The 108,223-nt window shown below is 60.0% G+C and carries 68 protein-coding genes and 3 pseudogenes (1 of these 71 running past the window's edge); 25 read left to right on the forward strand and 46 right to left on the reverse strand.

Going from position 1 to position 108,223, the window contains the following annotated elements; genetic code table 11:
* Window positions 1-353 carry the 3' end of an SDR family NAD(P)-dependent oxidoreductase gene (locus tag HX783_RS24610; protein WP_177018575.1) on the forward strand. The gene continues 358 nt to the left of window position 1, outside the view, so the window shows 353 of its 711 coding nt (coding positions 359-711); the start codon falls outside the window, past its left edge; its stop codon occupies window positions 351-353.
* A gap of 187 nt (window positions 354-540) precedes the next feature.
* Window positions 541-978 (forward strand): PAS domain-containing protein, encoded by a 438-nt coding sequence (locus HX783_RS24615; protein WP_177018576.1) that lies wholly within the window; start codon window positions 541-543, stop codon window positions 976-978.
* A gap of 74 nt (window positions 979-1,052) precedes the next feature.
* Here HX783_RS24615 and HX783_RS24620 read toward each other — a convergent pair whose 3' ends face one another.
* The 4 genes from HX783_RS24620 to HX783_RS24635 form a co-directional block, all read right to left on the reverse strand.
* Entirely contained in the window at window positions 1,053-1,616 is a 564-nt protein-coding gene (locus HX783_RS24620; protein ID WP_177018577.1) for a carboxymuconolactone decarboxylase family protein, read from the reverse strand.
* A gap of 286 nt (window positions 1,617-1,902) precedes the next feature.
* The gene (locus tag HX783_RS24625; RefSeq protein ID WP_159956545.1) at window positions 1,903-2,151 is read right to left on the reverse strand and encodes a CsbD family protein; all 249 of its coding nucleotides are present in this window, start codon (window positions 2,149-2,151) and stop codon (window positions 1,903-1,905) included.
* 269 nt (window positions 2,152-2,420) lie between these two features.
* Complete coding sequence (locus HX783_RS24630; protein ID WP_177018578.1) at window positions 2,421-2,879, reverse strand: Hsp20 family protein; 459 nt, start codon at window positions 2,877-2,879, stop codon at window positions 2,421-2,423.
* A gap of 241 nt (window positions 2,880-3,120) precedes the next feature.
* Window positions 3,121-3,531, reverse strand: coding sequence for a phosphate-starvation-inducible PsiE family protein (locus HX783_RS24635; protein ID WP_177018653.1), 411 nt, complete (start codon window positions 3,529-3,531; stop codon window positions 3,121-3,123).
* 170 nt (window positions 3,532-3,701) lie between these two features.
* On the opposite strand from HX783_RS24635, the gene HX783_RS24640 reads away from it, so the two are divergent.
* On the forward strand, window positions 3,702-3,842 hold the full coding sequence (locus tag HX783_RS24640) for a DUF2256 domain-containing protein (RefSeq protein ID WP_177018579.1): 141 nt from the start codon (window positions 3,702-3,704) through the stop codon (window positions 3,840-3,842).
* Window positions 3,843-3,988: 146 nt separating this feature from the next.
* Window positions 3,989-4,315, forward strand: coding sequence for a hypothetical protein (locus tag HX783_RS24645; RefSeq protein WP_177018580.1), 327 nt, complete (start codon window positions 3,989-3,991; stop codon window positions 4,313-4,315).
* 65 nt (window positions 4,316-4,380) lie between these two features.
* On the opposite strand, the gene HX783_RS24650 is transcribed toward HX783_RS24645, so the two are convergent.
* The 3 genes from HX783_RS24650 to HX783_RS24660 form a co-directional block, all read right to left on the reverse strand.
* A complete protein-coding gene (locus HX783_RS24650) occupies window positions 4,381-5,163 on the reverse strand; it encodes a DUF4253 domain-containing protein (protein ID WP_256347284.1) in 783 nt (260 codons plus the stop codon).
* Between the two features lie 88 nt (window positions 5,164-5,251).
* Window positions 5,252-5,551, reverse strand: coding sequence for a hypothetical protein (locus tag HX783_RS24655; protein ID WP_177018581.1), 300 nt, complete (start codon window positions 5,549-5,551; stop codon window positions 5,252-5,254).
* Between the two features lie 132 nt (window positions 5,552-5,683).
* Window positions 5,684-7,414 carry an SMEK domain-containing protein gene (locus HX783_RS24660; protein WP_177018582.1) on the reverse strand — a complete coding sequence of 577 codons (1,731 nt, stop codon included), beginning with the start codon at window positions 7,412-7,414 and terminating at the stop codon, window positions 5,684-5,686.
* Between the two features lie 312 nt (window positions 7,415-7,726).
* Here HX783_RS24660 and HX783_RS30045 point away from each other — a divergent pair, with 312 nt between their 5' ends.
* The gene (locus HX783_RS30045; RefSeq protein WP_177018540.1) at window positions 7,727-11,578 is read left to right on the forward strand and encodes a hypothetical protein; all 3,852 of its coding nucleotides are present in this window, start codon (window positions 7,727-7,729) and stop codon (window positions 11,576-11,578) included.
* Between the two features lie 17 nt (window positions 11,579-11,595).
* Here the strand turns inward: HX783_RS30045 and HX783_RS24670 are convergent, their stop codons facing one another.
* The 12 genes and pseudogenes from HX783_RS24670 to HX783_RS24720 form a co-directional block, all read right to left on the reverse strand.
* Complete coding sequence (locus HX783_RS24670) at window positions 11,596-12,549, reverse strand: hypothetical protein (RefSeq protein ID WP_177018583.1); 954 nt, start codon at window positions 12,547-12,549, stop codon at window positions 11,596-11,598.
* Window positions 12,546-19,409 (reverse strand): YadA-like family protein, encoded by a 6,864-nt coding sequence (locus tag HX783_RS30145; RefSeq protein WP_305729341.1) that lies wholly within the window; start codon window positions 19,407-19,409, stop codon window positions 12,546-12,548. The genes HX783_RS24670 and HX783_RS30145 overlap by 4 nt, the downstream gene beginning before the upstream one ends.
* Before the next feature lie 222 nt (window positions 19,410-19,631).
* Window positions 19,632-19,982: pseudogene (locus HX783_RS30370) on the reverse strand (ESPR-type extended signal peptide-containing protein); the annotation flags it as partial.
* A 363-nt stretch (window positions 19,983-20,345) separates the two neighbouring features.
* Window positions 20,346-21,542, reverse strand: coding sequence for an EAL domain-containing protein (locus HX783_RS24680; RefSeq protein ID WP_256347285.1), 1,197 nt, complete (start codon window positions 21,540-21,542; stop codon window positions 20,346-20,348).
* Window positions 21,543-21,657: 115 nt separating this feature from the next.
* Window positions 21,658-25,332, reverse strand: a complete 3,675-nt coding sequence (locus HX783_RS24685; RefSeq protein WP_177018586.1) for a transporter substrate-binding domain-containing protein — start codon at window positions 25,330-25,332, stop codon at window positions 21,658-21,660.
* Window positions 25,333-25,959, reverse strand: coding sequence for a response regulator transcription factor (locus HX783_RS24690; protein ID WP_123531890.1), 627 nt, complete (start codon window positions 25,957-25,959; stop codon window positions 25,333-25,335).
* Between the two features lie 153 nt (window positions 25,960-26,112).
* Window positions 26,113-27,252, reverse strand: coding sequence for an EAL domain-containing protein (locus tag HX783_RS24695; RefSeq protein ID WP_256347286.1), 1,140 nt, complete (start codon window positions 27,250-27,252; stop codon window positions 26,113-26,115).
* 270 nt (window positions 27,253-27,522) lie between these two features.
* A complete protein-coding gene (locus HX783_RS24700; protein WP_177018588.1) occupies window positions 27,523-28,755 on the reverse strand; it encodes a phosphopentomutase in 1,233 nt (410 codons plus the stop codon).
* On the reverse strand, window positions 28,752-30,059 hold the full coding sequence (gene deoA, locus HX783_RS24705) for a thymidine phosphorylase (RefSeq protein WP_177018589.1): 1,308 nt from the start codon (window positions 30,057-30,059) through the stop codon (window positions 28,752-28,754). The genes HX783_RS24700 and deoA overlap by 4 nt, the downstream gene beginning before the upstream one ends.
* A gap of 10 nt (window positions 30,060-30,069) precedes the next feature.
* Complete coding sequence (locus HX783_RS24710) at window positions 30,070-31,335, reverse strand: NupC/NupG family nucleoside CNT transporter (protein WP_159956535.1); 1,266 nt, start codon at window positions 31,333-31,335, stop codon at window positions 30,070-30,072.
* Between the two features lie 54 nt (window positions 31,336-31,389).
* Window positions 31,390-31,788 carry a cytidine deaminase gene (locus tag HX783_RS24715; RefSeq protein WP_159956534.1) on the reverse strand — a complete coding sequence of 133 codons (399 nt, stop codon included), beginning with the start codon at window positions 31,786-31,788 and terminating at the stop codon, window positions 31,390-31,392.
* A 223-nt stretch (window positions 31,789-32,011) separates the two neighbouring features.
* Window positions 32,012-32,620, reverse strand: a complete 609-nt coding sequence (locus HX783_RS24720; RefSeq protein WP_159956532.1) for a dTMP kinase — start codon at window positions 32,618-32,620, stop codon at window positions 32,012-32,014.
* A gap of 241 nt (window positions 32,621-32,861) precedes the next feature.
* On the opposite strand from HX783_RS24720, the gene HX783_RS24725 reads away from it, so the two are divergent.
* Entirely contained in the window at window positions 32,862-34,064 is a 1,203-nt protein-coding gene (locus HX783_RS24725; protein ID WP_177018590.1) for a M48 family metalloprotease, read from the forward strand.
* Complete coding sequence (locus HX783_RS24730) at window positions 34,052-39,499, forward strand: WGR domain-containing protein (protein ID WP_177018591.1); 5,448 nt, start codon at window positions 34,052-34,054, stop codon at window positions 39,497-39,499. The genes HX783_RS24725 and HX783_RS24730 overlap by 13 nt, the downstream gene beginning before the upstream one ends.
* A gap of 134 nt (window positions 39,500-39,633) precedes the next feature.
* Here HX783_RS24730 and HX783_RS24735 read toward each other — a convergent pair whose 3' ends face one another.
* Window positions 39,634-40,959, reverse strand: a complete 1,326-nt coding sequence (locus HX783_RS24735; RefSeq protein WP_177018592.1) for an LLM class flavin-dependent oxidoreductase — start codon at window positions 40,957-40,959, stop codon at window positions 39,634-39,636.
* 23 nt (window positions 40,960-40,982) lie between these two features.
* Window positions 40,983-41,939: an ABC transporter substrate-binding protein gene (locus HX783_RS24740; protein WP_177018593.1), complete on the reverse strand. Its 957-nt coding sequence runs from the start codon at window positions 41,937-41,939 to the stop codon at window positions 40,983-40,985.
* A 317-nt stretch (window positions 41,940-42,256) separates the two neighbouring features.
* On the opposite strand from HX783_RS24740, the gene HX783_RS24745 reads away from it, so the two are divergent.
* From HX783_RS24745 to HX783_RS24760, 4 genes are read left to right on the forward strand one after another with little or no spacing between them, the layout of a single operon-like run.
* Window positions 42,257-43,864 carry an efflux transporter outer membrane subunit gene (locus HX783_RS24745; RefSeq protein WP_256347287.1) on the forward strand — a complete coding sequence of 536 codons (1,608 nt, stop codon included), beginning with the start codon at window positions 42,257-42,259 and terminating at the stop codon, window positions 43,862-43,864.
* A gap of 16 nt (window positions 43,865-43,880) precedes the next feature.
* The gene (locus HX783_RS24750; protein ID WP_256347288.1) at window positions 43,881-45,068 is read left to right on the forward strand and encodes an efflux RND transporter periplasmic adaptor subunit; all 1,188 of its coding nucleotides are present in this window, start codon (window positions 43,881-43,883) and stop codon (window positions 45,066-45,068) included.
* A gap of 9 nt (window positions 45,069-45,077) precedes the next feature.
* On the forward strand, window positions 45,078-48,143 hold the full coding sequence (locus HX783_RS24755) for an efflux RND transporter permease subunit (RefSeq protein WP_177018594.1): 3,066 nt from the start codon (window positions 45,078-45,080) through the stop codon (window positions 48,141-48,143).
* A gap of 25 nt (window positions 48,144-48,168) precedes the next feature.
* Window positions 48,169-49,077: a LysR family transcriptional regulator gene (locus HX783_RS24760; RefSeq protein ID WP_177018595.1), complete on the forward strand. Its 909-nt coding sequence runs from the start codon at window positions 48,169-48,171 to the stop codon at window positions 49,075-49,077.
* A 9-nt stretch (window positions 49,078-49,086) separates the two neighbouring features.
* Here HX783_RS24760 and HX783_RS24765 read toward each other — a convergent pair whose 3' ends face one another.
* The 6 genes from HX783_RS24765 to HX783_RS24790 all read right to left on the reverse strand — a co-directional run bounded on the left by HX783_RS24765 (window position 49,087) and on the right by HX783_RS24790 (window position 67,848).
* Complete coding sequence (locus HX783_RS24765) at window positions 49,087-50,028, reverse strand: cupin (RefSeq protein WP_177018596.1); 942 nt, start codon at window positions 50,026-50,028, stop codon at window positions 49,087-49,089.
* Window positions 50,029-51,013: 985 nt separating this feature from the next.
* The gene (locus HX783_RS24770) at window positions 51,014-51,244 is read right to left on the reverse strand and encodes a hypothetical protein (protein ID WP_177018597.1); all 231 of its coding nucleotides are present in this window, start codon (window positions 51,242-51,244) and stop codon (window positions 51,014-51,016) included.
* A 408-nt stretch (window positions 51,245-51,652) separates the two neighbouring features.
* On the reverse strand, window positions 51,653-52,366 hold the full coding sequence (locus HX783_RS24775; protein WP_177018598.1) for a hypothetical protein: 714 nt from the start codon (window positions 52,364-52,366) through the stop codon (window positions 51,653-51,655).
* 822 nt (window positions 52,367-53,188) lie between these two features.
* Window positions 53,189-53,728, reverse strand: coding sequence for a hypothetical protein (locus tag HX783_RS24780; protein ID WP_177018599.1), 540 nt, complete (start codon window positions 53,726-53,728; stop codon window positions 53,189-53,191).
* A 5-nt stretch (window positions 53,729-53,733) separates the two neighbouring features.
* On the reverse strand, window positions 53,734-66,108 hold the full coding sequence (locus HX783_RS24785) for a filamentous hemagglutinin N-terminal domain-containing protein (protein ID WP_177018600.1): 12,375 nt from the start codon (window positions 66,106-66,108) through the stop codon (window positions 53,734-53,736).
* 30 nt (window positions 66,109-66,138) lie between these two features.
* On the reverse strand, window positions 66,139-67,848 hold the full coding sequence (locus HX783_RS24790; protein ID WP_177018601.1) for a ShlB/FhaC/HecB family hemolysin secretion/activation protein: 1,710 nt from the start codon (window positions 67,846-67,848) through the stop codon (window positions 66,139-66,141).
* A 320-nt stretch (window positions 67,849-68,168) separates the two neighbouring features.
* Here HX783_RS24790 and HX783_RS24795 point away from each other — a divergent pair, with 320 nt between their 5' ends.
* Entirely contained in the window at window positions 68,169-69,038 is an 870-nt protein-coding gene (locus tag HX783_RS24795; protein WP_177018602.1) for an oxaloacetate decarboxylase, read from the forward strand.
* Window positions 69,039-69,083: 45 nt separating this feature from the next.
* On the opposite strand, the gene HX783_RS24800 is transcribed toward HX783_RS24795, so the two are convergent.
* Window positions 69,084-71,693, reverse strand: coding sequence for a hypothetical protein (locus HX783_RS24800; protein ID WP_177018603.1), 2,610 nt, complete (start codon window positions 71,691-71,693; stop codon window positions 69,084-69,086).
* A 461-nt stretch (window positions 71,694-72,154) separates the two neighbouring features.
* On the opposite strand from HX783_RS24800, the gene HX783_RS24805 reads away from it, so the two are divergent.
* Complete coding sequence (locus HX783_RS24805) at window positions 72,155-73,477, forward strand: OprD family porin (protein ID WP_177018604.1); 1,323 nt, start codon at window positions 72,155-72,157, stop codon at window positions 73,475-73,477.
* On the opposite strand, the gene HX783_RS24810 is transcribed toward HX783_RS24805, so the two are convergent.
* Window positions 73,478-73,954 (reverse strand): helix-turn-helix domain-containing protein, encoded by a 477-nt coding sequence (locus HX783_RS24810; RefSeq protein WP_159956490.1) that lies wholly within the window; start codon window positions 73,952-73,954, stop codon window positions 73,478-73,480.
* A 106-nt stretch (window positions 73,955-74,060) separates the two neighbouring features.
* Here HX783_RS24810 and fabF point away from each other — a divergent pair, with 106 nt between their 5' ends.
* The 3 genes from fabF (at window position 74,061) to HX783_RS24825 (ending at window position 77,990) form a co-directional block, all read left to right on the forward strand.
* Window positions 74,061-75,329, forward strand: a complete 1,269-nt coding sequence (fabF, locus tag HX783_RS24815; protein ID WP_177018605.1) for a beta-ketoacyl-ACP synthase II — start codon at window positions 74,061-74,063, stop codon at window positions 75,327-75,329.
* A gap of 71 nt (window positions 75,330-75,400) precedes the next feature.
* Complete coding sequence (locus HX783_RS24820) at window positions 75,401-75,781, forward strand: RidA family protein (RefSeq protein WP_071484081.1); 381 nt, start codon at window positions 75,401-75,403, stop codon at window positions 75,779-75,781.
* A gap of 229 nt (window positions 75,782-76,010) precedes the next feature.
* Window positions 76,011-77,990, forward strand: a complete 1,980-nt coding sequence (locus tag HX783_RS24825; protein WP_177018606.1) for a U32 family peptidase — start codon at window positions 76,011-76,013, stop codon at window positions 77,988-77,990.
* Here the strand turns inward: HX783_RS24825 and HX783_RS24830 are convergent.
* The gene (locus HX783_RS24830; RefSeq protein WP_177018607.1) at window positions 77,968-78,873 is read right to left on the reverse strand and encodes a DMT family transporter; all 906 of its coding nucleotides are present in this window, start codon (window positions 78,871-78,873) and stop codon (window positions 77,968-77,970) included. The two genes, HX783_RS24825 and HX783_RS24830, sit on opposite strands and share 23 nt — an antisense overlap.
* 109 nt (window positions 78,874-78,982) lie before the next feature.
* Here HX783_RS24830 and HX783_RS24835 point away from each other — a divergent pair, with 109 nt between their 5' ends.
* Together HX783_RS24835 and HX783_RS24840 are read left to right on the forward strand one after the other, a co-directional pair.
* Window positions 78,983-79,426 (forward strand): Lrp/AsnC family transcriptional regulator, encoded by a 444-nt coding sequence (locus HX783_RS24835; protein WP_159956482.1) that lies wholly within the window; start codon window positions 78,983-78,985, stop codon window positions 79,424-79,426.
* Between the two features lie 98 nt (window positions 79,427-79,524).
* Entirely contained in the window at window positions 79,525-80,373 is an 849-nt protein-coding gene (locus HX783_RS24840; protein WP_177018608.1) for an NmrA family NAD(P)-binding protein, read from the forward strand.
* A 187-nt stretch (window positions 80,374-80,560) separates the two neighbouring features.
* Here the strand turns inward: HX783_RS24840 and xylB are convergent, their stop codons facing one another.
* Genes xylB through HX783_RS24865 form a run of 5 tightly spaced genes read right to left on the reverse strand, consistent with a single transcriptional unit; the run spans window position 80,561 to window position 86,545 of the window.
* Window positions 80,561-82,030, reverse strand: coding sequence for a xylulokinase (gene xylB / locus HX783_RS24845; RefSeq protein WP_177018609.1), 1,470 nt, complete (start codon window positions 82,028-82,030; stop codon window positions 80,561-80,563).
* Between the two features lie 16 nt (window positions 82,031-82,046).
* Complete coding sequence (locus tag HX783_RS24850) at window positions 82,047-83,039, reverse strand: LacI family DNA-binding transcriptional regulator (protein ID WP_177018610.1); 993 nt, start codon at window positions 83,037-83,039, stop codon at window positions 82,047-82,049.
* 21 nt (window positions 83,040-83,060) lie between these two features.
* The gene (locus HX783_RS24855; RefSeq protein WP_159956472.1) at window positions 83,061-83,993 is read right to left on the reverse strand and encodes an ABC transporter substrate-binding protein; all 933 of its coding nucleotides are present in this window, start codon (window positions 83,991-83,993) and stop codon (window positions 83,061-83,063) included.
* Between the two features lie 34 nt (window positions 83,994-84,027).
* Window positions 84,028-85,020: a ribose ABC transporter permease gene (locus HX783_RS24860; protein ID WP_177018611.1), complete on the reverse strand. Its 993-nt coding sequence runs from the start codon at window positions 85,018-85,020 to the stop codon at window positions 84,028-84,030.
* A complete protein-coding gene (locus tag HX783_RS24865; RefSeq protein WP_177018612.1) occupies window positions 85,013-86,545 on the reverse strand; it encodes a sugar ABC transporter ATP-binding protein in 1,533 nt (510 codons plus the stop codon). Before HX783_RS24865 ends, HX783_RS24860 begins: the two co-directional genes overlap by 8 nt.
* Before the next feature lie 409 nt (window positions 86,546-86,954).
* Between HX783_RS24865 and HX783_RS24870 the strand changes: the two genes are divergently transcribed.
* Genes HX783_RS24870 through HX783_RS24880 form a run of 3 tightly spaced genes read left to right on the forward strand, consistent with a single transcriptional unit; the run spans window position 86,955 to window position 89,935 of the window.
* Window positions 86,955-88,304, forward strand: coding sequence for a HAMP domain-containing sensor histidine kinase (locus HX783_RS24870; protein ID WP_177018613.1), 1,350 nt, complete (start codon window positions 86,955-86,957; stop codon window positions 88,302-88,304).
* Window positions 88,289-88,672, forward strand: a complete 384-nt coding sequence (locus tag HX783_RS24875; protein WP_159956456.1) for a response regulator — start codon at window positions 88,289-88,291, stop codon at window positions 88,670-88,672. Before HX783_RS24870 ends, HX783_RS24875 begins: the two co-directional genes overlap by 16 nt.
* Before the next feature lie 9 nt (window positions 88,673-88,681).
* A complete protein-coding gene (locus HX783_RS24880; RefSeq protein WP_177018614.1) occupies window positions 88,682-89,935 on the forward strand; it encodes an EAL domain-containing response regulator in 1,254 nt (417 codons plus the stop codon).
* Between the two features lie 664 nt (window positions 89,936-90,599).
* On the opposite strand, the gene HX783_RS24885 is transcribed toward HX783_RS24880, so the two are convergent.
* Window positions 90,600-91,598, reverse strand: a complete 999-nt coding sequence (locus HX783_RS24885; RefSeq protein ID WP_177018615.1) for a succinylglutamate desuccinylase/aspartoacylase family protein — start codon at window positions 91,596-91,598, stop codon at window positions 90,600-90,602.
* Window positions 91,599-91,688: 90 nt separating this feature from the next.
* Here HX783_RS24885 and HX783_RS24890 point away from each other — a divergent pair.
* Window positions 91,689-92,228, forward strand: a pseudogene (locus HX783_RS24890) (TetR/AcrR family transcriptional regulator); the annotation flags it as partial.
* Here the strand turns inward: HX783_RS24890 and HX783_RS30055 are convergent.
* From HX783_RS30055 to HX783_RS24920, 7 genes and pseudogenes are all read right to left on the reverse strand, one after another.
* Complete coding sequence (locus HX783_RS30055; RefSeq protein ID WP_256347289.1) at window positions 92,184-93,182, reverse strand: DMT family transporter; 999 nt, start codon at window positions 93,180-93,182, stop codon at window positions 92,184-92,186. The pseudogene HX783_RS24890 and the gene HX783_RS30055 sit on opposite strands and share 45 nt — an antisense overlap.
* Window positions 93,179-93,877 carry an ABC transporter permease gene (locus HX783_RS24895; RefSeq protein ID WP_159956445.1) on the reverse strand — a complete coding sequence of 233 codons (699 nt, stop codon included), beginning with the start codon at window positions 93,875-93,877 and terminating at the stop codon, window positions 93,179-93,181. The genes HX783_RS30055 and HX783_RS24895 overlap by 4 nt, the downstream gene beginning before the upstream one ends.
* Window positions 93,878-93,883: 6 nt before the next feature.
* Complete coding sequence (locus HX783_RS24900; RefSeq protein WP_159956443.1) at window positions 93,884-94,588, reverse strand: ABC transporter permease; 705 nt, start codon at window positions 94,586-94,588, stop codon at window positions 93,884-93,886.
* Between the two features lies 1 nt (window position 94,589).
* Entirely contained in the window at window positions 94,590-95,444 is an 855-nt protein-coding gene (locus HX783_RS24905; RefSeq protein WP_177018617.1) for a transporter substrate-binding domain-containing protein, read from the reverse strand.
* Between the two features lie 24 nt (window positions 95,445-95,468).
* Complete coding sequence (locus HX783_RS30150) at window positions 95,469-97,463, reverse strand: aminotransferase class I/II-fold pyridoxal phosphate-dependent enzyme (RefSeq protein WP_177018618.1); 1,995 nt, start codon at window positions 97,461-97,463, stop codon at window positions 95,469-95,471.
* A 243-nt stretch (window positions 97,464-97,706) separates the two neighbouring features.
* Window positions 97,707-98,459 (reverse strand): annotated as a pseudogene (locus HX783_RS24915) (CDP-diacylglycerol diphosphatase).
* A gap of 61 nt (window positions 98,460-98,520) precedes the next feature.
* Window positions 98,521-99,504, reverse strand: coding sequence for an aldo/keto reductase (locus HX783_RS24920; RefSeq protein WP_177018619.1), 984 nt, complete (start codon window positions 99,502-99,504; stop codon window positions 98,521-98,523).
* 113 nt (window positions 99,505-99,617) lie between these two features.
* Here HX783_RS24920 and HX783_RS24925 point away from each other — a divergent pair, with 113 nt between their 5' ends.
* The 3 genes from HX783_RS24925 (at window position 99,618) to HX783_RS24935 (ending at window position 107,123) form a co-directional block, all read left to right on the forward strand.
* Window positions 99,618-100,544, forward strand: coding sequence for a LysR family transcriptional regulator (locus HX783_RS24925; protein WP_177018620.1), 927 nt, complete (start codon window positions 99,618-99,620; stop codon window positions 100,542-100,544).
* A gap of 157 nt (window positions 100,545-100,701) precedes the next feature.
* A complete protein-coding gene (locus tag HX783_RS24930) occupies window positions 100,702-105,699 on the forward strand; it encodes a hypothetical protein (protein ID WP_256347290.1) in 4,998 nt (1,665 codons plus the stop codon).
* Between the two features lie 71 nt (window positions 105,700-105,770).
* Complete coding sequence (locus tag HX783_RS24935) at window positions 105,771-107,123, forward strand: sodium:proton antiporter (protein WP_177018621.1); 1,353 nt, start codon at window positions 105,771-105,773, stop codon at window positions 107,121-107,123.
* Here the strand turns inward: HX783_RS24935 and HX783_RS30070 are convergent.
* The 3 genes from HX783_RS30070 to HX783_RS24945 all read right to left on the reverse strand — a co-directional run bounded on the left by HX783_RS30070 (window position 107,114) and on the right by HX783_RS24945 (window position 108,098).
* Window positions 107,114-107,248 carry a hypothetical protein gene (locus tag HX783_RS30070; protein WP_256347291.1) on the reverse strand — a complete coding sequence of 45 codons (135 nt, stop codon included), beginning with the start codon at window positions 107,246-107,248 and terminating at the stop codon, window positions 107,114-107,116. The two genes, HX783_RS24935 and HX783_RS30070, sit on opposite strands and share 10 nt — an antisense overlap.
* An 11-nt stretch (window positions 107,249-107,259) precedes the next feature.
* Window positions 107,260-107,472 (reverse strand): hypothetical protein, encoded by a 213-nt coding sequence (locus HX783_RS24940; protein WP_159956433.1) that lies wholly within the window; start codon window positions 107,470-107,472, stop codon window positions 107,260-107,262.
* Between the two features lie 80 nt (window positions 107,473-107,552).
* Window positions 107,553-108,098, reverse strand: coding sequence for a hypothetical protein (locus HX783_RS24945; protein ID WP_159956432.1), 546 nt, complete (start codon window positions 108,096-108,098; stop codon window positions 107,553-107,555).
* Between the last annotated feature and the right edge of the window lie 125 nt (window positions 108,099-108,223).

The following is a 108,223-nucleotide window of genomic DNA, read 5'->3' on the forward strand; positions in this document are numbered from 1 at the left end:
ACTTTCTGCCCTTGCTTGACCCTCGCGGCGCGATGGCGATGCTCTCTGCCAAGGTGGGGAGCATCGGCGATAACCGCTTGGGCGGCTGGTACGCCTATCGTGCCTCCAAGGCAGCACTGAACATGTTGATCAAAACGGCGGCCATCGAACTGGCAAGAACCCGACCTCAGAGCCGACTGCTGAGCCTTCACCCGGGTACAGTTGTATCAGCACTGTCGCAACCCTTTCGGGGTGCCTCCGCCGCCGGGCCGGCAAACGTGGCCGCCTGTGAATTACTATCGCTGATCGACCGAATAGAGCCTGCCGACAGTGGCAATTTCTTCGCTTATAACGGAGAACGCCTGCCCTGGTAGGTAGGGAGTGAAGATTGAAACCGTTTCCCTGCGCTCTTGTACAGCAGAGCCTTCATGATGAGCTTTGTGTCTCACGTGAAGGGCACATCGAGTCGCTGGCAATCTAGAGATACTTTCCAATGATCTCGAAAACGCTCATAACCCCCAAGTTGTCCTAGACTGATGTGAAATTCACCGGACTCTGAAAATGATCGACGCAGAATTGCTGAAATTGATGGTTGAAACCTCGAATGATGGCATTGTAATTGCCGAGCAGGAAGGCGATGAGAACATCCTGATCTACGCTAACCCCGCCTTCCAGCGCCTGACGGGATACAGCGTTGACGAAACGCTGTATCAGGACTGCCGCTTCCTTCAGGGTGATGACCGAGACCAAGCGGGCCTGGCTGTTATCCGAGAGGCGATAAAGTTGCATCAGCCCTGCCGGCAAATCATTCGCAACTATCGTAAGGACGGTAGTGCCTTCTGGAATGAGCTGTCGATTACTCCGGTTTTTAACGAGGCTGATAAGCTCACCTATTACATCGGCATCCAGAAGGACGTCAGCGTCGAATTCGAGGCCCAAGAACGCGTGCGTGAACTTGAAGCGGAAGTCGCCAGCTTGAAAGCTCAACTGGCTCGATAGCCATATCAATCGCGCGATCGCTGATAACGCCTTAATGGCGGCCTGAATAAATACTTGATTCACCTCAGCAGCTCCTAGGGCTCAGGGAATGGCAGTGGTGCATCTCCATCGCGTCGCACAGCAAAAACATTGAGTGTCATCGCCACAAACGCGTAGTAGCCATAGACACCTATCAGCTCAACCACAGCAGGCTCGCCAAGCGTACTGACGGCGTCGGCATACAGAGCATCGTCAACGCGACGATACTCATAAAGTGCCCTCCCAAGACGATAAACAATACGTTCGTCATCACGCTGGAACTCGGGCAAAACCTGCTGCTTGAGAGACTCGATGACACTGTCTGACAGACCCGTGCTGCGGGCAATGGGCTCGTGAATTTGCCACTCAGCCTGGGACTGCCACCAGGAAGCAGTGACGAGAATAGCCAGCTCGGTCAATCGAAGCTCCAAGCGCGTACCGTATCTGCAAAACGCACCAAGCTTTTGGGCATGGCTGGCAAGCTCGGGACTTTGAATCCACGCTAAAAACGGGCCGTCAAGGTTGCCTCGTGGGCCACTGAGAATGTCTCTAAGGACGGCTCTCTGTGATTCATTCATCTGCTCTTCAGACAGTGGGCTGAGGCGCGATTGGATGGCCATATCTAATACTCCTTAGGGCAGTTAATCGCCCCAGACTCTCATTGCCCTGTAAGCGTCCGGGGAAGTCAGAGGTATCTCGAATAGGCGTAGATCAGGGCGTCCCATGCACAACCTACCAAGACACTCGCGATCCAGACCGTATGCACGCCGAAGAACTACGACATGGGAAGATATTTATGCGGGCCATTTAGTGGACCGCCCTCGCCCACTGATCTGCAGGTCCAGACGCGCGGGGCGATAAATGCAAAAAGGGAACGCCCCTGGCGGAGCGTTCTACCTTTGTGGCTCAGCGGCGAAAGAGACGATCTAGAACGAGCAGAGCAACTGCACCGATCGCGATTGCAGCAACTGGTTTTTCTTTAACAAATGTAGATACGCTATCCAGTGCATCGCCATACGTTTGGGTCAACTGACCAGCAACTTGGCGGCCATTCCCTTCAGCCTCGAGCTTCGAATCACCAAACAATTTACCGACTGCGCTCTGCGCTTTGCCAGCAACCTTGTCTACAACCCCTTCTACCTGTTCGCTCTTCATGATTCACCAAATGTCGTGTGTGAGTGAGTACCCCAGAAAAAACCTGGGCTTGATGCAATCTGCACAGCGTTAGGGGGACGAGCGTATTGATTAGTTCAGATTGGTTGCGAACTGAGTTTCATGCCCGTCGGCATCTCGCGACAATGGGGAGGCCTTGATACCGGCACAATCACTCCGGGTTAGGCATTGCTTACCCTCAGCATTTGCACACTGCTGAGGTTGATTAAAGCAGAAGAAAAAAGGCGCTCCGGAGAGCGCCTTGGACAAAATTATTGCAGGCTTACTTGACGCTGGTCTGGCTTGCCAGCAGTACCGATCTGGATGCGTTTTGGCTTGGCTTCTTCGGGAATAACTCGAAGCAACTCGATTGCCAACAGGCCATGGGTGAGTGATGCACCGTGCACCTCGATGTGGTCAGCCAGCCGGAAAGACAAGCGGAAGGCCCGCTGAGCGATGCCTTGGTGAAGGTAAGTCACCTTCTCATCGTTTTCACGTTTTCCACCAGAAACGTTCAGTACGCCATTCTCTACCTGAATGTCTATGTCCTCCTCTGTGAGACCCGCCACTGCAATCACGATGCGGTATTGATCATCACCATGTTTCTCGACGTTATGGGGTGGGTAGGTATTACCAGCCTCACTACGAAGCGCCGATTCAAACAAGTCGTTGAAGCGATCAAAACCCACGGACTGACGAAACAGAGGGGCCAAAGAAAGAGTAGTAGCCATAGCAAAATCTCCTGAGTTTTCTCCAAGTGATTTAAGACGCGACCCGTTTTCGGCATCGCGTAAACCCGAAAATAGGTACTCCCAAAACATTTTCAAGGGCACCTCGAAAAAATTTTCCAACCCGATTTCTCGGCTTAAACCATGGGCACACCGTGCCGCACAGGCGCAGGTCTGAACCGATTCTCTCTAGCCAGAACGCGCCTGCAGCGAGCGAATTCGTCAGTTGCTGGAGCGCAGCTTGCTACTCAGACAGGTCGCGGTGCCGCAAAAGCCAGCAAAGCAGGCCGAGTACCAACGTCGCGAAACCTAGCGCCGCGATGGTCGAAGCCGGAGTGACGGCCGAATCCAGGATGACAAATTTTCGGCTCAGGGCCAGCAATGCAATCATCAGTACGGTTCTTACCTGCACGACGCTGTTGCGCCTGAGGGCGGGTCGCACTATCGAATGCTTGAATTCCAAGGCAATCAATACCGTGAAAATGGAGCCAAATAGCGCTTGGAATGCATTGTGATCCAGCGGATCAATGGCTCCGCCTATCAGAAGGGGCACTACATTCCTGCAGAGTTGCATCACGGCGATAACGATCACCAGCGCTATGATCAGGCTCAGCGTCAGTACCACCAGTTGCTCGAAGCGCTCATAGGCGCTCATCAAAGCCCATTGGATTTTAAAATTTTTAAATGTCGAGTTACTCTCACGATTTTCTGGATGAAGCTTAGACACGACCTCTCTCCTCTTAACTTGGAGGACTCATTTAAGATGCGCCCCGTTTCGCGGTTTGACCAAGTATGGGCATACGAACTTGATATCAAGGACGTCTATTGAAAAAGTCAGAGCTTCCAGTCAAATCCTGTGCAACCTGTGGGCTTCCTTTCACATGGCGAAAGAAATGGGCCCGTTGCTGGGACGAAGTACGCTATTGCTCGGAGCGCTGCAGACGCAGCAAGTCACTCAAAACCTGAATAAAAAAGCGCTGTTTAAGCCCGTTTGTGTTCAGGCGAAGATTACTTCGTCAGCCAGGATTCAACCGTGATTGAATTCCACACCGAGGGGCATGGTCATCTATAAGGAAAATAGAAGACGACAACGAGCCCTTGGGAGCCCCTAGATGTATCCGACAACACCCGATGGCCGTTATTTTTTAGTTAACGGCAAACTCTGGCGCTGCAGCAATCCGTCGCTGCCCGCAGACGCACGCCAGAAGTGGGTTAACTCACTTATGGAAGCGCGTCGTGAAGTAAAGAGCGCTAAAGCGTCAGGTGATGAGGCGCAACTGAAAGGCGCGAGGGCGAGGGTTCAGAAGGCCAAGGTCGAGCTGGGTGAGCGCGGGCCGGTATGGTGGGATGATGGTTCCCCCGACTTTAATCAGTGCCAGGTCAAAAACACGCCCTATTTGCAGTGGCATAAATCTCTCGGCGCTACACAAGCGAGATAAAGCTCGCAGTTAAAGCCAGTTCGCAAGACACGTTTCGCTGCGTCAGCGGCAGCTTCGTCACAAGCTCATTCCACGTAACGCAGCCAAAGATGCGTCCGACCGGAGATTGCCTGTGCGACTTCAGAAATGCGTACTTGCAGGTCTTCATCGCCGGTGTTGTAGAGCGCACAGAAATCTCGGGCTACTGCGTTAGCGAGGCATCTATCAGACGGCTCTGCACGAATGAAGCCGATGTAAGAGGCGCCTACGCCCATCAACTCATAGCCATATGCTTCTGAAAAGTGACGCGCAACTGCAAAGTTTTTCGCAGGATCCAGGTCGGAACTGAAATAGCCATTCGGAAAAGCCGCGAGTGCCTGGCAAGAATGCTGAACGGGCACCAGGAGGGCTGAAAGGGGCTGATCCAGAAGAGAGACAGGGTTGTTCTGATAACCGATCCACTCCTGCATGGCCCGCTCATCCAGCGTCAAACCATGCGCGCAAGCATCTTCGAAAGACGTGGCTGCAACCAGGTTCATGAAGTTGCGAAGACAGATTGCAAACTCCGATTTCGTAGTCGGATAGCCTATGTACTCACCATTTTCGAAGCACTCTGGAGGCAAACTCGCTATGTCCTGCTCCGATGCATCGTCCATCCCTGAATTATTGCGCGCATGCCCCGAGGTGTAGCGAGCTTGGTGCAGATCGTCGAGCGAGAACAAAGGTTTAAAACCTGGGTGCGACTCAGCAATCTTGCGACGGGCTTCGGTCAGATCGTCAAAGCGGGTAATCCCGCTCACGCCGTACTCATCGCATGTACCTATAGAAGGGTTGTCACGCATGCCATTGCCGCGAAATGCGATATCCATAAACCGTGGCCTGCTCCATGTTGCTACTGAATTGAGTGAGTAATCCTAAGCGTTCCAGGATCATCAACGAAGGTCTGCCGCCGAGCGGCTATCGATGAGTGTCCGCCTCCTCAGCCGGATAAAACTCGCCCTCCTTCCCCATCTTTTCCAACCGTTCGCGCACCATCAACTCAACGTTGGCCACTGCAGCCTGATCGTCAGGGTTGACCACTTGCACGCAAAGACGTCGGACATTCTGATCGTGGGTGCCCTCGCTCATCATTTCGTGCGTGAAGACGTGTTCGCCACGCCATAGGCATAGCTGGTTATGCGTCCCGCCCAACCATATCTCATTGATTGATCCAAGGTCGGTGGTAGCCAGTTGATCGACGGTGATTGTCTTATCCATTGCGCTGTACCTTACCGATGTGTAGATACAGGTAGACTTTCAGGTATAGCGAGTCGTTCCAAGCGTCGGCAGTTCAATCGCGCAGAGTGCCAATCCTGCAAGGTCGCGCCCAGACGCCATTGAATCGGCCTTTCAATTTTGATGAAGATCTGCCGGCTCTGCGTTTGCGGGCTCAAAAAGAATCTCATTCAATTCATCCACCAGACTTCTCAAACGATCTGGTAGCTCAAGATCCTGATAGATTCCGGCTGCCAGGTCGAAATTCTCCTTCGACAGCAAAAGATGACCTTGGGCTTTATAAAGCATGGCGAAATAACCAAATACCTCCGCTCTTAATTTAGGATACCTGTTACCTTCTTTTACCAGCGCCTCATCCAAGTATTTTTCCGCTTTCCCCAGCTCAGACGTCTTAATCATCAGATGCCCAAGGTTTACAAGGTTCGTCAACTCCCCTAAATGGTCGTCGTTACCGATCGCAGCGTTATAGGACCTGGTCAAATATTTCTCGGCAAGATCATACTTTCCCATGTCCTTATACACATTTGACAAATTTCCATAGTGACGGGTCAGCTCGGTCTTTTCTTGACTCATTTCAGCGATGGATATGGCATCAAAAAGAAGTGATTTAGCCTCATCCAATAGCTTCGGCTCACGACGCTTCACTGCCAAATATCGCAACTGGATAGCTGTATTTGTCAGCAAATTACTTTTCTTAACCATCAAGCGTTTCCGCTCATCAAGATCATCCTCAAACTCGATCGCCTTATCAATGAACGCGCGAGCAACTTTTAAGCACCTCCCTGCGCGACCGTATTTTTCGAGATGATTGTAGCAACTGCCTAGATTGTTATAGTGGTTCGCGAAGCCTTCTGTGTCTGATTCGCCTGTCAACTTCAGGGCTGTTCTAAAATACTCAACAGCTTCGGGATAACGCGATCTTTTCTTAGCAAGAATGCCGAGATTACCGTTTAAATGCTCACGCTGGACTTGCGTCAGACCAGGAGAATCCAAGCATAATTTAAACGTCCTTTCGGCCTCGTCCAACTGACCCAGCTTCATCAGGTTTAGACCGTGAAGGTTGGCTGACGCCACACCTTCAGGCTGCAAAACGGCGGCTTTTTGATAAAATAATTCAGCCTTCAGTGGGTCGACGAGCGTGTAAAGGTTCGCCAAGCTATAGAGCTTACCACCTGCCTCTTTAAGTACAAACTGCGCACACTCATCCAATTTCTTCTTGGCGAGATCTGTTTTTTTATCCCTCACTAATTGAATGACTTCCTGTCGAAGAGGACTTGCACCCTCACCCTCCTCACCAAACGTTACATAGCCATTCAAAATCTCCGCATCCAAGGCACTACTGAAAGCGTCAGTCAAAAAAGGCATGCTTCTTTTGATTTTCGAATGCAGATCAGATAATACCTCGAAAGAAGCGTGCTTCGCTTCAATTACAATTCTACAAAAATCAATCACATCATTTTTATGATTGAAATCCAGTGCGCTGGGCTTTATGGCGTAACTTTTCTGCCTGGGGGATAGAGTGAAAACTATCAGTCGCGTTAAATTCAAATCATGGCAGGTGATGCAGGCAAGCGTTTCGTTTATTTTTGCCGCACCTTTCTTTGAGGTAACCTGAACTCCAACCCCACTGTCAGGATCAAACAAATCTATGCACTCATGATTCGGTTTGATTTTATTGGCATTCACCAAGCTCCAGCCAAAAATCGCATTCAGCATATCAGCCACTAAGTCTTCAGCAGCAATATTGGTATCTGAGAAATTAAGCTTTGTGTAGGTCGCTATAAAACTCTGCAGGGTGGAAAGCCCAAAATTTATATCATCAAGCATTTTTTTGGCTTTCAGCATCTGCAAGTCCTTATGAGAAGATTTCGTTAGCGAGAGGTTGTGCGTAAACAGTATTTATAACAATAACATGACGATATCAAAAAGCCATCCTAGCGCTAGCAAATCTCGCGCCAAACATACCGTTGAAGCCTGACAGACTCAATCGCAGTACGAGCAAAACGGCTTCTTCCGGGAAGCCTATCCTGCATCACTTGCTCTGAATTCCCAATCCTGGCTTGCGCAGGTTCTGGCAGGATCATTCAGGGTCGGCTACTTTGAAGACGCGGCATATGGAGTCCGTCCGCGAACATCGCTCTCTTGTGGAGAATTCGGATGGAACCGGTCGATACCCCTGATACTTCAAAAGAAGTCCCTTCGCTCGAAGCCCTGATTCGAGAACGCCGAGATCATATACAGCAATCGTCCGGCGCTAAGTGCCAGCCAGAGCGTTGGGGGCTTGCGCTCTCAGGGGGCGGAATTCGTAGTGCTACGTTCTGCTATGGCCTGATCTCCGCCCTGGCCAAGGCGAAGGTCTTCTGGCGCTTCGACCTGATGTCTACGGTCTCGGGTGGCGGTTACATTGGCTCCATGGTCGGCCGAATGGCACAGACGACGGCATCCGCGGAGCAATTGCAGAATCAACTCGGCGAGGAAGACAGCGCTTCCCACCACCGCAAGTGGTTACGTGCCAACAGCCGTTACCTTACTCCTCGCGGTAGCCGCGATTTGTTGTTCGTTATCGTTACCTTTCTTCGAAACCTGGCGGGCGTTCACCTTGAACTGGGGTGTCTAGGGTTGCTGCTGGGCTGTGCCCTGGCGGGTGTCGACCTGCTGGCCTGGTGGTTGCTGGACCTCTACATCAGTCACTCTCTGGCCTTCCCTACCGATACCAGTCCACTCCAAGTGTGGAACGCTGTCTCACCCTGGCCGACGCTTTGGCTGGCCCTGCCGATCCCGGTGCTGTGGGCTGCTGGAGCGGCGACCTGGTACTGGTACCTGCCTGCTGCAAACCGTACAACTGCGCAAACGGATTCTGCTTGGCACAGGGTGACGGATCAGTTGGCCATTGCTCTGTGGATTGGGGCGGCCATCGTGCTGCTCGGTGCAATCGACTGGATCGCCTGGCACATAGCCAAGAAGCCCTATCAACTTTTCTGGCTGGCGGGTGGACTGACTGCCATCCTGGCCGCGTTGCGTACCCTGCTCCCGCTGGTTCAACAAGGTGGGCGCTCGGTGAGTGAGCTCATCCGCCAGCGCCTTCCTATGCTATTGGATCTGGCGGGCAAGTTCGGGCTTTTGGTCATGGCGACCTTCTGGACCAGCGTCGTTCATGCACTAACGACCCACCGTGTTTGGGATGCCAACATGGAACAGGTTGACTTCGTCGGCGCAGCTTATGCTGTCGGGATTCTTGCCAGCATTTCGCTCGCGTGGATTTTGATCTCGGGGCGCAATCTCGACTTTCTGAATCGCTCATCGCTGCATAACTTCTATCGTGCCAGGCTCACCCGCGCCTACCTGGGAGCCGCGAACCCGAAACGAGAACATGACTCCAAGGTTACCCAGGTACATGCTGCGGACGACGTGCAGCTGAACCAGTACACGCCGCACGCCACGGGAGGCCCCGTTCACATTATCAATGTGTGCATCAACCAGACCTACCAGCGTCATGGGCTGCACAATCTCGACAGGCAAGGCGAGTTGATGTCACTTGTCGGCCCTGGACTTTACCAGGTCTCGGGCAAGGCCTGGCATGCGCTGAAAGCCGATGCGCGCGCGACGCTGGGTGCCTGGATGGCCATCTCGGGGGCTGCGGCGGCGCCTGGGCTCGGGTCGGCCACCCGCCCAGGTCTGGCTACCCTGTTGACGACACTGGGAGTACGCCTGGGCTACTGGTGGAACACCGCCGATAAAGAGCAATCGCAGCCTTGGTATAGCCGTTGGTTGCCCAAATACACTTACCTGTTGTCAGAGCTTTTGGCCCGGTTCTCAGGAAGTGACAGCCGCATCCAGTATCTCAGCGACGGGGGGCATTCCGAGAACACGGCAGCCTTCCCGCTGCTGGCGGCGCGCTGCAAGTTGATCATGCTGGCGGACTGCGGATCGGACCCTGACTATCAATTCCAGGATCTGGAAAACCTCATTCGGCGTGCTCGCATCGACCTCAACGTCGAAATCCGTTTCGTCAAACCAGCCCATCAACCTGTCGAACTTTTCGGCTCCCTCGATGACCTGGCGTCCCCGACTCACCCGGCTTGCCTGGCGCTTGCTCGAGTGGATTATCCCGGCGACGACGTCCCCGGCGTGCTGGTACTGGTCAAGCCAAACCTGACGACTGGCCTGTCGGAAGACATCTACAACTACAGTCGCGACTACCCCGCCTTTCCCCAGGAAACCACTGCCGATCAATTCTTTGACGAAGCACAGTGGGAGAGCTACTTCTCCCTTGGATGTCACCTTGGCAAGGAATTGAACGAGAAAACGTTGCTGTCGCTGACGGAAATGATCCAGAGCGGATGCGGGGCAGTAACGCCCTCGGCACCGAACGATGAGACAGCAACATCGCCACAGGACGATGAGACACCACCCAGTGCGCAACGCAGGCCGGGTCGCATCGGCGTGAAATCAGCTGCTGCTGCCGGCCTGGGTATAAGTGCTATTGCCTCGGCGGCTTCCGCGTTCTGGCTTGCTCTGCAGAATGTCAGTGCCGACAGCGGCACAGCCTCCAGGATCGATGTCCAGTCATTACGACCGCTGTATGACACTTACGCCATGTTGTCGCTCGATCCGAACAGCAAAACTGCTGACGAATATGTGGGGCGCATGGCCGCTCAGTTGATGACCACATGGAGAACCGTACGCGCCAATAAGCAGGAAACCCTGGTCCTGGACAACAACGAAACCCTCGACATGCTGCGTACGACCTACAGCCTCTGCCAACCATTGAGTCACAAACTGGCAGTATGCAAGACGCTCCTGGATACATTCGAGTGCCCTAAAAAGCCAGCGCCCACGTCCGCGGTCAGCCAGAATTTTGGCTACTGGGCTCGACACGATCCCACCGGCTCACCGCGTCTAGCTGCGCGGGCCAATAGCAGCTATTGCCAATCAACCGACAGTGTTGTCTCTAGCCAGCAACTGGCGGTGGCGACCGTAGCACCCCAATCTAAACGGCAGGAACAACAGCGAGCGGCATTAGCCGTTGCCGCCGCCTCCAGATCCAAGGCAGCCGCACTGGCAAAGCCAGAATCACCAAAGCCCGCGGCAGAGACAGTCACGCAAACCAAAGCGGTGGAATCAGTACCAACGGCAGTGGCGATGCCCCAGCCTGAAGTAGCAGCAGTGCCAGAGAGCGAAGTACCAGCTTCAGCCGCAACTGCAGAGCCAGAACCAACGGCGCTGGCAGCGCCTGAGGCCGAACCGGCAGAAGTACCGCCTCCAGAATCAGACACGTCAACGTCAGTGCCCTCGGTTGCAGCGGCGCCTGCCCCTCAACCCGAGTCAGTTCCAGCGGACGAAATAGAGTTATCGGCCTCCGAGGCCCCTATTCCCGAGAAACCTGCGGACCCCGTCTGCAAGGGAATCACCCTCTACACACAGATCTATGGCCCTGCAGGACGCGACAATGTGCGCACCTTGCGCTCGCTTTGGCGAACCGTCGGTGCCTCGGTCCCCCCCATCGAGGACGTGCTGGATAGCGCTCGCCGTCAGGGGCGCAGCGGCCCTGCGCCTTATAGCAAGCCAACGGTTATTTACCATCTTGAAGATGCCAGGGCCTGTGCCGAATCACTTGCAACAGTGGCCTTTCAGCCAGCCGGAAGCTGGGATGTCATGCCTCTGAACAAGCGTCTGTCCCGCTTACCCCGCAGCGTCGAAGTCTGGCTGCCATCTGTTGCTGTAGCCGCCGGATTCGACGAGTGGGCCAACAACTATGGTTTCTGCTATCAGCAGCACGCCCCTAACGGCCAGGATGCGCCGTCTTACAGCGTTCACTGCTACCCGAGCCAGGCTGCCTGTGTAGAAGCGCAGGACTCCAACCCAGGCAAACGCCAATCGGCCTGCGTGGGCACTGAATTGACGAGTAATGAAAACAACACGCTGCTGCCTTTCAGCGGCTGGGCTGGCTCCCGGTACAACCTAGATAGCGCCGAATTCAAAGAACCCTTCCCTCCCCTGTCGCAATAGTGCGTGTCATCACGCATTCACGGTATCAGGGTGGTCAGTGGCGACACCGCGGACGCCAACAATGGTTTGACCGCCGCGGGAAAGTATTCCACTTGCAGCGGGTACTCCTGTCCCATCAACCGCCCTTTGCCGTACCACAGGATACCGCCCTGACGGAGCACCAGACCATTGCGACCGAACTCGAAAACGCTGCCGACAGAACTCCTGAACAGGAAGCGGCTGTCATCCATTTGCAGCAGCGTGTACTGCGTGTTCGCAGGCGGCAGTTGCTCCTTGATGCGCTGCAGATAAGTCGGGGCCAGGCGGGCAAACAACTGCCCTGCCTCTTCACGATATTGCGTGAGCGTCAGCCCCGGCTTGTGCTGCAGCTCAACGGCGATCAGCGCGAAGACATCGGCGTTGGCCCTTGCCAAGGCCAACTTGATCGACAGCGCCGACGTCAGCAGCGCGTTATCAATCTGCAACGACGATTTCTCTGGCTGACCGTTGGCAGCCGGTGCAACGACGGGGCGCATGAATTCGGCCACGTCGACTGCCGACAGCACGCTCGTCGCCAGGTAGGCGGCACAGGCGGTGGCCTGACCCGGCTGGTCACCATTGACCAGCAACGAAAATGGGCTGCCTTGTCGAGGCACAGTCTGCGCGTCAATCCCCTGCTGTTTGAGAAAGGCGTTGACCTGTTCCGGTTTCACTTCGCCGCGTGCCAATGCACAGAGCTGCTCCATCATCGGGGCTTTGCTCGCCTCGTTGAACCTGGGCGACATTTGCACAATCGCGTCCTGGATTACAGGTAATGCAGGGATACGCAGCCACTTACGCGGGGTCTGCGCAGGCTGGTCTGTCAGGAATTTTTCGTAACCGGCCCAGGCCGCCAACAGGATCAGGATGGCGACGGAAATGGATTTTATATTCATATTTTTTTGCCTGAAAAAGGTTGATAAAGGGCTGCGCAAGACTTGCCAACGGGTCACCACTGATAACCGACGCCCACCGCCAACCCGACATTGCGCTGGCTGTCGGTACTGCCCTGTAACTTGGTCACCCAACGGCCGTTGGCTGACATGTGCGACACACCGACGGCCAACGACGATTGGCCGCGATAGATGGCCGTTGCGGCCGTCGTCATGCTGCCCCCCGGCACGTACGACTGCGGCAGACTGGACATAGCCATCGCGCCGGCGATCCCCGCACTGAGCGTTTCGTCCTGGTCCTTGAGGTCTTTTTTCAACTCCATGTAGCGCTGGTCGGTGTAAGCATTGGCATTCGTGGTGATATCCGCCACGCTTCGGTCCAACTGGTCGAGGTTCACCGCATCCGTACCGTGAGTACCCGCCGCAAGGTTGGTCAGCTGCCGCTCATTGCCGGCACTGCCGACCGAGACACTGTTGTCCCGGTCCGCCACCGAATTGGCCCCCAGTGCCGTGGCATTCCTGGCCGAAGCCTCGGCCCCGTTACCCAGCGCCACCGAGTTTTCCCCGGAGGCCTGAGACCGCGTACCGACCGCCGCGCTGTTGTTGCCCGAGGCCTGCGCCCCTGCCCCGCCCGCGATCGCATCGGTACCCGTGGCTTTCGGCTTGGTTGCGGCACTGCTGTTGTTCACCTGGAACATGCCGTCGGTACCGTTCTTGAGGTTGGTGACATCGCCTTCGACGGCGGTGATGCGAGCCCCCTGCTGACCCGCTTCTGCGCCCAGATTGGCAATCGAATCGTCCGTGTATTGCTTGGCTTCGGCCACCGCACCGTCGAGTTGGCGCACGTTGACCGCATCAGTGGCGTTGTTGCCGTCGGCCACGTTGCTGATCGTCCGGGTGGCGCCGGTGGTTGCATTGCCCACCGAAACGGTGCCCGAGGTCACGTTGTTCGCTCCCGAATACTTGCCGCTGTAGGTTTCGGCACCTCGACCGGCATCGCTGGCGTCGCTGCCGATTGCCACGCTGCCATTGGCAGTCGCCGTGGCGCCGCTGCCCATCGCCACCGAGCCATTGCCCGAAGCCTGGGCCTGGGGCCCCAGCGCCATGGCATCTGTACCGGTGGCGGCGGAGTCGGCCCTTACCGAGTTGACGTGCAGATACTTGATGCCACCGCCCGCCCCGATCAGTGTTTCAAGGCCCCCTACCCGACCGTCGAGGTTAGTAATGTCCGAGGTGTTCTGATCAACCTGTGTGCCAAGCACTTTCAGTTGCGCCACGTTGACCGCGTCGGTGTCCTGCGTGCCGGCCGCCAGCCCGGTCAGCTTGCGACTGCCCAGCGCCGTACCGATGCCGATCTCGCCGACTGACGTCTGCGGTGCGGCTAATCGATAGGCGCTGTAGTCTGTTTCGGCACCGACCGTGGTCAGCGAGCTTGAACCGAGCGCTACGCTCATGGCGTAGCTGGCATTGGCGCCGGCGCCCAGTGCCACCGATTGCTCGGCCGCTGCCTGGGCGGCGCTGCCCAGGGCGATGCCGGACGCCAACAACACTTGGGAATTGCGACCAATGGCGATACCACCGGTGGCAGCCTGACTGACAGAGGCCTGATTACCCAGGCCAATGCCGTTGTCACCGTTGACCACGGTGCCCGGGCCTACCGCGATCGACTCGCTACCGCTGGCGAGCGAGTCCGTCGGGTTGGTCGAGTTGGCGTGGAAATACAGCGTGCCGGTAGAACTCAACGAGCCCATCGCCCCGGTCAATTGACGCAAGGTCACGGCGTCGTGAGCGTCGGTGGCATCGGCCACGTTGGTGATCTGCCGGTAGCTGCCGGCCTTGCCCACCGACACCGAGCCCAGCAAGGTGGCATCCGAAGTGTCGTAGATGATCGTCCCGCTTCCCGCCGCGATAGAACCGGTGGTGGGTGCCAGGACACGGTCGGCGACCGAACCTTCGCCGAGCGCGATACCGCCCGCCACCTGAGCCTGGCTCAGACGTCCCAGCGCGAGGCTACCATCCGCCGTCGCTTGGGCCCCCGAACCGACCGCGAATGAATTTGCACCTGCGGCAATCGACTGTGGCCCGATCGCGATACTGTCCAGACCGCTGGCTTGCGAGTCGGCCAGTGTGGAGTTGCTGTGGAAATACTTGATGCCCGTGCCGTTGTTGACGAGGTTGTCGACGGTCTGATTGGTCGCGAACAGCTGCGAACCATTCACTGCATCGGTGCTGGTGGCGTTCAAGGTGCCGGCCGCAACGTTGGTCAATTTCACCGCCGTGCCTGCGGGGTTGAAGGTCACCTGGGTTTTGGTTGTGGCATCATCGTATTTCACGGCCACCGCCGCGGTATTGGTCACGCTGGTGTTGAGATTGGTAAGTGCTGCGCCAACATTGTTGCTGACCAAAGGCCCGGTGTTGGCACCGGTTGCGCTGATGCTGTTGGTGGAATAGCTCGGCGCGGTCCATACGCCTGTAGTCGCATCAAGCGTCGCACCGCCACCCAAAGCGGTCGCCGTGTCCTGGCCTGCACTATTCAGTTGGCTGACGTTGACAGCATCTGTGGCCGAGCTGCCCGCGGCCAGGCCAGTAATGCGACGGCTATCCGCGCCATTGGCGATGTTCACTTCGCCACCGGTTGCCGCGCCACCCACACCATAAGCCGCGTTAGCCAGTGTTGCGCCGGTGGCAGATGACCCCGAACCCAAAGCAATGCTGTTGGCGATGCTGGCCGTGGCGCCATTGCCCAGGGCAACGCTGTTGACACCGGTGGACACGGCAGCCGGACCCATCGCCACGCTGTCCTGCCCGGTGGCGCTGCTGTCGGCGAGGGTCGAATTGCTGTGGAAATACTTGATGCCGGTGCCATTGTTGACGAGGTTGTCGACGGTCTGATTGGTCGCGAACAGCTGCGAACCATTCACTGCATCGGTGCTGGTGGCGTTCAAGGTGCCGGCCGCAACGTTGGTCAATTTCACTGCCGTGCCTGCGGGGTTGAAGGTCACCTGAGTTTTGGTTGTGGCATCGTCGTATTTCACCGCCACGGCGGCGGTATTGGTCAGGCTGGTATTGAGGTTGGTGAGTGCTGCGCCGACGTTGTTGCTGACCAGCGGCCCGGTGTTGGCACCGGTTGCGCTGATGCTGTTGGTGGAATAGCTCGGCGCGGTCCATACGCCCGTAGTCGCATCAAGCGTCGCGCCGCCGCCCAAGGCCGTCGCGGTGTCCTGCCCTGCTTTATTCAGCTGACTGACGTTGACAGCGTCGGTCGCAGAACTGCCTGCCGCCACGCCGGTAATGCGACGGCCATTGGTGCCGTTGGCGATGTTGACTTCGCCGCCCGCCGTCGCTGCACCGCCGACACCATAAGCGGCATTGGCCAACGTCGTACCCGTGGCGGACGAATTGGCACCCAGCGCCACACCATTGGCAAGGGTTGCGCTGGCGAGCGGGCCGATGGCTACGCTGTCCTGGCCGGTTGCGCTGCTGTCGGCGAGGATGGAGTTACTGTGGAAATACTTGATGCCGGTGCCGTTGTTGACGAGGTTGTCGACGGTCTGATTGGTTGCGAACAGCTGCGAGCCATTTACCGCATCGGTGCTGGTGGCGTTCAAGGCGCCGGCCGCAACGTTGGCCAACTTCACCGCAGTGCCTGCGGGGTTGAAGGTCACCTGGGTTTTGGTCGCAGCATCGTCATATTTCACAGCCACGGCGGCTGTGTTGGTCAGGCTGGTGTTGAGGTTGGTGAGTGCTGCGCCAACGTTGTTACTGAGCAAAGGCCCGGTGTTGGCACCGGTTGCGTTGATGCTGTTGGTGGAATAGCTGGGAGCCGTCCACGTACCGGTTGTCGCGTTGACCGCAGCGCCGCCGCCCAAGGCTGCCGCCGTATCCTGGCTGGCGTTATTCAACTGACTGACGTTGACCGCATCGGTGGCCGAGGCACCTGCGGCAAGGCCGGTGATGCGCCGACCGTTGGCGCCATTGGCCACGTTAACTTCCCCGCCAGTCGTGGCAGTGCCGCCGACGCCATAGGCAGCGGTGCCCAGCGTCGTGCCAGTGGCGGAAGAGCCGCTGCCCAGGGCCACAGAGTTAGCCGTGCTTGCCGTCGCGCCGTTGCCCAGGGCTACAGCGTTAGTAGCAGTGGAACTGGCGGTAGGTCCCACTGCGACGCTATCGGTACCGGTGGCGCTGCTGTCGGCCAAGGTCGAGTTGGCGTGGAAATATTTGATACCCGCGCCGTTGTTGATGTTGTTGACCGTGGTGTTGGTGGCAAACAGCTGCGACCCGTTCACCGCATCACTGCTGGTGGCGTTCAACGCACCCGGTGCGACGTTGGTCAGCGTTGTCGCCGCCCCACTTGGGTTGAAGGTGATTTGAGTTTTTGTGGCCGCATTGTCGTATTTCACAGCAACCGCTGCGGTGTTGGTCAACCCGGTGTTGAGGTTGCCCAGGGCTGCGCCGACGTTGTTGCTGGTCAGTGCGCCAGTGTTGGTGCCGCTGGTATTGATGCTGTTAGTGCTATAGCTCGGTGCGGTCCAGGTGCCGGTCGTAGGATCAAGTGCTGCACCGCCGCCCAAAGCGGTGGCCGTGTCCTGACCTGCCTTGTTCAACTGACTGACGTTGACCGCATCGGTGGCCAAGGCACCCGCGGCAAGGCCGGTGATGCGCCGACCGTTGGCGCCATTAGCCACGTTAACTTCCCCGCCAGTCGTGGCAGTGCCGCCGACGCCATAGGCAGCGGTTCCCAGCGTCGTGCCAGTGGCGGAAGAGCCGCTGCCTAGGGCCACGGAGTTTGCCGACCCTGCTGTAGCGCCATTGCCCAGAGCTACAGCGTTGGTGGCGGTGGCGCTGGCGGTAGGTCCCACTGCAACGCTGTCGGTACCGGTGGCAGTACCGTCGGCCAAGGTCGAGTTGGTGTGGAAGTACTTGATGCCAGCACCGGTAGTGATGTTATTCACCGTAGTGCCCAAACTGTTCACGGCGGTATTGGTGGAGAACAACTGACTGCCGTTCACTGCATCGGTGCTGGTGGCCGTCACCTTACCTGCGGCGACGTTGCTCAGTTGGCGTTCGTTGCCCGCACTGCCCAGGCTCAACACGCCGATAGGCGCTGCACCCGCATAGGTGTAGGTGGTGCCATTGATCACCCCACTGGCCGTGGCGGTAGCGGCGGCAGTCGTCGCGCCGCTGCCCAAAGCGACGGAGTTAGCCGTGCCCGCCGTCGCGCCGTTGCCCAAGGCCATGGCGTTGGTGGCGGTGGCGCTGGCGGTAGGTCCCACTGCAACGCTGTCGGTACCGGTGGCGGTGCTGTCAGCCAAGGTCGAGTTGGTGTGGAAGTACTTGATGCCAGCACCGGTAGCGATGTTATTGACGGTGGTGTTGGTGGCAAACAGCTGCGACCCGTTCACCGCATCCGTGCTGGTGGCATTCAATGTCGCCGGTGCCAGGTTGGTGATCGTCACCGGAGCACCTGCACCGGCGCCGCCAGTCGCACCCAAAGTGATCTTGGTGCCGCCGCTGGCATCGTATTTGACTGCGACATTGGCCGTGTTATTCACATTGGTGTTGAGCGCCGTCAAGGCAGCGGCAACTGTGGTCTGCGCTGTAGGTCCAGCCACTGCACCGGTAGCGCTGATACTATTGATCGGTTGGCTAAAGCCGGTGATATTGCCCGTCGCCGGACTGTAGGCCGCGCCACCGCCCAGCGTGCTGGCTGTTGTGGTGCCCTGGTTGTTGACGCCGGTGACGACCGAATTCAGCTGAGAGCCGTTAATGGCATCGGTGCTGGTGGCAGAAATCACGCCTGCCGCAACGTTCTGGATCTGGCGCTCAGTACCTGCCGCCCCCACCGACACCACACCATTGCTCGAAGCTGCTGCTTGCACGCCCGCTGCAGTAGCACCAAATTGCGCCGTAGTGCCGGTATGCGGTGCAGCTGTCGTTGACTTCGAACCTAACGCCACATCGTTGGTATTGTTAGCCACTGCAGTATCGCCCAGCGCCACGGCGCCTGCTGCAGCCGCATTGCTGGCATTTCCCAGTGCCACAGAACCTTGCCCAGTGGCCGTACTGGTATTACCCAGCGCGACAGCCCCTTGGCCGTTCGCAGTGTTATCGGCACCCATAGCGACGGCGCCTGTGCCCGTTGCGACGTTCGGATCCCCGATTGCCACTGCACCGTTCCCCGTCGCAGTGTTTCCGGCACCGATCGACACGGCTTTGCCACCCTGGGCCAGCGCGCTATCACCGATTGCCACGGACGAGGCCGAGCTGGTCGTTGCACTCTTACCTATAGCCACGCTATTGGTCCCGCCGGAAACAGCTAACGGCCCCATTGCAACGCTGTCGGTACCGGTAGCGGCACTGTCGGCCAGGGTCGAGTTGGTGTGGAAGTATTTGATGCCAGCGCCATTGCTAATGTTGTTGACGGTTTGGTTGGTCGCGAACAATTGCGAACCGTTCACCGCATCGGTGCTGGTGCCGTTCAAGGCTCCTGCCGCGACATTGGTCAACTTGACCGAAGTTCCTGCCGGGTTGAAGGTCACTTGGGTTTTGGTAGTGGGGTCGTCGTATTTCACCGCCACGGCAGCGGTGTTGGTCAGGCTGGTATTAAGGTTGGTCAGTGCCGCGCCGACGTTGGTGCTGACCAACGGACCGGTGCTGGTGCCGACAGCGTTGATGCTGTTGGTGGAATAGCTGGGCGCCGTCCATATCCCGGTGGTCGCATTAAGCGCCGCTCCCCCGCCCAGAGCGGTCGCCGTATCCTGTCCCATTTTATTCAGTTGACTGACGTTAACGGCATCCGTCGCATTGGCACCGGCGGCAAGACCGGTAATACGACGACCGTTCGCGCCGTTGGCGATGTTCACTTCACCGCCCGCCGTCGCCGTGCCGCCGACGCCATAAGCCGCGGTGGACAGGGTCAAGCCCGTTGCCTTTGAACTGGAACCCAAGGCAACGCTCCCAGCGCCAGAACCGGCTGTGACGGATGAGCCAATGCCCAATGCAACGCTATTGTCAGCGGAGGCGGCAGCCCCAGTATCTGTTAAGGAAGATCCGCCCAGAGCGACCGCATTTGTTCCTTTAGCCGAACTGTATGAACCTATTGAAATTGATACATCACCTGAAGAGTTAGCCACAGAACCTAAAGCGATCGAGTTTGAGCCTGCCGCATTAGATCGGAAACCTATGGCAGTCGCATTTCCACCCGTCGATAAGCTTGCGCTGCCCACTGCGATACCGGCACTCCCCGTCGCGCTCGCATTGCTCCCAAAGGATCCTGTGCCTACTTCAACCGCGGATGGTCCGAGTGCACCTACCGCAGAGTGAATTACCCCCAGCAGGAAAGCAGTCAGCGCAACGTTAACCGCACCAGTCGCCTTTGAACCTCGTTTACGCTCCCCCGACGGACCACTTTTGGTTTTTTTGCTGGCAAGTTCCGAAGTAACTACCCAGCAACGCATTGACGCGTTCCAAACTATCGAAAAAATTCTATTCATCTATGAATTGGCATGAAGCCAACCTCCTAAGACCGTATCATCCATGGCGTGATGACTTCCGCTTTCAATTCGATGCGGATACAGAACCTCGTCGACAGACATCGAATCCCATCCACAAATGACGAGAATCGAACTTCGCTGACGTAACGAGCAGGCAACACAATGGAATTAAGTAAGCGTATTTTCTCGACTGTCTCTACGGATTAAGTCAGGAAACTTCCTGCTGTTTGTAGGAAATTTCCCGACAGCTACTATGACCCCCTTCTTCAAACGCATAAAAAACGCCAAAGAGCCATTAATCAATGCTCGTTGGCGTTATGCGTTTTCTGGATAAGTTCAAGCGTTGTGCATTGAGTGAAGTGCTCAATAACTTGCCGTTATCCCTCGCTGAAGTTCCAACCAGTTTAATAAACTGGCGGCCGACATCGGCCGTGCGCACAAGTAGCCCTGCCCTTGCTTACACCCCAGTTCCAGCAGCACTTGGCGTTGTTCTTCGGTTTCGATCCCTTCGACCACCACCGTCATGCCCAGCGCCTCGCCGAGGGCCAGCGTGCTACTGATTACCGCGCGACGACGCGGTTCATCTTCCAGCCCGCGTACGAACTCGCCGTCGAGTTTGATTTCGTTGAACGGCAACTGGCACAGCCGCTGCAACGAAGAAAACCCCGCACCGAAATCATCGATAGACAGGCTGCACCCCATCATTCGCAGACGCACCAGGCTTTCCAGGCTGATCGCCGGTTCTTCGAGCAATCCCGTTTCGGTCAGCTCAAAGGTCAGCCCCGAACCCGGTAGATCATGCGCCGCCAACACGCTCTGAATCTGGCCCGTGAGTTCCGGTTTAAGCAGTTGCCCCGCGTGCAGATTGAGCGCGACATTCAGGTCAAAGCCCTGATTGAGTGCCTGGCGCTGTAGCCTCAAACAGTTTTCCAGCTGTTGGAACAGCAACTCATTGAGCAACCCGCACCGTTCGATAACCGGCATGAACACCGCCGGTGGCAAGACCCCTTTGAACGGATGGTGCCAACGCGCCAGCGCTTCAGCACTGCATACCTCACCCGTCTGCAAATTGAACTTGGGCTGAAAGTAGGTGTGCAGTTGATGGCCGGCGAGCGCACGACGAACCTCTTCCTCGGTGGCCGGTGCGACAGGCAGCACACCCGATTCGCTGATAGGCTCGTTCAAGTGTTGGTCCAGCAACGCTTGTAATGCCCCAGGTTGCAAAGGCTTGGTGACATCGTCCAGCAGCGCCATGCCGAGCAGCGAAATCAGTTGCCCCAGCACACTGCGCGTATCGCCCGGCAGCGTGCGGCTGATGATGATCGACCCGGTCAGCCCGGATCGGTCCACGGCCTGCAGAAGATCCCGAGCGCCGGCACTCTCTACAGGCAAATCGCACAGCGTGATATCCACTGGACCGTTCTGTTCGAGGAATGCAAGCGCGTGCAGGCTCTGGGTGGCCACAAAGACTTCCTGGCAGCCGGCTTGGCGCAGGCGGTTGGCCAACCTTGAGCCGCCGCAAGCCGTGTCGGCAAGCACCAGAATGCGAAGAGGGAGCATGGGCATGGACGCCGCTCACGTTGAAAGGAATGAGCCCATTGTCCCGGCCGAGCCAGCACGTATCTTTAGGAAACTTCGCTGTAGATGTAGGAATTTTCCGAGTAGCGACCGACATCTAATCAACGTCGACGCTGACCCCCTTCTCGACCGCTTGCGGATCAGCTATCTCTTGTTCCAGCGTATGCCCCAATCGCTCCATCGCTTGTTGCAACGCATCCACGGTTTCTGTCAGCGCGGCATTGTCATCTCCCCGGCAAACCTCTTCCAACTGCTCGCAACACTGAATCAGTACGCCGGCCTTGATAATCCGCGCGCCGCCCTTGACCCGGTGAGCGAGCTCGGAAAGGCCGGAAAGGTCGTGCGCGCCGAACAGCTTGATAAGCCGCAACATGTCCTCTTCGTTGCTGCTGGCAAGGTTCCTGAGCAACTTCCTGATCGCGGTTTGATCGCCACGGTTCAACTGCTGCAGGCTACTAAGGTTGATATCGCCCTCGACAACAGGGCTTACGGCGCTCTTCATCGGTGACTCCCCATACTCCACGCAGGCGAGTCGGGCACTCAGGTCACTGAGGCTGATCGGTTTAAACAGGCAGTCATCCATGCCTTCTGCCAGGCAGCGGTCTTTTTCCTCTGGCTGAGCATTGGCGGTAAGGCCGAAGATCAGACAGGGCGGCGCCCCCGATGAGCGTTCTTCGTCACGGATAGCCTGCGTCAACTCATAACCGTTCATGACCGGCATGTTGCAGTCCGTGATCACCACATCGTAATGGCCATTTCGCCAGGCCCGCAGGCCATGGGCGCCGTCTTCGGCGTCGCTGACGCTGTGCCCCAGGTAAGATAATTGCTGAGAGAGCAGCAAGCGGTTGGCCGGATAATCGTCGATCACCAGAATGCTCAGCATGCTCATCTGGTCCGGGAGTTTAGCCGCCGGCCGCTCGGCAGCCGGCACAGGTTGCAGGATCATCAGATCGAGGCAGATATCAATCTGCGTGCCCTTGCCCGGCAAACTGGTCAAGTGCAAATGCCCGTCCATCATTTCACACAAGGTTCGGCTGATGACCAGCCCCAACCCCGAACCACCCCGCGCCGACTGATGATTATTGCGGGCCTGGCCGAACGGGTTGAACAACAGCGCTTGATCCTCTGGGCAAATACCGATGCCGGTATCCTTGACCTGAACATCAATCGCCAGGCGCTCGCCGCATGCGCTCAGTAGCGCCTGGACGCACAAGCGCACCTCGCCTTCATCGGTGAACTTGATCGCGTTACTCAACAAGTTGGACAGTATCTGTTTGAAACGCAGCGGGTCGATCAGCACATCGCGCTTGGCCTTGATGTCGAAATCCAGCAACAGTCGCAGCCCTTTCTGCCGCGCCACGCCTTCGAACATGCGCACCACCGACTCGACCAGCTCACGCAGGCTGGCCCGCTCCGGAGTCAGAGACAGGCGGCCGGACTCGATACGTGAAATGTCCAGAATGTCGCCGATCAGATCCAGCAGCCCGCGGGCCGCGCCTGAGGCCACTTCGATGGCGAAGCGGTCCATGACGCCTTGATCAGCCTTCTTCATCGCCAGTTCCAGCATGCCGATCACGGCATTCATCGGCGTGCGGATTTCATGGCTCATGGTCGCCAGAAAGGTGGTTTTCGCCCGATTGGCGTCGTCCGCACTTTGCTTGGCGCTCTGCAGTTGATCCAACAGGCGTTGACGGTCGCTGATGTCGATCCAGCCGGCAATAATGCCCATCACCACACCTTCACTGGTGTGATACGGCAGCATCCAGTGATACACCGTGTGCACCACGCCATCGCTGTGGATGTAGGTGCGATCTTTAATCCATCGCGTGCCGCTCTCCATGACCTTGATGTACTCGGCCTGGAACGTCTCGGCATCCGCGCGGCCAACCACCGAGCTGTCGGTCAGTCGCTGGCCCATCACGGCTTCGCGCGGCAGGCCCAGCGCGTCAAGGTAGGCGCAGTTGCAACTGATCAGTCGCCCTTCACAGTCGCGCACGTAAATCGGATGGGGCGTGCCATCGATCAAGGCACGCATGAATTCCATCTGGTCATTGAGCGCCAGTTCGGCCTTTTTGCGGGTGGACACCAGTTTGCGCAGACGCACGTTCCACAGCAGCGCCAGCATCAACAACAACGCGGAGACGGCAAAGCCCTGGATGACCGCCGAACGATACTGCAACCAACTGTCGTTATCGATCACCACGTCGTGGCGCCAGCGTCTGGTCAGTTCATCCAGTTCCTCTGGCGGAATGCTTTGCAGGACCTTGTCCAGAATCGAGTACAACTCCAGCGCCCCGCGCTCGGTGGCGAACCCGGTGGTTGCCAGCAGCGGGCCGACAAGGCCGGCCACCCGCAGACGATCGCGGTACTGACGCAGAATCATGTAACGCCCGTTGAGCAGCGAATTGAGCGCCCCGTCCGCATCGCCTTTGTCGACCAATGCCAATGCCTCGGCCGAGGTGGTGGTCTCAATCAATTGGATGCCCGGGAATGTCTCACGAATGTAATCCTGCAATGCATTGCCACGCCGCATCGCCAGGCGTTTGCCCACCATGCCTTCCAGGGATTGCGGTTGGTCGGGCCGGTCCTGCGTGATCAGCACAAACGGGCTCGTCAGGTAAGGCCGGGTGAACCGCAGCTCCCCTTCACGGGCGGTGCTTGGGGTGAAGGCGACGATCAGATCCGCACTGCCGGATCGCAGCTGATCGACCAGCTTTTCCATGGAGCTGCTGCGCACGACATCAAATTTCAGGCCGGTACGCTGGCTGACCTTGGCCAGCACTTCGGCGCCGATACCGCGGAACTCACCTTGCCCATCAAAAAAGGACACAGGCGGAAGGCCGTCGTTGACGGCCACGGTAAGGCGAGGATGTTTTTGCAACCAGCGTTGTTCGGTTTCGGTGAACTGCAACGGGTCGGGGCCGGCCACATTCAGGTCCCCGGCTCCCCAGCGGTGCAATATTGTCATGCGCTCGCTGATTGGGATCGCCTCCAGTGCAGCATTGATGATGCGCAAAAGCCGACTGTTGCGTTGATTCAGCGCGAATGATAACTGCGAAGACACGCCCGACAACGTTGTCAGGTAGACCTCATTGAGGAAGTATTTGCCCACCAGATAGTGAGTACTGACGGCATCGCCCACATAAGCATCCGCCTGATTGAAGGCCACCGCGCCAAGCGCGCTTTGCGCCGATGGGTGAAGCTGCAGCGCAGCCTTGGGGTAGTTCGCGTTGATCGCATCCGCCGGCAGAACCTGATCAACGATAGCAAGGCGGTCGCCCGCCAGGTCGGGCGCCAACACCTTGCTGGTGCCACTGCGCGTCACCAGCACCGACGGGGCCTGTACATAGGCGTTGGTAAGTATCAGGTCCGGATCGGTCCCATCGAAGCTGTTGACGTTGCCCAGCAGCTCCAGCTCCCCGTCCCGAAGCGCCTGCATCGCCTCGGCTCGGGAATCATAACGAAGCACTTCGATCTTTATATGCAGCATGCTGGCCAGCAGCGCCGCATAATCAGCCGTGATGCCCTCGTAGTCCTGGCCACCGCTTATCATGCCCAAGGGTGGGTTGTCCGGCAGCGATACCCCCAGGCGCAGTGAGCCCTTGTCGCGCAACCAGCGCCAGTTTTCTTCATCCAGAATGACCGAAGGGTGTTCGCCATTCGAGCGACCCAAGAGGTTAAGGGGTTGTACTTCAGCCTGTACCGGCGAAACATTCCCCAACTGGCAGAGCAGACAGGCGGCCAGTCCAACGCAACGCAGGAGAGTGTTCATCTAGATCAGGTTGTTGCGCTTGGCAAAGTCAGCCAGATACACCACCGACTTCACATTGAGCTTTTCAATGAGGCGGGTTTTGTAAGTGCTGACAGTCTTGTTACTCAACAACATGGCATCACCGATTTCTTTGTTGCTCATGCCTTTGGCCAGTTGCTGCAAGATGATCAGTTCACGGTCGGACAGGCCACGGATCATCTCCAGCTCGGTGGAATCAATATCGCTGCGGCGTACAGAGTTTCCTGCAAGGTTGGGGAAAAACGTATAGCCGGCCATCAGCGCCTTGATCGCTTTGCTCAGCTCGCTCAATTCATCGGTTTTCGAGATATAACCGGCCGCGCCGGCCTTTATGCAGCGCATGGCATAAAACGCCGCCGACTGAGAGGTCAACACCAGGATCTTGCTCGAGAGTTTCAGCGCACTGATCCGATTGATGACTTCCAGGCCGTCGAGGCTGGGCATGGCGATGTCCAGCAGAATCAGTTCCGGCTCGTACTTGCGCGCCATTTGCACGGCATCGGCGCCATTGTCAGCCTCAGCGATAACCTCGAAATGCTCACGTTCGAGCAATACCCTCACCGTCGCCCGAATAAAGGGATGATCGTCTACAACCAGTGCTTTATGCATTTGGAACCTCACAGCTATACGCCCAGGAACAACCAGTGATGAGCGGTCCATGCATCACAAAGGTATAGAAAAAGTCAGTGCTTTATGCTGCCCGATTACACTGAATAATCAGGCTGTTATAACGGCCTATTTCAGGACTGGAAAGTGACGTGTTCACGTGGGCGAGTCAGGCGCCTGCAACCAGCGCAGAAACCGCTGGGCCTCCATCGGGCGCCCCAGGTGGAAACCCTGGCCGAACGAACACCCCATCGCGACCAGACCGTCGCGGATAACCTGGCTACCGACGCCTTCGATCACCAGGCTCATATTCAGCGCCCGGGCCAGGGCCACGGTGCTGGTGACCATCGCATGGGTGCGCGGATCCTCGATGGCGCGAACAAGTTGGCCGTCGAGCTTGAGCTGGTTGAATGGCAGTTGGCAGAGCAATGTCAGCGATGAAAAGCCCATGCCGAAATCATCAATCGACAGGCCGCACCCCATCATGCGCAGGCGCCGCAGGTTTTCACGGGTGCTGCGGGGTACATCCAGCAAGCCGTTTTCCGCCACCTCGAACAACAACGTCGCTCCCGGGAAGTCGTGACGTTTCAACAGCTGCTCAATGTGCTCGATCAGGTCATTGTGGGCCAGTTGCGACGCGTGAAGATTGAACGCCAGCTCCAGGCTTTGGCCGGATTGACGCAAGGTGTTGAGCAAGCTCATCCCTTGTTCGAGCATGTGTTCAAGCATTTCGTCGATCAGGTCGTAAGCCAACACGGCGGCCAGAAAGTGCCTGGGCAACAACAACCCTCTGACCGGATGCTGCCAGCGTACCAGCGCCTCAGCCCCCGCCAACGCCGCCGTATTCAAATCGAATTTGGGTTGGAACCACGCCTTGAACTCACCCTGGACCAGGCCCCGCCGTACGTCCTCCTCACTCGGGAGCCTGGCGTGGGGTGCCGACTCGGTGTCTGGTGCCAACTGCTGGCGGGAGTAGCGCTCAAGGATTTGATGCAACGTATACAACTGGGTGCGTTTGCCCACGACACCGAGCATTTTCAGCCCCGAGAGACAGGTCATCTGTTCGACTGCACGGCGCAGTTCCGGCTTCAATTCGCTGCACAGTGCAACTGCACGCGCCAATCCGCTTTCGCCGATCCGGGTCAAAACTTCCATCCAGTTCACGGCGGTGTTGCTCAGGTTACAAATCACGATATCAACGCCGCCTTCGCGGCTTACCTGCGCCATCGCCCATTCGCTGTCGCCCGCCTGCAGAATGTCGTTGACGCCCACATGCTGGAGCGCCTTCACCAACATTTCGCGCTGAAACGATTGATCATCTAAAACCAGAACGCTGGGTGTGCACATCTCGCCCATTACTCGCTAATGACTTCAAGTCAAAATTCTGGCGGCTTCACATCACCGACTGCGAAGGATTTATCTCTGCAACATGTAGGAAATTTCCTAGCGGCAGCGCAGGCGAGCGTGCACGGTATTTAGAGCGTTAGAGGGAGTTGCGCAAAGCTGTGGGAGAAACGAAGGTTATGAACATATTTCGATAAGCATCTGAACGGTTGATCGCCTTCTTTAGTGATGCTTCCCCAACAAAAACGACTCGCCCCACACCAACGGCCCCAACCCCAAATGCGCCGCCAACGTCTGGCCAATATCAGCAAAGCTGCCCCGCTCGCCCAGCCAACCTGCGGTCATACCAGCACCATAGGCCAACACCGGCACATGCTCACGGGTGTGATCGCTGCCCGGCCGCGACGGGTCGCAACCGTGGTCGGCACTGATGATCAGCAACGTGTGGGGGTCCATCAACGCGAGTAATTCCGGCAGCCTGCGGTCGAAAGCCTCCAACGCGGCGGCGTAGCCCGCCAGGTCGCGGCGGTGGCCGTAGAGCATGTCGAAGTCGACAAAGTTGGCGAACACCAGGCTGTTGTCTGGCGCTTCCCGGTAAGCCTTGAGCGTGGCATCGAACAGCGCGTCGTTGCCGTCGGCCTTATACAGCCGACTGATGCCTCGGTGAGCGAAGATATCGCCGATTTTGCCGACCCCATGCACGCTGCCGCCGGCTTCGCAGAGGCGATCAAGCAGCGTCGCCGACGGCGGTGGCACGGTGTAGTCGCGGCGATTGCCGGTGCGGCGGAACTCGCCTGCGTGCTCGCCGCTAAACGGCCGGGCAATGACCCTGCCGACGGTGTATTCATCGCACAATTCACGCGCGATTTCACACACTCGATACAGCGCATCGAGCCCGAAGTGGCTTTCATGGGCGGCGATCTGCATCACGCTGTCGGCCGAGGTGTAGCAAATCGGCTGCAGGCTGCGGATGTGCGCCTCACCCAAGTCGTCCAGCACCGTGGTGCCCGAGGCGTGGCAGTTGCCCAGGATGCCCGGCAACCCTGCCCGCTCAATCAGGTCGGCGAGCAACTGCGGCGGAAAGGAGTCGACTGGCTGTTCGAAATACCCCCAGTCGAACAACACCGGCACGCCCATCATTTCCCAATGCCCGGACGGCGTGTCTTTGCCGGAGGATTGCTCCCGCGCGTGGCCGTAGGCACCGATCGGTGCAGCGTCGCCCCAGTACCCCGGCAACGGGCCGTCACCACTGGCCGCCGCGGCAGCCCCCAAGCCCAATCGGCCCAGGTTTGGTAACGACAAAGCTCCCTTTCGAAACGGCCCATCGGCTTCGCCACGGGCGCACGCCTCGGCAATATGGCGCAAGGTGTCGGCGCCGGTGTCGCCAAAAAGAGCGGCGTCGGCACTGGCGCCGATGCCCAACGAGTCGAGGACTAACACAATGGCCTTGCTCATAGTTTTTCCTGAATCAAATCACGTGCGGCCAGGCCAGCTCCGCCTAACCGATAGGCTGCGCGCAAGGCGGCTGCGCCCTGCCCGGCCTGCTCCAGGTTGCGCGCGTGCACCCAACCCAGCGGCCGTTGCGCGTTGACCTGTTCACCGACGAAGGCCAAATCGCTGAAACCCACGGACAGGTCCAGCACATCGTCCGGGTGACTGCGCCCGCCACCCAATGCCACCACCGCCAAGCCCACCGCGCGGGTGTCGATTTCGCTGACGCAGCCTTCTTCCTCGGCCCACACCGGCACCGACACGGCGGCCTTGGGTAAATGCGCTTCGGGGTCGCGGGTAAAGTCCTGCGGGCCGCCCAGTGCGCTGACCATTTGCTCGAAGCGCCGCAAGGCCGCCCCGCTCTGCCAGGCCTGCAGCAATTGGTCGCGGGCTTGAGCGTCGTCGTTCGCCAAGCCGGCCATCGTCAGTACCTCACTGGCCAGCGCCAAGGTCACCGCCCACAGGCGTTCACTGCGCACCTCGCCCTTGAGCAGCGCGACGGCTTCGGCCACCTCCAGGGCATTGCCGGCACTGCGCGCCAGCGGCTGGTTCATGTCGGTGATCAGCGCACGGGTGTTGACCCCCACACCGTTGGCCACCGCGACGATGCTGGCGGCCAGCGCACGCGCCTGTTCCGGCTCGGCCATGAAGGCGCCGTTGCCGGTCTTCACGTCCATGATCAAGACGTCGAGGCCGGCGGCGAGTTTCTTGCCGAGGATCGACGCGGTGATCAGATCAATCGACTCCACCGACCCGGTCACATCGCGGATCACATACAAGCGCTTGTCCGCCGGTGCCAGGTTGGCGGTCTGGCCGATGATGGCGCAACCGACTTCGGCCACCACCGCGTGCAAACGTTCGGGGCTGGGTTGGCAGTCGTAGCCGGGGATGCTTTCGAGCTTATCCAGGGTGCCGCCGGTGTGCCCGAGGCCGCGCCCGGAAATCATCGGCACGTAACAGCCACAGGCCGCCAGCAATGGCGCGAGCAGCAGGCTGATCATGTCGCCGACGCCACCGGTGGAATGCTTGTCGACGACCGGCCCTGGCAGGTCCCACTTCAGCACTTGGCCGGAATCGCGCACGGCCTCGGTCAAGGCCAGACGCTCACTCACGTCCATGCCCTTGATGAACACCGCCATGGCGAACGCGGCCACCTGGCCATCGCTGAGGCTGCCGTCGGCAATGCCGGCGACAAAGCGTTGAATGTCGATCGCGGCCAGGGCGTGCCCGTCGCGTTTACGCCGAATCACTTCTTGTGGCAACCACATACCGTACTCCTTACAGCGAAATGAAAAAGCCGACAATCGCCGCACTCATCAGGTTGGAAAGCGTGCCCCCGATCATGGCGCGCAAGCCCAGCCGCGCCAGCTCCTGGCGCCGTTGCGGGGCGATACCGGTCAAGCCGCCCAGCTGGATGGCAATCGAAGAAAGGTTGGCAAAGCCACACAGGGCAAAGGTCACGATCACCTGGGTGTGCACAGACAACAGCGGCACACCGGCTTCGGCGGCCTTGGCCGGGGTCAGGTAGTTAGCCAGGTCGGCATAGGCGACGAACTCGTTGAGCACCAGTTTTTCACCGATAAAACCACCGGCCAGGACCGCCTCATGCCACGGCACCCCGAGCAGAAAAGCGATGGGCGCCAGCACGTGCCCGAGGACCAGTTGCAAGGTCAATTGCGGGTAGCCAAACCAATTGCCGGCCCAGCCCAATAGCCCGTTGAACAGCGCGATCAACGCGATAAACGCCAGCAGCATCGCACCGACGGACAAGGCCAGGCGCAAGCCGACCTGGGCGCCCTCGGCGGCGGCGTCGATGATATTGGTGGGGCGGTTCTCAGCCTGCCCCAGTTCCTCGATCACCTGTTCAGTGCGCGCTGGTTCGGTTTCCGGTTCCATCAGCTTGGCCATCAACAAGGCCCCCGGCGCCGACATGAAACACGCGGCGATCAGGTACTTGAGTTCCACCCCAAGCCCGGCATAGCCCAACAGCACCGAGCCTGCCACCGCCGCGAAACCGCCGACCATCACCGCGAACAACTCAGAGCGTGTCAGCTTGGCAATGAACGGCCGCACCACCAGCGGCACCTCCGACTGGCCGATGAAAATCGCCGACGTCACCACCATCGACTCGATACGGCTGGTACCCAGCAACAGGCGCAAGGCGCCGCCCACCAGCCGGATGATCCAGCCCATCACGCCGATGTAATACAGCACCGAGATAAAGCTGCCGAAGAACACGATCATCGGCAACACTCGAATGGCGAATACAAACCCGCCACTGCCGAACACTTCAAACATATGCGGCGAACTCAGGCCGCCGAACAGAAACTCGATGCCTTTGTTCGCGTACAGCTGCAGCGAGGCCACCGCCCCCGACAGCGAAGCCAGCACCGTCTGGCCCCAAGGCACGTAAAGCGCAAAAGCACCGATCAACACCTGGATCACAAACGCCACCGAAACGGTGCGCCAATTGATCGAGCGACGCTGATGGGATAAAGCAATGGCAATGACAATAAGGGTCGCTATTCCGACAAGACTGATCATGCAGACGTCTCAACAATGGACCGAGCGGACGCAGACCCGAAGGCCTGCCCAGGATTAGAAAGCGTCGAAGGCGCCCGGCAGCAATTGCGCCAGGGTCCAGGTACGCGTGGCGGCCGGGTCACTGCCCTGGCAAATCACCACTGCATCCTTGGCCATCAACTCCAGCATCACCTGGCGGCAGGCACCGCAAGGGCTTATCAGTGAAACGTTGGGTGCATAAACCGCCATCGCCGTGAAACTGCCGGGCGCATGGCCCTGGCTGATGGCGCTGAACAAGGCGCTGCGCTCGGCACAGTTGGTCAGCCCGTAAGAGATGTTCTCCACGTTGCAACCCTGTACCACTTCACCGTCGGCGGTCAGCAACGCCGCGCCAACCGGAAAGTGGGAGTAAGGCGAGTACGTGCTCTGGGCGGCACGCTTTGCCTGTTCCATCAAACGCTCTTCAATTGTCATTCACAAGGTCATCCCATTTTGTTGCGAGCACGTCCAGGGCGGGCGTGACGCTATTATCCTGTTATTTAAATAACATTTGATGTGATTTCTCAACCTTTTTCTGAGGGCGAATACAGGAAATGAATGCAGGGGTGGTGTGAAGGGTTTGGGATTGGGCTTGGAGCGCCTTACCGGCACGGGTCACGGCAGCGGCGTTGCACCGCTCCGGCCAGGACCCGCAGCTTTAAAGCAGGCTATAAATCTCAGCAACCACCTGCAGTGTTGCGTCGTCGATCGTGCCTTCATTACGGCATAAAACCCAGCCTTGCTCAGCAACCGCTCGCTCGAACGCCTGCGTACACGCGACCTGTTCCTCCAGCGTATGGATCACCGTACTGCTCAGCCCACGCCGTCGTGCTGCGGCCCTCGCCCACGAAATATCCGGGGCGGTGACAACCCCGACATGCAAGTCAGGCACGCGCACGTTCCGATCAATGTTGAGCTGTAGAATTTCTGCAAAGGGGACTATCCGGCGAAACGCGGCATCCGAGGGGTACCAGCGATCAATCAGCACGATGCTGCCGGGTGGCTGTTTATCGAGCACATGTTCGGACATCCAGGCACGGCTATCAGCAAAGCGCTCGCAAACCTGAAGTTCCAGATCCCGGGTGGGGTTTCTGACGAACTGGTTAACGAGGGCCATTGTTTCACCCCGATAGGGATCGCTTTTTCTCTCGCAAAGCCGGATCACCTTGTTATTGCCTGCCCTCAGGGCTTTCGTAACGGCTTCCAACAGCGTGGTTTTGCCGGTGCCCTTGGGCCCATCCAGGGAAACAAACAGCGAACGATTCATTCTTCAACTAATGATTGATAGAGGCATCGACGGACTCTATCTGAATTTAAGCCAGAGGGTTCTCAAAACCCAGGGTTGCAGTTGTTTATAAACACCCGCCATTATCCCTATTTAAATGACGTACCTGCCCGTCCTAGGTATGCTCCGCGTTTATTGCCGATCACTGACACCGGGATGCCAGCCCAAACCTCTGCTGCCCAGGCGCAGCTTATGGAGCCGTATCCTCAAGGACGTTTGAACGATGAGTACCCTCGCGCTGGACATCAGCAGCCTGACGCCATTGCCCTACCACCAGCAGGTGGTCGACTACCTGAAAACCAGTGAACCCGCCGTGTGGAGCTGGGCCTCGTCCCTGGGCGTGCAGCAGGAACATGCCCAGGACGTGCGCGCGCAATTGCTGCGTGACACCTATCGCCTGAGCCCCGAGACTCACCCGCAGGCCTATCAGGCCTGTGAGGCGGCGCTGCAGACCTTGCAGATCCAGGCGCCCGCCACGCTCTACCAGGCCGGCGACGGCGCGATGAATGCGAGCCTGTATTACCTGGCCGGTGAAGTGCATGTGGTGTTTTACGGGCCGATTCTTGAACGGCTCGACGCCCAGGAGTTGCTGGCGTTGCTGGGGCATGAGCTAGCCCATTACCGTTTATGGTCGGAGCACGACGGCGACTACCTCACTGCCGAACGCATTCTCAACCACGCGATGGCCGACGTGTATACGCCGCCCAGCTTGGAACAGACCGCACGTTTATATAGCCTGCACACCGAAATCTACGCCGACCGTGGCGCAGCCTTGGTGGCCGGCGGCCCCGAGGCATCCATCACCTCGCTGGTGAAGATCCACACCGGCATTGTCAGCGTCGATGCCGCGAGCTACTTGCAGCAGGCCCGCGAGCTGGATGGCAAGGACGCGCAACTGTCCCAAGGCGTATCGCACCCGGAAACGTTCCTGCGCTCCCAAGCGGTCGACAACTGGTGGCAGCAGCTGCCAGAGACCAACGCTTGGCTGCATCGTCGGCTACGCGGGCCGCTGTCGCTGGGTCGCCTGGATGTGACCGACCAGGTGGAGCTGACCGCCCTCACCCGCGGCTTTATCGCCAACTTTATCGGCGCAGCGGTGTTGCAGTCGGAGGCCGTGCTTAATCAGGTGCGCGGTTTCTTTCCCGATTGGAACACCACTGAAACGCCACTGGACCTGGCCACGCTGAATGCCGAGCGTATCGACGCGAGCATCCACGAATACCTGCACTTCATCATGCTCGACCTGAGTTTGATCGACCGTGACCTGCGTGATGAGGCCTTGCTGCATGCCGCGCGCACGGCGAAGAAGCTTGGCAGTGCCGACGACTTTATCAGCGTGCTCAAGCGCGATATCAAACTACCCAAACGTGAGCTCGACCCTATCGTTCGCGCGCTCAAAGCGGAGGTCGACACATGGACCCAGTAACCCAACCCGTCACCTTCACGCAGTTGCTGCAGAGCCACGATGGCGCCGCCGTGCCCATCGACGATGTGTTGTTCCTGGCGTTGCCGTTGTTGCGCCAAGTGGCGCAGCTGCATGAACTTGGGCGTGTCGCCCAGCTCAGCTACCTTGACGTGCTGCAAGGCCCAGAGCGCACCTTGCAACTGCGCAACCCCGAGGGCGTAGCGCCGCGCCTGGCGCTGGACGCGATCAAGCAGGTACAGCCGAACCCCGAGTCGGCGCTGAACATCGTCGGCAAGGTCCGCCTGACCCGTGATTCGGAAACGGGCGTGGCGTTTACCGACCTGCAAGTGCAGGAAGACCCGCACCAAGCTATCGATCACCCGGTGTTCCTGACGGACCTGCACAGTTGGGAACATCACCTCGGGCATCACGACGAAATCACCGATATTTTCCAACTCGGGCAGTTGCTGGCGTGCCTGGCCTGCGGGTTGGATTTTGCCGATATCAACGACCTCAAGACCTTTGCCCGGCACCGGCGCAACCTGTTCCAGCTCAATGGCCGGCTCAACCCGGTGCTGGCCAACGTGATCGTCGAGATGACTGAGCTTAACCGCCATGAGCGCGCCACCGATGTCGGCTCGCTGGCGCGGCGCCTGGAGTCCTGGCGCGAACAGCCGGCGAGCCTGGATGTGGAACGCGTGCTGGCCCAGGCTGAAGGTCCGGCGTCGCAGCGCACCGTGGTGTTGGAGCATCTGCGCAACCGGCTGTTCGACCTGTCGCGACGCAATCGCCTGCTGTACTTCCGGCCGACCCAGGCCAACGTCAACTTGACCGTGGCCAGCGTGCCGCTGGTGATGCAGATTGAAAGCATCCGGCCCGAGGCGTTGTGCACCTGGCAGCCGACCTTCGGTGGTTTTTCCGAGCAAGTATTGAGCGGCAAGCAGGTTGGCCTGCAGCAATGGCTGCGGTTTGAAGACCAGACCTGGTTGCAGGCCTCCCTGGAACGCCTGATCCAGGAAACCCGCCGCGACCGCGCCGAGTTCGGCTTCAGCAACCTGCGCCTTGTTGTCGCCTTTATGCGCTGGCACAACCTCAAGGACACGCCGGAAGAGCGCATCGTCACCCCGCTGCTGTGGCTGCCGGTGGAACTGAGCCGCAAAAAGGGTGTGCGCGACCAATTCATGTTGCAGTGCGATGAGACCGAGGCGCAATTCAACCCGGTTCTGCGCCATCAATTACGCCAGCTCTACGATATCCAACTGCCGGAAACCGTCGACCTGCAAAAGACCTCACTGCAAGACATCCACGCCGATATTGCGCGGCAGATCAAACTGACCGAGCCCGGCGTCGAGCTGCGCCTGCAAAGCAAGCCGCAAATCGAACTGATCCACCAGAAGGCGGTGCAGCACCTGCACCACTTCCAGCGCCGCCGCGCGCGTCAGCGCTCGACCCTGCCGTTGGTGAAACCGGACTTCAGCTACGACCGCGATGATTACCGCCCGCTGGGCCTGCAACTGTTCCAGCAAAAAGTGCTGCCGAGCCAGTTGCCGCTGCGCATGGCGGTAGGCGGCAAACCTTCGCTGCGCGACCAGCATCCGCAAATGGTCGCCCGCAGCACCGAAAACAGCACCTACTCTATGCCCCAGAATCAAGGGCACCGCTACGCCTGGGACATCGACCTGACCCAAGTGACCCTGGCCAACTTCAACTATCGCAAGATGTCGCTGGTGCGCGACTACGCGCAGTTGATCGACGAGCCAGCGCAAAACGAAGCGTTTGACCGGATGTTCTCCATCGAGCCGCGCGAGGTGGAGGTCCAGGCCCCGGACCCGATCCCGCTGCCCGAACAATGGAACGTGGTGGCTGGTGACGCGACGCAGAATGCCGCCGTCAGCCTGGCCCGCACCGGACGCAACTTCATCATTCAGGGGCCGCCGGGCACCGGCAAGTCGCAGACCATCACCAACCTGATCGCCGACTATGCTGGTCGCGGCCTGCGGGTGCTGTTCGTGTGCGAAAAACGCGCGGCCCTGGACGTGGTGTTCCATCGCCTGCAACAGAGTGAACTGGGCGAATTGTGCTGCCTGATTCACGACTCCCAGACCGACAAGAAAGCCTTCGTCGGCAACCTGCGAGAATGTTATGAGCGCTGGATTGCCGGCGACGCCCAAGCACCGCAACTGCAAGCCCGACGCAGCGCCACGCTGGCGACCCTTGAGCAACAGCTGGGCCTGATCGAGCGCTTCGAGCAAGCCATGGCCGGAGTGCCGGAGACGTTGGCGTGCTCGGTGCGCGAGCTGGTACGGCATCTGATCGAGCTGCCTGCCGTTTCGGCAAAGCTACCGCCTGAAGCCCTGGAACGCTTGCCCGAGTGGCGTCACTGGCACGCGCAACGTGAGCTGACCGGCCGCGTGTATCAGGCAATCAACGAGCGCTTCGGCCTCGACAGTTTTGCCCGTCACCCTTTCAGCCATTTGGCTTCGAGCCTCATCACTCACGAGCATGCCTATGGCCAGCTCAAGGCGTTCCTCGATGAAGCCAGCGGTTTGATGGACAGTGTCGAGCAACTTCTAGAGTCATCTTCGGGCCTGCTGTCGAGTGACACCCGCCTGGCGGATGCGCGCGTGCTGACCGAGGCCGCCGAGCAATTGACCAGCGCCAACCTGGCGGCGCACCTGGACCTGCTGGAACCGGGCTCAGCGGGTTCCCAGGCGCTGCAGGCCGAACAGACGGCGTTGCAAACGCTGACCGTGCAACACCACAACGCCAGCGAAACCACCCGACACTGGCGCGACAAACTCGCGCCGCAGGACACCCAGGCCGCCCTGGATCTGGTGCAACGCCTGGAAGGTTCGTTGCTGCGTTGGCTGCAACCGTCCTGGTGGCGGTTGCGGGGCGAATTGCAACGGCGCTACGACTTCAGCCAGCACGCCATCCGCCCAAGTTACCGCAGCGTGCTCGACAACCTGGCGAGCGAACAGCGCGCCACCGCCCAATTGCAGACCGAGCAGCAACGCTTGCAAGGTCAATATGGCGTGCAGGATATCAACCTGTTCGTGCACAACCTGCAGGCCCTGCTCCAGCAACTGAGTGCATCACCGTTATTGCGCCAGTGGGTCGAAGGCTTGCGCGATAACCCGGACGCCCTGCCCCGTGTACGCCAGGAGGCCAGCCTGCGCCAGCCGGTTGAACGCCTGAGCGATTTGGTGGCGCAACACTGTGTGTTCGAACCGGCGCCAAGCCTGGGCGCGCTGGCCGAATACCTGCGTGACCTGCGTGAAGAACTTGACGAGTTGCCCGATACCTTGCCGCTGCTCAATGAGCTGCACCAGGGCGATCCCGTTTGCCTGTTGGCCGTGCAACAACATGCCCTGGCGCAGCCGGCGCTGGATGGGCTGATTGCCCAGGAAAACCTGACTCGCCTGTATCGTGCCAACCCGCAATTGGCGCGCTTTGACGGCGCGGCCTTGAGCCTGGCGGCACGTCAAGTCAGCCAGGCGGAAAGCAGCCTGCTCAAGCACAACGCCCATGTGCTCAGCGCCACGCTGCACCAGCGCTTCCTGGAGCACGTGAAGCACTCGGCAATGTCGGTGACCCAACTGGACGCCCAGGCCCGCGAATTCAAAAAAACCTATGCCAAGGGCCGCCGCGAACTGGAACATGAGCTGGGCAAGACCATGCGCTATCGCTCCATCCGCGAAATGGCGAGTGGCGACAGCGGCCGCGTGATCAACGACCTCAAGCCCATCTGGCTGATGAGCCCGCTGTCGGTGTCCGACACCCTGCCGTTGACTCCGGACCTGTTCGACGTGGTGATTTTCGACGAAGCCAGCCAGATCCCCAGCGAAGAAGCCGTGCCGGCCTTGAGCCGCGCACAGCAGGTGATTGTGGTGGGTGACGAAATGCAATTGCCGCCGACCAACTTCTTCTCCAGCGCCGGCGACCAGGACGATAACGAACTGATCGCCATGGAAGACGGCGAACAGATCGCAATCAACCTCGATGCCGATAGCCTGCTCAGCCAGGCCGCGCGCAATTTGCCGGCGACCCTGCTGGCCTGGCACTACCGCAGCCGGCATGAAGCGTTGATCAGTTTCTCCAACGCGGCGTTCTATGAAGGCCGGTTGATCACCATTCCGGACCGACGCATCGAGCGCCCCGCCCCCGCCCATGCTGCGCTGGAGTCCACGGACGCCCAGGCAGTGATGCAAGGCGCCGACACCCTGCTCGACAGCCCGATCAGCTTCTTGAAGATGAGCGATGGCGTCTACCTCAGCCGCAGTAACCTGGCGGAAGCGCGGTACATCGCCAACCTGGTGCGTGAACTGCTGCAACGCGAGACCGGCCTGAGCCTGGGCATCGTGGCGTTCTCCGAAGCCCAGCAAGGCGCCATTGAACAGGCCCTGGAAGACTTGGCCGCCAGCGACTCGGCCTTTGCCACCCGCCTTGAGCGCGAGTACGTGCGTGAAGACGCCGGGCAGTTCAATGGCCTCTTCGTCAAGAACCTGGAAAACGTCCAGGGTGATGAACGCGACGTGATCATCCTGAGCATCTGCTACGCGCCGGGGCCGAACGGCAAGATGCTGATGAACTTCGGCCCGATCAACCAGCGTGGCGGGGAAAAACGCCTGAATGTGATTTTCAGCCGCGCGCGCAAGCGCATGGCCATCGTCTCCAGCATCGAAGCGGATGCCATCACCAATACCCACAACGACGGTGCTGCGGCACTGCGCGCCTTCCTGCAATTCGCCCAGGCCAGCGCCAGCGGGGATGCGCCGCGCTCCCAAGGCATCCTCGCCAACCTCAACCCAGGCGCCAAGCAATCTTTTGCCGTCAGCCTACCCAAAGACAGCCTGCGTAGCGCCCTCGCCGCCGCGTTGCGTAAACGCGGGCATGCCGTGCAGGAATATGTCGGGCGTTCACAGTTCCGCTGCGACCTGGCAATCAGCGACGCCAGCGGCGAACACTTCAGTCTCGGCGTGCTGCTCGACAGCGATACCGCAGCTGCGGCCAACGTGCGCGAGCGTTACATCTTCCGCCCGACCGTGCTGCGCAGTTTCGGCTGGAAGATCATCGATGTGCTCAGCCATGACTGGCTGCACGCCCCGGAAGACGTGCTCAACCGTATCGAAGCACTGCTTCGCGGCGAAGAGGCAACTGCGCTGCCGGAGCCGGAACAGGCAGTGGCGGCGGAACCGGTCGAAGTCGAACCGACGCCAGCGCCTGAAGCAGCAACGCCGATGCGTGAGTTCACCTTTGGTGAAGGTAACTCCAACAAGTTCTGGCGCATTGGTGTGACGGAAGCGGACGTGGTGGTGAATTTTGGTCGTATCGGCACCAAGGGGCAGACGCTGATCAAGTCGCTTGAAAGCCCTGAGCGGGCGTTGCGTGAGGCGGAAAAACTGATCGCGGAGAAGCTGCGTAAGGGCTATCAAGAACAGGTGGCGATCGATTAATCCGATCCAGCCCGGGTACCCTGTGGGAGCGGGCTTGCCCGCGATGGCGTCAGCCCAGCAAACATTAATGCTGACTGACCCACCGCTTTCGCAGGCAAGCCAGCTCCCACATTACGAAGCAGACAGGCGCACTCTTAATCTATGTGTTTGAACCGAGGAATTTCCAGCCCCAAGCTTTCACGCAAGGTCGTCCCTTCATACGCTTTGCGATAGACACCCCGCTCTTGCAGCAACGGTATGACTTCCTGCGTAAACCGCGCGAATTGCTGCGGATGCCCAATGTAGATATTGAACCCATCCACCGCCCGCGCTTCAAACCATTCCGCCATTTTGCGCGCAACGGTGTCCGCCGTGCCCACAAACGCCCCCGGTCGCAGTTGCCGTCCAAACTCCACCGCCTGGCGCAACGTAAAGCCTTTCTCCCGCGCCTGGTCAGCAATGCGTTTGGCGTTGGTGAAAAAGCTGCTGCGCGCGGCTTCCAGGCTCTCTTGGGGGAACGGTGCGTCCAGGTCGTACTGACTGAAATCATGCCAGCCGAAATTACGCCCGAACTCCTTCAGCGCCAGTTCAAAGCTGTGATCCGCGTGATGGTAGTGCTGCTCGATTTCACGCGCCTGCGCATCGGTGTCGCCCACATAGATCTCGGCGCCGGGCATCACCAATAACTGCTCCGGGTCGCGACCGTGTTGCGCCGCCCTGCCCTTTATATCCCGGTAGAACGCCTGGCCCTGTTCGATGCTGGCCGCGTGGGTGAAGATCACATCGGCGGTGGCGGCGCCCAGGTCGCGGCCTTGCTCGGAGTCGCCGGCCTGGAAGATCACCGGCTGGCCTTGGGGTGAGCGCTGGATGTTCAGCGGGCCGACCACGGAAAAATGCTCGCCCTTGTGGTTCAGGCTGTGCAGTTTGCTCGGGTCGAGGAACTGGCCGGTCGCGCGGTCGCGCACAAACGCATCGTCCTCGTAGGAGTTCCACAGGCCTTGCACCACTTGGACGTGCTCGGCGGCGCGGCTGTAGCGGGTGTCGTAGTCGTAATGTTCGTCGCGGCTGTAGTTGCCAGCAGTGCCGGCATCGCCGCTGGTGACCACGTTCCAGCCGGCGCGGCCTTTGCTGATCAGGTCGAGGGAGGCCAGGCGCCGTGCAACGTTGTAGGGCGAGTTGTAAGAAGTGGTCAGCGTTCCGACCAAGCCCAGGTGCCGCGTGCTGACAGCCAACGCCGATAACAATGTCAGCGGTTCCAGGCGGTTCAGGTAGTGGGATGGCGAGCCCTCGGTGATGAACTGGCTGTCGACGATAAACATCAAGTCGAACAGCGCCGCTTCGGCCTGGCGCGCGATGTCGATGTACCAGTCGACGTTGACGCTGGCATCGACCGGCAGTTGCGGGTCAAGCCACAGGTTATGGCGACCTGGCCCGCCGCAACCCATGGTCAAGGCACCCAGTTTGAGCTGTCTGTTGGTCATGTCAGATGAATTCCTTGAAGCGTTCAGGGCTGGGTGGTGGCGACGGCGGGTTGCAGGGCGGCCGAGAAGGAGTCGTCGAACAGGCTGGCCGCCGAGTACGACTTGACCAGGCCCTGGCTTGCGAAAAAGTCCACGGTCTTTTGCGCGTCTACCGGCGATTGCGCGGTCAGTGGCTCGACTGTGGTGCGGGCGCGGGCGAACCAGGCACGGGCGATGTCGGTGTCGGCGCGGGTGCGTTTGGCCCAGGCATCGGCGTAAGCGTCAGCATTGGCCGGATTTTGGCGCGCCCAGTCCCGGGCTTTTTTCAGGCGTTGAAGAAAGTCGCTGATCTGTGCGCGCTTGGCATCGACGGCCTTGGCGTTGGCGGCGATAAAACTCTGGGCCGGAATCAAGCCCTCAGCGGTGGCGAGTACGCGGGCACCTTGGCGTTCCTGTTGGGTGACGTAGGGCTCCCACGTGGCGATGACGTCAACCGAGCCGCCTTCCAGCGCATGGGAGGCATCGAGGGCGCTGAGATAGCGCAGCTCCAGCGAGTCGCGTGGGACGCCGGCTTTATCCAGCGCAGTCAGCAGCAATTGCTGGCTCCAGGAGCCTTTCCAGATTGCTGCACGCTTGCCGGAAAGATCCGCCAGGCTGTGGATCGACGAGTCCTTGCGGACCAGAATCGCCACGCCTTCGAGATTTTGCCGACTGACTGCAATCACCTTGATCGGCGCGCCCAGCGCACCCAGGAACAGCACCGGCGCGTCCCCCAGCAAGCCGATATCCAGGCTGTTGGCATTCAGCGCTTCGGCAACCGGCGAGCCTGCGGTGAATTGCTTCCATTCCAGCGTGTAGGGCAAGTTTTCCAGCACACCCGCCGCTTCCATCACGGCTTGGGCGTTGTAGCTTTGGTCACCGACCACCAGCGTTTGCGCGTTCGCGGTCAGGCACAACAGAGTGGCAGCCAACCCGGCCGCCAGTTTTGAAAGGTAACGCACGTTCGTCTCCAGATGCCCTGTCAGGCATGCAAGTCGATCCGCGCGCGCGGTCTCGGCAGTGTTCGTAGGGAGTCATACGATGCGGTTATAACCACCGCATGTAAAATACCCATAACGCATAACGTAATGCATAAATAATGCAGCAACCGCATTTTCCGCTTGCAGACACTGCGCCGGTACATTGCGGACTGCCCGGCGCCACCTACACTGATTGAAACCTTGGTATCCCGCGCCTTTTTTCAGCGCCCGAGGCGGATGGACCTGCACGCATGACTCAACAATAAAAGCAGTTAACCACCTGATTACCTAGAGTAAATATGAAAGAGCAGCTTCGCCAGCGTGCATCAGGAGTAGCGCCCATCCGCGCCCTGTTTAAACCTCCACATCGGCTGGCGCCCCTAAGCCTGCTGTGCATCGCCCTCGCCGCCTGTACCGTTGGGCCTGATTTCACGCGCCCCGATGTGCCGGCGAATGCCAACTATTCAAGAGAAAAACTCACCGCCACCGCCGGGGCCGACATCGACACCGGTGGCGCGGCGCAGCGACTGATCGCCGGTATGGATATCCCTGGGCAGTGGTGGACGCTGTTCCGCTCGCCGTCACTCAATGCCCTTGTCGAAGAGGCCCTGCGTGCCAACCCGGATGTCAGCGCCGCGCAGGCGGCATTACGCCAGGCTAACGAACTGGTGTATGCCGATCAGGCGTCACTGTTTCCCTCGGTGAGCGGCAATGTGCAGAAAGCTCGCGAGAAAGTCTCGGGCGTGACCTCGGGCATTCCGGAGTCGCCGATTCTCACGGTGAGTTCGGCATCGCTCAGCGTGTCCTATGCCCCGGACGTGTTCGGCGGCACCCGTCGGCAAATCGAATCGACCACGGCACAGGCCGAGTACGAGCGCTTCCAGCTTGAAGCGACTTACCTGACCTTGACCTCCAATGTGGTCAACACAGCGGTGAGCCTGGCGTCGTTGCGCGATCAAGTCGCCGCCACCGAAGAAATCATCAAACTGCAGGGCGGCCAGCTCGACTTGCTGCAAGCCCAGCGACGACTGGGCGCCATCGGCGATAGCGATGTGCTCACGCAGCAAACCGCACTGGCACAAACCCGTGCAACCTTGCCGCCGCTGCAAAAGCAATTGGCGCAGACCCGCAACCAGTTGATGGCGTACCTCGGGCGCTTTCCGAATCAGGATCAGGGCGAGCGTTTCAACCTGGCTTCCTTGCACCTGCCGGAAGAACTGCCGGTCAGCCTGCCCTCGGCCATTGTCGGCCAGCGGCCGGATGTGCGCTCGGCGCAGGCACAACTGCATCAAGCCAGCGCCAATATCGGCGTGGCCGTCGCCAATCAATTGCCGCAGTTCAGCATTACCGGGTCGCTGGGCTCCACAGTGGCCAGTGGCACCAAGCTGTTTTCGGCGGGCAGCGGCGTCTGGAGCCTGGCCGGTTCAATCACCCAGCCGATCTTTGATGCGGGCGCACTCGAACACCGCAAACGCGCAGCCGTGGCCGCCTATGACGAGTCGGCAGCGCGCTACCGCGGCACCGTGATTACCGCGTTCCAGGACGTGGCCAATGCGCTGCGGGCGCTGGAGGCGGATGCCGATGCGCTCAACCAACAGGTCGTGGCCGAACGCGCTGCCCAAGCCAACCTCGACTTGGTACAGGCCCAGTTCCGCCTCGGCGCCGTGGCGTATATCAACTTGCTCAACGCCCAGCAAACTTACCAGAACACCGCGCTATCGCGCGTCAAGGCGCAGGCCGCCCGGTACAGCGACACCACCGCGTTGTTCCAGGCATTGGGCGGTGGCTGGTGGAACCGCACCGACGTCGACCCCGCCACCCAGGGCAAGCCGGATCGCTTCGGCCTGCCGTCGTGGCAAGAGATCATGCCAGCCAGCAATAAGGCTGCACCTGAATCGAATCATTGAAACAGTGAGAGACCCCATGGCTGACGTTCAGACTGCCTCTGCCCTGCCCCCCGAGCCCGGACAACCGCGCAAGCGTCGTCTGTGGCGGCCGATGCTCATCATGATCGTGGTGGTGCTGGTGATCGTCGCGATCATCGCCGGGGTGAAATTCGTGCAGATTTCGGCACTGATCGCCCAATCCAAAGCGCCGTTGCCGGCCGCCGTGGTGACCGCCATGCAGGTGCCATTTAGCGACTGGCAACCGAGCGTCTCCGCCGTGGGCTCGATGAAGGCGGTGCGTGGCGTGGATGTGACTACGGAAGTCGGCGGCATCGTGCGCACCCTCGGCTTTACGCCGGGGCAGGAAGTCGCGGCCCAGGCGCTGCTGGTGCAGTTGAATGCCGACGCGGATATCGCGCAATTGCATTCCCTGGAGGCCACCGCCGACCTCGCCGGCATCGTGCTCAAGCGCGACAAGGCGCAGCTGGCGGTCAACGCCATCTCCCAGGCCCAAGTCGACACCGACACCGCCGACCTCAAAGCCAAACTCGCCGCCGCCGAACAACAGCGGGCGCTGGTGGCGAAAAAAACCATCCGCGCACCGTTTGCCGGGCGCATCGGCATTACCAGCGTCAACCCAGGGCAATACCTCAACCCCGGCGACAAAATCGCCACGCTGCAGACCTTTGATCCCATCTACATCGACTTCTCGGTGCCGCAGACCCAGCTGGAGGCCATCGCCATCGGCCAACGCGTGGCGGTGACGGCCGATGGCCTGTCGAATAAAACCTTCACCGGGAAGATCAGCACCATCGACACGCAGTTCGACGCAACCACACGCAACGTCACCGTCGAAGCCACCGTCGAAAACCCCAAGCAAAGCCTGGTGCCCGGCATGTTCGCCCGCGCCGTGGTCAACTCCGGCACCACCCAACGCTACCTCACCGTTCCGCAAACCTCGGTCACCTACAACCCTTACGGCACCACGGTGTTCATCGCCACGTCGAGCAAAAACGACAAAGGCGAAGAGGTACTCACCGCGCAACAAACCTTCATCAAGACCGGGCCGACCCGTGGCGATCAGGTTGCGGTGCTGTCGGGCGTGAAAGAAGGCGACCTGTTGATCACCAGCGGCCAGATGAAGCTCAAGAACGGCTCGCCGGTGAAGGTCGATAACAGCGCCGCGCCGCTGAACGATCCGGCGCCGACTCCCCAAGAACAGTAAAGGTGTCCCATGAAGCTTACCGATACCTTTATTCAGCGGCCGGTGTGGGCCGTGGTGGTTTCGCTGTTCATCCTGATCCTGGGGCTGCGTTCGATTTTCGAATTGCCGGTGAACCAATGGCCGCGCACCGAAAATACCGTGGTCACCATCACCACCGCCTACTACGGCGCGGACGCGTCCACGGTCGCCGGGTTTATTACCCAGCCGCTGGAGTCGGCCATTGCCCAGGCCCAGGGCATCGACTATCTATCCTCGACCAGCATCACCGGTGTCTCGACAATTACCGCCACGCTGCGCTTGAACTACGACGCCAGCAAGGCGCTCACCGAGATCAATACCCAGGTCAACTCGGTCAAGAACCAACTGCCGGCCCAGTCCCAGGAACCGGTGCTCACGATTGCCGTCGGGCAGACCACCGACGCCATGTACCTGGGTTTCTACAGCGACACGCTGCCCACCAACAACATCACCGACTACCTGGTGCGGGTGGTCAAGCCCAAGCTCGATTCGATCCAGGGCGTGCAAACCGCAGAGATTCTCGGCGGGCGCCAGTTCGCCCTGCGCGCCTGGCTGGACCCGGACAAACTGGCGGCGCACAACGTCACGGCGCAAGACGTGTCCACGGCCCTGGCGAATAACAACTACCTGTCGGCTGTGGGCTCGACCCGTGGGCAAACCGTCACCGTCGACCTTACGGCCGGCACCGACCTGCACACCGTGGATGAATTCAAGCGCCTGGTGATCAAGCAGAAAGGCGACGCGTTGGTTTATTTGGAAGACGTGGCCACCGTCACCCTCGGTGCCGAAAGCTACGACAGCAGTGTGGCGTTTTCCGGCAAGCGTTCGGTGTTTATCGGCATCAAGGCGGCGCCCACCGCAAATATTCTGACCGTCGCCGACAGCGTGCGCGAGGCGTTCCCCGAGCTGCAATCGCAACTGCCCTCCGGCGTGCGCGGCGAGATCGTGTATGACTCCACGGAGTTCATCAACACCTCGATTTACGAGGTGGTGAAGACCCTGGTCGAGGCGATGATCATTGTTTCGGTGGTGATTTACCTGTTCCTCGGCTCCTTCCGCGCGGTGATTGTGCCGCTGGTGGCGATCCCGCTGTCGCTGGTCGGGACCTTCTTCATCATGTACCTGCTGGGTTACTCGATTAACCTGCTGACCCTGCTCGCGCTGGTATTGGCAATCGGCCTGGTGGTGGACGACGCGATTATCGTGGTGGAAAACGTCGACCGGCATATCAAGGAAGAAGGCAAAAGCGTGCTCGAGGCCTCGCTGATCGCGGCGCGGGAACTCGGCGGCCCGATCATCGCGATGACCGTGGTGCTGGTGGCCGCGTACGTGCCCATCGGCTTGCGCAGCGGCCTCACCGGCGCGCTGTTCAAGGAGTTCTGTTTCTCGTTGGCGGGCGCCGTGACCGTGTCGGCCGTGGTCGCGTTGACCCTGTCGCCGATGATGACCTCCAAGCTGTTCAAGTCCGGGCAGGAGGAAGGCCGTTTTGCACGCAAGCTCGACCAGTACTTTGACTGGCTGCGCGGGCGTTACCACCGCGTGCTGTCCGGCGGGCTGAACATCTGGCCGGTGCTGGTGACCTTTGGGTTTGTGCTGTTCCTGCTGGTCGCCGCCAGTGGCATGACCGCCAAAAGCGAACTGTCGCCGACCGAAGACCAAGGTCTGGTGTTCATGCAGATCAAAGGCCCGCCGACGGCTTCGCCGCAACAGATGGAGCGCATTGCCGACCAGGCTTTTCAGATCGCCAGCAAAGAAACTGAATACGCGCAGATGTTCCAACTCACCGGCCTGCCGATTCTCAACCAGGGCCTGGGCGGCGTGCTGCTCAAAACCTGGGGTGACCGCACACGCTCCCAAGCCCAGCTGATTCTCGACCTGCAGCAAAAATGGAACCAGGTGCCCGGCGCGACCATCGCCGCCTTCCCACTGCCGTCGCTGCCCGGCGCCCAGGGCTTGCCGGTGCAGTTTGTGATCACCACCACCGACTCGGTGGAAAACCTCAATGAAGTGGCCCAGGCGGTCATGGCCGAGGCGCAGAAACAACAGCTGTTCTGGTTCGCCGACATGGATTTGAAACTGGACAAGCCGCAAGCCAAATTGGTGGTTGACCGGGAGAAGATCGCCGCACTCGGCATGACCCAGGCCGACGTCGGCGCCGCGCTGTCTGCGGCGTTGGGCGGTAACTACGTGAACTACTTCTCCACGGCCGGGCGCTCCTACAAGGTTATTCCCCAAGTGCTGCAGGTTAACCGCCTCAACCCGGAGCAAGTGCTGGATTACTACATTCGCACGCCTTCAGGCGCGATGATCCCGGCGCGCACCGTGGCGCATATCGAGACCTCGACCCAGCCGGAATCGATCAACCACTTCCAGCAACTCAACTCGGCGACCCTGTCCGGCGTCAGTGGCGTAGCCCAGGGCGAGCTGCTGGCCAAGCTCAACACCATCCTCACCAACGTGGCGCCTTCGGGTTACACCTCGGACTTTGCCGGGGAATCGCGCCAGTTCATCCAGGAATCCGGTGGCTTCTTTGGCTTGCTGATGTTCTCGATTCTGATCGTCTACCTGGCGCTGGCTTTCCAGTTCGAGAGCTTCCGCGACCCGGTCGTCATCCTGTTCTCGGTGCCGCCGGCACTGTTCGGCGCCCTCGCTTTCATCACCATGGGTTACGCCTCGATCAACGTGTACACCCAGGTGGGCCTGGTGACGCTGCTGGGGTTGATCACCAAGCACGGCATCCTGATCGTGCAGTTCGCCAACCAATTGCAGCGCGCCGGGCACAGCAAGCGCGAAGCCATCGAAGAAGCCGCCGGCGTGCGCTTGCGCCCGATCCTGATGACCACCGCCGCCATGGTGCTCGGCGTGGTGCCACTGGTGTGGGCTTCCGGCGCAGGGGCTGCGGGGCGACATGATATGGGGCTGGTGATCTTTGCCGGGTTGTCGATTGGTACGCTGCTGACGTTGTTTATGGTGCCGGCGATGTATATGTTTATTGGTGAAACGCATCATCAGGAAGCTGAGCAGTCGATGCCTGGATCAGACCTGAGGGCCACTTGACTGTCACCTATGAGCATCGCCGAATTTGGATTACTTCACTGCACTGACCGCCTTCGTCGAAGCCGCTGAAGGCAACAACTTTTCGCGCGCGGCCGAGCGGCTCGGCATCAAGGCGTCAACGGTTTCGCGCTACGTGAAGGACCTGGAACAGGACCTCGGCATTGCGCTGTTCAACCGCTCGACACGCACGCTGCACCTGACCGAAGGCGGCCAGACATTTCTGCTGCACGCGCGTCGCGTGCTGGATGAACTGGAACAAGCCAAGGCGGCGACGTCGGCGTTGAACCAGCAACCTCGCGGAGTGCTCAAGCTTAATGTGCCGCCGGCCTTTGCCCGTCACCATATCCTTCCCGTTCTCAACACGTTTCTGGCGCGTTATCCGCAGATCAAGCTGGAGCTGGTGCTGGAGGAAGCGCAGGTCAACTTGATTCATGCAGGCGTCGACCTGGCGATTCGGATTGGCGCACTTGCCGACTCCACCCTCAAGGCTCGCAAGATCTGCGCGGGCAAGTACCTGCTGGTGGCAAGCCCGGCGTTTGCGGCGCAACACCCTGCCCCGTCCACACCGACAGACCTGGCCAGCCTGCCGGCGATCCTGGGTAGGCACGCCGCGGACCATTTTGCCTTCGCTTGCGCAGATGAGGTGCTGCCATTGGTGCATGGCGACAGCATTCGCATCAGCGACCTTGACGCGCAGTTGATCGCTGCGCGCCAAGGCCTGGGTTTTGCGCTGCTGCCTGACTGGTTGGTGGCCAAGTCGATTGAAACCGGCGAACTGCGGGTTTGGCTGCCGCACTGGACCATCCGTGGCGCAGAGCAGGCGTTTGCCGTGTGGTTTGTTTACCCGCCCAAGCGCATCGTATCGTCCAAGGTCAGGTGCTTCATCGACTTTATCGTCGAGCAGCTAGGCGAGACACCTTATTGGAAACGCTGAAAGCACCCGTCAGCTGAAGCGGATATCCAGCGCGCGTAGATAGGTCTGCAGCCCGGCGTCCTGGATCGGGATCAGGAAAGCCTCCGTATCCGACTCATTGAAGTGGGCATGCCAGTAGCCCGGTGGCGTCACGAACGCCAAGCCGGGCGACCACTCCACCCGGACCGGATTGCGGATCTGGCCGTCGGCGTCCAGCTCAGTACCGACCAGCGAGTAGCAGCCCGCTGGGCAGTCGATAATGAAGTCGAGGGCAATCGACTGATGCCGGTGCGGCTTTTGAATCGAACCGGGCGGCAGGATGCCGTACATGGCCCACAGCACATGCGTGACGGTGCGGGTCTGTGGGAAATTGCGATTCCCCAGCAAGATGCTGATACGGCTGCGGTCCTGGGCACGCGGGTCGTCAGCCGCTTCACGCAGCTTCAGGTTGGCCAGTGCTGCGGGATACAACGTCGGCGCGAAACGGTCGGCGCTGCGCGTCACGCCCAGGTAGCGCAACAGCGGTGCGTCATGCACGTAGTACAAGCGCGCATCCTGTGTGGCGCTGAAGTGGGCCGACAGCATGCCAGGCAACGCGATAAAACAACCGGCTGACCATTCAATTGCATGCTCGCCCTGAACAACACTGCCCTCCCCGGCAATCACATAAAACACCTGTGAAGTCGCATTGGGGTGCAGTTTCAGGGCGTCGCCGGCGTTCAGGCGAATAAAGTTGGCACACAGCCCAGGCCCCGTCGCCGGACCCTCGCAACCCAGCGCATCACTGAGGTCAAGCGCGACGACACGCGAAGGGCCGCTGTCATACAGCGAGGCCGGGAAGCTGTGGTAGGGAATCCGGGTAATCAGATTGGCACTGATGGGGTTGGCCGCTTTGCTGTACTCAAAGTACTCGGCGTCCAGTTGCTCGCTCGGCAATGTATCGGTCAGGTTGGGCTTGAATTCGCTGTTCATCATCCACCTCAGGCTTTGGCTGGTTTGGACCGACTATAGGCATTGCGCCCACTGGGATTAAGCACTCGGTTGGCATAGCAGTTGTGCAGGATGGGGTGGTTGGGTTTTTTTTGGTGTTGTGTTCTTGTCGATTGCCGAAGCGTAAACCGATGAACCGGGTGATCGGGGAGATAGAGATCAGACTTTGTATGAAAATGAGCTTGTAGCGTATCTAACGCATAATCATTGTTTAGCCTTTGGCAGCAGATATCGGGGCCATTCTCGGGACTGCCTCTTGATCATTTATAAATCTTTTTTTAAAAAATCGGGTGCGCAACCCCTTCAGCAACTTCCATAGAAGCCCCTCGAATCCGCTGAAAAGTTGAAGACCGTGTTTCAGTCATTTATCAATATCCTGGCTTTCGGTAAGGATCGACATCAGCGTGATCTTGCGGCCAATGTGGAACGAATTCTTTCCCTCCATCTCTTTCAGGAATGGGTTCGTGACCCAACTCCACCTTTATCCGCATTATATCGCTGCGGCGCGAGTCCTTTACTCATTCGTTCAAGGTTCTCTGGTCCACATCTGTTCGCAGCGTCTGGAGCAGATGCCTAGTTTTCCAAAACCTAGACCGGACAGCAGACCAAGAAGGGTCGTCACCTTTAGCCGTTTGATTATAAACATCATCACCAACCTTCCATCCATTCTTCACGGGCGGACTGTCGATCTGGACAGATTCTTTTGCGCCTGCAAAGCCCGCATCGTTAGCCGCTGGCTCCCCATCACCTAATACTTTTGTTTCACCAGATAGTAAATCGGCTACCGGTCCTTCTGCACCTTCTATTCAAAACGACAGTAAAGTGGTCATTTATTAAGTCCAATTGAATTCAGGCTCAATAGTAAAATCAAGCCCAGCAGTAACAAGAGTATTTCTAACTTGCAAAACTTCCATCGCCCGCCCAGTAAACACGAGAGAAATTCCATTCTGGAGAGTCTCTCTAGACATTAAAAATTATAGCCTGTCACTTCAGATACAGCTCTTATATGGGCTTCATTTTTATAATCACCACCACAACTAACTTCATACTTCGTTTCATCAACCTTAATACCCGAAATATGTGTTGTCACTACAGACCAGCCACAATCAGCACACCTTAATCCTTGAGCGCTACCCTCTTTGAGGCGCTCTAATCTCCTTCCGCATCGCTCACACACCATAAAGTAGTTCTTTTTCATTCTGCCTTACCAGGATAAAACACCTTAAACATTCTCTGACTTGACAAACCAGAGACATTAAACAAAAAAAGGTAACAGACCCCATTTATTACAGGAGAGGTCTAGTCAAGGACTATGCCTGCCCTCTTTTGTTGTTTTTATGGTTGACGCTTGAACTAGCCGAAGGGTCTTCATATCCTGTAAGAGCCCTCTATGTCATCTTCACCTGCATCATAAAAAGTCTTTTTAGTCGCCTTCAACTAGTAAACTGCAATTTGCTGGCGATGGTATGGGCCCTCCCTGCTGCCAAAACAATGACCAAAACCTCTACCATAAGTCGCTCAAGTATTGGTGCATCTGTATCATAAATCTCATCGTACGCATAGCCAAACTCAAACTCTCAGGCGCCCACTCTTCAATATATGCCCACTAGACCAGCCCCAAGATCGGCTTGATCTGTTCATTCATTTGTACAAAAGCTTCATAGGACATGTTCGGGTCATCATTGAGAATTAAATAGACCCCTCCCGTCAGCCGTACCGCAATACGACACTTGCCTTCCAATCGTGCAATTACTTCATCAGGGCCGTAGCCTAAAGCACGCTGACAAAGGGCTGCATCCCAGAACTGGGCAGGATTTAGCGTATAAATATTGTTGCGCCCATCAATATCTAAAGTTTTGTCCTCACGCAACCGATTATAAACCGCGTTGTCATCGTTCAACCCTCCTTGATAATACAGACCATACAGATCATAGGCTACATGAGCCCTATACCCCTTGAATGCCTCAATCACTTTTGGTAAGTGCTCATTCACAACAAGTTTATAGTCAATAGCCTTGTTTGATATCTTAAATCCAAACCGCAAGTGTTCGTCATAGGATGCCCTATCTTCATATATGTATCGATCACCACGATACGCATAATCCCCCACACACCGGAGCCCTTTGATGGGAAGTTTAACTGTATAGGTAGCAACTAACCCGTCGCCGCAACTCGGGGTAGCCGCAAGCTCAAGACCCGCAAACCCTAAAGGAGCACCAATCCGAGACATCCTATCCATGACTTCAGCATGTCGCTGATTTATGGATAGAGTTTTATCAGGGCGCGCGTAAAACCATAGTTCTATATCTGCTGCACTCATGGGATTCTTGTCCTAGCACTAACAATGCTATCGAAACCATTGGGCCGAATGAAAGCTTTAGCCTGAGCCTCAACTTTTTGATTAGGAAACTCATATACAACTTTATATCCGCGAACATCGGGATCAGAACACCATTATTAAAATGTGGTCTGACCTCAATGTTTTTTCAATGTTTTCCGCTCTGCAGCCAAGAATACCCTACCTGGAATCGCCTGACCCCGCTCCCGTCTCCATCCCATAAAAGTATCTGCCCAACATAACTAAATGGCTATCAAATCCCCCACGCAGTCAATCTTGACACTTCGAGAATTCCCCTCTTTCAACTTAGTCAGAAAACCAATCAAATCCCATTCTGTCTTCACCACCGTATCCTCATTTTAATCATAGTGATAGACAGCGTCTTGTTGCCCCCGAGACGTCTGAACAAAATAATACTGTGTCTCAGAAATAAATAAAAAGACGAAAGGCTTATTAAGAAACTCATAGAAACCAAGTTCTTGAAGTTGAGTAAAAAAAAATCCAACTGAAATATAAAATGGGCACGAGCGCTCCATGTCGGACGATAGAGTTGAACTAGCGAATCCTCGATCACACCACCGTCAGTTCTGCCCATATCCGACAAAAAGCTTTTCAGTTGACCTTCAATTAGAATATTGTAAAATCTTCCGATTTTTTGTAAGTCGTCATCTGAATATCCCCCGCAAGCAGCAGCCATTGAGCGCTCTTCATTCGAAAAAAGAAAGTCAATACATTTCATGGGGGGCTTCTCGAGCTTTCCTAAAAAAATAGAAAATAGAGGTCAAATTTTACAGGCACTATTTTTTAATTTTCTTTTGGTTCCGCGCCAGACGTCAGTTTAATGTAAGCAGCGGCCAAGTCTATCTTTTCTTTTCCTGAGAGCCGTCCCCAATCACTCAGCCTCAGTTGCTCTTTATATATTTCATCCGCAACATACGGAATATTTTCATCCACCCCATCTATGGCAGCGATGAATTCTTTGGGAGGAAGATAATTATGAGCATCTATGAAATGTAGAATCATTATGGGCGCGGCATAAATAGTTTCGCGCGCTGGAATCCAAAGCTCAGCGCTAGGCAACACTTTTCCAGAGGAGTCAAGCAGCTCTAATTGGCCACATATTTGACAGCAGGTCGACTCTCGAATTGGCTCTACAAGTGGCCGAAATCTGCCACTTCCACCGGCCAACTTTTTCAGTTTAAGGAACGTTGCCTGAGGGATATTACCTCGCGGAAATGTTGATTCGACATCAAGCCAACCCACATTTTTTACACCTATTAAAGTGAATGGTTCTATCTGATGAGAGTAGCTGGTCAAGTCAGCAAAATGGGGTGTTTTATTCATTGTCATTACTTCTTTGGTATATAGGGAACGGCTTGGGTACAAGCGGCCCAAAAAACGCAGCCCATATTCGACTCAAGAAAATCGGAAAGTTTAGTCGGCGCGCTAGTGGTAGTAGAATTGCCAAATATATTTAACGGCTTATTTTGGAATCCCGGACTCAGCAATGTATAGTTATAGCCCGTCTCACCAGGTGCAGTCACCTGATAACCTGCCAAATCGTTATAGTTGCGCTGCGTAAGAACTTGACCGTTAGGCGAAATACCCGTTCTCATCGTATTTTCCAGTTGCTCCACTGATGTTAGCTGCTCCAGTATCTGGCCGGTTGAGTCAGCAATCGTTATGCCAGGTCGTGGTGAAATAACAAACGTTCCCGCAGGAGAGACATATTGTGTTGACGCGGAGCTACCATCCATCACACCGTGCCCAGCAAGCGCTTGTCCACTACCACCTTCGGTAACAGACCCGGCAAACTCATGACCACTTGTGCTGCCCAGCCCTCGATCAACCCCTACCTCTACTACATTATTCTCTCCATAAGCCAAACCCAGCGTTGAAGGTAGCGCACCTCCAGCTTCGCTGCCAGCCGATACTGCCTTCCCGATAGTCACAGCCCCTATCGCGGCAATCCCGGCCAATCCCTCCTCAGGCAACATGGCAATCTGCCCGATTTGGACGTCTTGCTCCTGTGCCTTTGCTATCTGCTCGCTGTGCCCGATGCCGTTGTAGAGCGTTTCATCCTCGCTGCGTGAGCGAAAGGCTGTCTTCAACAAGTCTAAAGGTGTTTGGGAATTGGCAGCCGTCCATTCAGCTTTCTGTTCCGGTGTTCCGGCAAATGGGAAGTCGTAAGTGGTAATGGCGCCGTTCTGCTTCAAACCGCTTAACGCGGCGTCCGCCAGCCCCCCACCGACTTTGCTGACCATTTCGTCGTAGTACTGTTGATATGAATCAGCCAGAAAGGACCGCTCTGCGTCGGTTAGCGGGTCTCCCGCCGCAACTTTCGAGCGCAGGTAATCGCTTTGCTGATCGCGTTGTTGCAATTCCTTGTATTCAGCTGCCTGCTGAACTGTCGCAGTACCGTGTTCCAGTGCCTGACGATCTGCCTCTCGACGGGCTATCGAATTCGGCCCCAGGAAATTGTTCTGCGTAGCATTTTCCGCCACGGAAGCGCCAATCGAGGCATTCCCGCCTGTTGCCGTGGCGGCAAGGATGCCAACCAGCCCTGACAGCGCGACCAGCCTCTGCTGCGCTTGCTGCAGGGTCACCGAATTGGCCGTCGCAGGGTCAGGCATGACCAGGTCCGACAAGCTCTTCACGACAGCTTCGTCAGCCCCCGCCGCCAACGCGCCCGTTTTGAAATCCCCGCCTTGAGCGACGGATAGAACCCCGCCGAGCAAGGCGTGCATGCCGATCTTGGTCAACGAACCGTCGGGTAGGTAAGTCCCTCCGATATCGTTAGCTACCGTTGCACCACCGACGTTAATCGCGGCACCGGCCAGCGAGCTAACCAGATTGCCCTGCAGGCTCCCGCCCTCGACAGCCGTTTTAGCAACGGCATTGGCAACCGAAGTGACAGCCGCCTTTTCAAGGTTGTCCACGCTGAACACGGCAGGGTTGTAAGGCAGCTCGTAGCCTATTCCCGCAGTGAGTCCCGCCAACACATCGTTTTTAAGGCTTGATGTCGAGAGTGCGTCCTTCAGGGTCGCGCCCAGATTGCCTTTGTTGTTGATCAAACTCACCGCACCACTGCTGGCCATTGAGGTCAACACGGCCGAGGCCATCATGTTCCCCAAGCCAGCGGTAGTCGCATCAACAGCGGCAGTCGTTGCGGTGGCTGCGACTTCAGCAGTAGCCGCAGCCATGGTCGACCCAGCGCCAGCCCCGGACATTGCAGCCACCGCGCCACTCGCCGCCCCCGCCGTCAGCACCGAGACAATGATGATGATCGCCAGCATCGCGCCTTCGCCCAAACTGGAATGGCTGTACTTGTAGGCGTCGTGCATTTCCTTGACTTGCTGCCAGTTCACATCGCCGCGGGCTTCGGCATCTTTCAACCACCCCAGGCTCGGGTCAGCCTTGACCATGACATCGATGGTTTGCGCAACCGTGTTTTGGTCGATCTGCTTGATACCGATATTCAAGCCGTTCACCGCATTGATGACGGTCTGCCCCTTAGCCGTCATCTCGGTCTGGCGAAGGGTTTCATCGGTACTGCCTTTCCCTGACATCGACGTCCACGCCAGGCTGGAGTCGCTCTTGCTGTGGCTCTCCTGGTGCAGATCCTTCACTGCCTCAAACGAAATGCTCCCGCCACTGTTCAGCGACAGGTTCGCACCGCTATCAAGCTTGGCGTTCCGGTACACCTGGTCGCCGCCGCTGATCAGCGATAGCGCCCCGCCTGTTTGGATCTGACTCCCCACATTGCGAACATCAGTCACTTCATCATGCTGAGTCTTCAGCGCGCCGAAGCCACCTTTCTTCTTCATGTCGTACAGCGAGTAGTCGCTGTCTTGCGCAGCATTCAGATCAAGCGTGTTGCCGGCATACAAATACGCCTCATCCCCCGCCGTCACCCGGCTCGCCGTCAACGCCAGGTCTTGCCCGGCGCTCAGCGCCACGTCGCCACCGGCCTTGACCGTGGTCGACACCTGGCTCACATGGTCGTCTTCACTCTTGACCTTTTTCGAGGTAAACGAGGCATGGGATTCGTCCGCCGCCGCCGACAGCGACAAATCGCCCACTGCCGACATCGTCACATCGCGCTTGGCATCGATTTCACTCGCCACCGCGCTGATGTCCCGCCCCGCCTGTACCTTCAAATCTCCGCCGGCATCCACGCGGCTGCCGTACTGGCTCACGCTGCTGTCCTTGAACAGCCCGCTGACCGTATTGCTGTTGGTGCCTTCGGCCGCGACAAGGTTGACGTCGCGCCCGGCCTTGATCGTGGTGTCGGCGCCGCTGCTGGTTACCCCGCCCACGCTGTCGACGTCGCGGCCGGCTTGCAGGCTCAGGTTGTTCGCGGCTTCGATGCGTGCGGCGCTGTCCACCGAGTCGGTGTGTTCGGTGCGGTAGCCGCTGCTGCTGTCGTGACTGGTGACGCTGCGCTCGTTGAGGATGTCGCCATTGCTGGCGGTCAGGTTCACGTCGCGGCCGGCGATGATGCCGCCGGCGGTGTTGACGATGTTATTGCCGGCCAGCAGGTCCAGGCGGTTACCGGCCTGGATCAGGCCGCTGTTGCTGAGGTCGTTGCCGGCCTGGGCCGACAGGTTATTGCTGGCCCGCAAGGTGCCGACGTTGTCCAGGTTCTGGCCGGCGATGAGGTTGACATCGTTACCGGCGATCAACGCGCCGTCCGGGGCCAGGCGGTTGTTGGCCTGGGCCAGATACACCACCGGCACTAGGACGTTTTCGCCGTTCACTTGCTCGTTTTCGAGCCACACGATGTCGTGGGTCAGCGCCGCGACCTGGGCCGAGGTGAGGCTCACACCCACGCTCAGGCCAAGCTGCTGTTTGCTGCTGATGGCGTTGTCCATCAGGTACTTGAGCATGCCCGAGTCGGAGTTCTGGCCGTCGATAAAGCGTTGGCCGGTGCGGGCCACCACCGCTTGTTCGACCAGGCGTTGCTCGTAGAGGCCGTCGCCGAGGCGCTTGGCGCTGTCGTCGGGGTTGTAGCCGAGGCCGGAAAGCAGGTAGTCCGAGCTCATGAACTGCTTGAGGTCGGTGAGCACCGGGTTGGTTTCGATCAGGTATTTCTGTGGCTGCGACACCGGTTGGGTGTTTGGCAGGCCCTGTACACGGGCGAGGCTTTGGCTGGCTGTCAGGGACGGGTTATCGGGCCCAGCGGGTTTCTGCGGTGTGTTCGGGAGGGACGCACCGATCGCCGGCGCTGCACTGCTGCGGTCCGGGGTTTGAATGTTGGCGGCGCCACCCTCGCTGATCGCGCCGACGCCGCTGCCGCTGGCACCAATGCCGCTGGCTTGGCGGCTGGCCAGGTCCAGTTGCACGCTGTTGGCCGTGTCGGGGGCCGGCGCATTCACCTGTATCAACCGGCCTGCTGTCGAGGGCGCGGTGATTGGATGCGCGTCCAATTGCAGACTGGCGCCACTCACGGACCAGCCCGGTGCGTTGTTATTGGAAGCCTTGGCGCTGCTGCCCTGCCCGCTCAGGCGGAACAGGCCGTTTTGCCCGGTCGGCAGGCTGAACCCCGGCAAGGTCAGTGGGTTGATCTGCCGCTGGGCCAGGTCGGGCGGCAGTTGCCCGTTGACGGTGATGCGGGTGGAAAACGCACTCGCACCACTCGCGCCGGCCGCGCCAGTGCCGGTTTTGGCACCCGCGCCCACATAGGTGAAGCCTGGGCGTACCACGCTGTTGTCGAGATTGGCCTGCGCCTTGACGTTGACCGCGCCACCCGCCTGAATCACCCCGGCGTAGCTTTGGTCGCCGCCGCCGATCTGGGTGACGGTGCGCAACACCGTACGCTCAGCCTCGGTGATACCGATGAACGAGGCCATGGCGCCCTGCAGGCCACTCAGGTCATTGGGGTTGTAGCTGGCGCCGCCGATGGAGTAACGGCTGTTGAACGCGGCGGCGGCGTCGTACCACATCTCCGGATGGCGGGTACGCTCGGACACGAACAGGCGCGAGGTGTCGGTTTCACCGGTTTCAACGCCACTGTTGGTCAGGTTGTTGACGGCAACGCTGAGGTTGCCGCCCGCGCCGATAGTGCTGCTGGCGTTGACCACGTCGCCGCCGGCAATGCTGAGGTTTTGCCCGGCGGTGATGCTGGAGGCGGCGCTGGAGGCCGTGACTTCGAGCTTTTCGCGCTGATCGATTTGCCACAGGTGGTTCTGTTTGCCGCTGCAATCACCCGCGTAATTCGGGCCTTCGATGCAGGGGAATTCGGTGATCGAGGCGGTGTAGATGCCGCCCGCGCTGGTGGTGAGTACCGCGCGCACGTTTTGAAGGGTGCTGGCGGCCAGGCTCATATTGCCGTCGCTTTGCAGGCTCGACGAACTGTTGACGATCGCTGTGGCAAGGCCGCCCAGGCCGTCGCGGTCGATGCTCAGGTTGCCCAGGCTGTAGACGTCGGCGTAGCTGTTGGTCAGCGTGTCGACGCGCAGGCTCATGTCGCCACCGCTGAAGATCAGGCCATGGTCATTGAGCAAGGCGCCGGTGGTGGCGGTGAGCTTCTGAGCGCTGCCGAGGGTTGCGGTGTTGTTTATCGCGCCGGCATTGATGACCAGGTCATTGGCCGAGGTCAGCCGCCCGGCGTTGTTCAGGGTGCCGGTGATAGTGGCGCTGGTGAGGCCGCCGCCGGCCACGCTGGCGGTGCTGCTCAGGTTCAGTTGCGCAGCGCTCAGGCTCAGGTCGCCCTGGCTGGTGATGTGCCCAGCGCCATTGAGCGTGCCGCCGACATGCAGGTCGAGGCTGCCGTCACTGGCGATCAGGCCGTTGGTGGACCAGTTGCCGCCTGTACCGCTGAACGCGCTGCTGGCCAGCAATTGGCCGTCGGTGGTTTGGTTGAGGGTGTTGACGTTGACCGTCAGCCGCCCGGCCTGGATCACGCTATTGTTGGTCCAGGTGTCCTGGGCGACGGTCAGGCCGCCGCGCGTTACCAGGCTGCCGCCGACGCTGTTGAGGTTGCTCGGCGCAATGGTGAAGTTGCCATTGCCGACGTGCAGCACGCTGCCGCCGACGTTCTGCAAGCTACCGGCACCGAGTACCAGGTTGCTGTTGGCGGTTTCAAGCACACCGTTGGTGTTATCCAGCAGGCCGCCGATGGCGAACTCGGTGGTGCCCGCGTTGCCCAGGGCGCGCAAGCGGCCGTTGCCGTTGTCGAGGCTGGCGGCGCTGACCTTGAGGGTGGTTTGGCTTTCGACGATCCCCAGGCGGTTATTCAATGCGCCGCGCAGGCTCAGGTCGATCTGTTGGCCGGCGATCTGGCCGTCGTTATCGCCACTGTTGTCGACGTCGTTCGCGCTGACGCTCACCAGGCCGGTGGCATAGATGCCGCCGTTACGGTTGTCGACATTGCCGGTGGTGATGAGCGCATCGCCGCCCTGGGCAGAGACGCGTCCGCCATAGTTATCAATCATCGCCGCCAGCAGGTTGAGGCGCTGGCCCTGCACCGTGCCGCCCTGGCGGTTATTGTTCAGGTCGTAGCCGTTGCGCAGCACGCCCACCAGTTGCGCCTGCACTGCGCCGTTGAGGCTGGCGAGTGTGCCGCCACGGTTGTCGAGGCTGTTGGCGTTGAGCGTCAGGTCACCGGTTTGCGCAAACAGTTTGCCGCTCTGGTTATCCACGTCGCCGCTGGTGTTGAGGGTCAGGCCGTTCTGGCCCTGCACCACGCCGAGGCCGTTGGCAATTGCGGCGGCCTGCAACTGCACGCCGGCGCCTTGGCTGTAAATCAAACCGTCGGCGTTGTTTTGCAGCAGGCCACCGGTGTTGATCGCGACGTTGCCGGTGCCCGCGAGGGTGCCGTGCTGGCTGTTGTCGATCGCCCCGGCAAACAGGCTCAGCTGGTTCTGGCTGACTATTTGCCCGCCCTGGTTGTTGACCTGGGTGGCGCGCTGCAACAGCAAGGGCCCGGCGCTGGCCAGTGTGCCGTGGGTGTTGATCAGGTTGCCGAGCAGGTTGAGGGTCACTGCGGCGTTGCCTGCCAGGGTGCCGGCGTTGTTGCTCAGGTCGGTGGCATTCACCGCCAGCGCCTGCTGCGCATTGATCTTGCCGGCGTCGTTGGCGAGTGTCGCTGCCTGTACGTCGAGGGTCGCGCCGCTGTCGATCAAACCGCCGCCACTGTTGTTGAGCAGGCCGCTGACGGTCAGGCCCTGCCCCGCGGCGCTGGACAGAATCCCGCCACTGCTGTTGTCGAGGCTGGCCGCGTTGATGTCCAGCCGGCCCTGGCTGACCAGCGCACCGGCGCCGCTGTTGAGCAGTGCGCCCGTGAGGTTGACTGCCATCGCGCCGCTGCGGCTGGAAAACGTGCCGTTGTTGCGGTTGTCGAGGCTACCGCCGCTGAAGCCGAGGCTCTGCCAGCCCGACACCAGGCCATTGGCGTTGATCAGGTTGGCCGCGCCGAGGGTAAATACCTGGCTGCTGATCAGCTTGCCGGCGCTGTTGTCCAGCGTACGCGCGGCCAGCGTCAGGTTCTGCTGGCTGGAGATTTCACCACCTTGATTGTTGAGGTCACGCAGGTGGTTGATCGTCAGCGGGCCTTTGCCGAGGATCAGGCCGCCATGGTTATCGAGGTCGCCGTTGTTCAGGTTGCCGTTGTTCAGGTCTACCGTCACGCGTTGCTCGCCAGTCACCCGGCCGTTTGCCGAGGTCAAGGTGCCGGTGCTCAGGTCGAGCGTGCCGACAGCCGACACTTCACCGCCGTTGCCGGTATTCAGGCTGGCTGCGGTGAGGTTCAGGTTGCCCTGGCTGTGAATCAGGCCAAGGCCGGTGTTGTTCAGCAGGCCATCGCTGGTCAGTTGCAGGTCGCCCCGGCTGTTCAGGGTGCCGTTGCTGTTGTCCACCGAAGCGGCGTGGGCGTCGAGACCGGCAGCGCCGATCAAACCCTTGATGTTTGTCAGCGCCTGGTTGATGCGCAAGGTCAGCGCTTGATTGCTCAGCAGCTTGCCGTTGCTGTTGTCGAGCGTGCGCGCGGCCAGCGTGAAGGCCTGGCCGCTGGAGATTTCACCGTTGCTGTTGGTGACGTCGGTGAGGTGGTTGAGTTGCAGCGCCCCGGCCGAATTGATCAAGCCGCCGCTGTTGTTCAACACGCCGTTGTTCACGTCGAGCGTCAGCGCGCCGTTGCTGAACAGCTTGCCGCCCTGCTGGTCCAGGCCGCTCACGCTGGCGGTCAGCGCGTTGCTGCTGCCGATGCTGCCGCCGTTGCTCAGTTGGCCGGCAGTGAGGTTCAGCGTGTCACCGCTGCTGATGCTGCCGTTCTGGTTGCTCAGGTCACCGGTGACCAGCGTCATTGCGCCTTTAGCGCTGAGGCTGCCTTGGGCGTTACTCAGCCCGAGGCTGTTCAGGCTCAGGGCGCCGTCGGTCAGCAGTTCGCCGCCGAGGTTGTTGACCTGGCCGCGCAGGCCCAGCGTAAGGTCTTGTGCGCTGGAAATGCTGCCTTGGGCATTGTTGAGGTTGGCGGCGCTGAGGCTCAGTTGGCTTTCACTGCTCAACACGCCTTGAGTGTTGTCGACGTCACCGGTCAGGGTCAGCATCAGCGGCTGCTGGCTGAAAACCTTGCCGCCGCTGTTGACCAGCGTCGAGCCGCTGAGTGTCACGCGCTGGCCGTTGAGCTGGCCCAGTGTTCGGTTAAGCAATTGGTCAACGGTCAGGCTCAGGGCGTTCGCCGCGAGCAGTTTGCCGCCGTCGCTGTTGTCCAGGCGCTGGGCATTCACGCTGACATCGGCGCTGCCGGTCAACTCGCCCGCGCGGTTGTCGACGCTGCCCACGTCCAGTGTCAGTGCGTGGGTGGCGCCGACCAGGCCCGTGCGGTTATCCAGGCTGGCAGCGCGGATGTGCAAGGTGTCGGTGCTGACCAACTGGCCGTGCTGGTTGTTGATGGCGCTGGCGTTGAGCGTGGTGTCGGCCTTGCCGGCCACTTGACCACTGCGGTTGTCCAGGCTGGCGGTGGTGAGCAGCAGCGCGCCATCGCCGACCAGGCTGCCGCGTAGGTTGGTGAGTTGGTCACGGGCAGTGATGTCGACGCCGCCATGGCTGCTGATGACGCCGTCGGTGTTATCCATTTGCGCGCTGCTGGAAGTAAAACCCAGGGCGCTGATGTGGCCGTTGACGTTGCCCAGTTGCTGGTCTGCAGTGAGGCTCAGGGCCTGATTGCTGATGAGTTTGCCGTTGCTGTTGTCAAGGTTGTGCGCCGCCAGCGAGAACGCGGTCTGGCTGGAGATTTCACCGCCCTGGTTGCTCAGGTTGCCCAGGTTGCTCAGCAGCAGGATTGGCGCATTGATCAAGCCGCCGTTGCTCAGGTCGCCGCCGTTGAGGTTCAGGTTCAGCTGGGTGTTGCTGAACAGTTGGCCGCCCTGTTGGGTCAGGCCGCTGACGCTGGCGGTGAGTACATCGGCGCTGGCAATACGCCCGCCGTTGGTGACCTGGGCCGCGGTCAGGTCGAGCTTGCCGGTGCTGGTGAGGGCTCCGCCGGTGCCGTTATTGAACTGGCCGGTGGTGACGCTGGCGGCGCCGTCACTTTTGATCAGGCCTTGCCCGCTGTTGTCGAGGCTGGCGCTGGTGAGTGTCAGGCCGTGTGCCGAATCGAAGGTGCCGCCCAGGTTCAACAGCTCGGCGCTGCTGGTCACGCTGAGCATGCCGGCGCTGGTCACCTTGCCACTGCTGTTGTCGAGGCGTTGGCCGAGCAGCGTAAGGTTGCCTTCGCTGCTGAGGGTGCCACCGGCGTTGATCAGGCTGGCACCCGCCAATGCGGCCGGCGTCAGTTGAATCGCCAGCGAGTGCTGGGCGGCCACGCTGCCTTGGGTGTTGTCCAGGCGCGTGCCGACAAGGTGCGCATCCTGCGCGAACACCAGCCCTTTGGCCTGGTTGATCACCTGGGCCACGGCCAGCTCCAGTGCCGTCGCGGCGAGCAGCTTGCCGCCGCTGTTGTCCAGTTGCTGGCCAGTCAGCGCGACGTCTTGCTGGCTGGAAATCTCCCCGGCACGGTTGTTGGTGCTGTCGACCGCCAGTTTCAGCGCTTTATTCGCCGCTACCAGTCCGCCGTAGCTGTTGTCGAGGGTGTTGGCATTCAGCGTCAGCGTGCCCTGGGCCGTCAGCTCCCCGCCTTGTTGAGTCAGTGTCCCCAGGGTTGCGTCGAGGTCGCCTTGGCTGGCGATACGGCCCTTGGCGTTGCTGACGTTATCGAAAGCCAGGTGCTGCGGGCCGGTGGCGCTGATCAAGCCATTACTGTTATTCAGCGACTGGCCAACAAAACCCAGCGCCTGCTGGCTGTTGATCACGCCTTGGCGGTTGTCCACCTGGCCGGTGTGCAGGTTCAGGTTCTGGTTGGCTCGAATCAAACCGGTGCGGTTGTCCAGGCTGGCGGACTGGATGCCCACCGCGCCTTTGGCCAGCACGCTGCCTTGCGCATGGTTGTCGAGCAGGCCGTCTACGCTTGCGTTCAGGCTGCCATCACTGACGAGGCTGCCGGCCTGGCTGTTGTCCAGGCTGGCAGCGTTCACCTGCAAGCGCTGACCGGCGCCGAGGGTGCCGCCCTGATTGCCGAGTGCGCCGATGACGCTCAGGTCGAGGCTGTTATCGCCCAGTACGTGCCCGCCCTTGTTGCTCAGCGCCGCGGCATTGACCACGCTGGCACCGGCGCTCGACACCTCGCCGCCGTCGTTGACCAGGCTGCCGACCACGCTCAGCGCCAAATCGGTCGAGCTGCTGAGCAAGCCGTGGGTGTTGTCCAGCGTGCCCACGTGCGCCGTGAGCCCGGCTGCCGAAATTTCACCGTTGAGGTTCGCCAGCAACTGGTCGACCTGCAGGTTCAGCGCCTGGTCGCTGATCACCTTGCCGCCGCTGTTGTCGAGGTTCTGCGCGGCAAGCGTAAAGGCCTGCGCGCTGGAAATTTCACCGCCACTATTGCCCACCGTGGCGAGATGGTTGAGCAGCAGCGCGCCCGGGGTGTTGATCAGGCCACCGGCGTTGTCCAATTGCGCGTGGTCCAGGTCCAGGGTCAGGCTACGGGCGCTGTACAACTGGCCGCCCCGGTTGCTGATCGCGCCCTGGCTGGTGAGCGCCCATGGCCCGGCACTGCTGATGGCCCCGCCGTCGTTGATCAGGTTGCCTACCTGCGCGCCAAAACTGTTGTCGCTGTGCACCACACCCTGGGTGTTATTGAGCTGATTGCGCAGCACCAACGACAGGTCGTCTTTGGCATACACGCTGCCTTGGCCACTGTTGTCCAGGCTGCCCGCGTTGAGGCTGACAGTGTGCTGGCCGCTGAGGGTGCCCTTGAGGCTATTGTCGAGGCTGGCGGCGCTCAGTTGCAGGTCACCGGTGGCGGCGAACAGGCCGGTCTGGTTGAGCAGTTGCCCGGCGATTTGTGCGGTGAGCTGGCCGTTGCTGATAATCCGGCCCTGGCTCTGGTTGTCCAACTGATCGGCGTTGATCTGGCCCTGGCGCTGGGCGCTGAGGGTACCGTGCCGGTTGACCAGCGCAGCGGCATTTACCGTCAGGTCACGGCTGGCGATCACGGTGTTGCCGGTGTTGTCCAGGGTTTGCGCAGTCAGGCGCACATCGCCATTGGTATTGCGGCTGTTATCGGCATTTACGCCCGCTTCGATAATGCCGCTGTTGCTCAGGTGAGCGCCGCTGTCGAGGGTGATGCTGTTGCGGGCCGCGAGGTTGTTGGCGTTGCTGAGGTCGCCCTGGGCCTTGATCGCCAGGTCTGTACCGGCATACACCGCGCCTTGGGTTTCCACACTTTGGGCGGTCACATTCAAGGCACTGCCGGCCGAGGTTTGCCCCAGGTTCAGGTGGCCGTTGGCATCAATGCGGATATCGCCCCCGGCAACCATGTTGCCGGCAAGCCGTACCCCGACGCCCGCCTCGGTGCCCACCAGCCTGATCGTGCCGGCGTACATCCCGCCCAACGCCGATGAGTCGATCGCCAGCGTCGGTGCGGCGCTGCCGTCGGCGGCGCGTGCGGTGGCATTCAAGGTGGCGGCGTCGACGTCATTGCGCCCGGCGACGATGGCCAGCTTTTGCGCCTGAATCTGCGCGTTGATGTGCGCGGCGCGGGTGATGATTTCGAACTGGCCGACGTTGCTCGCGTTCAGGCCGTCGCCATCAACCGACACACTGCCCTGGTCCACCTGGTAGCGGCTGACCTTGCCGTTTTCAATCACGGCCTGGCCGGTGGTCAGCGTCACCTGCGGCGTGTTGATAAAACCGCAGCCGTTGCAGCTCACGCCGTAGGGGTTGGCGACAATCACATGCGCTGACTGCCCCGCCACTTCGGTGTAGCCGCGCAACTGGCTCGGGCTGCCGCCGTTGACTTCGTTGAGGATCGTGCTGGCGGCCTGCCCGTTGAAGTTGGGGTTGCCGACAATGATCCCGCCCAGCTGTGTGCTTTGGGTGCGGTCGGTGGCGTTATTGAGGATCAGGCCTTGCGTGCCGACGTTGTAGTCATGGAACTGGTTATGGGACAGGCCCGCCGCATTCGGCGCCGCGATGTTGACAATCGGCACGCCATTGCCGGCTTGCGCCAGGGTGGTGCCGGGCGCATTCACGACAATGCCGTCCGCCTGCGCCAGCAACGGCTGCCAGAACAGCGCGTTCGCCAGAATCAGCGCCAGCCCGCGTTTGGGCAGGCCCAGAAACGACGTGCGGTTTTTCAGCGCTGCAGAAGGCTGGCGCGCAAGAAAGGCGAACTGGCGGACGTCCATGTGAAGTCTCGATGCACGAAGGCAAAAAAGTTAGAGGAAGAAATCCAGGCGGAAATAGATCGGGGCTTCACGCTCGGTGATGGCGTCCGGTCGCTCCAGCGAATGCGCAAAGGTCACGGTGGCGGCGACGTTGGGGCCGCGGGCAAACAACTCCAGCGCGTCACTGGTCATGCGCCCGTGCTGATCGGGGTTGTAGCGCCCGTGGCTGATCACGCCCTGGTCATAGCCGAGGCTGCTGCCATACTCGGCAAACACCGCGTGCATCCAGCTCCAGGTCACCGGGCGGGTCCAGCGCAGGTCGTTGCGCCAGTAACCGCCGCTGTCGCCGGTGAGGGACTGGTCCTGATACCCACGAATCGACGACTGCCCGCCCAGGCTGGTGCGCTGTGGGCTGAACAGCACGTCTTCACTGTGTTGCCCGGTCATCAGGCTGGTGAAACTGAATGACTCGTCCCACAGCTTGAACGGCTGCAAATAGCTGAGGGTGGCGGTGTATTTACGGTAGCGCGCGTCGGGCTGTCCGGCTTTGACGTCGCGATTGCTTTGCGCATCGAAGGCGCCGATGCCGTCCTGCATGCCCAGGTCTATGTTGAGAAAAGCACCGCCAATGCGCCGGCCATGGTTGATGCCGAACTGGGCTTCGCTGATGCGGTTGCTGCTCAGGGCCAGCTTGCTGTCTTCGATGTAGTTGTGGGTGCTGAGGTAGGACACGCCGGTGCTCAGCGAGGTTTTGCTCAGCGCGTCGCGGTAGATCACCCGCTCAAGGCGCAATTGATGGTTCTGGCTGTCGCCGCTTTGCTTGAAGCTGAAACCATTGGCCTGGGCCTGGGAGCGGTACTCGCTTTCGCTGTAGCTGTAGTTGAGGTTCCACCAGCCGAACGGCAGGTTGTAATTGAGCATCGCGTTGCGCGAATTCTTGCTGGTATCACTGACCACATCGTGCCCGGCGCGCAGCGAGAGTTGGTCGGACAGCCCCAGCGGGTTATCCCAATCGAAGCTGGTGCCAGCCTGCTGGCGACCGGTGCTGCGCTGGCCGTCGTTGCCGTAGGACACACCGGCGCGCCAGGGCTTTTGCGCGCTGTTCTTGACCAGCACGTCGCTGCCGCCCACCGCCTTGCCCGGCGCCAACTCCATTTGTGCCTGGTTCGACGGCAAGCGATTGAGCTGGTCAACCATCTGCTCGATTTCCCGCAGGTTGAGCACATCACCGGGCTTGCCGGGAAACACCTGGGCCAGCTGGCGCTCGGAAAAGCCACTGCCCTCGGCGCCCTTCAAGCCTTCGAGGCGGCCCTCCACCACCTGCACCTTCAGGTTGCCACTGGACAGATCCTGTTGCGGCAAGTAGGCGCGGCTGGTCACCAGGCCTTTGTCGATATAGCGCTCGGTGATGGTTTTAAGCAGCGCATTGAGCTGCGCCACGCCCAGGCATTGCCCGGTATAAGGCGCCAGTATCTGCGTGCGTTCGTTGGCGCCAAGCGCGTCTGCACCGCTGAGTTGGACGGTCTTGATGGGGAAACAGCGATTATCCGCAGCCGCGTTGGGCGCGGTTGCCGGTGTGGCGCTACCGGGCAGGTCCTTGAGGCCATCCAGGCGGCGGCGTTGTTCTTCGAGCAGGCGGTCCTGGCGGTCGCGGATCAGGTCGGTATCACCTGGGTTGGGCGCCGCCTGCAGCGTCATGGCCACCGCGAGACCTGCCAGTGCCAGCGCGTGGCAACTCACTGTGAGGATTGAAACTCGCATGGCCATTCCCTTGACTAAATGGCTTAGTGCCATCACTGGGCGGCGATACTATGGACACATTTTTTTGGCGTCAATTTGTCAAACATGAAACTTTTACAGAATGTTTCATGTTTGTATTCTGGCGAAAACAACGGCATTGGTTTATGGGGCGCGAATAGTTTTTGGGTTGTCCATCGCCTGACTGTGAACCGAGGATCCATAAGCCTGGCATGGGCCAAATGCTCAAACGTCATAATCTTCGACTCGTCCGCATGGTAATCTCGCGCCACCACGAATAGACATTGATCGTCACAAGACGATGACCAGAGCCAGGAAAGAACATGCCGAAAATCTCTCACTCAGCGTTGCGCCGCAACTTCCGTGAATTGCTTGCAAAGAACATCTGCGTAGAAACCGCCTCCGTTTTCGACCCCATGTCGGCGCGTATCGCCGCCGACCTGGGCTTCGAAGTCGGCATCCTGGGTGGCTCGGTCGCATCGTTGCAGGTCCTGGCGGCACCCGATTTTGCCTTGATCACGCTGAGTGAGTTCGTTGAACAGGCCACCCGCATTGGCCGGGTCGCCCAGCTGCCGTTCATTGCCGACGCCGACCACGGTTACGGCAATGCGCTGAACGTGATGCGCACCGTTGAAGAGCTTGAGCGCGCTGGCGTTGCGGCACTGACGATTGAAGACACGCTGCTGCCGGCCCAGTTTGGGCGTAAGTCCACCGACCTGATTTCCGTCGAGGAAGGCATCGGCAAAGTGAAGGCAGCCCTTGAAGCGCGGGTCGACCCTGAGCTGTCGATCATCGCCCGCACCAACGCCGGTGTATTGCCGACCGCAGACGTGATCGCGCGCACCAAGGCCTACGAAAAAGCGGGCGCCGATGGCATCTGCATGGTCGGTGTCAAAGACTTCGACCACCTTGAACAGATCGCCGAAAACCTTACGGTGCCGCTGATGCTGGTGACCTACGGCAACCCACAGCTCAATGACAGCGAACGCCTGGCCAGCCTCGGCGTGCGCGTTGTGGTGGCCGGGCATGGCGCTTACTTTGCCTCGATCAAGGCGACGTACGACAGCCTGCGCGCCCAGCGCAAACTGACCAGCAGCACCACGAATCTGAGCGCGACTGAACTGACGCATACCTACACGCTGCCGGAAAGCTACGTGGCGTGGGCGGAAGAGTTCATGGACGTGAAAGAGTAAGCGTCGGCCAATCGGCGGCCAGTTCCGACTGGCCGCCGACCTCAGTCAGTAATTGGCGCTGGGATTACCCACGTCCACATAGCCATTTTTCGGCGCAATAATCACCTCCAGTGGCGGCGGCGTGACGCCGAAGCCGTTGAGTTGATCGGTGAGCCCTTTGTACCAATCCTCCTGCTGTTTCTTGCGCGCATTGTCGGCCTTGATGTCGGCAATGATCGCGTAGATCAAGCCGCCGACAGCTGCAATCCCGCCCACCGCACCGGCCAAGGCACCTGCCGCGCCACCAATGACGCCCGCCGCCTCCGCAACGCCTGCGGCTACCGTGGTAATGCGCGGCACCACGTAGGTCGCGACTTCCACCATACCGGCCACGGCCGACAAGCCATTGAGCCCGGCAAAGGTGCCCTGGAAGCCGGCCCCGACCTTGTCGCCACTTTGCGCCGAGTTCTTCGCCGAAATTGCCCCGGTGACCAGCCCCAGCACGTTGCCCGCTACGCCGCCCAGGCTCTTGCCGACGTTCTCCACGTCTTTCACATACTTGGGTGCATCAAACTTGTAAGTGCCTTGTTGGGTGCGGTCGAACTGGTCCTGGACAAACTTGGCGCCGCCTTCCATAAACAGCCCGGCCGCCTGGAACGACTGCCCCACCGTTTGCGCGGTGCTGCCGCCCTTGCCGCCGGCAATGCGCGTGCCGATGGCGCCTGCCAGCAACACGCCAGACACGCCATGCATCACCCCGGCTTTGTACGTGGCGCTGACTCCAGCGGGTAGCTTGCCGCCCCAGGTGCTTTGGACTTTCTTGATCGCGTCATCGAACTTGGCGCCGCCGCGCATGGCGTCTTCCACCGCACGTATGCCGCTGATGATGTCGGCGGTTTTCGGCGGTGCTTCGCCGGGCGCGGTGAACGCGGCGATGTTGTCGTTGATCACTTGCTCAAGGCGCGGGTCATTGGCGCCGGTCACGCCGAGGCCACGGTAGAAGTCATCGATGGACTGGCCTTTAAGCAGGTCCTCGCGCCCGAGCTTGGCGGCGACGTCGTTGAAGCTCGAGCTGCCCGCCTGCACGGTCTTGTCGTCGAGCACCGCGTCGAAGATGGCTTTGTTTACCCCGGACTGAATCACCGCCTTGTCTGCCGGTACGCCGCTGGCAATGAGGTCGTTGATTTGCTTGCCGGAGGTGATGTCGGCGTACTCGGCCTTGACCTTGTCCTTGATCGCCTGCGGGGCGTTTTCCAGGGCTTCCTTGTAGTCGGGTTGCTTGCCGAGCGCCTGGGCGTAGAAGTCCGGGTACTTGATAAAGCTCGACAACGCATCGGTGGTGCTGGCGCCCTTGACCGCAAAGGCACTTTCCAGCGCATCGGTGCTCGATGACGCCTGCAGGCGGCGCTCCATCTCGGCTTTCAGGGCCGGGTCGGCGGCGACGGTTTTCTGCAGTTGTTCGGTGCCCTGGGTGTTGAGGAACTGCTGCACATCCGGGTCTTTGCTGAGCGTGTCGATGCGGCTCTGCACGTCCTTGATGAAATCTTCGCGCTGCTGGCCCGGCGACTTGCCGTCACCCGACCACTCATTGGCGGCATCCGGCCCCTGGTGCGCGAACGCATCCGCACCGGCCTTGTAGTTCGCCAGGCCCGTGGATAGTTGGATGATCGCCGCGGTTTTGTCCGCGCCGCTGGCGCTGCTGTGGCCGCCGGCAAAATAGTCGGCACCGACCTTGGAAGCGTCACCGCCGGCCGCCTTGACCGCGTCCTCGGTGGCCTTGGCGTTCAAGTCTTTGATCTGGTCGTCGGCGCTGTTGCCGTCCAGGCCCTTGAGGTTGTCGTAGCCGTATTTGCCGAAGTCCTGCAGGCGCCCCGCTTCCGTGCCGTGGCGGGCTTCGCCGTCCTTGGTGAAACCGTCGATGCGGCCATTGCCAACGTTGCCACCGTCAATGTGCTTGCCGGTCTCGTCGTAGTTTTCGACATAGTTGAGCACCTGCGCCGCACGCCAGGCGGCATCGGGGTCGTGCTCGAAATCGCCGACGCGCTCGCGCAGCTTGTCCTTGACCCCGCTCTGGTTGCCGAGGTTTTTCAGCAAGGGGTTGTCATCGATGATCTGTTGCGCGCTGCGGGTATCGCCCAGCGGGCGCCCTTCGCCGGGCAGTGGCAAATGATTGGACGGTGCGTCGCCCTTGGGCGCGGCCTTGGGTGGGGTGACGGGTAGCTCGCCTTTGAGGGTGTCCCAGCCGTATTTGCCAAAATCCTGCAGGCGCCCGGCTTCCGTGCCGTGGCGGGCATCACCGCCTTTGGTAAACCCGTCGACCTTGCCGTTGCCGGCGTCGTTCAGCTCTGCGCGTTTAACCGTGGGCTTGCCGTTTTCGTCGAGCTTTTCGATGTGCTCCAGCACCCTGCTGGCGCGGTAGGCCGCGTCGGGGTCATGCTCGAAATCGCCCACGCGCTCACGCAATTTGTCTTTCACGCCACTCTGGTTGCCCAGGTTTTTCAGCAGGGGGTTGTCGTCGATGATTTGCTGCGCGCTGCGAAAGTCGCCTTGGGGCCGCTTTGTATCAGGCCCGAGGCGGTTGTCGCCGGGCTGATTGTCTACCGCCCTGGACACCGCTTTGTTCCAGTTGGCGTTTTCGCCCGCTTTGGGTGTGCTGTCGACCGGGTTGACCTGCATGACCTGTCTCCTTGATGTGGCATGGGAGACGGGATTATTGGCGGGCAAGTGCAACAGTCTTGTTACAAACAAATAATTGGGACAAGCAGAAGCATATCGCCATTACTTAATGGCAATTTAAAGGCTTACCTATTTATATAAGTTTATTTAACTAAATCTAAAAAATCCGCCGCAGAGCCTGCGGCGGCAAACCAAAGGTTTTTGTCGAAGCAGAGCGGCTAAGACCCTGCCCACGCTACACCTGCGAAAAATTAAAAGAGGTGAAGTTTAATTAATCGAGTTTAATCCGCAACTGCGCTGCAGCCCGCGAAAAATATGCTAAAAATCAGCTTCGACAAGCTCGTCGAGCACAATAAAAACGGCATTACGCTCACTGAAAACCCTGCCAACAAAACTGCTGCGCCATTTCAACAATTGCGGTGTTTCTGTGCACGCGTTAATTATTCCGGGGAAGTAACAACATGATCAAACAGTGGAGCCTGTTAACACTGGCGGTGTGCGCCAGCGTCAGCCAAATGGCGTTGGCCGAGTCCGTCACCGACCAGGCCGATTCCAAAGGCTTTATCGAGGGCAGCAGCGTGACCGGGCTGTTGCGCAACTATTACTTCGACCGCGACCGCCAAAGCGGCAAGGCCGACAACCGCGACTGGACCCAAGGCGCGATGCTCAATTACGCCTCGGGCTTTACCCAGGGCACCATTGGTTTTGGCGTAGATGCCTACGCCTATGGCGCGATGAAGCTGGACGCCACCCACGCCGATGCCGGCACCGGTGACCTGCCGACCGATCGCCATGGCGACCCGGAAAACGGCTACGGCTCAGTCGGTGCGGCGGTGAAAATCAAGGTCTCCAAGACCGAGCTGAAATTCGGGGACATGCAGCCCACCGCCCCGGTCTTCGCCACCGGCGGCACGCGTATTTTGCCGCAGACCGCCAGCGGCTTTGACCTGACCAGCAGCGAAATCGCCGGCCTGGACCTGGAAGCCGGGCACTTCACCAGCACGAACAGCGGCATGACCAGCAACCATGACCACGATATCTACGCCACCTACGCCAACGTCGCGGCCAACAGTGCGAGTTTCATCGGCGGCAAATACACCTTCACGCCGTCACTGAGCGCGACCGTGTACGCCGGTGAACTGGAAGATATCTGGCGCCAGTACTACACCAACCTCAACTACGTGTTGCCGTTGGGCCATGACCAGTCACTGGCGCTGGATGGCAACCTGTACCGCACCCTCGACACCGGCAGCGCCAAGGCCGGGGCGATCAACAACACCACGTATTCGGTGGCGGCGGCCTACTCGTTCCTGGCGGCCCACACCTTGACGCTGTCGTTCCAGAAAGTGCATGGCGATACGCCGTTCGACTACATCGGCACCGGCAACAACGGCGCGGGCGAAGGCGGCGATTCGGTGTTGCTGGCCAACTCGATTCAGTGGGGTGACTTCAACGGCCCGGGCGAGCAGTCCTGGGGCATTCGCTATGACCTGAACATGGCCAGCTATGGCGTGCCGGGCTTGAGCTTCATGACCCGCTACGTCAACGGCTCGGACATCAACGGCACCCACACCCCGGCCAACAGCGCCTATGTCGGTGATTACGGTGCCGATGGCGACCACCACGAGACCGATGTGGAAGCCAAATACGTGCTGCAAAGCGGCCCGGCGAAAAACCTGTCGCTGCGCGTGCGTGACGCGATGGTGTCGTCGAACGCCGACCAGCGCGATGGCAAGTTGAACGAGCTGCGGCTGATCGTCGACTACCCGTTCACGCTGTTGTAATTACGCCGGGTTCAGCCGTTGGCGCATGCCTGCGCTGGCGGCTGGACCGGCCTGCACCACGCACTCATCCAACGCCACCAACGCGCCTGCGGCGGTGGCCATCATCGGCTGCACCGGCAGCCCCGTCTCGCGCTCAACCACCTCGACACTGGTGCCCTCTTCGGCGTAATGCCGATTGCCCCACGCCACCAACGCCATCAGCACCATGCGAAAATCCTCGCCCTTGGGCGTCGGCACGTATTCGTAGCGTGGCGGCCGCTCGCTGTAGGCGCGGCGCTCAAGCATCCCGGCCTCGACCAGGCCATTCAAACGACGCGTCAACATGTTCGGCGCAATGCCCAGGCTGCGCGAGAACTCATCGAAGCGGCGCAGGCCATGCAAGGCGTCGCGCATGATCAACATGCTCCACCACTCGCCTACGCGTTCAAGGCTACGGGCGATGGGGCATTCGTCGCTGACAAGGGACTTGCGTTGCATGGCGGTTCCTGTGTGGCAGTACAAAGTTGTGTGACGCCATGTTACTTTCATCATGATAGTGACGTCCACAGCTGTGTATCCCTCAAGCAACCGGAGTCGATTGATCATGAGTAAACGTATCGTCGTGACAGGCATGGGCGCGCTGACGCCGCTGGGTGCCAGTGTGGAATCCACCTGGCAACGCCTGTTGAACGGGCAGTCGGGGATCCGCCGCCTGCCGGAAGAGTTGATCGGTGACCTGGCGGTAAGCATCGGCGGCCAGGTGCAAAGCCTGCTGCAAGACCCTGAAGCCGGGTTTGATCCGGATCGCCTGCTGGCCGCCAAGGAACAGCGCAAAATGGACCGCTTCATTCTGTTCGCCCTGGCGGCGGCGGATGAAGCCTTGAAGCAAGCCGGCTGGGCGCCGAAAACGCCCGAAGAACAGGAACGCACCGCGACCATCATCGCTTCCGGCGTCGGCGGTTTCCCGGCGATTGCCGATGCCGTGCGCACCACCGACAGCAAAGGCCCACGGCGCCTGTCGCCATTCACTATTCCGTCGTTCTTGAGCAACATGGCCGCCGGGCATGTGTCGATCAATTACGGCTTGAAAGGCCCGCTGGGCGCGCCGGTAACGGCCTGCGCGGCAGGCGTGCAAGCGATTGGCGACGCGGCGCGGATGATCCGTGCCGGTGAAGTCGACGTGGCCGTGTGTGGCGGTGCGGAAGCGGCGATTCATCGGGTCAGCCTGGCGGGTTTTGCGGCGGCGCGCGCGTTGTCCAGCGATTTCAATGACACGCCTGAGCGTGCTTCGCGGCCTTTCGATCAGGCACGTGACGGCTTCGTGATGGGCGAAGGTGCCGGCATTCTAGTCATCGAAGAACTCGAACACGCGCTGGCACGCGGCGCGCAGCCCATCGCCGAACTGGTCGGTTATGGCACCAGTGCCGATGCCTATCACATGACCGCCGGGCCGGAAGACGGTGATGGCGCGCGTCGGGCCATGACCCAGGCGTTGCGCCAGGCGGGCATCGAGGCGTCCAAGGTGCAGTATTTGAATGCGCATGCGACGTCGACGCCCGTGGGCGACAAAGGCGAACTGGCTGCCATCAAGACGGTATTCGGCGCGAGCGGCCACCCGGCCATCAGTTCGACCAAATCCGCCACCGGCCATTTGCTCGGCGCGGCAGGCGGCATCGAAGCAATCTTCACCGTGCTCGCCCTGCGCGATCAGGTCGCGCCGGTGACGTTGAACCTGGAAAACCCGGACGCCCTCGCCGACGGCCTGGACATGCTGCGCGGTGAGGCGCGGCATATGCCGATTGAATATGCGCTGTCCAACGGCTTCGGTTTTGGCGGCGTGAACGCCAGCGTGCTGTTCCGCCGCTGGGTATAACCCCCGGTTTGCCCCTGCCGTGATTTTCGGGGACCATGTGCGCCTTCTGTTTAAGCCAACAAGAGGCGCCCATGGCCAACCACGACCTGTCCTATACCCCCGACCCGGATGCCGATTCGATTTCCTCCGACGTGATCGGCTTCAACGGCATCCTGGTCTCCACCCAAATCCCAACGCGCGCCGACGGCAGCCTGGAACTGGGCGACATCACCCTGCAAAGCGAATGCACCCTGCAAGCGCTGAAAGTCGCGCTGGAGAAAGCCGGCAGCTCCATGGACCGGGTGATGCACCTGACCATCTACCTCACTGACATGGCTGATCGCGCGGCATTCAACGAAGTCTACAAGCGCTTTTTCGCCAAGCCCTGGCCGGTTCGTGCTGCTGTAGGCGTGGCTGCATTGGCGGTAGAAGGCATGCGCGTAGAAGTCACCGCGATGGCCGCCAAGGCCTGAGTTCGCACGGGCAACACACCTCAAAATGTGGGAGCGGGCTTGCTCGCGAATGCAATGTGTCAGTCACCCAATCAGTGACTGTCACTACGCATTCGCGAGCAAGCCCGCTCCCACATTGGATATCATTGAATCCTTCTCCCTAGGTTTGACAGCCCTGTGGTAGATGCCGGTCGGGCATTTCACGGCTACAATGCGCGCCTCGACCGTGACAAGCCTGACTAAAAAAACTATGTCCTTGCCCAAGCATCACCTTGAATTGCTCAGCCCTGCCCGCGATGTCGCCATTGCGCGCGAGGCTATCTTGCATGGCGCCGACGCCATCTACATCGGTGGCCCGAGCTTCGGCGCCCGCCACAATGCGTGCAACGAGGTGAGCGATATCGCTCAACTGGTCGAATTCGCCCACCGTTACCACGCCCGCGTGTTCACCACCATCAACACCATCCTGCACGACAACGAGCTGGAACCTGCGCGCAAGCTGATCCATCAGCTGTACGACGCCGGTGTCGATGCGCTGATCGTGCAAGACCTGGGCGTAATGGAACTGGATATTCCGCCCATCGAGCTGCACGCCAGCACCCAGACCGACATTCGCACCCTGGGCCGCGCCAAGTTTCTCGACCAGGCCGGTTTCTCGCAGTTGGTCCTGGCCCGTGAGCTGAACCTGCAGGAAATCCGTGCCATCGCCGACGAAACCGATGCCGCCATCGAGTTCTTTATCCACGGCGCCCTGTGCGTGGCGTTCTCCGGGCAGTGCAATATTTCCCACGCGCAAAATGGCCGCAGCGCCAACCGTGGCGATTGCTCCCAGGCCTGCCGCCTGCCGTACACCTTGAAAGATGACCAGGGCCGCGTGGTGGCCTTTGAAAAACACCTGCTGTCGATGAAAGACAACAACCAGAGCGCCAACATCCGCGCCCTGGTCGAGGCCGGTGTTCGCTCGTTCAAGATCGAAGGCCGCTACAAGGACATGGGCTATGTGAAGAACATCACCGCCTATTACCGCCAACGCCTCGACGACGTCCTCGAAGACCGCCCCGACCTGGCCCGCGCGTCCAGCGGCCGTACCGCGCATTTCTTCCTGCCCGACCCGGAAAAAACCTTCCACCGTGGCAGCACTGATTACTTCGTCACCGACCGCAAAATCGACATCGGCGCGTTCGACACGCCCACCTTCACCGGCCTGCCGGTGGGCAGGGTGGAAAAAGCCGGCAAGCGCGACTTGCAGGTGGTCACTCACGAGCCGCTGTCCAACGGCGACGGCCTGAATGTGCTGGTCAAGCGCGAAGTCGTGGGTTTCCGCGCCAACATCGCCGAACCCAAAGGCGAGTTCGAAGAAGACGGCGAGAAGCGCTACCGCTACCGCGTCGAGCCGAATGAAATGCCGGCCGGCCTGCACCAGTTGCGCCCGAACCATCCGCTGAACCGCAACCTCGACCATAACTGGCAACAGGCCCTGCTCAAGACCTCGGCCGAGCGCCGTATTGGCTTGGCATGGGTCGCACGCTTGCGTGAAGACCAGTTGCAAGTCACCGCGACCAGCGAAGAAGGCATCAGCGCCAGCATCACCCTGCCCGGCCCGTTTGGCGTGGCCAACAAGCCGGAACAGGCGCTCGACACCCTGCGCGACCTGCTTGGTCAACTCGGCACCACCGAGTACCACGCGACGAATATCGAGCTGAACGCGCCGCAGGCGTTTTTCATCCCCAACTCGCAGCTCAAGGCCCTGCGCCGCGAAGTAATCGAGGCGCTGACCGCCGCACGCGTCGCGGCTCACCCGCGTGGCGGGCGCAAGGCCGAGACGTCACCGCCACCGGTTTACCCGGAAGCGCATTTGTCGTTCCTGGCCAACGTCTACAACCAGAAAGCCCGTGATTTTTACTACCGTCACGGCGTGAAGTTGATCGACGCGGCCTTCGAAGCCCACGAAGAAACCGGCGAAGTGCCGGTGATGATCACCAAGCACTGCCTGCGGTTCTCGTTCAACCTGTGCCCTAAACAGGCCAAGGGTGTGACGGGCGTCAAGACCAAGGTAGCGCCAATGCAGCTGATCCACGGCGATGAAGTACTGACGCTGAAGTTCGACTGCAAACCGTGCGAGATGCATGTGGTGGGCAAGATCAAGGGTCACATCCTGGGCTTGCCGCAACCGGGCAGCGGCGTGGGTCATTTCGACCCGGAAAGTATCATCTTTCAGGGCACGCACTAGCCCTTGGGGAGCGGGGCCACCACCAGCCCCGCTGCAACCCGGCAGCCGCCAACAAAATCGCCGCAACCCCCAGCCATTGCAGCCAGCCCAGGCGATGCCCAAAGGCAATCCAGTCGACAAAAATCGCCGCAATCGGGTAGATAAACGACAGCGCGCCGGTTATGGCAGTCGGCAGTTTCTGGATCGCCCCGTACAACAACACATACATCAGGCCGGTGTGCACCACGCCCAACGTGACCAATGCCGCCCAGGCATTGGTCGCGTTGGGCAAGCTGTTCCAGGGCACTAACGGCGCCAGCAACAGTGCGCCGGTAGTCACCTGGATCAGCGCCATCAAGTGCGGCGGCACTTCCTTCAGACGCTTGATGATCAACGCCGCAATCGCATACAAAAACGCCGCGCCCAAGGCCAGCGCGATACCCGCCAGGTAATCACCCCCACCGCTTTGCTGTTCGCCATGGGCAGTCACAATCGCCAACATGCCGAGAAACGCCACACTCAACCACGCCAGTTTCTGCACGGTGATCTTCTCACCGAGAAACAGCGCCGCCAGCAGCACCAACATGAACGGCTGCACGTTGTACACCGCCGTACTGATCGCGATGGACGCGCGTGAATAGGATTCGAACAACAGCAACCAGTTACCGACGATGGCCACGCCGCTGAGCATCGCCAGGCCGAGCTTGGCCCAGCTCAGCAGTTCCAGCCGCAGGTAACCCAGCAACGCGCACACCAGCAACAGCGTCAGCGCGCCGATCACGCAGCGCCAGAACACCACTTCGATCACCGACACGCCCGACACCAGCACAAACCAGCCGATGGTGCCCGAAATCAACATGGCGGCGACCATTTCCCACGACCCGCGACGGATAGATGTGTCCACGATGCAAGCTCCTCAAGTGAGGCTCAATTATGGCAATCTGCAGGTCAGCGGCTCCAGCGACTAAAATAGGCAAAAACCCTCATTCACCTTTTCTTATTAGGCGGGCAGCATGATTGACACTATCGACCAGCAACTGATCGCGGCCTTGATGGACGATTCGCGCCTGTCGCTCAAGGCCCTGGCGGGCATTACCGGGCTCTCGTCGCCCAGCGTCGGCGAACGCCTGCGCCGCCTGGAAGAACGCGGCGTGCTGACCCACTACACCGTCGACATCGACCCCAAACACTTCGGCTACCTGCTGCAAGCCATCGTGCGCATCCGCCCGTTGCCGGGCAAGTTGCAGGAGGTGGAGCGCCTGATCCAGGCGATTCCCGAGTTCACCGAATGCGACAAGGTCACCGGCGAAGACTGCTTTATCGCGCGCCTGCATGTGCGCACCATGGACCACCTCGACGCCCTGCTCGACCGGATCACGGCCTGCGCCGAAACCAACACCGCCATCGTCAAGAAAACCCCGGTCAAACGGCGTTTGCCGCCGCTGGCTGATTCATGATTTTGCGTCACTAACGCAGTGACGTAATCGCTATTCTGTCATCGCTGGCCGGTCTTTATGCTGGGTTCCACTCATTGGAACCCACAGGTGTAAAGCGCATGTACGTTATTACTGGCATCACAGGCAAAGTCGGCGGCGCCTTGGCGCGCAATCTCCTTAACGCAGGTCTTCCCGTTCGCGCGGTGATTCGCGACGCCGGCAAGGCGGCTTATTGGGCGGACCAGGGCTGCGAAATCGCGTTTGCCGCGATGGAGGATGCCCAGGCGCTGACGGAGGCATTCAAGGGCGCAACCGGCGTCTTCATCCTGCCGCCGCCGGGCTTCGACCCACTGCCTGGTTTTCCGGAAGCGCGCAACGTAATTGCAGCCGTCAGCCAGGCCCTGAAGGCCGCCGCGCCGGAAAAAGTCTTGTGCCTGTCGACCATCGGCGCGCAAGCCACAGAACTGAATCTGCTGACTCAGCGCACATTGATGGAACAGGCGTTGAGCGCTCTGGATATCCCCGTGACCTTCCTGCGCCCCGGCTGGTTTATGGAAAACGCTGCGTACGATGTCACCACCGCGCGTGACACCGGTGTGATCCATAGCTTCCTGCAACCGCTCGACAAGCGCGTGCCAATGGTTGCCACCGCCGACATCGGCACACTCGCCGCGCAGTTGCTGCAACAAGACTGGGCCGGCCACCGCGTGGTCGAGTTGGAAAGCCAGTGGGTCAGCCCGAACGACATCGCCCAAACCCTGACACACCTGCTCGGCCGCGAGGTACATGCCGAAGTGGTTGAGCGCGATACCTGGGAAGCATTGCTGCGCGGCCAGGGCGCACAAAACCCATTGCCGCGCATGCGCATGGTCGATGGATTCAACGAAGGCTGGATCTGTTTCGAGCATGAACAGGTGCTGAAGGGAACCACCTCGCTGGAAAGCGTGCTGCGCACCCTTGCCGGGTAACTCGCTTAATCCCCTCAGTTATGCGAACGCAGAGCTCAAAGCAACGAAGATTAAATGTGGGAGCGGGCTTGCTCGCGAATGCGGTGAATCAGTCAACTCATATGTAGCTGACCCACCGCTTTCGCGAGCAAGCCCGCTCCCACAGGGGTGCTGCGTTTAACTGAACATTTAACAACCAGCCGGCGGCTCAGTCGTGCAAGGCCTTCGCCGCCGCCAGCAACCCCCGGAACTTGCGATAGCGCGCCTCAAGCACCGGCTGTTGCTTCACATCAGGCCAATACCGCGCCTTGACCGGCATGCCCGCCTGCAACAAGTCCGTGCCCTGCCCGATCGACAATAACCCCAGTTTCGCCGCGCCAATGCAGGCGCTTAATTCGCTGCCCTGCAAGGTAAAAATCTGCCGTTGCAGGATATTCGCCAACAACTGCGCCCAGTATTCGCTGCGCGCGCCGCCGCCTACCAGCGCGCAGGCACCGACGCTGGCGCCGGCTGACTGCACGGCGTGCAAGGCGTCGAGCAAGCCAAACCCCACACCTTCCATCACCGCATAACCAAGCATCGCCGGGGTGCAATCGTGGCCCAGGTTCATGAAGCCGCCGCGCAGCAAGGGGTCGTTATGCGGCGTACGCTCACCCGCGAGGTAGGGCAAAAACAGTGGCGTGTCCAACGGCACGGGCTGCGCAATCGGCAACTGCGCCTGCACTTGATCCAGCAGGGTTTGTTCGTCCTGGCTGCCGGTCAGCCGCGTGACCCAACGCAGGCAACTGGCGCCGGCCAGCATGGCGCCCATGGTGTACCAGCGATTGGGCAGCGCGTGGCAGAAGCTGTGCACCGCGCTGGCCGGGTTGCCGGCGGCGTGATCGGTGATGGCGACGATGGCCGCGCTGGTGCCCAGGGTGATGAAACCATCCCCGGCATTGATTGCGCCGATGCCGACGGCCGCCACCGGGTTATCGCCGCCGCCCCCGGCAATCACCACCTCGGCAGACAAGCCCAGCCGGGCTGCAATACTCGGCGTCAAACACGCACTCGCCGCACCGCCTTCGACCAACCGAGGCATTTGTGCAGGCGCAAGGCCGGTGGCGCGCACCATCGGCGCAAACCATTCGCGGTGCGCCACGTCGAGCCACAAGGTGCCGGCAGCATCGGACATCTCGCTGATGCGCTCGCCACTCAGGCGCAAGCGCAGGTAATCCTTGGGCGACAGCACGCAGTCAATCGCCTTGAACACCTCGGGTTCATGCGCTTGCAGCCACAGCAGCTTCGGCGCAGTGAGCCCGGCCATGGGCAAGCTGCCGGTGACCTCGGCAAAGCCAGGCCCAAGCTGCTCCGCTTCGGCGACAGCGCGCGAGTCGTCCCACAGGATCGCCGGGTACAACACGCGGTCGTCAGCACCGAGCAGCACCGCGCCGTGCATCTGCCCGGACAACCCGATACACGCCACCCGACTGAACGCCGCATGGGCGCGCAACTGCTCCAGCGCCTGCAAACATGCCTGCCACCAGTCTTCCGGCGCCTGTTCGGACCAGCCGCCATGGCGCCGCGACACACTCAGGCGCACACCCGCATGCGCGAGCACGGCGCCGTCGACGTCCATGAGGATCGCCTTGAGTTCGGAGGTGCCCAGATCAATACCGAGGGAAACAGGACTGCTCATACGGGGGTCATTCCAATCAAATACAGCCACATGAATTACGGTATTGCAGGCGCGGCGCCAGGCGCACGCTTTGCACCGGCGCGTTGGGCGAGGCCATGCGTTGCAGCAGCATCTGTACCGCGCGGGCGCCAAGTTCCTTGACGGGCTGGGCAATCAAGGTCAGGCGCGGCACGAAAAAATCTGCCCAGTCAAAATCATCAAAACCCACCAGGGCGATCTGCCCCGGTACCTCAATCTGCGCATCACGCAGGGCGTGCATGGCGCCCAAAGTCATCAGGTTATTGCCCGCCATGATCGCGGTCGGCGGCTGCGGCAATGCCAGTAACTGCGCCGTCGCTTGCCGGGCAGGCTCACTGTTGGAACCGCCGTTGACCAACAGTCGCGGATCAAACACCAGCCCCGCTGCCTGTAACGCGGCGCGGTAACCGGCCGCGCGCTCATCGGTCGTCCCCAGCCCCGCACGCCCGGCGATAAAGCCGATACGGCGGTGCCCGTGTTCAATCAGATGGGCGACCAGAGCCTCGGTGGACTGGGTATTCTCCACCCCGATCTGGTCGAATTGCTCACTCATCATGCGGTCCACCAGCACCGTCGGCATCTCATTGGCCTGCAGGTATTCCAGGGCTTTTGAACCGGTGGACGGGGCCAGCAAAATTCCGTCGACGCGGCGATGATGCAGCGCGGTGACCACCCGCAGCTCCTGCTCCGGGTCGTCGTGGGGGTCGACAAACAGCATCATGTAGCCGTGTTTGGCGCACTCGGTTTCTATCGCGTGCACGGTTTCGCTGAAGTAGTGGTTGGACAGCGCCGAGATCGCCACGCCAATCGTGCTGGTGCTCGAACGGGCCAGCGAGCGCGCCAGGGTGTTGGGGATGTAACCCAACTCCTGAATCGCGCGCTGTACCGCCTGCAGCGTGGCCGCGCTGACCTTGCGTGTGCCGTTCAACACGTGGGACACGGTCGACGTCGACACACCCGCCCTGCTTGCCACGTCATCCATGGTGACCACGACGCTTTCCCCTTCAATGAATCAATGTTTGCTCGACCACCCGCTGTACGTCCCGACGTTGTCACGGGTGATCAGTTTTGGCGTGAGCAGGGTAACCGCCTCGGCCGGGGCTTTGTCGTTGAGAATGTCATTGCCGACATTCACCGCTGTTTGCGCCATGGCCCACGGGTCCTGGCTGGCCGAGGCCTGGATTTGCGTGTCGGTCTTCAGCGCATTTTCGATGTCCGGCGCGCCGTCCACGGACGTGATGAGGATGCCGCTGCGTTTCAGTTGCTTGGCCGCCAAGTCACTGCCAATCGCTTGCGGGTCGTTGATCGCAAACAGGCCGTCGATTTTCGGGAAGCGCGTGAGATAGCCCTGCATCACGTTCAAGCCGCCTTCGCGCGAGCCTTTGCCGTCCTGGTCATCGGACAGCACCTTGATGTCCGGCGCGCCGGCCAATGCGGCTTTGCAGCCTTTGACGCGGTCGGTCACGGCGGTGACTTGCGGGCCATTCTGAATAATCACATTGCCTTTGCCCGCGAGCTTGTCCACCAGGAACTGGCAGGCCAGCTTGCCGGCTTCGACGTTGTCGGTTTGCACGGTGGCGTTCACGCCCTTGGCGTCCACATCCACCGCTACCACGACGATGCCGGCGTCGCGGGCTTTCTTGATCGCCGAGGCCATGGCGGACGGGTCCACGGCATTGAGCAGGATCAGGTCGACCTTGGACGAGATGAAGTTATCGATCTGCGAAAACTGCTTGCTCAGGTCATAGTCAGCCGACACCGACGTCACCTTGACGTTGGGGTTCAGTTCCTTGGCCCGCGCCGTGGCGCCGTCGGCCAGGGTCACGAAATACGGGTTGCCGAGCGAGCCCATGCTGATGCCGAGGGCCTTGAGTTCTCGGGCTTCGACGACGTTGGACATCACGGCAGCCAAGGCAATGACGGGAAACAGGCGTTTGAAGTTCATGCGGGTCTCTCTTGTGATTGTTATGGGAGTGAAATCAGGTGCGTGCGCCGGATTGGCGATAACGATCCAGCGCCACCGCGCCGATGATCACAATGCCTTTGATGATGTACTGCCAGATATCCGAAACCCCCAGCAGCACCAGGCCGTTGGTGAGTACCGCGATAATCAGCGCGCCGATCAGCGTGCCGCCGATGGTGCCGACGCCGCCGGTAAAACTGGTGCCGCCGAGGATCACGGCGGCAATCGCATCCAGCTCATAGGATTGCCCGAGTTGCAGGCCATTGGCGGCGAACAGGCGCGAGGCGCTCATCACCGCACCCAACCCGGCCAAGGCACCGGACATGGCGTAGACGAACAGCAGCACCTTCCACACCTTGATGCCCGACAGCCGCGCGGCTTCAGGGTTGCCGCCCACCGAGTAGATCTGCACGCCCATCACCGTGCGGCGCAGGATGAACCACGACAGCCCCACCACGGCCACCGCGATGATCACCAGCCACGGCACGCCCAGCACTGAGTCGTTGCCGATAAACGCAAACGGCAGGTCGGGGTTGAACACGGTTTTATCATCCGCCAGCAACCGCGCCAGGCCACGCATGGCGGTCAGCGCGCCGAGGGTGACGATAAACGGCGGCAGGCGCATGAAGGCAATCAAGCCACCGTTGACCAAGCCCAGCAACAGGCCAAAACCAACGCCGGCGGCAATCCCGAACATGCCGAACTGCGGCGACATCGACGCCTGCAACGCGACCACGGCGGACGCGGCCAGAATCGCACCCACCGACAAGTCGATGCCCGCCGTGAGAATCACAAAGGTCATGCCCGCCGCCAGCACCACATTCACCGAAGCCTGCTGGGTGATGATCGACAGGTTCTGCACGGTGAGGAAGTTTTCGCTGGCCAGGGCAAAGCCCACCAGCAGCAATACCAGCACCGGCAGCATGCCGACGGTGCGCATCAGTTCACGAATGCGCTCCGCTTTGCCGACGGGTGCGAGGGTCAGTGCGTTGTTGTTTGAATCAGCCATGGGCAGCCACCTGATCGCCACCGGTGGCGAGGTCAATAATGCGTTCCTGGGAAATGGCGTGGGCCGAAGCCCCGCCGACTTCGGCCACCAATTGGCCTTCGCGCATGATCAGCACGCGGTCGCAGGTGCCGATGATTTCCGGCAGCTCGCTGGAAATCACCACGATGCCAACCCCCGCCAGCGCCAGTTGATTGATGATGCGGTAGATCTCGGACTTGGAGCCGATGTCCACGCCCCGCGTCGGTTCGTCGAGGATCAGCACGTGCGGCTTGACCTCCAGCAACCGCGCCAACAGGACTTTTTGTTGATTGCCGCCGCTCAACGCGCCGACATTGACCTTGCCCGACGCCACCCGAATCGACAGCGACTTGATCGCGTCATTTGAACGCTGCGCAGCATGGCCGCGATCCAGCACGCCACCGGCATGCGCGTCCGGCACACAGGCGCAGACGTTGATGTTGTCGGCCACGCTCATGTCCAGGAACAGGCCCTGGGCCTTGCGGTCTTCGGTGAGGTACACCACGCCCGCACGAATCGCGTCCGCCGGGTTGCGCAGCTGAGTGACGGTTTTGCCGACCACTTCCAGCGTGCCGGAGGTGCGTGGGTCGGCGGCGAAGATCAGCCGCGCCAGTTCGGTGCGCCCTGCCCCAACCAGCCCGGCGATGCCCAGCACTTCACCGGCGTGCAGGTCGAAACTGCACTGGCGCACGCGCTTGCCATCGGCCATATCACGCACGCGCATCACCACGTTGCCAGGGTTATAGGCGGCGTGCTCCTTCTTGTAGAAGCCGGACAAATCGCGGCCAACCATCATTTTCACCAACACTTCGGCCGACAACGCATCGCGGGTCAGCTCGCCGATGTACTGGCCGTCGCGCAGCACCGAGACCCGGTCCGACAACTCGTAGATTTCGGCCATGCGGTGGCTGATGTAGATGATCGCCAGGCCCTGGCTGCGCAGCTGCTTGATCAGGGCAAACAGGCGGTCGGTCTCCCGCGATGAGAGTGGCGTGGTTGGTTCGTCCATCACCAGAATCCTGGCATGGGCATGCAGGGCGCGGGCGATTTCCACCAACTGGCGCTCGGCAATCGACAGGCTGCTCACCGGCGTGGCCGGTTTGAACTCGGCGCCCAGGCGTTGCAGCACTTCGACGCAGCCTTCTTGCATGCCCTTGCGGTCGATGGTCCAGCCGCGCCGCAGTTCGCGGCCCAGGTAGATGTTCTCGGCCACGCTCAGGTTCGGGCACAGGCTCAGTTCCTGATAGATCACGGCGATGCCGAGGGTTTTGGCGGTGGCGGGGTCGAAGGTGGCGACGGGCTGGCCGTCGATGCGGATTTCACCGCCGGGGTCGGCCTGGTAAGCGCCGGAGAGGATTTTCATCAGGGTCGATTTGCCGGCGCCGTTCTCCCCCATCAGTGCGTGAATTTCACCGGGGTAGACCTTCAGGCCGACATTCTTGAGCACGCGCAAACCGTTGAAGGTTTTGCTGATGCCCTGCATCTCAAGCAAGGGTTCAAGGCTCATGGATGAGCTCCTGGCATTATTATTTTTGTAGTCGAGTGCTGCCGACTCTAGTCCAGTTACATTTCCTTACGCAAGCGCTTGCGTGTGCCGTTTATCGTTTGATTAAACGTTTCATCAACTGCTAAAGCGCGAAAACCGCATCGTGTGGGGTGTCGATCAACACTGAGCACAGCGGCCTGGAGGCTGAAGTCAATCAACTGTGGGAGCTGGCTTGCCTGCGATGGCATCAACGGGCTGTACCTGATACACCGAAGTGCCTGCATCGCCGGCAATCCAGCTCCCACCTATCTCTGCTATTGTTCAAAGACCTCATCTCCTCCTCATCGCCCTTGCGCGATCTTCTGTGAGCATGCTCTGCGCCATCGGCTTTCGATGATGGCGGGCCTGAAGTTCCCGGAACGCCACCGCGATGGATAAAAGCCCCACCGACCGACCACTCGAACCGCAATCGCGGGCCGAAAAAATCGTCGAATTCAAACGTCAGAAAACCCTGCTCAAGACCGGCGCCCTGCAAGACGCGATCTTCAACAGCGCGTATTTTTCCAGCATCGCCACCGACGAAAAAGGCGTGATCCAAATCTTCAATGTCGGCGCCGAACGCATGCTCGGTTACGCCGCCGACGACGTGCTGAACCGCATTACCCCCGCCGACATTTCCGACCCCGCCGAGCTGATTACCCGCGCCGCCGCCCTCAGCCTGGAGCTGGACACGCCGATCAACCCAGGCTTCGAAGCCCTGGTGTTCAAGGCCTCGCGCGGCATCGAAGACATTTACGAGCTGACCTATATCCGCAAGGACGGCAGTCGCCTGTCAGCGATGGTCTCGGTCACGGCCTTGCGCAACCGCCACGACACAATCATCGGTTACCTGCTGATCGGCACCGACAACACTGCGCGCAAACAGGAAGAAGCCGAGCGCAAAGGCTTCGAACGCGCACTGGAAGAAAAAAACCTGGAACTGGAACACGCCAACCACATGAAATCCGAGTTCCTCGCCACCATGTCCCACGAACTGCGCACACCGCTGAACGCGGTGATTGGCTTTTCCGAGGCCTTGAAGGATGGCTTGGTCGGCGACATGAGCGAGGTGCAGCGCGAATACATCGGCGACATCTTCACCAGCGGCCAGCACCTGCTGTCACTGATCAACGACATTCTTGACCTCTCCAAAGTCGAGGCCGGGATGATGGACCTGGAGTTGGAGCCCGTGGAACTGGCGGGCTTGCTCGCCAACAGTTTATTGATCGTGCGCGAAAAAGCCGCGCTGCAACGCATCCAGTTGAAGCTGGAATGCGAGGCCGATTTCGGCACCCTGGAACTGGACCTGCGCAAGACCAAGCAGATCGTCTACAACCTGCTGGCCAATGCGGTGAAGTTCAGCGAACACGGCAGCAGCGTGACCCTGGCAGTGCGCGAAGTGAGCCGCGCGCAGGTCGGGCAGATCCCCAGCGATTGGCCGGCCCACGGCTTCGCCCTGCAACCCGGCACCCACGCGCAGTTCCTGGAATTGAGTGTCAGCGACACCGGCATTGGCATCGCCGAGGAGGACATGACCAAGCTGTTCAAGGCCTTCAGCCAGATCGACAGCAGCCTGGCGCGTAAATTCGAAGGCACAGGCCTGGGCCTGGCGATGGTCAAGCAACTGACCGACCTGCATGGCGGCAGCGTCGCCGTGGCCAGCCGCGCAGGCCTGGGCACGCGTTTTGTAGTGTGGCTGCCCCTGCACCGTGCGCCGGAGGCTGTATGGCCGAAATCCTGATCGTCGAAGACAACGAGGCAAACATGCGCCTGGCGCGCTTGTTGCTGCTCAATGCCGGTCACACCGTGTTATGGGCGGCGGATGCGGAAACCGGCCTGACCCTGGCGCGGGAAAAACAACCGGCACTGATCCTGATGGACATTCAGCTACCGGGCATGGACGGCCTCGCCGCCACGTCGCTGCTCAAGCAAGACCCAAATACCGCGCACATTCCGGTGATCGCCCTGACCGCCATGGCCATGAAGGAAGACCGCGAGAAGACCCGGCTGGCCGGTTGCGACGCCTACATCATCAAGCCGCTGCGTTACAAAGAGCTGTACCAGGTCATCGACACCTTGCTGCAACCACACACCAACCCTCTTCTATGAGTCCTCTCCATGGCCAGCCAACCCGCAACGCTGTTGATCGTTGATGACGAACCCCAGGTTCGCAAGCTATTGGAAACCCTGCTGCAACACCAGGGCTACCAGACCCTGAGTGCGAGCAGCGGTGAAGAAGCGCTGCAGCTCGTGGCGCAACAGCCACCTGACCTGATCCTGCTGGACATCATGATGCCAGGCATGGACGGCTATGAAGTCGCCAGCCAACTGAAGGGCGACGAAACCACCGCGAGCATCCCGATCATCATGCTCTCGGCCCTCAGTGAGCCGAGCGCGCGGGTCAGCGGGCTGGAAACCGGCGCCGAGGAGTTCATCAGCAAACCGGTGGAGCGTGCCGAGTTGTGGTTGCGCGTGCGCAACCTGCTGCGTCTCAAGGCGCGTGGCGATCAGTTGAAAACCCACAACCTGGTGCTGGAGCAGCAACTGCGACGGCAAACGGGCGCGCCGGCCGGCATGAGCGTGCATGACCTGGCGCGTCAGGACCTGGAAAATGCCCTGCGCCAAGCAGTGGAACTCAATGAATTCACGGTGCATTACCAACCCAAGGTCGAACTTGCCGGCGGGCAGATATGCGCCCTTGAAGCCCTGCTGCGCTGGGAGCGCCCCGGCTACGGCGCGGTGTCGCCGGCGGTGTTCGTACCGGTGCTGGAAAGCCTGGGGCTGATTGTGCCGGTCGGGCGCTGGGTGATCGACACCGTTTGCCAGCAGATTGCCGAGTGGCAACGCGGCTTGATTGGCGCCGTCGAGGTGTCCGTCAACGTCTCCGGGCATCAATTGATCGAAGGCGACCTGATTGCCGACATCGAACGCATCCTGATAGAAACCGGCGTCGCACCGCATTGGCTGGAGGTCGAGCTGACGGAAGGCTCGCTGATGGAAAACACCCAGCACACCATTGCCAGCCTGCAACGCTTGCGCAACCTGGGCGTGAAGATCTCCATCGATGACTTCGGCACCGGCTATTCAAGCCTGGCGTATTTGCGCCGGTTTCCCATCGATACGCTGAAGATCGACATCGCGTTTATCCGCGAAGTCACCACCAACCCGCAAGACGCGGCAATCACCCGCACCATCATTGAACTGGCCCATAGCCTGAGCCTGCAAGTGGTTGCCGAAGGCGTGGAAACCCAGGCGCAGCTGGCGTTTTTGAAGGACGCCGGCTGCGATCAGATTCAGGGGTATTTGTTCAGCCGGCCGCTGCCGGCAGCCACCCTTGAGCGCCTGTTACTGGAACGCCTGCCCAGGCTGTGAAACAGCCTCGCGCAAACAGTCGATCAGCCCGTGGTGGGTAGCACTCAGGCGCTCGGCGCCGCTGATCAGAGCGAGTTCCGACGGCGGCACTGGCGGTAGCTGGGTGCAGATTCGGTGGCTGGTCTGCGATAGCGGTGGGTCAGCTGACTCATGTATGGCCTGATACACCGCCTTCGCGGGCAAGCCCGCTCCCACAGTTGATTGGGTTGCAGCCTGAAAAAATGCGGTTGAGTGTGGGAGCGGGCTGGCCTGCGATAGCGGTGGGTCAGCTGACTCATGTGTGGCCTGATACGCCGCCTTCGCGAGCAAGCCCGCTCCCACAGTTGATTGGGTTACAGCCTGAAAAAATGCGGTCGAAGGTGGGAGCTGGCTTGCCTGCGATAGCGGTGGGTCAGTTGACTCATGTATGGCCTGATACGCCGCCTTCGCGGGCAAGCCCGCTCCCACAGTTGATTGGGTTGCAGCTTGAAAAAATGCGGTTGAAGGTGGGAGCTGGCTTGCCTGCGATAGCGGTGGGTCAGTTGACACATGTATGGCCTGATACGCCGCTATCGCGGGCAAGCCCGCTCCCACAGTTGATTGGGTTACAGCCTGAAAAAATACGGTTGAAGGTGGGAGCTGGCTTGCCTGCTCCCACAGTTGGATGGGGGGTACATAGACAATGTTATGGGTCCAACACCCCGCCGCTGTAGCTGTCGGACAGGCGCGTGCCGGTAAATTTGGCCACCACCGAACCCTGGGCCACCAGGCGCTCGCGGTGGCCGGTGACCATGCGGCCGGTTTGTGCGGCGTGCAAAATCACTTCTGAGGTGGGGTCGCCAGGCCTTGCGATGATCCGGGCGAAGCGCTGGCCTTCCTCGACCTGATCGCCCAGGCCTTGTTCAAACACCAGTACACCGGCGCAGGGCGCGAGGATGGTTTCCATGCAGCCCATGTCCACCACGTCGCCCTGCCATTCGTTGATGGCCGCCACTTCATCAATCACGCCGTTGATGCATAGCCAGGCCCATAAACCATCGGCGTCCTGCTGCGCCAGCGCGTCGCTGACATCCGCCTGGCCGCGCAATTCGATCGTCGCCGCCAGCTGTGGTGCGCCGTGGTTGATGATGGTTTCTTCATAAGAACCGTCGCCGCCGTCATCCCAGACGATCACCACCTCCACCTGCAACGCCGCCGCCAGGGCCAGGCCTTGTTCCGGCCAGAAGCTGCGGTGGATATAGAGGTAAGGCAGGGCCTCGTCGTCGGTGTGCAGGTCGAGCACCAGGTCGGCGTCGGCCGCCAGTTGCACCAGGCTTTTTTGCCACTGCGCCAGGTTGCTTGCCGGGCGTTCCATCGCCAGGGAATGATCGAAGGCACGGTTGAAGTTCTGCCCGGTGGCTTCGTGGAAACGCCCCAACAACTTGCCCTGACGAAATTGGCCGATACCGAAGGGATTCGCCTGGGGCACCACGGTCACGGTGCCCTTGAGAAGGCCCTGATCCTGGCAAGCCTGCAAGCGCGGCAGCAACTGGTGCAGCACCAGCATCCCGGCGATTTCATCGGCGTGCACGCCCGCTTGCAGGTGAACCGTTGGCCCGCTGCCGTCGCCTTCGAAGCGCCAGGCGCCGATGTGCAGCCGGTTGCCGGCGTCGCCTGCTACCTGCCACGAAAGGTCTTTTGCCATGCCTTGCCCTCCTCTCATCATTTAATTGCTAGAGATTGAACACACGTTCAACTAACCTTGGCGCTCTGGTCTTTCATCAAAGGCATTCCCATGAGCATCGACCCTCCCAAACTGCGCCGTGCCGACCCCGATGAACGCCGGGACCTGCTGGTTGCCGCCACCCTCACCTGCCTTTCCCGCGACGGCCATGCGGGGATTTCCGTGCGCAAGATCGCGGCTGAAGCCGGTGTTTCCGTGGGCTTGCTCAACCACCACTTCGGCAGCATCGATGCACTGATCGCCGAGACCTACCACAAGCTCGCCAGTGAATTGACCCGCGCGCTATGGGCGCAAGTCGAGTTGGCCGAAGGCGCTGCCGCACGCCTGGATGCGTTTCTCAGCGCCTCGTTTTCGCCGCGCGTCATGGACCCCGACCTGCTCGGCGTGTGGGTGGTGTTCTGGAGCCTGATCCGCCATTCGCCCCACGTAAACCAGTCCCATGAAAACAGCTACCGCGCCTACCTGGCGCTGATCCAGCAACTGCTCGACGATCTCGCGCGCAGCGAAAACCTGGTGATCCACGACAGCCACCTGGCGGCCATCGGCCTATCGGCGATGCTTGACGGGCTCTGGCTCGAGGGGTGCCTCAACCCCGGCACCTTCAGCCCGGCCAACGGCTTGCACATCTGCCGCTGCTGGGTACAAGGGTTGCGTCACGGCGCATTCGGCGCCGACCACGTCTTGTGACTCGGGGTGGCGCGCGCTGAGCATCGCCAAGGTGCCGCTGACGGCGATCAGCACCGCGCCGATGATCAGCGACACATCCATCGAGGTGCCCCAGATCAGGCTCGACAACAGAAACGCCCAGATCAAACCGGTGTATTCGAACGGCGCAAGCAAGGTCGCGGTGGCCCGACGGAAACTGGCAAACAACAGGAATTGCCCGATACCGCCCACCAACCCGGCGGCCAACATGCCCAGCCACGCGGGCGTCGGCGCCGGGGTGTGAGTCCAGGGCAACGTCACGGCCATGCAGATCACAAACACAACATTGGTGATCAGCATCTGTTCCAGCACCGAGGTGGTCGGGTCGACCTGGCGCAACTGGATGTAGGTGAACGCCCAGCACAATGCGGCGGCCAGGGTCAGGGCGATGGGCAGCGGGTCGACCATATTGCTGGGGCGACAGGCGATCACCACGCCGACAAAGCCGATGATCAACGAAACCCATTGGCCCCGGCCGGCGCGCTCCTTGAGAATCAGCGCCGCCAGCAGCGTGACCATGATCGGCGCGGAGAAATACAGCGTGGTCATTTCCGCCAGGGTCAGGTCCTTGGCGGCGGTGTAATACAGCAACCACGCCAGCAACGACAGCAACCCGCGAATGATCAGCAGCTTGCGGCTGACCGAGGTCCAGGCCCGGCGCAGCAAGCCCATGCGCCCGGCGATCACACACGCGCCGACCACCACCAGGCTGCGCCAGAACAGAATGCTGAACACCGAATAATCGGCCACCAGCCACTTGATCACAGCGTCTTGCAACGCCAGGAACGCATAGGCCAGCGAGCACAGGGCAATCCCTTGCAACGCGCGGTTCTGGTTCATCCCACTGACCTGCGCAGCGGCGTGCCACGCCGTTCGGCGATGGCGTAGACGCCTTCGATCAGGAAGGTCAGGCACAGGTAGACACCGGCCACCAGCAGCAAGGGTTGATAGATCTGCAAGGTCTGCGCGCGTACCACGTTGGCCGCGCCCAGCAAGTCGACCACAGCGATTGTCGAGGCCAGCGCGGTGGATTTGAGCAGCATCACCGTCTCCCCCGCCAACGTCGGCAACAGCAGGCGCATCGCCCGGGGCAGGCGCACGCGCAGCAACGCCTGGCGCGCGGTCATGCCGAACGCGGACGCGGCTTCCATTTCGCCCTTGGGCACTGCCAGCAGGCCACCGCGAATCACTTCGCCCACATAGGCGCCCACCGACAGCACCAGGGCAAACACGATGTACCAGTAACCGTCGCGCAAAAACGGCCAGAGGAAGCTGCCGCGCAGCATCGGGAACTGGGCAAATAAACTGCCCAGCCCGTAGTAGAAAATGTAGATCTGGATCAGCAGCGGCGTGCCGCGCAGCACGCTGGTGTAGGCCAGCGCACTGCGCGCCAGCCATTTGCGCCGCGACAACCGCGCCAAGGCCACCAGCACCGCCAAGGCAAAGCCCAGCACCGCCGAAATCGCCAGCAGCGACAAGGTGGTTTGCAGCCCTTTGGCGATCAACCCTGCGTAATAGCTTATCCACTCAGGCATGGCGGCTCACTCGACAACCGGCATCCAGCGACGAATACGTCGCTCCAGGCGCCCGGACAGGTAGTTGGAAGCCAGCGTCACCAGGTAATACAAGGCAGCGGCCGTGAGGTAGAACAGCAGGTATTGGCGGGTGGAACCCGCCGCCTGCTTGGCGGTGTACAGCAGTTCATTGGTGCCGACCACGCTGATCAAGGCGCTGTCCTTGATCAGGTTGATCCACAGGTTGGACATGCCGGCCAAGGCGTAGGGCGCCATGATCGGCAAGGTCACGCGACGAAACAGACCAAACCCGCTCAAGCCAAATGCGCGCGCCGCTTCGATCTGGCCGTGGGGAATCGCCAGGATCGCCGCGCGGAAGATCTCCGACGCATAGGCGCCCTGCACCAGCCCCAACACCAGGATCGCCACCAGCGGGCCGCTGATGTTCACCTGCTCGAACCCCAGCCACAGCATCAGCACATTGAGGCCCATGGAGCCTGCGTAGTACAGCAGCAGGATCAGCAGCAGTTCCGGCACCGCGCGAAACACCGTGGTGTAGCCGCGCATCAGCAGTGCAATCGGGCGCGGCGCGCTGAGTTTGGCGCAGGCCACCACCAGGCCGATCAGCAAACCCACGGCGAACGAGCCCGCGGAAATTTGCAGGGTCATCCATAACCCTTTGAGCAGCGCGTTGCCCCATCCCTGGTCGCCGAAGCTGAGAAGGTCGAGCATGTTATTCGGTCTTCTGCGCGATTGGCGGGTACGGGCTGTCGCAGATTTTGCTCACATACGCCGGGGTGTCAGCGCGTTTGCACGGGCTCACCGACAGGCCGAAGTAGTGCTGGGACAAATCGTCAAAATCCTTGCTCACCAGCAGTTCGCCGATGGCCTTGTCGAGGCGCGCCTTGAGCGCGGTGTCTTCCTTGCGCAAACCGGCGCCGACACCACGGCCGATGATCGGGTCGTAGGGCACGCTGGCGATATGCGCCAGGCCGCTGGCTTCCGGGGTCTTGACCATCATGGCGATGGCGGTGTCGTCGGCCATCATGTAGTCGATACGCCCGGCAATCAGGTCGGCGTTGGCCGATTCCTGGGTGTCGTAGTACTTAAGGTCGGCGATGTTTTCGTAGTACTTCTTCAGGTAATTGGCGCTGACCGTGGAGATCTGCACGCCGATCAACTTGCCCTTGAGGCCTTCAGGCGTGATGTCCACCGTCGCGCCCTTGGGGCCTGCCACGCCCAGCAGCGAATCGTAGTAGGCACGGCTGAAAGCGATCTGTTTTTCGCGTTCATCGGTGACTGACATCGAGGAGAAGATCACGTCGATCTTCTTCGCCAGCAGCGACGGAATAATGCCGTCCCACGCCACTTCCTTGATCTGGCATTCAGCTTTCATGCCTTCACACAGCTTGTGAATCAGGTCCACTTCAAAGCCGGACCACTGGCCGTTGCCGCCCTTCACGGTAAACGGTGGATAGGGTTCCGCCGCCACTGCAAACACGATGGGTTTTTCTGCCGCCTGAGTAAAACCTGCGGCCAACATCAACACTGCACTGCCCAACCACGTTGCCATGCGTCTGGATTTCATGATTTGCCCCGTCTTTTTTTGGTGTTAGCGCGTTTGATGGGCGTTGACGAATTGTCGGCAACGCTCACTGCGTGGGTCGATAAACACCGAGTCCGGCGTGCCGGTTTCCTCGATCATGCCTTGGTGCAGAAAAGCCACTTTGGAGGACACATCCCGGGCGAAGGCCATTTCATGGGTGACCAGGATCATGGTGCGGCCTTCTTCGGCCAGCGAGCGGATAACGCGCAGCACCTCGCCGACCAGTTCCGGGTCGAGGGCTGAGGTGGGTTCGTCGAACAGCATGACTTTGGGGCGCATGGCCAAGGCGCGGGCAATTGCCACGCGTTGCTGCTGGCCTCCGGAGAGAAACGCCGGGTATTCGTTGCGCTTGGCGGCAAGACCCACGCGGTCGAGCAAGGCTTCGGCGCGCTCGATGGCCTCGGCGCGGCTTTCGCCCAGCACCTGGGTGGGCGCTTCGATGAGGTTTTCCAGCACGGTGCGGTGCGGCCACAGGTTGAAGTTCTGGAACACCATGCCCAGGGTCGAGCGGATGCGCACCAGTTGCTTGGCATCGGCCACCAGCGGCGCACCGGGGATGGCGTAGTTCAGTTTGATGCTTTCCCCATCGACATGAATGCTGCCCTGGTCGGGCACTTCGAGCATGTTGATGCAGCGCAGCAAAGTGCTTTTGCCCGAGCCGCTGGCGCCGATCAGCGAGATCACCTCGCCTTCGTGGGCGGTCAGCGAAATGCCCTTGAGCACCTCGATATTGCCGAAACGCTTATGCAGGTCGACGACTTCAATCATCTTCCTGGCCTCGACCGGCTGCAGCACCTCGACCTTTGCCGCCGCCACCACGCGCGGTTCACCGGCCAGCTTGGCGACGAACCGGCTGATGCGTTGACAGGCCTCGGCCAGGCGGTCTTCGCCCAGGGTGAAGGACAAGCGCACAAAACCTTGCGCCGGTTCACCAAACGCGGCGGCGTCGAGCACCGACACGCCGGCCTCGCGGAACAGTCGCCAAGCGAAGTCCAACGAACCCAAACCGGTGCCGCGCACATCCACCAGCACAAACATGCCCGCTTGCGGCGCCTGCACCTTGATCCCCGGGCAGGCGCTGAGACCAGCCACCACCAGGTCGCGGCGGCGGCGATAGATGTCGCGCATGCCCACGGTCACTTCGTCATGGGCCAGCACTGCCGCCGTAGCGGCTTCCATGACAAAACCGGGCAAGCCATAGAGCATGCTCAGCACCAGCGTTTCGGCGTGCGCGACCATCTGCGGCGCGGCAATGATCCAGCCGATGCGCCAGCCGGTCATGGCATGGGATTTGGACAAGCTGCCGATCACGATGCAGCGCTCGGCCATGCCCGGCAGCGCGGCGAGGCTGTAGTACTGGCCGTCGAACACCAGGCTTTCGTACACCTCATCGACCACCACCCACAGGTCATGGGCGATGGCCAGGTCGGCAATGGCTTGCAGCTCTTGCGGGTTGAGGACGACGCCGGTGGGGTTGTTCGGGTTGGAGAAGAAAATCGCCCGGGTCCGGGGCGTGATCGCGGCAGCGAGCAGTTGCGCGTCGAGGCGAAAGCCCGACTGCGGCGAACACGGCACGCGTACCAGCGTCGCGCCACTGGCCTTGAGCGTGGCTTCATAAGTGACGTACATCGGGTCGAGCACCAGCACTTCATCACCGGCTTGCAGCAGGCACAGGGAACTGATGAACAAGGCGTTCTGCGCACCTGGCACGATGATCACGTTGTCGGCACTCAACGGCCGCGACAGGGTGTTGCTGTAGCGCGCGGCAACGGCATAGCGCAATGTCGGGCGGCCGGGGATTTCGGTGTAGTGGGTGTCGCCGTCGCGCAGTGCACTGACGGCGGCATCGGTGATAAAGGACGGCGTGGCGAAATCCGGGTCACCGACGCTGAGGATGATGATGTCTTCGCCCTGGCTTGCGGCCTGGAACGCCGCGTGGTGGATGTCCCAGGCGGCTACGCCCTGCCCTGCAATTCGTTCAACGAAGGGGGAAAACCGCATGCCAGAGCCTCTCGTTCAAGAAGAAAAAGCGCGAACCGATGTGCGTGCACATGGGTGGATGCGGTCAACATAGTGCAAACTGAACAGTCGTTCAATGGGTAGGTTTGGGTGGTGTCGTTTATCGTCCAAATAGGTCGTGAATAACCGTTGGCTGTGTCAGCTCGATCCTACAGTGGTCAGCGCCGGCGAGCAGGAACAGGGAAGCCAACACAGTCAAGCGCATGGAGGTAAGTCGGAAAAAGGTTAGAGCGAGTTCATCAATTCACAGCGATAGTCTTGCAGCTCACCGGCCGAGCCAAGGTTCAGCTCAGTGACGGCCAGGTGCGTGGCCAGCAGCACCAGGCTGCCATCGGCGCGGGGCGTCATCAGCAAGCTGTAATGGCTCATGGCATCGCCTTGGGCATCCACGTATTCACGCAACACCGCCAATGGGTCGAGTACATCGGCGTCCGCCGCCGACAGCGTGCGGGCACTGTAGGTGTGGCCCAGCAGGCGAGTCGGCAAGACACGCCACTGTGCGTCGAGGTTGCTGGCTTGGTTGAGCACTGAGAAGACATCCGGGCGCAGGCAGGCAATATGCACATGCAGCTGGTTCTGAGCGCGGCCGAAACGCGAGTTGATCGCCACCGAGACGAACTGATCGGGAATCGGCTTTGCCAGGCCATCGGATAACACATTGCGATGGCGTCAGGCCTGGGCCACGTAATGCGGCAGCAACTGGCGGCCAAGGGCGGGGTCTTCAATGCCGGTGATTTTGTCGACCGGAATCAGCAGGTCATGCAACGGGCCATTGCGGTCTTTGAACAGCATGTAGCCACGGTCCAGGTCCACCGCCAGGCACGGGCTGGGGCTTTGCTGCTGTTGCTGATGGGGCACACATTGCTGGCTGACGATGTGCCATAGCGCATCGGGGTTACCGCGCCATTGCCAGGCGCCGATTAGCGCAATCACACAGAGCAAACCACCAGCGATCTTGAATACGGAACCGCGTTTCATGCAAAACCTCAACGTATGGGGATGTCAGTTCTTGTTGTCGCAGACATCCCTGTCGCTAGGGCTAACGTTTGGGTGGGGCCATAAATTCCGGCCCAATCGGATCTTTTATCGTGCTGGCCAGAATACGGTCGATATGGGTCAGGTCATCGGCACTCAACTTCCAGCCGAACGCCTCTTCATAACCGCGCAATTGCTCCGGCCGACGTGCGCCCCACAGCGCAATCGTCGGGCCTTGATCGAGCACCCAGCGCAGCGCCAACGCCAGCACCGACTTGCCGTGGCATTCGCGGGCATAGATATCCAGCGCCGCGACGGCGGCGAGGTATTGCTCAAAGCGCGGCGCTTTGAATTTCGGGTCGAGCCCGCGCACGTCATCACCGGCAAAGCGCGTGGCCGAATGCATGCTGCCGGTCAGCAAACCACGGCACAACGGGCCGTAGGCCAATACCACCAGGGAATGCTGCTTGGCATACGGCAGGATGTTGCTGTCGATGGCGCGCTCAAACAGGTTGTACGGCGGCTGCACCGTTGCCAACGCGGTGTGACGGCTGAAGTCGTCCATTTGCGCGCAGGAATAATTGCTCACGCCCACGGCGAGGATTTTGCCCTCGCGGCGCAGGCGCTCAAGCGTGTCGGCGGTTTCCTCCTGGGCCACCAACGGGTCGGGCCAGTGCACTTGGTACAGGTCGATGTAGTCGGTTTCCAGACGCTGTAATGAATCTTCGACCTCTTTGCGAATACGCTGGGCCGTGGCATTGCGCCGTGGGGTGCCGTCGTCCCATTGCAGGCCGGCTTTGGTCGCGATCACCGCGCTATGGCGCACGCCGCGCAGCGCCTTGCCGATCAACTCTTCGGACAGGCCAAAGCCATACACTGGCGCGGTGTCGATCAGGTTGATACCGCTTAACAACGCTTGGCGGAGGGTCCGGGTCGATTGCTCGTTATCCGCGCCACCCCACAGGTGCCCGCCCATGGACCAAGTGCCGAGGGCAATCCGCGAGATCGCCTTATCAATCCCGGCTATGCGGAGGGTCTCGATACTCATGAAAAATTCCTTGTGCGCGCAACAATACGTAGAAAAGCAATTACTCTAGATCATCCGAGGTTGAATAGGGCTCAACGCCCCGTGCAACCGAACTCCTATAAAAGAGGCTTGATATGGCGGCTTTCAATCGTTCCGAATTGGCCGATCTCAATGTGTTCATGGCGATCATTCGCCGCCGCAGTTTTCGCCATGCCGCTCACGAATTGGGGGTGACCACCTCGGCGTTGAGCCACACCATGCGCAACCTGGAAACCCGTCTCGGCGTAAAGCTGCTGTACCGCACCAGCCGCGCCGTCGAGCCCACCGACGCCGGCACGCTGCTCGCAGAAAAGCTCAGCCTGGGCTTTGCGACGATCCAGGATGGCCTCGACACGCTTGAGCTGTACCGCGAAGCCCCCATCGGCCGCTTGCGCCTGAACGTGCCACGGGACGCCGCAGTGCTGCTGTTGGCGCCGATCCTCGGCGATTTCGCGAACGCTTACCCGCAATTGCGCCTGGACTTGATCGTCGAAGACCACCTGATCGACATCATTGCCGAGGGCTACGACGCCGGTATCCGCTATGGCGCGACCGTGCCCCAGGACATGGTCGCGGTGCCGCTGACTGGCGCTTTGCGCTGGATCATGGTCGCGTCCCCTGCCTACCTCGCCCGGCGCGGCACGCCGCAGGCACCCAAGGACCTGCTGCAACACGCGTGCATCCGCATGTACCTGGGCGACAAGACCACCTACAAATGGGAACTGGGCAACGGCCCGCGCCAGCAACGCATCGACGTGCCCGGCAACTTCAGCGCGGCCGACACCGAGACCATCGTCAATGCCGCGCTGCAAGGCGTGGGCATTGCTTACTGCCTGTCCAACCGCGTGCAGCAGGAACTGGCGGACGGTCGCCTGGTGGAAGTGCTTGCCGACTGGGCCTGCATCGGCGAGCCACTGTGCATGTACTACCCGAGTCGTCGCCAGTCACAGCCGGGGCTGCGCCAGTTGATGGACATGATTCGGATGAAAACCATCGGTTCGCAGTTAATCGAAACACATTGAACCGTAGCTCGAAGGCTGTCCTGGCCGGGGTGACACATGGATTAACGACTTAATCCGACGGTTGATGGAATTAATCCGACGCTGTTGCGAAGTAAGGAAAAAACGCTGCTCGCCGACCCGGCGAGTCAGTATTCCCAGACGCCAAGGGACAGTCCTTATGAACAGTGTTTCCAATCCGATTGCCGCGCGCCCTCAATTCGCTCCACCGCCACCTCCCCCTCCGCTGCTGTCCAGGCAAAAGCGTGACGACGCCTCCGCCCCGCAACCCGAAGTCACGACGCGTGCAGGCGGGGACAATGAACTGGCAATGCAATACGTGATTGCTTTGAGCCTGGCCGGCAATCGCATGAAAGTCGACGACTTCGACTACATTCCGCCCCACTCCACATTCGGCCAATGGTGGAAGCAGTTGCATGATGCCTTCCAGTCACCCGAGGTTCAGCAGTGGATCCAGGCCACGGGTATCGACACCTCCACAATAAAACTCGATCCGAAATCAGGTCAGCTCTCCTACTCCCTTGAGCGCACGCTTGACCCCCAGCGCACGTTGCACACGGTCGGCCAGGACGACAGCCAGTGGGCCGCCATCAGCGGGCCGATCCTGCAGGCTGCGCGCGTCATCGGCACGGACTACCGGCTTACACCTCCGGTCAACAGCACGAACGTACCCGTGCCCTGGTGGATCGTTGGGCATTTTTATCAGGAGCCACAAAACCTGACGCTGGCCGGAATGCACCGGCGGGCCGACGAGATCCGCTCGCAGCAGAACTTCAAACCCCTCGATCCAACCCGCTTTGCGGATTTGATCAAGTCGCGCAGTGAAGATGCACTCCAGGACCAGCAAGCCGTTCTGGGCGACATTCGCAACCGATACCGGGCAGGCGAAGCGCTGCAGCGCCTGGCGACAGCCTTGAGCAATGGCAGCAAGGACGTGGGGCAAATCCAGGCCGAACTGCAAAAAACCGTACCGCTGTCCGCCGACGGCACCTACTTCCCAACGGGCGCCGGCGAATCAAACGAAGTCAGCCTCACGCAATTGTTGGAGGATCATGGCTGGGACATCCCCACCACCTACGAACAGGTGGTGAACCTGGCAGATGCCCTGACCACCGCGCCGCCCAAGGCTGCCACCCATGGCGACCTGGGCGGCGCGCTGAGCTGGCCCGTGCCGCTCGACCAGAAAAGCCAGGAACAACTGAGAGAGGCTATACGCGCGGGTGAACTCGGCGGCATCCCGTTGACGCCGTTTAACAACGTGCTGGACTACCTGCTCAATGGCAGGCCAATCACCACGCAGGAACACAGTAATCCACGCCTGTTGATCGACACCCTGCTCAGTTCGCCCCGGGGCATTGAACTGGGTAAGGCCCTTGAGGCCAGCTTCGCGGCGCGCTCGGTTAAAGGCAGCGCCACCGACTGGCTGCTGGCGGCCTTGAACGTGGGCAGCACCGGCCGCACCGGCGAAGCAACGGCGATTGAGGGCTATCAACTGGTTTCGGTTGCCAACCACAACAAGCACCCGTCGGCGGTCGTCGAGGAGCTGGCGGCTCATCTGGTGTCCAACGGCACAGCCCGTTCCGTGGACACCGCGCGGGTACACGCCCACCTCATGCTCGCCAGCCGCGCCCCGCAATTCATGGTCAAGGGCATTCCCAAGGAAGTGGGGGTGGGCACCCACAGCTGGGTCAGCTTCACCACGGCGGTCGCTCGCATAGAGGCGAAAGCGCCGGGTGCGACCGCCACAATGAGCTACGCGCAAATCATGCTTGCCGCCAGCACTGCACCGATATCAGAGGACGAACGCCAGGTTGAGTATGCCGCCCAGAACCAGGCGATCAAAGAATGGGCGATCCCACATGGCATGGACTACCCGACGACCGACACCGCCCTGGCCGAGGTGCGCAAGGAATTCGATGCGCAGCTGCGTGTGCTGAGCGCAGCCGCCGCGACGCCGGACATCAAGATGCCGATGACCGACGCCATCGCCAACGAATTCATGAAAGAAGCCTTACCGGGCGTGGACCCCAAGCTGTTCGATAAAAAGTGCATCAGGTCAAAGCCCTCCAACCGCCACTTTCCCGGACCTTATTCGCTAAAGGATCTGTTTCTCGATGGCCGGGCACTGGTGGGGGCGCCACCCGACTCGAACACTGATTGGGGCGTAGGCCGTGGTATTTTCAAATTCCTGACGGGCAACGGTATTACTATTGCGGCTGACGGGACACCGGCGGTGTGGGTCTCATCATCGGCTGATGTCAAGGTCAACGAGATGCTGGCAAAACTCAAAGGACTGCCGAGTCCGCAGGAGCAATTTGATGCGGACTTTGCGAAATACGAAGACGCCATCAAAAAGACCACGTCAGCGGCGTTCAAATACGGGATTTCCAAACTGCCGCTGGAAGACCAGCAGAATCTGCAGTACGGCAAAATAACCGTGCGCAGGGAAATCGACTACGACAGGCCTGACTTGCCTCAGCGTACTGAAAACGGCGTGCTGCTGTTCGAGACCAAACGCTACATCAACGGCAAGTTGAGCGTCATGACGTATGCCTACGATCGACTGAAGGGCACCTTCACACGGCGGCCGGACAAAACGTATGAGGAAAGAGTGCCAAGCGAGGGTTGGTACCCGGCCAAAGGTAAAAAATACGACCTGATAACTCCCGCAGGCCAACACCCACCGGGGATCACCGACGAACGCCAAGGTGCTCAGGGTGCGCCCAATAGCTTCTCCAGTGACCGAACCCAATACCTTATCGATGCCGTCATTGAAGACATGGACCTGCCTGCGGTACGCCAATACGCCAAGGGTGCAACAACCTTCGAGACTGAAGTCCCGACCTACAAGATCGTAGGCGAAATTGCGCTGAACCTGATCCCGCTCAGGTCAGCCATTATCAACTTCAAAGAAGGCAAGATTACCGAAGGCATTGTCGACCTGGCCTTTGATGTCTTCGGCTTTGTGGTCGGCCTCGGCGCCGCCGCCAAGGCCGCAAAAGCCCTGTCTGCCGGTGCGTCCGCACTCTCCAGGGCCGCCCAGGCGGTCAAGATCATCGGCCGGGCGGCGGTGGGCGCACTTAACCCCGTTGGCGGTATTGATGATTTGGCGCGGGGTGTTTTCCAGGCCGGGGGCTATGTGGTCAATAAAGCCTATAAGGGTGTCAAACAACTACGCGCCGCCTATTCGGGGGTCAATCTGCTTGAGTTGGCAAAAAAAGGCGACGTGGCGCAGGGAACAATCAAAGCGGCCAATGGTGCGGGCAGCCGTAAAGTCCTGGCCCAACGCGACGAGGCGACCGGTCAGTGGTACGACTTTAATCCACGCACCAAAAGATCCACCGGCAACCCGATGACGAACTTCGTCCCCGATGCGCCCGTGACTACAAACGCCAACAGTTTGCACGCCATCGCCAGTGATGATGTCGTGAAAACTGCCAGCCAGCGATACGGCCTGGCGGCAACGGGCAGGTTCAAGGTCGGGCAGGAAACTGTCGAGGGGCCTGCCGTGATGTATCAAGGTAATTGGCATCAATACGATCCCTTGAAGAACCGGGCTATTGGCCCACCGCTGCTCGATTTCACCCCAACCCGCGTCGCGGTCAATGGCGAAGTCATTACCCTGGACCCTCATCTAACGGGCTATGAAGCCAAATACATCGCCTCGGACGCGTTATCGACTCAGGGCACACAGGGCAACGTGTACGTGGGAGCGAGTAAAAAAGAATATGTAAAGGTCGATGGGTTGCTTTATGAATCCAGGTTGAAAGACGGCCAGCGCGTCATCCTCCACCCCAAAGGTGCGGGCCCCGATATACCTGTCAAGGATCTGGGCGTATCCGGGTGGGTGCCGGCGGCAAGAGCCGAGCAGTTGCTGGGGGGCGCGAGCAGCGCGCCGGGACGCTGGGATTTGGGGCATGGCAGGTTTGCGGTGCCGATAGATGATATTCACGAAACGAAAAATTCAGCGACGCCCTTCTCGCTTACGTATGAGGGCCTCAATCATAAAGTCACCTTCGACAGCATAGCCGGCGCGTGGACGGAAACCCAATTCGTCTTCGGTACCGATAAGGTACAGACTCACTTTTATTACTGGAGAACGGGGAAAGGCCAGTGGCAACGCGGAACGTTTGATGAGTTTTCAAACGCCAATAAACTGGAATCGAAACTCTACAAGCTGGTTAATATTTCGACGCCACTGGTTTTAGGTATTCCGAAAGACTTAAAACCTGTGCCAACCAAACTGCACTATTTTTGGGCAGGCAAGGAAATCCCGCAGCACTTGATCGACAACATGGCCAAAAACGCCAGCCGAGCGCCGGGGTACACCTCCATCTTGCATGTTGACGCCGACAGCCCGATTATTTTTCAACAGATCAAGGCCAAGCTGCAAAGCGAGGTGCCCGGCATCACCATCTCGAATCTACGCGAGGACAAGGCTTTCGAACCGGTGTTGAATAGCGAGATGTACCAGTATTACCGGCAAGGGCAAGGGAAAAACCTGGCTGCGACTTCGGACGTGGCACGTTATCCGATCACGTATGAAGATGGCGGCACGTGGCTCGACACCGATGATCTCATTCAAAACACCGTCACGCCCGATCCGATGTTGGCAGGCGCGAACGATATACTACTCGGCGGGCCGACTACACATTGGGCCACCGACAATAATGCCTTTTATAACACCAGCCATTTTGCAACACGACCGGGTAATCCTGTGCTGCTCGACGTAATGGAAAGGCAAAAGAAACAGTTTGAGGCAAATAAGAATTACTTCAAGGCCAATCGAGAGTATGCAACTGTAGGGCCTGATGGTGAAGTTACCATTTCCGCACCATTCCAGGTTTATGAGACGAAAATATTCGATACCGTGGGGCCCAATGTGTTTAACGACGTTCTCAAGTCGAAAAGACCCGATATGTACGAAGTGGGTTTTGATGGGGGTTACAAGAAAGTCAAGCGCGTAGGAAAAAAAGTCGAGGGAGTAGGCCCGGTTGCCGATGTCGCACCAGAGATACTTGAGGGGTACAGAAGAAATGGCATTACGCCTCCTGATCGTCTGGCTAACCGAATACAGCAGATGAAGGAGCATTACTTGCCGCTCCAGTACCGGTTCAACATCAAGGTGGGCTCCGAGAATTCCTGGCGCTTTACCTGATCGAAGTACATTGAACCACCACTCGGCCGTCGTCCTCCAACCTGGATAGACCACGGCCGAGTGCAATTACAATGACATTTATTCTATGGTTGGCGGTCTTGGGCGCTGTACTGCTCACGCTCGCCCTCACCTCTTCCTACCTGCGCTGGATGCCGGTGACCACCTCGGCGGTGTGCCTGTTGCTGGGCGTGGCCATCGGCCCGCTGGGCGTGGACCTGTTGCACCTGGATATCAAAGGTTCCGCACGCTGGATGGAGCACCTGACCGAAGTCGCAGTGCTGTTTTCGCTGTTCGTCAGCGGTTTGAAATTGCGTTTGCCGCTGCGTCATCGAACCTGGCGCATTGCCTATGGCATGGCGGGGCCGGTGATGCTGCTGACCATCCTTGGCGTCTGCCTGGCATTGCATTACCTGTTTGCGTTGTCGTGGGGCGTATCGCTGTTGGTCGGCGCTATTCTTGCGCCGACCGACCCAGTGCTGGCCGGGCTGGTGCAGGTCAACAATGCACAGGACTATGACGCGCTACGCTTTGGCTTGTCCGGCGAAGCCGGTTTGAACGATGGCACTGCGTTTCCCTTTGTGATTTTTGCCCTGCTGTTCATGCAACATGGCGGGTTCGACGGCGACTGGTTCGGTGGCTGGGTGTTGAAAAACCTGCTGTGGGCGGTGCCGGTCGGGCTGTTGACCGGCTACTGGATGGCCCGGGGCATTGGCCGTGTGACGCTGTGGATGCGCATCACCAACGAAGACAGCACCTTGTCGCCCAATGACTACCTGACCCTGGCCTTGATTGCCCTGGCCTACGTGGTGGCGGAAGCGCTGGGCGGTTATGGCTTTCTGTCGGTATTCGCCGCCGGGCTGGGCCTGCGTCAGGCCGAATTCAAATCCACCGGCAATTCGCAGACACCGTCGGAGCACTTGGCGCTGCCAGTGGTCGGCCATCTGGAAGTGGAGCCTGCGCGCGCCCTGCAAGGTGATGTCAGCGAGCTGGCCGATACGCAAATCGCCGCCGGGGTGATGATGGGCGACATGCTCTCATTCGGCAGTTTGGTGGAGCGTTCGATGGAGGTATTTCTGGTCACCGTGCTGGGCATTGTGCTGGCCAGCCATTGGGATTGGCGAGCAGTACCCGTGGCGGCGCTGCTGTTTTGCGTGATTCGCCCCTTCAGCGTCCTCGCAATGCCGTGGGGCCGCCTGATCGACTACCGCCAGCGCGGCTTGATCGGCTGGTTCGGCATTCGCGGCATCGGCAGCATCTACTACCTGTTCTACGCGCTCAACCACGGGCTGATCGGCACCAGCAGCGCGGTCGCGGTCGACCTGACGGTGTCAGTGATCGCCTTGAGCATCGTCGTTCATGGCCTCAGTACCCAGCCGATGCTGGTGTGGTATGAACGACGTGCCAAGGTGAACGCTCAGTCCTGATTTTCGGTATGGCCAACATCTGCCGCGTCATCCAGATCGTTCAGCGGCACTTCTGCATCATCCATCAATGAGCCTGGGTCTTCGTTGCCCGGGTCATTGAGTTCGTCGTCGTCTTCTTCTGACATGACTGTCTCCTCTAACCGCCTTGGGTGTCGATATCAGCATCGGTTTCAGGCTTGGCCTCAGGCGTTGGCTTGAAATCCGGGCTGTAGTCGTTGTCCTTGGCTTTGGGGTCTTTCGCCGGCGTTGGGTCTTTGGGCGCATCGGCGGCAGTACCGGGGGCCGGTTCGCCGCCATCGATGGCCGGGTCGTTGCGGTTGCTGACTTGCGGATCGTTACTTGTGGTCATGGTTCACCTCTTCGCAGTTTTGGAAAACACAGGCTGCGTAAAGGTAAGGTCCTGCGTGGGGGGATGAAGTTCCAACTGTCTTATGACACCGGGTTATCAACCTGGATATAAAACGCATACGCGCCCAGCAATACCCAGAACACCATGAACAGCCACGGCGCACGCATCGAAAACAGCAACGACTTGCGGTAGCCCTTGTGGGACGACTCGGTCTCGCAGAACAGCGGCGAATCGTCGTAGGCCAGGCCCATTACCGGCTCGCTGCGCAGCAATTCACTCTGCTTGTAGTGCCAGTGGTCGATGATTTCGTACGCAGCGCGGATACCCGGCCAGGCGTTAAGGGAGCTGAGCACGCCGAGGGAGGCCAGGAACACCGGCACGATGAGGGTGAAGAACTTGCCCCACTCAGGGTTCAGGTTGCCCATGCCGGAAACGAAGGCGATGACCAGGAATGACTGCGCGGTGAGGTAGGCATCGGTGCGGTTGGCCAGGATGGTGGTTTCGTACTGGATCTCGCGGCGGTAGAAGTCGAGTCGGTCTTTGGGGGAACCGAAGATCTTGGCGTTGTGTTCACTGTGATCGGTCAACGACGCTTCGGGGGTGTCGGGGGAGATGATTCTGGGCACAGCGTTGCTCCACACGAGTTCGAATCTTGTTAGAAGAATCGGGGCTGCGTGAAGTTCAAGTTTGTTCATGCACCATTTTGGAACATGCCCTGCACCTTTGTGGCGAGCGGGCAGGCTTAAGCCCG

Source organism: Pseudomonas sp. D2002, from assembly GCF_013385735.1.
Classification (GTDB): domain Bacteria; phylum Pseudomonadota; class Gammaproteobacteria; order Pseudomonadales; family Pseudomonadaceae; genus Aquipseudomonas.

What these genes read in the sequence shown, in the direction of transcription:
- HX783_RS24615 (WP_177018576.1), top strand. Translation starts at nt 541, where the DNA reads ATGATCGACGCAGAATTGCTGAAATTGATGGTTGAAACCTCGAATGAT.
- HX783_RS24620 (WP_177018577.1), bottom strand. Translation starts at nt 1,616, where the DNA reads ATGGCCATCCAATCGCGCCTCAGCCCACTGTCTGAAGAGCAGATGAAT.
- HX783_RS24625 (WP_159956545.1), bottom strand. Translation starts at nt 2,151, where the DNA reads ATGAAGAGCGAACAGGTAGAAGGGGTTGTAGACAAGGTTGCTGGCAAA.
- HX783_RS24630 (WP_177018578.1), bottom strand. Translation starts at nt 2,879, where the DNA reads ATGGCTACTACTCTTTCTTTGGCCCCTCTGTTTCGTCAGTCCGTGGGT.
- HX783_RS24635 (WP_177018653.1), bottom strand. Translation starts at nt 3,531, where the DNA reads ATGAGCGCCTATGAGCGCTTCGAGCAACTGGTGGTACTGACGCTGAGC.
- HX783_RS24645 (WP_177018580.1), top strand. Translation starts at nt 3,989, where the DNA reads ATGTATCCGACAACACCCGATGGCCGTTATTTTTTAGTTAACGGCAAA.
- HX783_RS24650 (WP_256347284.1), bottom strand. Translation starts at nt 5,163, where the DNA reads ATGGATATCGCATTTCGCGGCAATGGCATGCGTGACAACCCTTCTATA.
- HX783_RS24655 (WP_177018581.1), bottom strand. Translation starts at nt 5,551, where the DNA reads ATGGATAAGACAATCACCGTCGATCAACTGGCTACCACCGACCTTGGA.
- HX783_RS24660 (WP_177018582.1), bottom strand. Translation starts at nt 7,414, where the DNA reads ATGCTGAAAGCCAAAAAAATGCTTGATGATATAAATTTTGGGCTTTCC.
- HX783_RS30045 (WP_177018540.1), top strand. Translation starts at nt 7,727, where the DNA reads ATGGAACCGGTCGATACCCCTGATACTTCAAAAGAAGTCCCTTCGCTC.
- HX783_RS24680 (WP_256347285.1), bottom strand. Translation starts at nt 21,542, where the DNA reads ATGCTCCCTCTTCGCATTCTGGTGCTTGCCGACACGGCTTGCGGCGGC.
- HX783_RS24685 (WP_177018586.1), bottom strand. Translation starts at nt 25,332, where the DNA reads ATGAACACTCTCCTGCGTTGCGTTGGACTGGCCGCCTGTCTGCTCTGC.
- HX783_RS24690 (WP_123531890.1), bottom strand. Translation starts at nt 25,959, where the DNA reads ATGCATAAAGCACTGGTTGTAGACGATCATCCCTTTATTCGGGCGACG.
- HX783_RS24695 (WP_256347286.1), bottom strand. Translation starts at nt 27,252, where the DNA reads ATGTTGGTGAAGGCGCTCCAGCATGTGGGCGTCAACGACATTCTGCAG.
- HX783_RS24700 (WP_177018588.1), bottom strand. Translation starts at nt 28,755, where the DNA reads ATGAGCAAGGCCATTGTGTTAGTCCTCGACTCGTTGGGCATCGGCGCC.
- deoA (WP_177018589.1), bottom strand. Translation starts at nt 30,059, where the DNA reads ATGTGGTTGCCACAAGAAGTGATTCGGCGTAAACGCGACGGGCACGCC.
- HX783_RS24710 (WP_159956535.1), bottom strand. Translation starts at nt 31,335, where the DNA reads ATGATCAGTCTTGTCGGAATAGCGACCCTTATTGTCATTGCCATTGCT.
- HX783_RS24715 (WP_159956534.1), bottom strand. Translation starts at nt 31,788, where the DNA reads ATGACAATTGAAGAGCGTTTGATGGAACAGGCAAAGCGTGCCGCCCAG.
- HX783_RS24720 (WP_159956532.1), bottom strand. Translation starts at nt 32,620, where the DNA reads ATGAATCGTTCGCTGTTTGTTTCCCTGGATGGGCCCAAGGGCACCGGC.
- HX783_RS24725 (WP_177018590.1), top strand. Translation starts at nt 32,862, where the DNA reads ATGAGTACCCTCGCGCTGGACATCAGCAGCCTGACGCCATTGCCCTAC.
- HX783_RS24730 (WP_177018591.1), top strand. Translation starts at nt 34,052, where the DNA reads ATGGACCCAGTAACCCAACCCGTCACCTTCACGCAGTTGCTGCAGAGC.
- HX783_RS24735 (WP_177018592.1), bottom strand. Translation starts at nt 40,959, where the DNA reads ATGACCAACAGACAGCTCAAACTGGGTGCCTTGACCATGGGTTGCGGC.
- HX783_RS24745 (WP_256347287.1), top strand. Translation starts at nt 42,257, where the DNA reads ATGAAAGAGCAGCTTCGCCAGCGTGCATCAGGAGTAGCGCCCATCCGC.
- HX783_RS24750 (WP_256347288.1), top strand. Translation starts at nt 43,881, where the DNA reads ATGGCTGACGTTCAGACTGCCTCTGCCCTGCCCCCCGAGCCCGGACAA.
- HX783_RS24755 (WP_177018594.1), top strand. Translation starts at nt 45,078, where the DNA reads ATGAAGCTTACCGATACCTTTATTCAGCGGCCGGTGTGGGCCGTGGTG.
- HX783_RS24765 (WP_177018596.1), bottom strand. Translation starts at nt 50,028, where the DNA reads ATGAACAGCGAATTCAAGCCCAACCTGACCGATACATTGCCGAGCGAG.
- HX783_RS24770 (WP_177018597.1), bottom strand. Translation starts at nt 51,244, where the DNA reads ATGAAAAAGAACTACTTTATGGTGTGTGAGCGATGCGGAAGGAGATTA.
- HX783_RS24775 (WP_177018598.1), bottom strand. Translation starts at nt 52,366, where the DNA reads ATGAGTGCAGCAGATATAGAACTATGGTTTTACGCGCGCCCTGATAAA.
- HX783_RS24780 (WP_177018599.1), bottom strand. Translation starts at nt 53,728, where the DNA reads ATGAATAAAACACCCCATTTTGCTGACTTGACCAGCTACTCTCATCAG.
- HX783_RS24785 (WP_177018600.1), bottom strand. Translation starts at nt 66,108, where the DNA reads ATGGACGTCCGCCAGTTCGCCTTTCTTGCGCGCCAGCCTTCTGCAGCG.
- HX783_RS24790 (WP_177018601.1), bottom strand. Translation starts at nt 67,848, where the DNA reads ATGCGAGTTTCAATCCTCACAGTGAGTTGCCACGCGCTGGCACTGGCA.
- HX783_RS24795 (WP_177018602.1), top strand. Translation starts at nt 68,169, where the DNA reads ATGCCGAAAATCTCTCACTCAGCGTTGCGCCGCAACTTCCGTGAATTG.
- HX783_RS24800 (WP_177018603.1), bottom strand. Translation starts at nt 71,693, where the DNA reads ATGCAGGTCAACCCGGTCGACAGCACACCCAAAGCGGGCGAAAACGCC.
- HX783_RS24805 (WP_177018604.1), top strand. Translation starts at nt 72,155, where the DNA reads ATGATCAAACAGTGGAGCCTGTTAACACTGGCGGTGTGCGCCAGCGTC.
- HX783_RS24810 (WP_159956490.1), bottom strand. Translation starts at nt 73,954, where the DNA reads ATGCAACGCAAGTCCCTTGTCAGCGACGAATGCCCCATCGCCCGTAGC.
- fabF (WP_177018605.1), top strand. Translation starts at nt 74,061, where the DNA reads ATGAGTAAACGTATCGTCGTGACAGGCATGGGCGCGCTGACGCCGCTG.
- HX783_RS24820 (WP_071484081.1), top strand. Translation starts at nt 75,401, where the DNA reads ATGGCCAACCACGACCTGTCCTATACCCCCGACCCGGATGCCGATTCG.
- HX783_RS24825 (WP_177018606.1), top strand. Translation starts at nt 76,011, where the DNA reads ATGTCCTTGCCCAAGCATCACCTTGAATTGCTCAGCCCTGCCCGCGAT.
- HX783_RS24835 (WP_159956482.1), top strand. Translation starts at nt 78,983, where the DNA reads ATGATTGACACTATCGACCAGCAACTGATCGCGGCCTTGATGGACGAT.
- HX783_RS24840 (WP_177018608.1), top strand. Translation starts at nt 79,525, where the DNA reads ATGTACGTTATTACTGGCATCACAGGCAAAGTCGGCGGCGCCTTGGCG.
- xylB (WP_177018609.1), bottom strand. Translation starts at nt 82,030, where the DNA reads ATGAGCAGTCCTGTTTCCCTCGGTATTGATCTGGGCACCTCCGAACTC.
- HX783_RS24855 (WP_159956472.1), bottom strand. Translation starts at nt 83,993, where the DNA reads ATGAACTTCAAACGCCTGTTTCCCGTCATTGCCTTGGCTGCCGTGATG.
- HX783_RS24860 (WP_177018611.1), bottom strand. Translation starts at nt 85,020, where the DNA reads ATGGCTGATTCAAACAACAACGCACTGACCCTCGCACCCGTCGGCAAA.
- HX783_RS24865 (WP_177018612.1), bottom strand. Translation starts at nt 86,545, where the DNA reads ATGAGCCTTGAACCCTTGCTTGAGATGCAGGGCATCAGCAAAACCTTC.
- HX783_RS24870 (WP_177018613.1), top strand. Translation starts at nt 86,955, where the DNA reads ATGGATAAAAGCCCCACCGACCGACCACTCGAACCGCAATCGCGGGCC.
- HX783_RS24875 (WP_159956456.1), top strand. Translation starts at nt 88,289, where the DNA reads ATGGCCGAAATCCTGATCGTCGAAGACAACGAGGCAAACATGCGCCTG.
- HX783_RS24880 (WP_177018614.1), top strand. Translation starts at nt 88,682, where the DNA reads ATGGCCAGCCAACCCGCAACGCTGTTGATCGTTGATGACGAACCCCAG.
- HX783_RS24885 (WP_177018615.1), bottom strand. Translation starts at nt 91,598, where the DNA reads ATGGCAAAAGACCTTTCGTGGCAGGTAGCAGGCGACGCCGGCAACCGG.
- HX783_RS30055 (WP_256347289.1), bottom strand. Translation starts at nt 93,182, where the DNA reads ATGAACCAGAACCGCGCGTTGCAAGGGATTGCCCTGTGCTCGCTGGCC.
- HX783_RS24895 (WP_159956445.1), bottom strand. Translation starts at nt 93,877, where the DNA reads ATGCCTGAGTGGATAAGCTATTACGCAGGGTTGATCGCCAAAGGGCTG.
- HX783_RS24900 (WP_159956443.1), bottom strand. Translation starts at nt 94,588, where the DNA reads ATGCTCGACCTTCTCAGCTTCGGCGACCAGGGATGGGGCAACGCGCTG.
- HX783_RS24905 (WP_177018617.1), bottom strand. Translation starts at nt 95,444, where the DNA reads ATGAAATCCAGACGCATGGCAACGTGGTTGGGCAGTGCAGTGTTGATG.
- HX783_RS30150 (WP_177018618.1), bottom strand. Translation starts at nt 97,463, where the DNA reads ATGCGGTTTTCCCCCTTCGTTGAACGAATTGCAGGGCAGGGCGTAGCC.
- HX783_RS24920 (WP_177018619.1), bottom strand. Translation starts at nt 99,504, where the DNA reads ATGAGTATCGAGACCCTCCGCATAGCCGGGATTGATAAGGCGATCTCG.
- HX783_RS24925 (WP_177018620.1), top strand. Translation starts at nt 99,618, where the DNA reads ATGGCGGCTTTCAATCGTTCCGAATTGGCCGATCTCAATGTGTTCATG.
- HX783_RS24930 (WP_256347290.1), top strand. Translation starts at nt 100,702, where the DNA reads ATGAACAGTGTTTCCAATCCGATTGCCGCGCGCCCTCAATTCGCTCCA.
- HX783_RS24935 (WP_177018621.1), top strand. Translation starts at nt 105,771, where the DNA reads ATGACATTTATTCTATGGTTGGCGGTCTTGGGCGCTGTACTGCTCACG.
- HX783_RS30070 (WP_256347291.1), bottom strand. Translation starts at nt 107,248, where the DNA reads ATGTCAGAAGAAGACGACGACGAACTCAATGACCCGGGCAACGAAGAC.
- HX783_RS24940 (WP_159956433.1), bottom strand. Translation starts at nt 107,472, where the DNA reads ATGACCACAAGTAACGATCCGCAAGTCAGCAACCGCAACGACCCGGCC.